The sequence below is a fragment of the Methylorubrum podarium genome, assembly GCF_040270385.1.
Lineage (GTDB): Bacteria > Pseudomonadota > Alphaproteobacteria > Rhizobiales > Beijerinckiaceae > Methylobacterium > Methylobacterium podarium.
Genome location: NZ_JBELQE010000110.1, coordinates 1 through 96378 on the forward strand (window position 1 = coordinate 1; position 96378 = coordinate 96378).

77 protein-coding genes, 2 tRNA genes and 4 pseudogenes are annotated in these 96378 nt (G+C 66.1%); 39 read left to right on the forward strand and 44 right to left on the reverse strand.

Annotated elements, in window-relative coordinates; translation table 11 throughout:
- Positions 1-214: 214 nt before the first annotated feature.
- Complete coding sequence (locus ABS772_RS21190) at positions 215-1216, reverse strand: phosphoribosylaminoimidazolesuccinocarboxamide synthase (RefSeq protein ID WP_350396733.1); 1002 nt, start codon at positions 1214-1216, stop codon at positions 215-217.
- Positions 1217-1340: 124 nt separating this feature from the next.
- A complete protein-coding gene (locus ABS772_RS21195) occupies positions 1341-1976 on the reverse strand; it encodes a DUF938 domain-containing protein (RefSeq protein ID WP_350396734.1) in 636 nt (211 codons plus the stop codon).
- Between the two features lie 188 nt (positions 1977-2164).
- On the opposite strand from ABS772_RS21195, the gene ABS772_RS21200 reads away from it, so the two are divergent.
- Positions 2165-3661 carry an MDR family MFS transporter gene (locus ABS772_RS21200; RefSeq protein WP_350396735.1) on the forward strand — a complete coding sequence of 499 codons (1497 nt, stop codon included), beginning with the start codon at positions 2165-2167 and terminating at the stop codon, positions 3659-3661.
- Positions 3662-3797: 136 nt separating this feature from the next.
- Entirely contained in the window at positions 3798-4688 is an 891-nt protein-coding gene (locus ABS772_RS21205) for an alpha/beta hydrolase (protein ID WP_350396736.1), read from the forward strand.
- 5 nt (positions 4689-4693) lie between these two features.
- Here the strand turns inward: ABS772_RS21205 and ABS772_RS21210 are convergent, their stop codons facing one another.
- The gene (locus ABS772_RS21210; protein WP_238258044.1) at positions 4694-4894 is read right to left on the reverse strand and encodes a hypothetical protein; all 201 of its coding nucleotides are present in this window, start codon (positions 4892-4894) and stop codon (positions 4694-4696) included.
- Between the two features lie 250 nt (positions 4895-5144).
- Positions 5145-5675, reverse strand: coding sequence for a phosphate-starvation-inducible PsiE family protein (locus ABS772_RS21215; protein ID WP_350396737.1), 531 nt, complete (start codon positions 5673-5675; stop codon positions 5145-5147).
- Positions 5676-6103: 428 nt separating this feature from the next.
- On the opposite strand from ABS772_RS21215, the gene ABS772_RS21220 reads away from it, so the two are divergent.
- The 7 genes from ABS772_RS21220 to ABS772_RS21250 all read left to right on the forward strand — a co-directional run bounded on the left by ABS772_RS21220 (position 6104) and on the right by ABS772_RS21250 (position 13937).
- Positions 6104-7078, forward strand: a complete 975-nt coding sequence (locus ABS772_RS21220; RefSeq protein WP_373875215.1) for a Bug family tripartite tricarboxylate transporter substrate binding protein — start codon at positions 6104-6106, stop codon at positions 7076-7078.
- An 81-nt stretch (positions 7079-7159) separates the two neighbouring features.
- Positions 7160-7657: a tripartite tricarboxylate transporter TctB family protein gene (locus ABS772_RS21225; protein ID WP_238258048.1), complete on the forward strand. Its 498-nt coding sequence runs from the start codon at positions 7160-7162 to the stop codon at positions 7655-7657.
- Between the two features lie 29 nt (positions 7658-7686).
- Positions 7687-9213: a tripartite tricarboxylate transporter permease gene (locus tag ABS772_RS21230; protein ID WP_350396738.1), complete on the forward strand. Its 1527-nt coding sequence runs from the start codon at positions 7687-7689 to the stop codon at positions 9211-9213.
- Positions 9214-9482: 269 nt separating this feature from the next.
- Positions 9483-10580 carry a toxic anion resistance protein gene (locus ABS772_RS21235; protein ID WP_350396740.1) on the forward strand — a complete coding sequence of 366 codons (1098 nt, stop codon included), beginning with the start codon at positions 9483-9485 and terminating at the stop codon, positions 10578-10580.
- Positions 10577-12163, forward strand: coding sequence for a vWA domain-containing protein (locus ABS772_RS21240; protein ID WP_350396741.1), 1587 nt, complete (start codon positions 10577-10579; stop codon positions 12161-12163). Before ABS772_RS21235 ends, ABS772_RS21240 begins: the two co-directional genes overlap by 4 nt.
- Positions 12160-12828: a 5-bromo-4-chloroindolyl phosphate hydrolysis family protein gene (locus tag ABS772_RS21245; protein WP_350396742.1), complete on the forward strand. Its 669-nt coding sequence runs from the start codon at positions 12160-12162 to the stop codon at positions 12826-12828. Before ABS772_RS21240 ends, ABS772_RS21245 begins: the two co-directional genes overlap by 4 nt.
- Positions 12825-13937 carry a hypothetical protein gene (locus ABS772_RS21250; protein WP_350396743.1) on the forward strand — a complete coding sequence of 371 codons (1113 nt, stop codon included), beginning with the start codon at positions 12825-12827 and terminating at the stop codon, positions 13935-13937. Before ABS772_RS21245 ends, ABS772_RS21250 begins: the two co-directional genes overlap by 4 nt.
- Positions 13938-14049: 112 nt before the next feature.
- On the opposite strand, the gene ABS772_RS21255 is transcribed toward ABS772_RS21250, so the two are convergent.
- The 3 genes from ABS772_RS21255 to dctA all read right to left on the reverse strand — a co-directional run bounded on the left by ABS772_RS21255 (position 14050) and on the right by dctA (position 17324).
- Complete coding sequence (locus ABS772_RS21255; protein ID WP_350396744.1) at positions 14050-14652, reverse strand: VOC family protein; 603 nt, start codon at positions 14650-14652, stop codon at positions 14050-14052.
- Between the two features lie 100 nt (positions 14653-14752).
- Entirely contained in the window at positions 14753-15916 is a 1164-nt protein-coding gene (locus tag ABS772_RS21260) for a mandelate racemase/muconate lactonizing enzyme family protein (protein ID WP_350396745.1), read from the reverse strand.
- A gap of 76 nt (positions 15917-15992) precedes the next feature.
- Positions 15993-17324 carry a C4-dicarboxylate transporter DctA gene (dctA, locus tag ABS772_RS21265; protein ID WP_350396746.1) on the reverse strand — a complete coding sequence of 444 codons (1332 nt, stop codon included), beginning with the start codon at positions 17322-17324 and terminating at the stop codon, positions 15993-15995.
- A 141-nt stretch (positions 17325-17465) separates the two neighbouring features.
- On the opposite strand from dctA, the gene ABS772_RS21270 reads away from it, so the two are divergent.
- On the forward strand, positions 17466-18404 hold the full coding sequence (locus ABS772_RS21270; protein WP_350396747.1) for a LysR family transcriptional regulator: 939 nt from the start codon (positions 17466-17468) through the stop codon (positions 18402-18404).
- Positions 18405-18624: 220 nt separating this feature from the next.
- Here the strand turns inward: ABS772_RS21270 and ABS772_RS21275 are convergent, their stop codons facing one another.
- From ABS772_RS21275 to ABS772_RS21285, 3 genes are read right to left on the reverse strand one after another with little or no spacing between them, the layout of a single operon-like run.
- The gene (locus ABS772_RS21275; RefSeq protein ID WP_350396748.1) at positions 18625-18852 is read right to left on the reverse strand and encodes a hypothetical protein; all 228 of its coding nucleotides are present in this window, start codon (positions 18850-18852) and stop codon (positions 18625-18627) included.
- 9 nt (positions 18853-18861) lie between these two features.
- Positions 18862-19215 (reverse strand): hypothetical protein, encoded by a 354-nt coding sequence (locus tag ABS772_RS21280; RefSeq protein WP_350396749.1) that lies wholly within the window; start codon positions 19213-19215, stop codon positions 18862-18864.
- Positions 19216-19218: 3 nt separating this feature from the next.
- The gene (locus ABS772_RS21285; RefSeq protein WP_350396750.1) at positions 19219-19587 is read right to left on the reverse strand and encodes a hypothetical protein; all 369 of its coding nucleotides are present in this window, start codon (positions 19585-19587) and stop codon (positions 19219-19221) included.
- 1131 nt (positions 19588-20718) lie between these two features.
- On the opposite strand from ABS772_RS21285, the gene ABS772_RS21290 reads away from it, so the two are divergent.
- Together ABS772_RS21290 and ABS772_RS21295 are read left to right on the forward strand one after the other, a co-directional pair.
- Positions 20719-21462, forward strand: a complete 744-nt coding sequence (locus ABS772_RS21290) for a response regulator (protein WP_096483237.1) — start codon at positions 20719-20721, stop codon at positions 21460-21462.
- Positions 21459-22760 (forward strand): sensor histidine kinase, encoded by a 1302-nt coding sequence (locus ABS772_RS21295; protein WP_350396751.1) that lies wholly within the window; start codon positions 21459-21461, stop codon positions 22758-22760. Before ABS772_RS21290 ends, ABS772_RS21295 begins: the two co-directional genes overlap by 4 nt.
- A 29-nt stretch (positions 22761-22789) precedes the next feature.
- On the opposite strand, the gene ABS772_RS21300 is transcribed toward ABS772_RS21295, so the two are convergent.
- Positions 22790-24391, reverse strand: coding sequence for an ABC-F family ATP-binding cassette domain-containing protein (locus ABS772_RS21300; RefSeq protein WP_350396753.1), 1602 nt, complete (start codon positions 24389-24391; stop codon positions 22790-22792).
- 376 nt (positions 24392-24767) lie between these two features.
- On the opposite strand from ABS772_RS21300, the gene ABS772_RS21305 reads away from it, so the two are divergent.
- Genes ABS772_RS21305 through ABS772_RS21315 form a run of 3 tightly spaced genes read left to right on the forward strand, consistent with a single transcriptional unit; the run spans position 24768 to position 27415 of the window.
- Positions 24768-25793: an alpha/beta fold hydrolase gene (locus tag ABS772_RS21305; protein ID WP_350396809.1), complete on the forward strand. Its 1026-nt coding sequence runs from the start codon at positions 24768-24770 to the stop codon at positions 25791-25793.
- Positions 25777-26298, forward strand: coding sequence for a cytochrome P460 family protein (locus ABS772_RS21310; RefSeq protein ID WP_350396754.1), 522 nt, complete (start codon positions 25777-25779; stop codon positions 26296-26298). The genes ABS772_RS21305 and ABS772_RS21310 overlap by 17 nt, the downstream gene beginning before the upstream one ends.
- Positions 26299-26350: 52 nt before the next feature.
- The gene (locus ABS772_RS21315) at positions 26351-27415 is read left to right on the forward strand and encodes an adenylate/guanylate cyclase domain-containing protein (RefSeq protein ID WP_350396756.1); all 1065 of its coding nucleotides are present in this window, start codon (positions 26351-26353) and stop codon (positions 27413-27415) included.
- A gap of 394 nt (positions 27416-27809) precedes the next feature.
- Here the strand turns inward: ABS772_RS21315 and ABS772_RS21320 are convergent.
- From ABS772_RS21320 to ABS772_RS21395, 16 genes and pseudogenes are all read right to left on the reverse strand, one after another.
- Positions 27810-27962: pseudogene (locus tag ABS772_RS21320) on the reverse strand (transposase); the annotation flags it as partial.
- Positions 27963-28001: 39 nt separating this feature from the next.
- Positions 28002-28901 (reverse strand): HlyD family secretion protein, encoded by a 900-nt coding sequence (locus tag ABS772_RS21325; RefSeq protein ID WP_350396757.1) that lies wholly within the window; start codon positions 28899-28901, stop codon positions 28002-28004.
- A 54-nt stretch (positions 28902-28955) separates the two neighbouring features.
- The gene (locus ABS772_RS21330; protein ID WP_238253961.1) at positions 28956-29165 is read right to left on the reverse strand and encodes a DUF1656 domain-containing protein; all 210 of its coding nucleotides are present in this window, start codon (positions 29163-29165) and stop codon (positions 28956-28958) included.
- Positions 29162-31201, reverse strand: a complete 2040-nt coding sequence (locus tag ABS772_RS21335) for an FUSC family protein (RefSeq protein WP_350396758.1) — start codon at positions 31199-31201, stop codon at positions 29162-29164. Before ABS772_RS21335 ends, ABS772_RS21330 begins: the two co-directional genes overlap by 4 nt.
- A complete protein-coding gene (locus ABS772_RS21340) occupies positions 31198-31695 on the reverse strand; it encodes a MarR family winged helix-turn-helix transcriptional regulator (protein ID WP_350396759.1) in 498 nt (165 codons plus the stop codon). Before ABS772_RS21340 ends, ABS772_RS21335 begins: the two co-directional genes overlap by 4 nt.
- A gap of 306 nt (positions 31696-32001) precedes the next feature.
- Positions 32002-33645, reverse strand: a complete 1644-nt coding sequence (locus ABS772_RS21345; protein WP_350396761.1) for a porin — start codon at positions 33643-33645, stop codon at positions 32002-32004.
- A 333-nt stretch (positions 33646-33978) separates the two neighbouring features.
- Positions 33979-35439 carry a metal-dependent hydrolase family protein gene (locus tag ABS772_RS21350; RefSeq protein ID WP_350396762.1) on the reverse strand — a complete coding sequence of 487 codons (1461 nt, stop codon included), beginning with the start codon at positions 35437-35439 and terminating at the stop codon, positions 33979-33981.
- Between the two features lie 76 nt (positions 35440-35515).
- Positions 35516-37201 (reverse strand): MFS transporter, encoded by a 1686-nt coding sequence (locus tag ABS772_RS21355; RefSeq protein WP_350396763.1) that lies wholly within the window; start codon positions 37199-37201, stop codon positions 35516-35518.
- A gap of 52 nt (positions 37202-37253) precedes the next feature.
- Positions 37254-38258: a glutaminase A gene (gene glsA / locus ABS772_RS21360; RefSeq protein WP_350396764.1), complete on the reverse strand. Its 1005-nt coding sequence runs from the start codon at positions 38256-38258 to the stop codon at positions 37254-37256.
- Between the two features lie 74 nt (positions 38259-38332).
- On the reverse strand, positions 38333-38557 hold the full coding sequence (locus tag ABS772_RS21365; RefSeq protein WP_350396765.1) for a hypothetical protein: 225 nt from the start codon (positions 38555-38557) through the stop codon (positions 38333-38335).
- A 261-nt stretch (positions 38558-38818) separates the two neighbouring features.
- The gene (locus tag ABS772_RS21370) at positions 38819-39193 is read right to left on the reverse strand and encodes a PRC-barrel domain-containing protein (protein WP_350396767.1); all 375 of its coding nucleotides are present in this window, start codon (positions 39191-39193) and stop codon (positions 38819-38821) included.
- A 681-nt stretch (positions 39194-39874) separates the two neighbouring features.
- Complete coding sequence (locus ABS772_RS21375) at positions 39875-40435, reverse strand: HdeD family acid-resistance protein (RefSeq protein ID WP_350396769.1); 561 nt, start codon at positions 40433-40435, stop codon at positions 39875-39877.
- Positions 40436-40798: 363 nt separating this feature from the next.
- Positions 40799-41320 (reverse strand): hypothetical protein, encoded by a 522-nt coding sequence (locus tag ABS772_RS21380; RefSeq protein ID WP_350396771.1) that lies wholly within the window; start codon positions 41318-41320, stop codon positions 40799-40801.
- 262 nt (positions 41321-41582) lie between these two features.
- Positions 41583-42650 carry an AI-2E family transporter gene (locus tag ABS772_RS21385; RefSeq protein WP_350396772.1) on the reverse strand — a complete coding sequence of 356 codons (1068 nt, stop codon included), beginning with the start codon at positions 42648-42650 and terminating at the stop codon, positions 41583-41585.
- Positions 42651-42968: 318 nt separating this feature from the next.
- Positions 42969-43664: a response regulator transcription factor gene (locus ABS772_RS21390; protein WP_350396773.1), complete on the reverse strand. Its 696-nt coding sequence runs from the start codon at positions 43662-43664 to the stop codon at positions 42969-42971.
- A gap of 139 nt (positions 43665-43803) precedes the next feature.
- A complete protein-coding gene (locus ABS772_RS21395; RefSeq protein WP_350396774.1) occupies positions 43804-45846 on the reverse strand; it encodes a histidine kinase in 2043 nt (680 codons plus the stop codon).
- A gap of 1168 nt (positions 45847-47014) precedes the next feature.
- Between ABS772_RS21395 and ABS772_RS21400 the strand changes: the two genes are divergently transcribed.
- From ABS772_RS21400 to ABS772_RS21410, 3 genes are all read left to right on the forward strand, one after another.
- A tRNA-Arg gene (locus ABS772_RS21400) sits at positions 47015-47091 on the forward strand.
- 416 nt (positions 47092-47507) lie between these two features.
- Entirely contained in the window at positions 47508-48215 is a 708-nt protein-coding gene (locus ABS772_RS21405) for a site-specific integrase (protein WP_350396775.1), read from the forward strand.
- Between the two features lie 31 nt (positions 48216-48246).
- Positions 48247-50067, forward strand: coding sequence for an ATP-dependent nuclease (locus ABS772_RS21410; RefSeq protein WP_350396776.1), 1821 nt, complete (start codon positions 48247-48249; stop codon positions 50065-50067).
- Between the two features lie 518 nt (positions 50068-50585).
- Here ABS772_RS21410 and ABS772_RS21415 read toward each other — a convergent pair.
- Entirely contained in the window at positions 50586-50804 is a 219-nt protein-coding gene (locus tag ABS772_RS21415; protein WP_350396777.1) for a hypothetical protein, read from the reverse strand.
- A gap of 399 nt (positions 50805-51203) precedes the next feature.
- Positions 51204-51767, reverse strand: a complete 564-nt coding sequence (locus ABS772_RS21420; RefSeq protein ID WP_350396778.1) for a recombinase family protein — start codon at positions 51765-51767, stop codon at positions 51204-51206.
- Between the two features lie 219 nt (positions 51768-51986).
- Between ABS772_RS21420 and ABS772_RS21425 the strand changes: the two genes are divergently transcribed.
- Positions 51987-52940, forward strand: a complete 954-nt coding sequence (locus ABS772_RS21425; RefSeq protein ID WP_350396779.1) for a hypothetical protein — start codon at positions 51987-51989, stop codon at positions 52938-52940.
- 165 nt (positions 52941-53105) lie between these two features.
- Here ABS772_RS21425 and ABS772_RS21430 read toward each other — a convergent pair whose 3' ends face one another.
- Positions 53106-53735 carry a hypothetical protein gene (locus ABS772_RS21430; protein WP_350396780.1) on the reverse strand — a complete coding sequence of 210 codons (630 nt, stop codon included), beginning with the start codon at positions 53733-53735 and terminating at the stop codon, positions 53106-53108.
- Between the two features lie 1624 nt (positions 53736-55359).
- Between ABS772_RS21430 and ABS772_RS21435 the strand changes: the two genes are divergently transcribed.
- The 3 genes and pseudogenes from ABS772_RS21435 to ABS772_RS21445 form a co-directional block, all read left to right on the forward strand.
- Positions 55360-56322, forward strand: coding sequence for a hypothetical protein (locus tag ABS772_RS21435; RefSeq protein ID WP_350396781.1), 963 nt, complete (start codon positions 55360-55362; stop codon positions 56320-56322).
- Positions 56323-56487: 165 nt separating this feature from the next.
- A complete protein-coding gene (locus ABS772_RS21440; protein WP_350396782.1) occupies positions 56488-57882 on the forward strand; it encodes a hypothetical protein in 1395 nt (464 codons plus the stop codon).
- Positions 57883-58080: 198 nt separating this feature from the next.
- Positions 58081-58245: pseudogene (locus ABS772_RS21445) on the forward strand (Rha family transcriptional regulator); the annotation flags it as partial.
- A gap of 47 nt (positions 58246-58292) precedes the next feature.
- Here the strand turns inward: ABS772_RS21445 and ABS772_RS21450 are convergent.
- Positions 58293-58505, reverse strand: a complete 213-nt coding sequence (locus ABS772_RS21450) for a hypothetical protein (protein WP_350396812.1) — start codon at positions 58503-58505, stop codon at positions 58293-58295.
- Positions 58506-59378: 873 nt separating this feature from the next.
- Here ABS772_RS21450 and ABS772_RS21455 point away from each other — a divergent pair.
- From ABS772_RS21455 to ABS772_RS21465, 3 genes are all read left to right on the forward strand, one after another.
- Positions 59379-59455 (forward strand) — tRNA-Arg (locus ABS772_RS21455).
- 682 nt (positions 59456-60137) lie between these two features.
- The gene (locus tag ABS772_RS21460; RefSeq protein WP_238254760.1) at positions 60138-61775 is read left to right on the forward strand and encodes an inorganic phosphate transporter; all 1638 of its coding nucleotides are present in this window, start codon (positions 60138-60140) and stop codon (positions 61773-61775) included.
- Between the two features lie 6 nt (positions 61776-61781).
- Positions 61782-62825 (forward strand): CorA family divalent cation transporter, encoded by a 1044-nt coding sequence (locus ABS772_RS21465; protein WP_350396783.1) that lies wholly within the window; start codon positions 61782-61784, stop codon positions 62823-62825.
- 16 nt (positions 62826-62841) lie between these two features.
- Here the strand turns inward: ABS772_RS21465 and ABS772_RS21470 are convergent, their stop codons facing one another.
- Together ABS772_RS21470 and ABS772_RS21475 are read right to left on the reverse strand one after the other, a co-directional pair.
- Positions 62842-64362: a carbohydrate porin gene (locus ABS772_RS21470; protein WP_350396784.1), complete on the reverse strand. Its 1521-nt coding sequence runs from the start codon at positions 64360-64362 to the stop codon at positions 62842-62844.
- A gap of 77 nt (positions 64363-64439) precedes the next feature.
- Positions 64440-64562: a hypothetical protein gene (locus tag ABS772_RS21475; RefSeq protein WP_350396785.1), complete on the reverse strand. Its 123-nt coding sequence runs from the start codon at positions 64560-64562 to the stop codon at positions 64440-64442.
- Between the two features lie 260 nt (positions 64563-64822).
- Here ABS772_RS21475 and ABS772_RS21480 point away from each other — a divergent pair, with 260 nt between their 5' ends.
- The 4 genes and pseudogenes from ABS772_RS21480 to ABS772_RS21500 all read left to right on the forward strand — a co-directional run bounded on the left by ABS772_RS21480 (position 64823) and on the right by ABS772_RS21500 (position 70678).
- The gene (locus tag ABS772_RS21480; protein WP_350396786.1) at positions 64823-65857 is read left to right on the forward strand and encodes a chemotaxis protein CheB; all 1035 of its coding nucleotides are present in this window, start codon (positions 64823-64825) and stop codon (positions 65855-65857) included.
- Positions 65858-66018: 161 nt separating this feature from the next.
- Positions 66019-69521, forward strand: a pseudogene (locus ABS772_RS21490) (CheR family methyltransferase).
- A gap of 66 nt (positions 69522-69587) precedes the next feature.
- A complete protein-coding gene (locus tag ABS772_RS21495) occupies positions 69588-69962 on the forward strand; it encodes a response regulator (RefSeq protein ID WP_350396789.1) in 375 nt (124 codons plus the stop codon).
- A gap of 347 nt (positions 69963-70309) precedes the next feature.
- Positions 70310-70678: a hypothetical protein gene (locus ABS772_RS21500; protein WP_350396790.1), complete on the forward strand. Its 369-nt coding sequence runs from the start codon at positions 70310-70312 to the stop codon at positions 70676-70678.
- 6 nt (positions 70679-70684) lie between these two features.
- Here the strand turns inward: ABS772_RS21500 and ABS772_RS21505 are convergent, their stop codons facing one another.
- On the reverse strand, positions 70685-70900 hold the full coding sequence (locus ABS772_RS21505) for a hypothetical protein (protein ID WP_238255359.1): 216 nt from the start codon (positions 70898-70900) through the stop codon (positions 70685-70687).
- A gap of 167 nt (positions 70901-71067) precedes the next feature.
- On the reverse strand, positions 71068-71682 hold the full coding sequence (locus tag ABS772_RS21510; RefSeq protein WP_350396791.1) for a TetR/AcrR family transcriptional regulator: 615 nt from the start codon (positions 71680-71682) through the stop codon (positions 71068-71070).
- An 88-nt stretch (positions 71683-71770) separates the two neighbouring features.
- Here ABS772_RS21510 and ABS772_RS21515 point away from each other — a divergent pair, with 88 nt between their 5' ends.
- Both ABS772_RS21515 and ABS772_RS21520 read left to right on the forward strand, forming a co-directional pair.
- The gene (locus ABS772_RS21515; RefSeq protein ID WP_350396792.1) at positions 71771-73030 is read left to right on the forward strand and encodes an efflux RND transporter periplasmic adaptor subunit; all 1260 of its coding nucleotides are present in this window, start codon (positions 71771-71773) and stop codon (positions 73028-73030) included.
- A 133-nt stretch (positions 73031-73163) separates the two neighbouring features.
- A complete protein-coding gene (locus ABS772_RS21520) occupies positions 73164-76358 on the forward strand; it encodes an efflux RND transporter permease subunit (protein WP_350396793.1) in 3195 nt (1064 codons plus the stop codon).
- A gap of 39 nt (positions 76359-76397) precedes the next feature.
- Here the strand turns inward: ABS772_RS21520 and nikR are convergent, their stop codons facing one another.
- From nikR to ABS772_RS21545, 5 genes are all read right to left on the reverse strand, one after another.
- Positions 76398-76877: a nickel-responsive transcriptional regulator NikR gene (gene nikR / locus ABS772_RS21525; RefSeq protein WP_350396794.1), complete on the reverse strand. Its 480-nt coding sequence runs from the start codon at positions 76875-76877 to the stop codon at positions 76398-76400.
- A gap of 137 nt (positions 76878-77014) precedes the next feature.
- The gene (locus tag ABS772_RS21530; protein ID WP_350396795.1) at positions 77015-77776 is read right to left on the reverse strand and encodes a VOC family protein; all 762 of its coding nucleotides are present in this window, start codon (positions 77774-77776) and stop codon (positions 77015-77017) included.
- Positions 77773-78687: an SMP-30/gluconolactonase/LRE family protein gene (locus tag ABS772_RS21535; RefSeq protein ID WP_238255893.1), complete on the reverse strand. Its 915-nt coding sequence runs from the start codon at positions 78685-78687 to the stop codon at positions 77773-77775. Before ABS772_RS21535 ends, ABS772_RS21530 begins: the two co-directional genes overlap by 4 nt.
- Positions 78688-78691: 4 nt before the next feature.
- Positions 78692-79156, reverse strand: a complete 465-nt coding sequence (locus ABS772_RS21540; protein WP_350396796.1) for a cupin domain-containing protein — start codon at positions 79154-79156, stop codon at positions 78692-78694.
- Entirely contained in the window at positions 79153-79635 is a 483-nt protein-coding gene (locus ABS772_RS21545) for a DoxX family protein (RefSeq protein WP_350396797.1), read from the reverse strand. The genes ABS772_RS21540 and ABS772_RS21545 overlap by 4 nt, the downstream gene beginning before the upstream one ends.
- A gap of 145 nt (positions 79636-79780) precedes the next feature.
- Here ABS772_RS21545 and ABS772_RS21550 point away from each other — a divergent pair, with 145 nt between their 5' ends.
- The gene (locus tag ABS772_RS21550) at positions 79781-81361 is read left to right on the forward strand and encodes a GMC family oxidoreductase (protein ID WP_350396798.1); all 1581 of its coding nucleotides are present in this window, start codon (positions 79781-79783) and stop codon (positions 81359-81361) included.
- A 99-nt stretch (positions 81362-81460) separates the two neighbouring features.
- Entirely contained in the window at positions 81461-81784 is a 324-nt protein-coding gene (locus ABS772_RS21555; protein WP_238255897.1) for a hypothetical protein, read from the forward strand.
- Positions 81785-81856: 72 nt separating this feature from the next.
- Here ABS772_RS21555 and ABS772_RS21560 read toward each other — a convergent pair whose 3' ends face one another.
- Positions 81857-86707 carry a family 16 glycosylhydrolase gene (locus ABS772_RS21560; protein ID WP_350396800.1) on the reverse strand — a complete coding sequence of 1617 codons (4851 nt, stop codon included), beginning with the start codon at positions 86705-86707 and terminating at the stop codon, positions 81857-81859.
- Positions 86708-87073: 366 nt separating this feature from the next.
- Here ABS772_RS21560 and ABS772_RS21565 point away from each other — a divergent pair, with 366 nt between their 5' ends.
- The 4 genes from ABS772_RS21565 to ABS772_RS21580 all read left to right on the forward strand — a co-directional run bounded on the left by ABS772_RS21565 (position 87074) and on the right by ABS772_RS21580 (position 92244).
- Entirely contained in the window at positions 87074-88195 is a 1122-nt protein-coding gene (locus ABS772_RS21565; RefSeq protein WP_350396801.1) for an endo-1,4-beta-xylanase, read from the forward strand.
- Between the two features lie 122 nt (positions 88196-88317).
- A complete protein-coding gene (locus ABS772_RS21570) occupies positions 88318-89583 on the forward strand; it encodes an O-antigen ligase family protein (protein WP_350396802.1) in 1266 nt (421 codons plus the stop codon).
- Between the two features lie 62 nt (positions 89584-89645).
- A complete protein-coding gene (locus tag ABS772_RS21575) occupies positions 89646-91103 on the forward strand; it encodes an oligosaccharide flippase family protein (protein WP_350396803.1) in 1458 nt (485 codons plus the stop codon).
- Positions 91078-92244, forward strand: coding sequence for an acyltransferase family protein (locus ABS772_RS21580; RefSeq protein WP_350396804.1), 1167 nt, complete (start codon positions 91078-91080; stop codon positions 92242-92244). The genes ABS772_RS21575 and ABS772_RS21580 overlap by 26 nt, the downstream gene beginning before the upstream one ends.
- Before the next feature lie 290 nt (positions 92245-92534).
- Here ABS772_RS21580 and ABS772_RS21585 read toward each other — a convergent pair whose 3' ends face one another.
- Positions 92535-93794 (reverse strand): polysaccharide biosynthesis/export family protein, encoded by a 1260-nt coding sequence (locus tag ABS772_RS21585; RefSeq protein WP_350396806.1) that lies wholly within the window; start codon positions 93792-93794, stop codon positions 92535-92537.
- 818 nt (positions 93795-94612) lie between these two features.
- On the opposite strand from ABS772_RS21585, the gene ABS772_RS21590 reads away from it, so the two are divergent.
- The gene (locus ABS772_RS21590; RefSeq protein ID WP_350396808.1) at positions 94613-94963 is read left to right on the forward strand and encodes a hypothetical protein; all 351 of its coding nucleotides are present in this window, start codon (positions 94613-94615) and stop codon (positions 94961-94963) included.
- A 125-nt stretch (positions 94964-95088) separates the two neighbouring features.
- On the opposite strand, the gene ABS772_RS21595 is transcribed toward ABS772_RS21590, so the two are convergent.
- Positions 95089-96051, reverse strand: coding sequence for a UDP-glucuronic acid decarboxylase family protein (locus ABS772_RS21595; protein WP_238258720.1), 963 nt, complete (start codon positions 96049-96051; stop codon positions 95089-95091).
- A gap of 94 nt (positions 96052-96145) precedes the next feature.
- On the opposite strand from ABS772_RS21595, the gene ABS772_RS21600 reads away from it, so the two are divergent.
- On the forward strand, positions 96146-96250 hold the full coding sequence (locus tag ABS772_RS21600) for a KGG domain-containing protein (RefSeq protein WP_350396811.1): 105 nt from the start codon (positions 96146-96148) through the stop codon (positions 96248-96250).
- Here the strand turns inward: ABS772_RS21600 and ABS772_RS21605 are convergent.
- Positions 96208-96378 (reverse strand): annotated as a pseudogene (locus tag ABS772_RS21605) (UDP-glucose 6-dehydrogenase); the annotation flags it as partial. The gene ABS772_RS21600 and the pseudogene ABS772_RS21605 sit on opposite strands and share 43 nt — an antisense overlap.

Here is a 96378-nt window from a genome sequence, read left to right on the forward strand (position 1 = left end):
TGGGGAGGGGTTCGGGGTGGGGGTGGTGCAGAAGGCACCGCACCGCCTCATCCTGAACCACCCCCACCTCCTGCCTCCTCCCCACAAGGGGGAGGAGAGGGGCGATGCCAGAGGTGATCAACCGGGAACCGTGTGATGCCCTTTCCGCTCGATTCCTGCGGTCCTCGCTCTGGCATCGCTGGGCAGAACCCGAACCGATCGACCGGAGACCGGATCAGACCGGCCCCGCTGCGGCGTCGCCCTGCAGGTAGGCGGCGAGATTGCGCCGGATGCGCTCGAGCGGCACCTCGGCCGGATCGGGCAGGACGAAGCTCTCCTGCGTGATCGTCTCGTAGGCGCGGATGTAGACCGCCGCGGCCCCGAGCACGACCTCGGGCGGGATCTCCGGGATCGGATCGCGGTAGGGGTCGCAGCGCGCCACGACCCAGTTGCGGACGTAGTCCTTGTCGAAGCTCTCCGGCGCCGTCCCGGCCGCGAGCCGCTCGGGGTAGCTTTCCGCGAACCAGTAGCGGCTGCTGTCCGGCGTATGGATTTCGTCGGCGAGCACGATCCGCCCGTCGGGGTCGGTCCCGAACTCGTACTTGGTGTCGGCGAGGATGAGGCCGCGCTCGGCGGCGAGCGTCTGGCCGCGGGCGAAGAGTGCCAGCGCCGCCTCGGAGACGGTCCGCCACTGCCCGGCCGTCAGCAGACCCTGTTCCAGGATCGCCGCCTCGCTGAGCGGTTCGTCGTGTCCCCCGGCCGCCGCCTTCGTCGTCGGCGTGATGATCGCCTCCGCCAATCGCTCGTTCGGGCGCAGGCCGTCGGGCAGCTGGTGGCCGTACATCGCGCGGTCCCCGCGCTGGTAGCGGGTCAGGATCGAGGTGGAGGTGGTGCCCGCAAGGTAGCCCCGCACCACGATCTCGACCGGCAGGATGTCGAGGCGGCGCCCGACGACGACGTTCGGGTCGGGATAGGCGAGCACGTGGTTCGGACAGATGTCGGCGGTCCGCTCGAACCAGTAGCGCGCGGTCTGCGTCAGCACCTGCCCCTTGAAGGGGATGGCCGCGAGCGGGCGATCGAAGGCGCTGATCCGGTCGGTGGTGATGAGGATCCGGCGGCCGTCCGCCAGATCGTAGTTGTCGCGAACCTTGCCCCGATAGCGCTCGGGCAGGCCCGCGATCTCCGCCTCGTCCAGAACGTGATGCGCGTACCGCGCGAGAGGGCCGATATCCTTCATTCGTCTCACCCGCTCGTTTCAGGCAGGAAGGTCAAGCACGCCTCGTAGCAGGGAAGTGCCCGATCCGCCTCTCTCGATCGTGCGTGCGGCCGCGCGCCCTGTGCCCGCGGCCCCCGACGACGGTTCAGGCCCCGGCCCTCCTCAAGACGAGGCTGAGATTGTTGGCCGGCATGGCGATCTGCCGGTCGAGGCGCAGGCCGTGCTCGGCCGCGACGGCGAGGACCGCGTCGCGGTCGCGAACGCCCCAGTCCGGATCGCGGGCCCGCAAGCCGTCGTCGAACTGCGCGTTGCTCGCCGAGATGTGCGCGCCGCCGATCCGGAACGGGCCGTAGAGGATGAGCAGGCCGCGATCCGGGAGCAGGCGGCCGGCGCCCGCCATCAGGCCCTCGGTCGCCGCCCAGGGCGCGATGTGGATCATGTTGATGCACAGGATCGCATCCGCCCGGGTCACCGGCCACGCCCGCGCGCGCGCATCGAGTGCGACCGGCGCGAGGAGGTTCGGCAGGCCGGCGGCGCGGGCATGGGCGGCGATGCTGCCGAGCGCTCTGGAGTCCGGATCGCTCGGCTGCCAGCGCAGGTCCGGCAGGGCGGCGGCGAAGCGCACCGCGTGCTCGCCCGACCCGCTCGCCACCTCCAGGACGTGACCGCCGCGCGGAACGAAGTCGCGCAGGACATCGCGCAGAACCTCGAGGATGGCCGCCCCGTTGCGCGCCGCGGCCGGTGCGAACAGGGCCTCGTCGGTGGCGCTCTCGCCGCTCACGCTGCATCTCCCGCAAGTCCTGCCCGGCCGGCGGCGCGACAGGGCGATCCGTCCGTGCGCCTCCCTCTCGCCCCAATCAAGCCCTGTCTGGCCCGACCGAAATCCGGCAGCCTGCGCCCTCGCCCTCCGTCCCCGGGCCCGGGCCCGGGCCTCGGCGGCACGTCCGTTCCTCAGCCAAGGCCCCCGTCTTGAACGCACCCCATCGCGCCGGCACAGCGCCGCGCCTCAGCCCGGACGAGATCCGCTCGATCATCGTCGGCCTCGTCGCCGCGATGCTGCTCGCGGCCCTCGACCAGACCATCGTGGCGACCGCCATGCCGACGATCGGGCTCGACCTCGGCGATGCCGCGAACCTGCCCTGGATCGTCACGGCCTATCTCCTCGCCTCCACCGCCGTGACGCCGCTCTACGGCAAGCTCTCCGACATCCACGGCCGGCGGATCATGCTGCTGATCGCGATCGCGACCTTCAGCATCGGCTCGATCCTCTGCGCGCTGGCCCCGACGATGATCGCCCTGGCGCTCGCCCGCGGCCTCCAGGGCATCGGCGGGGGCGGCCTGATCGCCCTGTCGCAGACCATCCTGGCCGACATCCTCTCGGCCAAGGAGCGGGCGCGCTATCAGGTCTACATCGCGGGCGTGTTCGCCCTGTCCTCGGTGGCCGGGCCGCTGCTCGGCGGCTTCTTCGCCCAGCACCTGCACTGGTCGGCGATCTTCTGGATCAACCTGCCGATCGGGCTCCTCGCCTTCATCCTCACCAACGACAAGCTCAAGCTCCTGCCGCGCAACGAGCGGCGGCACAGCGTCGATTATCCGGGCGCGGCCCTCCTCGTCGTGAGTTCGACCAGCCTGATGCTGGCTCTGAGCTGGGGCGGCGTGCGCTACCCTTGGAGCTCGGCCCCGGTGCTCGGGCTCGCCGCCTTCGGCCTCCTCAGCGGCGCGGGTTTCGCCGCCCGCCTCGCGACCGCGGGCGAGCCGCTGATCCCCCTGAGCGTGCTGCGCGACCGCGTCGTCACCAGCGCGACGCTCGCCGCCTGCTTCGCCATGGGCACCCTGATCGGGCTCAGCATCTACGTCCCGATCTTCCTCGAGGGCGTCATCGGGCTCGATCCCAGCCGCTCGGGCCTCGCGATGGTGCCGCTGATGGTCGGGACGGTGGTGGGCGCCACCCTCTCGGGCCGGTCGATGGCCTATCTCCGGCACTACAAGCGCGTGCCGCTGGTGCTGCTGACGCTGAGCGTCGGCGCCTGCGGGCTGCTCGCCGCCATGGGTCACGGGCTTCCGCTCTGGCTCATCGAGATCCTGTTCGTGCTGCTCTCGATGGGCATCGGCACGGTGCTGCCGCTCTCGACCATCGTGGTCCAGAACGCGGTCGCGCCGCAGCAGCTCGGCATCGCCACCGCCTCGATGAACTTCTTCCGCTCGCTCGGCGGCGCCCTGATCGTCGCGATCTTCGGCACCCTCGTGCTCGGCGGCGCGGGCGGGATCGGAGACGGCGCGGCGCACGACATGGCCGCGCTGATCCGGGGAGCCGATGCCGGGCAGCTCGGGCAGACCTTCCGCCTCGTCTTCCTCGCCGCCTGCTTCGGCCTCGTCCTGGCCCTCCTCTGCCTCGCCCTCGTCGAGGAGCGCCCGTTGAAGGATTCCGGCGGCCACGGGCGCGACGAGCCGGATCGGGCCGGGTGATCGGCCGTCGGGCGGCCTCGCCGGACGCCGTTTTCAAAGCGGCGTCCGCGTGCAAAGCTCTCCACACGAGAGTGCACCAGGACGGCTCCCCCGAAGGCGGGCGAGACCGTCCGTGCGGCCGGATCGGGGGAGCGCGATGGCATCGTCCGACATCGACCGGATCCGGGCGCGCCTCGCCGCGCATCCGAGGCCGGCCGACCTCGCCGCACGGCGGGCGCGGATCGACGGGCTCGGGGCCGGCTACCCGCTGCCGCCGGACGTGGCCGTCGAGCCGGTCGATGCCGGCGGCGTGCCCGCGGAGTGGACCAGCACGCCCGCGGCGGGCGGCGGCCGCGTCGTGCTGTTCCTGCACGGAGGCGGCTACGTCTCCGGCTCTCTGACGAGCCATCGCCACATGGTCGCGCAGGCCGGGCGCGAGGCCGGGGCGCGCACCCTCGCGCTCGACTACCGGCTCGCGCCCGAGCACCCGTTCCCGGCCGCCCTCGAGGATGCCCTGGCCGGATACCGGTTTCTCCTCGCTTCAGGGATCGCACCGGCACGGATCGCGCTCGCGGGGGAAAGCGCGGGCGGCGGTCTCGCGCTCGCCACAACCCTGTCGCTGCGGGAGGCGGGCCTGCCGCTTCCGGGCTGCCTCTGGCTCAGCTCACCCTGGACCGATCTCGCCCTGACCGGTGCCAGCCTGGAGACCAAGGCCGCCGTCGATCCGCTGCTCAGCCGGGCCTACCTCGCGGAACTGGCAGGCCTCTACCTCGACGGCGCCGATGCGCGCGGTCCGCTCGTCTCGCCGATCCACGCCGACCTGACGGGGCTGCCGCCGATGCTGATCCAGGTGGGCTCGGCCGAAACGCTTCTCGACGACGCGGTCCGGCTCGCCGCGGCCGCGGGAGCGGCGGACGTCTCCGTGCAGCTCACGATCTGGCCGCACATGATCCATGCCTGGCATCTCTTCTACCAGGAGGTGGCCGATGGACGGCGCTCGCTGGCGCAGGCCGGCGCCTTCATCAGAGCCCATCTCGACGGCGCCTGAGGCGGCTATCCCCCCTGCACCTGCCTCTGGTCGCTCTCCAATTGCCGCAGCAACTCCGCCAGGCGCGGGTCGAGCACCTCGTCGAGCACCGGCTCGTACATCGCTTCCAGCTGTCGCCCGAGCCGCAGCCGCGTGCGGGCGTCGAGGATCGGGCCGTGCTCGACCGCGGGCGCCGACGACGGGATCGCATCAGGTTTGGCGTTCATGGGAAACCGATGCTCGACATGGTCGGGAGACGATCGCGGGAAGCCTTGCCATCAACCGAACCCGCCCGCTCCGCGTTCCGGCCCGGCGACGGCATTCGGTCCGCAATGCGAGCAGACAGGGGATCGACCGGATCGGCGCAGGACGGAGGAGGAGGCACCAGCGAGCATCGGCGCAACCGACGGCACGGTCAGGCACAAGGACCGATCCCGCACCGAGTCCCGTCGACGGACCGTCGGTTCAGGTCGGCGTTCACGGGCCGGCATGCTCCTGCGCTTCCTCGCCCGCGGGCTTGCCGTCGTCTCGGGCGCGGTGGAGCACGAAGATCGCGAACACCATCGTCAGGATCAGGCCGGCCAGAACCCCGAGTTCGATCATCGATGCCTGGAACAGCGCCTGCTTCTCCGGGGACCAATCCTTGGCGTGGGTGATCTCCGAGGATTGCAGGGTGATCACCAGGACCCGCCGGATCGAGGCGATGAGCCCGACGATCAGGAACGGCTCGCAGGTCAGCTTGCCCGAGCGCATCGACACCCGCACCGTGTGCAGGATCTCGATGAGCATCAGCAGGAACAGCAGCCGGTCCACCACCTCCAGGATCTGGTCGGCGCCTCCCAGGGTGCGGAACGCCTCCCAGGTCAGCCCGGCGGCATCGATCAGCGCGACGAGGGCTGTCAGGGCGAGCAGCGCGCCGAGGGCCGCGTAGATCGCGTGCTCGGTATGGAGGAAGACGAAGCTCGCCGCGCGCGTGAGCCGGCCCTGATCCTCTCTACCGCCGGACATGGCTCACGTCCTCCATGTATTCGGGTGATCAGACACGATCTGCGGTCGAGCGTCCAGCGCGGGAGCACGGGCTCGCCGCACGGCTCAAGCAACGGTGATGGTCTCTCGTCCGGTGCGAGCGCAACGGCGGTCGACGCCGGCTCAGCCGCCGCATACCAGGGACGCCGCCGGTCCGGAAAAATCCCGAACGGTGCATATTCGACAGCGGCGCGTGCATAAAACGCCCAGCGCGCTTGCATGATTTTGCGGTATAATTCAAAGTTCAATCGGCCGTCGGCCCAGGTCTACGCTGCGCCTCCCGAGGTCCGGCAAGGCGTGGTTCTCGCCAACCGTCGGGGCTGCCGGTGCAGCAGGCCGGTCTTCGAGCCAAAAAAACAGACCGCGTGCCGAAAGAGTGCGCCGCAAGAGGAAACGCCATGAGAGTCGCCATGCAGGCCGCGATCGCGGCCCTGTTGTTGTCTGCTGCCTCGGCGCAGGCCTGGGAACCGACGAAGCCGATCGAGATCATCGTTCCCTTCCCGCCCGGCGGATCCTCCGACCAGATGGCGCGCACGATCCAGGGGGCGATTCAGAAGAACAGCCTCGTCAAGCAGCCGATCATCATCGTCAACAAGCCCGCCGCGGCGGGCGGCGAGGCGATGCTCGACATCCAGAAGTCGGCCGGCGACCCGCACAAGCTCATCACCACGTCGAGCGGCATCTACATGACGCCGCTCTCCACCAAGCTTCCGGTGAGCTGGAAGGACTTCACGCCGATCGCGATGATGGCGCAGGACGCCTTCGTGCTCTGGGTCAACAGCGCCAAGCCCTACAAGACCGCCGGCGACTTCATCGAGGCGGCCAAGACCGCGAGCCCGCCGCTCAAGACCGGAGGGAACGGCTCGAAGCGCGAGGATCACCTGATCTCCGTGACGATGGAGCAGGCCACGGGCACCAAGATCACCTACGTGCCCTACCAGGGCGGCGGCCCGGCCTCGGTCCAGCTCGCGGGCGGGCACATCGACGCCAACATGAACAACCCGGCCGAGGAGGTCGCCAACTGGCGCTCCGGCGCGGTGAAGCCGCTCTGCGCCTTCTCCGACAAGCCGATGCAGTACACCCAGAAGGTCACCGCCGACATGGCGTGGTCCGACATCCCGACCTGCCAGTCGCAGGGCATGAACGTCACCTACCAGATGCTGCGCGGCATGTTCATGCCCGGCAAGGTCACGCCGGAGCAGCAGGCCTTCTACGTCGAGCTGTTTAAGAAGGTCACCGAGACCCCGGACTGGAAGGCCTATCTTGAGCGCAACGCGCTGGTGCCCGACTTCCGCTCCGGCCAGAGCTTCGTCGACTTCCTCACGGAGGACGAGCGCAAGCACAAGGAGCTGATGACCAAGGCCGGCTTCATCGCGACGAACTGAGCCCCCTTCCGGCCGCGCCGCCCGCCGCTCCGGCGGAGGGCGGCGCGGCCGAGGCGAAGACCTGTTTGAGAAGTTCCCACCATGACCGAAGCCTCTCCCCCGCTTCCCGAGCGCGGCCTGTCGCGCCGCGCCGTCGAGATCGTCGTGGCGCTGCTGCTGCTCGGCCTCGCCGCGCTGGCCCTGTGGGATTCCTACGAGCGCGGCGCGGGCTGGGACAACGGGCCGGAGAACGGCTTCTTCCCGGCCCGCGTCGCCGCGATCCTCGGCATCGCGGCCATCGCCGCCCTCGTGAGCGCCCTGCGGCGGGAGGACAGCGTCTTCGTCACCTACGGCCAGCTCCGGCTCGTGGCCCAGGTCTTCGTGCCGCTGTTCCTCTACGTGCTGGGGATCGCCTTCCTCGGCATCTACCTGTCCTCGGCCCTGTTCATGGCCCTGTTCATGCTCACGCTCGGCTCCTTCCGCTGGTGGCAGACCGCGCTCGCCGTCGTGCTCGTTCCGTTCGTCACCTTCTGGGTGTTCGAGCAACAGTTCCGGGTTCCGCTGCCGAAGGGACCGATCGAAGCCTTCCTCGGCTACTGACCTGACCGGCCCGCGGCGGAGAGATTTTCATGGACGACCTCAACCAGCTCCTGCTCGGCTTCCAGGTCGCGCTGACGTGGCACAACATCCTGTTCATGGTGGTGGGCGTGCTGCTCGGCATCGTGGTGGGCGTGCTGCCGGGCCTCGGCGGCCCCAACGGCGTCGCGATCCTGCTGCCGCTGACCTTCGGCATGGACCCGACCTCGGCGATCATCCTCCTGTCGTCGATCTACTGGGGCGCGCTGTTCGGCGGCGCGATCACCTCGATCCTGTTCAACATCCCCGGCGAGGCGTGGTCGGTCGCCACCACCTTCGACGGCTACCCGCTGGCGCAGAAGGGCCGGGCCGGCGAGGCCCTGACCGCGGCCTTCACCGCCTCCTTCATCGGCGCGCTCTCGGGCGTGGTGCTCATCACCTTCGTGGCGCCGCTCGTGGCCAAGTTCGCCCTGCGCTTCGGCCCGGCCGAGTTCTTCGGCGTCTTCTTCCTCACCTTCTGCTCGTTCATCGGCATGGGCCGGGAGAACAAGGCCAAGATCGTCGTCTCCCTGGCGCTCGGCTTCCTGCTCGCCGCGGTCGGCCTCGACACCATCTCGGGCGACCTGCGCCTGACCTTCGGCACGCCCGAGCTGATGAAGGGCTTCGACTTCCTCGTCGTGGTGATCGGCCTGTTCGGCGTCTCCGAGATCCTGCTCACCATCGAGGAGGGCCTGCACTTCAAGGGCAAGCGGGCCGCCATGGATCTCGGCGTGGTCCTGCGCACCTGGGCCTCGCTGCCGCGCTACTGGGCGACGCTGATCCGCTCCTCGGTCGTCGGCATGTGGATGGGCGTCACCCCGGGCGGCGCCATTGCGGCCTCGTTCATGGGCTACGGCCTCGCCAAGCGCTTCTCCCGCCAGCCCGAGGAGTTCGGGCGCGGCGACATCGAGGGCGTGCTGGCCCCCGAGACCGCGGCCCACGCCGCCGGCACCTCGGCGCTGCTGCCGATGCTGGCGCTCGGCATCCCCGGCTCGGCCACCGCGGCGGTGCTGCTCGGCGGCCTGATGATCTGGGGCCTGCAACCCGGCCCGCTGCTCTTCGTCGAGAAGAAGGAGTTCGTCTGGGGCCTGATCGCCTCGATGTATCTCGGCAACCTCGCCGGCCTGCTGATCGTGCTCGCGACCGTGCCGGTCTTCGCCGCGATCATGCGCATCCCCTTCGCGCTGGTCGCGCCGATCATCCTCGTCGTCTGCGCCATCGGCGCCTTCACGGTCGAGTCCTCGCGCTTCGACATCTGGCTGATGCTGGTCTTCGGAATCGTCGGCTACGTCTTCAAGAAGCTCGACTACCCGCTCGCGCCCCTGGTGCTCGCCCTCGTCCTCGGCGACCGCGCCGAGGACGCGTTCCGGCAGGCGCTTCTCGGCTCGGGCGGCGACCTGTCCGTCTTCTTCTCGAACGGCCTCGTCTCGACCCTGATGGTCCTCGGCCTGCTGCTCCTGTTCTGGGGGCCGCTCGGCGACCTGCGCAAACGGCTGGCGCGCAAGGCCGGCCTCACCCGGCCCGCCCCGCTCTCGCCCTGAGGCGGGACGGGGTCACCGTCGACGCCGGCGAGCGGACGCCAACGACCGCCGGCGCGACACGTCCGCGACACGTCCGCGACACGTCGAAGAGAAGGGCCGCGTCGTGAGCAGGGCTGCTTGTGTCACACAACAGTCATAAGACGCCTCGTGCAATAAAACCGAGCCCCTAGTCTGCACAGGCCGCGCTCCTGCGGCACGTTCGCTTCACTCTTGCCAAGGTCTATTCTCTTGGGCAGGAAGGGCGGCGTGGTGGAGATCCGGGGGGCGACATGGTCGGACGGATCGAGGCGGAACATGCATTGCCGTCGCGGCGGGAGCCGTCGGCCGACGCGGGATCGGCACCCGATCCGGCTCTCATCCACCGCATCCGTCAGGACATCCGGCTCGACGATCGCGCCTTCCTGACGCGCTACGGCGACGAGGCGCAGCGGGGCGTCGCCGAGTTCGCCGACACGATCCTGCACGCAACCCTCAACAAGGATTCGGGCGCCGTCGGCGACCTGCTCACCGACCTGATCGGCACGGTGAAGCGGCTCGATCCCGCCTCGCTGGAGAAGACCGGTCTGCTTGACCGCTTCTGGGGCGGGGCGAAGGCGCGGCTCCTGCGCTTCAAGGAGCAGTTCTCGACCCTCGGCGCCCAGGTCGAGCGGATCGCCCTCGAGTTGGAGCGCCGCAGCGACGACCTGCGGCGCGACATCGCCATGCTCGACGGGCTGTTCGCCCGCAACCTCGCGCAGATGCGGGAACTCGAAGCCTACATCGCCGCCGGCGAGCAGGTGATCGCGGAGACGCGCCGCGAGCGGTTGCCGGCGCTCGAAGCCCGGGCTCGGGCGGCCGGCACCGAGACGAGCGAGGGCCCGCTCCTCGCGCAGCAGGCCGCCGACCTCGCCCAGAGCGTCGAGCGCCTGGAGCGCAAGGTCCACGATCTGAAGCTCAGCCGCACCATCGCCCTGCAGGCCATGCCGCAGATCCGCCTCGTGCAGAACGGCGACGCGGCCCTCGTCGAGAAGCTCCAGGCCTCGCTGGCCACCACCATCCCGACCTGGAAGAACGGGATGACCATCGCGCTCGCGCTCCATCGCCAGGACGAGGCCCTGCGCCTGCAGCGGGCGGTCTCCGACACCACCAACGCGCTGCTGCGGGCCAATGCCGAGCGGCTGAAGGCGGGGCGCGCCGGCATCGAGCGCGAGGTGCAGCGCGGGGTGGTCGACGTGGAGACGCTGAGCGCGGTCAACCGCGATTTTCTCGAGACCATCGACGCGGTGCTGGCGATCCAGCGCGAGGGCCGGGACAAGCGCCGGGCGGCGGAGGCCGAGCTGCAGCGCATCGAGGCCGAACTGAAGCGCAAGCTGCTGGAGCCCGCGTGAGGCGGCGGCCCGGCTTCGCGGTTCGGCTCGCGGCCGGCTGCCTCGCCGCGCTGGCGGCCTGGGCGCTCGTCGGCTGTTCCGGGCCGCCGGTCGCGGTGACGATCGCCTCCGGCTCGGAGAACCGCACCCTGGAGCCGATCGTCCAGGATTTCTGCCGGGCCCGCGGGGTCACCTGCCGGTTCGACTACCAGGGCTCGCTCGATATCGGCCTCGCCCTCGCGGCCGCGGCGCCCCCGGCCTTCGACATCGTGTGGCCGGCCAACGCCATCTGGATCGATCTGTTCGACCGGAAGAAGCAGGTGCGCGACCTGACGCCGATCGTCCGCTCTCCGGTCATCCTCGGCCTGCGCCGCTCGAAGGCCGAGGCTCTGGGCTGGATCGGCCGGCCCGTCTCCACCGGCGACATCGTCGAGGCGGTGCGGGCCAAGCGCCTGACCTACCTGGCGAGCTCCGCCACGCAGTCGAACTCGGGCGCGGGCGCCTACATCGCGATGCTGTCGGCGGCGCTCGGCCATCCCGACGCGATCACCCGCGCCGATCTCGACCGGCCCGGCGTGCAGGACACCGTCCGCACGCTGCTCGCGGCCACGGTCCGCACGGCGGGCTCCAGCGCGTGGCTCGCCGATCTCTACCTCAAGGGGGTGGAGGGCGGCACCGCCTATGACGGGATGTGGAACTACGAGGCGGTGCTGGCCGAGACCAACGCGGAACTGGCCCGCCGCGGCGCCGAGCCGCTCTACGCGATCTATCCGAGCGACGGCGTCGCCGCGGCCAATTCCCCGCTCGGCTATGTCGAGCGCGGCCAGGGCGAGGCCGCCCGCGCCTTCTTCGCGGCGCTCCAGTCCCATCTCCTCTCGCCGGAGGTCCAGGCGCGCCTGGTGGCGCTCGGGCGCCGCCCGGCCCTCGGCGAGGCGAAGGGCGGCGCCGATCCGAGCTGGAACTACGATCCGGGCCGCCTCGTGCCGCTGATCCGCATGCCCGAGCCCGAGGTGGTGCGCGCCGCGCTCGAGCTCTACCAGGGCGCGCTGCGGCGGCCCTCGCTCACCGCCTACTGCCTCGACTTCTCCGGCAGCATGGGCGGCGCGGGCGAGACGGCCCTGAAGGCGGCGATGCGCTTCATCCTCTCGCACGACGAGGCCGCCCGCGTGCTCGTGCAGAACGGGCGCGACGACCGCATAGTCCTCCTGCCCTTCGACGGGCGCGTGCGCGGCGTGACGCGCGGGAGCGGCGCCCCCGAGGACGCCGCCGCCCTCGTCGCGGCGGTGGACGCCAACACGGCGGGCGGCGGCACGAACATCTACGCCTGCGCCGAGGCCGCCCTCCGGGAGATCCGCGCGACGCCGGAGCGCGAACGCTACCTGCCGGCCGTGGTCCTGATGACCGACGGGCGCAGCGAGAACTACGCCCGTCAGTTCCTCGACGCCTGGCGGGCGGAGGGCGGCGACGTGCCGGTCTTCGGCGTGACCTTCGGCGACGCCGACAAGGGCCAGCTCGACGCGCTCGCCGAGGCGACCCGCGCCCGGGTCTTCGACGGCCGGACCTCGCTCACCGAGGCGTTCCGCGCCGTGCGAGGCTACAATTGAGCGCCGGGCCGCGCTTCCCCGCCGATCCCGGCGGCAGGGCGAGCCTGTGGGCGGGCCTCGCCGGCGGCCTGTTCGCGCCGCTGGCGACCTTCGGCTTCGGCCTGCCGCTCTGGGCCTCGCTGCCCGGGGCCGCCCTGGTCTTTCTCGGCGCCCGCATGGCCCTGGCGCCGCGCGCCCTCTTCGACGGTCTCGATCCCGGCTCGGTCGACGCCGCGACCGTCGCCCTCGCCCGCGACGTGATCGTCGCGGCCCGCGCCGATCTCGACCGGCTGCGCGCGGCCGCTCTCGGCCTGCGGACGCGCGAGGCGGCGCGCCATCTCGAGCACCTGCACGGCATCGTCCGGGGGGTGCTGGAGCGCGTCGAGGGCGATCCGCGCCGGATGTCGCGGGTGCGCCGCCTGCTGACCTACTACCTGCCGGCGGCGGTCCGCCTCGGCGAGGGCCTGCGCGTGCTGGAGGCGGCGCATCGTCCGGACGCGGCGCGGCTGGCCGCGGTGGGCGCGATGATCGCCCGGCTCGACACCGTCTTCGCCCGCCACGCCGACCGGATCGACGGCGTCGCGGTCGAGGGGCTCGACGTCGAACTGACCCTGCTCGCCGACGCCCTGCGGGCCGAGGAGGCCGGCGCGCCGGCCGTTCCGGCGGACCGGGAGGCCGCGCCATGACGCTGACCCGCCGCGGCCTCGGCCTCGGCCTGCTCGCGACCGGCATCGGCGGCACCGCCGGCGTCGCGTGGCTCGGGCCGGAGCGCATCGAGCGCTTCGTGACCGGCGCCGGCCCCGACCCGGTCAGGCTGTGGGGCTTCATCGGCGGGGAGAAGATGGATTTCGTGCGCAATCCCAAGGTGCGCGATCTCCTCTCCCGCCGCCACGGCCTCACCCTCGACGCCCGCCGGGCCGGATCGATCGAGATGGTGAGCGATCCGGCGCTGACCGGCCAGCACCCGCAATGGGTCTGGCCGGCCAATTCGGTGATGACGCAGATGGCCCGCGGCAACGGCCTGCCGGTGCGGCGCGACGAAATCGTCTTCAACTCGCCGCTGGTCCTCTATTCCTGGACGCCGGTCGTCGCCGCCCTGGAGAAGGCCGGCTTCGTCGAGCGGCACGGCGCCGTCCACACCGTCCGGATGGCGGCGCTGATGGACGCGATCCTGCGCGGCCTGTCCTGGCGCGAGCTCGGCGTGCCCGAACTCTACGGCCGCGTCGTCGTCACCACGACCGATCCGGCCCGCTCCAATTCGGGCTTCAGCTTCGCCGCGCTGCTCGCCAACCTGTTCGCGGGGGATGTCGCGACCACCGAGACCCTCGCCCGCGACGGCGAGCGCATCCGCGGCGTGTTCGCCCGCATGGGCTACAAGGAGGCCTCCAGCGGCACCCACTGGAACAGCTACCTGACGGAGGGGATGGGCGGCAAACCGCTGATCGCGGGCTACGAGAGCCAGCTCGTCGAGTTCATCCTCGCCGATCCGGCGCGCTGGGCCGCCCTGAAAGCCGCGCCTGTCCGGCCGGTGCTGCTCTACCCGACGCCGACGGTCGCCTCCGCCCACCCGATCATCAGCCTGACGGCCGAGGCCGACCGCCTCGTCGAGGCCCTGATCGATCCGGACCTTCAGGAACTCGCCTGGAGCGAGCACGGCTTCCGCGGGCGCCTGGGCACGGTCGGCCGCGGCGGCCCGGCCCTCGACGAACTCAGCCCCACCCCCGTCAACCTGATGCCGATGCCGGACGCGCCGACGATGCTCGCCGCCGTCCAGCGCCTCAAGACGCCGAGCTGATACGGCCTTGCGTTGACCCCCTCGGGCACCGCCCCTCTCCTCCCCCTTGTGGGGAGGGGACAGGCCATGCCCTGACCGAAGCGATCAACCGGACACCGTCTGACGCCGCCCTCTAGGAACCGGCCAACCGCTGCAGCAGCTCGATGACGGCCCCGTCCGGCCCCTTGATGAAGACCGTGCGCAACCGGGGATTGACCTCGTTGATCCCGGAGATGATCTCGATCCCGTGTCGCCGCACGTGCTCGTAGGCCTGTTCGATATCCTCGACGCCGAGACCGATATGCTCGATCCCCAGATGCGGCTGCGCCGATGCGGGGGTTGTTCCCTCGGGCGCCTGCTCGATGAAGACGGTGAGGCCGCCGAGCTCGATCGTCACGCGGCTGACGACCGGTGAGCCGTCGCGGCGGATTTCGCGGGCCCCGAACAGATCGACGTAAAACCGCGCGGCGGCGACGGCGTCGCGGCTGCGCAGATGGACGTGATCGCAACGGACGTGCATGGGCGAAGGTGTCCTTTCGGGTCGGTGGCGCGTCCGCCTCCAGCGCAGGGTCGAGCGCGCGCCGCAACCGGTATGCTCGGCGAGCCCTCGGCGTTCCAGCTCCCGGCAGGCGGCCAAGGCCACGGTGTTCCGATTGGTGCTCGGTATACCGGCCCGGATCTTGACTACCGACGTGCTCATGAACTCGTCGGTCAGGGCGTCGAGGACGGCCTGCACGTCGATGTCGAGCCGGGCTCTCTCGGATCGATCGGGGCGGTGCGCGACGCCCCCCTGTGTCGCCGCCGGACCAGCCGGGCGGCGCCCGATCCCGATCGTCCTACTCGGCCAGTTCACGCATGACATGGATGAGGTCCGACTTGCCCTCGAAGCCGATGCCGGGCAGCTCGGGCATGACGATGTGGCCGTCCTCGACCCTCACCCCGTCCGGGAAGCCGCCGTAGGGCTGGAACAGGTCCGGGTAGCTCTCGTTGCCGCCGAGCCCGAGGCCGGCCGCGATGTTGAGCGACATCTGGTGCCCGCCATGCGGGATGCAGCGGGAGGGCGACCAGCCGAACTGGTGCAGCACGTCGAGGGTGCGCAGGTACTCGACCAGGCCGTAGGACAGCGCGCAGTCGAACTGCAGCCAGTCCCGATCCGGGCGCATGCCGCCGTAGCGCAGGAGGTTCCGGGCGTCCTGGTGCGAGAACAGGTTCTCACCGGTGGCCATCGGGCCGGGATAGTACTCGGAGAGCGCCGCCTGCAGGGCGTAGTCGAGCGGGTCGCCGACCTCCTCGTACCAGAACAGCGGGTACTGACGCAGCATCTTGGCGTAGGCGATGCCCTGCTCGAGGTTGAACCGGCCGTTGACGTCGACGGCGAGCTGCGCCTGGGAGCCGATCTCCGCCAGCACCGCCTCGATGCGGCGCTGGTCCTCCGCGATCGGCACGCCGCCGATCTTCATCTTCACCACGGTGTAGCCGCGGTCGAGGTAGCCGCGCATCTCGGCGCGCAGCTGGGTGTCGTCCTTGCCCGGGTAGTAGTAGCCGCCGGCCGCGTAGACGAACACGCGCGGGTTGGCCTCGACGCCCTTCTGCTCGGCGAGCAGGCGGAACAGCGGCTTGCCGGCGATCTTGGCGGTGGCGTCCCAGATCGCCATGTCGAGGGTGCCGACCGCCACCGAGCGCTCGCCGTGCCCGCCGGGCTTCTCGTTGGTCATCATGGCGGCCCACAGCTTGTGCGGGTCGAGGTTGTCGCCGGCCTCGTTGAGGACGCTCTTCGGATCGGCCTCCAGGATGCGGTTCCGGAAGCGCTCGCGGATCAGGCCGCCCTGGCCGTAGCGGCCGTTCGAGTTGAAACCGTAGCCGACGACCCGGCGGCCGTCGCGCTCGACATCGGTGACCACGGCGACGAGGCTCGCGGTCATCTTCGAGAAGTCGATATAGGCGTTGCGGATGGGGGACGCGATCGGCTTGGTGACCTCGCGGACGTCGACGATACGCACGGTGGCTCTCCTTGGCGTGTGATGGGTGTCGGAGCGGATTGGATCGGCCGCGAGGGGGCCGGCAGGCTCCGTGCGCTCAGTGCACGGCAGCCACGGGACGGGGCACGGCATGGCCGGCTTCCGTGCGCGGGATGACGGCCTCGGCGGCGACCGCCGCCCGGTTGCGGTAGGCCTCCTCGGCCTTGGCGCGATCGAAGGCGCCCTCCCACTTCGCGACGGCGATGGTGGCGACCGCGTTGCCGATCAGGTTCGTCACCGCCCGCGCCTCGTTCATGAAGCGGTCGACGCCGAGCAGCAGCACGAGGCCCGCGACCGGGACGGTGTGGATGCTCGACAGGGTCGCGGCAAGGGTGACGAAGCCGGCACCGGCGACCCCGGCCGATCCCTTGGAGGTCAGCAGCAGGACGCCGAGCACGACGAGCTGGTCGCCGAGGCCGAGCGGCGTGTTGGTGGCCTGGGCGACGAAGATGGACGCCATGGTGAGATAGATGCAGGTGCCGTCCGCGTTGAAGGTGTAGCCCGTCGGCAGGACGAGGCCGACGACGGACTTCTCGCAGCCCAGGCGTTCCAGCTTCGCCATCATGCGCGGCATGACGGCCTCGGTGGAGCAGGTCCCGAAGGTGATCAGGATCTCGTCCTTGAAGTAGCTGAGCACCTTGGGAAGAGAGAAGCCGCTCCAGGCGCAGACGGAGCCGAGCACGAGCACGACGAACAGGATCGAGGTCGCGTAGACGCCGAGCATGAGGTAGGCGAGCGACCAGACCGTGCCGAGGCCGTACTTGCCGATGGTGAAGGCGACGCCGGCTCCGGCACCGACGGGGGCGAGCCGCATCACCATCGCGACGATGCGGAACAGCGCGTCGAGCAGGCTGTCGATGACCACGACCACCGGCCGGCCGCGCTCGCCCGCCTGGACCAAAGCGAGGCCGAGCAGCACCGAGATCAGGATGATCTGCAGCATGGCGCCCTTGGTGAAGGCCTCCGCCATCGTCGAGGGGATGATGTCCATCAGGAAGCCGACGATGCCGGGCTGCGCCTCGGCCCGCTTGGCGTAGCCGGCGATGGCGCTGCCGTCGATCTGCGTGGCGTCGATGTTCATGCCGACGCCCGGCTGCATGACGTTGACGACGACGAGGCCGATGACGAGGGCGAGCGTCGAGACGACCTCGAAGTAGATCAGCGCCCGCACGCCGATGCGTCCGACCTCCTTCATGTTGCCCATCTTGGCGATGCCGACCACGATGGTGCCGAAGATGACCGGCGCCAGCAGCATCTTGATCAGCTTGATGAAGCCATCCGCCAGGGGCTGCAACGTGACGCCGATATGAGGCAGGAAGTAGCCGACCAATCCGCCGATGATGATGGCAATGAAGACTTGGACGTAAAGCCGCCTGAGCCAGTCTTTCACGGCTGAATACCTCCCGGTGCTCGTGCCCAATTTCAGAGGGCACACGGCTCCTCGAACGGGAGCTTGCCGGCAGCATAGGTCTGGACCTGCCCCGGCAGCCAATGCCATGTTCGGTTCACGCTATGCACAAACGGCATCGCCATGGATCTCGACTGGCTCAGGGACTTTCTGGCGCTGGCGGAGCTGAGGACGTTCTCCCGGGCGGCGGAGGCCCGGAACGTGAGCCAGCCCGCCTTCAGCCGCCGCATCCGCGCCCTGGAGGACTGGGTCGGCACCCCTCTGTTCGTGCGGGGTACTCAAGGGACGACGCTGACGCCGGCCGGCGCTCATTTTCGGCCCGCCGCGGATGACCTGACTCACGGCCTGGAGCGTGCCCGTCGCGAAGCCCGCGCGATCGGCGACCGGAACACGGTGGCCCTCTCCGTCGCGGCGACGCACGCGCTCTCGTTCACGTTCTTCCCGGCCTGGATCCGCGGCCTGATGCAGCTTCAGGCGCTCGGCACGCTGAACCTCGTCTCGGACAGCATGGAGGCCTGCGAGGCCATCATGCTGTCCGGGGAGGTGCATTTCTTGATCTGCCACGTCCATCCCAACGCGCCGACGCGCTTCGAGACCGACCGCTTTCCGAGCGTTCCCATCGGTGACGATGTCCTCGTTCCGCTCTGCGCGCCCGGCGCCGACGGCCGGCCGATTTGGTCGCTGCCGGGATCGGAGGACGCGCCCGTTCCCTACCTCGCCTATAGCCAAGCCTCGGGGCTCGGCCGCATCCTGGCGGCCTGCCAGGACCTGAAACGCACCTCCATGGCGACGGCGCTCACGTCGCATCTTGCCGCCACGCTCATGACGATGGCGCGGGATGGTCATGGCGTCGCTTGGCTGCCGCGGACGGTCGCGGCGGACGACCAGGCGCGCGGCAGCCTCGTGCGAGCGGGGCCAGAGCAATTCGACGTCCCGATCGAGATCCGGCTCTTCCGCTCCCCGGAGTGCCGCAACGATGCGGCCGACGAGCTCTGGGACGGGCTCGTATCCAGATCGGCACAGACGCGCCCGAAATCCGCTTCGGAGCGGGCCGCCTGTTGAGTCCGCGGGCTCCTCGCCGAATGCGGCCCGTCAGCCTCGGGACTTGGGTGTCCCGTGGCTCGCCTTCGGCTGGCCCTGAATCGGCCAGCCGACGACAGGGCGCGCGAACCGGTCGATGACGGCCGCGGCGGAGAGTCGGCCTTCGGCCGTCCGGATCGCTGCCGCCGGTCCGATCATCTGAAAGGCGACGGCGCAGGATCGCCGTCGCGTCGGGGCGGTCTCAGCCCTCGGCCCGGCGCGTCCGGTCGGTCCGGCCGGGCACCGGCTCCCCCGCCGCAGCCGCGGCCGGAACCGCGGCGCCGAAGAGGATCGCCTCGACGATCTGCCGGTAGCGCCCCGCGTAGTCCTCGGTCGCGATCGGCGGAAGCGTCTGGTTCACGCCCCGTGCGGCATCGGTGAGAAGCTGGGCCAGCTCCGCGGGCGTCCCTCGGTCGATCGTGCCCCCCATCGCGGATCGCTACCGGCTCCGAGGGGCCGAAGCCCGCTCCGCGGACGCCCGCGCCTGCCGAACGACCTCCTCCGGTGTCGGAGGGTTGGCCGGGTGGTAGGAGAGGCAGATCGGCGTGCGTAGCTTGGCCGGTCGTCCCGACCCTTCCGTCGCGTAGTAGAACTCGCCCGCGCCCAGCTTGCCGATATCGGACGCCGTGCCGCCATTCGCGGCGATGATCTCCTGGGCGGCCGCGATGGTCGCGGGGGCGCTCTGCCGGCCGAAGAACTGCGTGGTGCAGTTGGAGACGACCTGATTGTGGATGCCCCGCGGCACCTGCGTCGCCACGATCATCCCGAGCCCATATTTGCGGCCCTGCGCCACCAGCTAGATGCCGCTGCCGAGGCTCGGCGCGGTCTTCTGCGCCGGCAGGAAGGTCTGCGCCTCGTCCACCACGTAGAGCATGCCGCGGGGCGAGGGGTTGTTCTTGATCCAGCCGAACAGCGTCATCTGCAGGCGGTTCACGAAGTCCTCGCGCGCCGCCTCCGAGCCCAGCCCCGACAGGTTGATCACCGAGATGCGGGTGCGGGCCGGGTCGGGACCGAAGAACAGGTGGCGCGGGTCGAGCAGCCGGTCGACGATGGCCGTCGCCGCGAAAAGCCCCTCGCACGCGACCAGGAGTGCGCTGCGGCCGCCATCGGAGACCTCCGAAACGAGGGCACCGACGCCGTCTCGGCCGGTCCCGACGACGACCATGTGCTGCCCCGGCACGAGGCGGACGATGCCTCGCGCCAGATCGCCTGCCGTGATCCGCGGCCGGGCCGCAGCGTCGGGATCGAGGGACGATCGCACACCGAAACCGTGTTGCCGGAGTGACCGCCGACGTTCGAGCGTCGCGCAGCCTTCACGCGCCCATTCAACACAGGCTTTTGATCCTGGCTACCGGATTCACATCCTCAGGTTGGCCGTGCTGTGGAGACGGCCCGGATGCTTCGCCGCAATTCCCGTCCTCGCATTCGCCGATCGGCCCTTGCCGAAGATCCGGCGCAGCGGCGCACACGCGGCGCCTGTCCCTGGAGAGCGCCGCACGCCGTCCGCTCCCGCGGACACCCGCCGGGCCCCGACGCGATTCGAACGTGCGACCTTCGCCTGAGGAGGGCGACGCAGCCGTCCCTTCGAGCGACCAGGGCATTCGAATCGCCCCGCACGGCGCCGTTGCGTCGGCGGTCCGGTTGAGCTGCTCGCGAGCCACTGTCAGCACCCGTAGCTCAGCTGGATAGAGCGTTGCCCTCCGAAGTCGGAGGACCCGGCTCGCCGATGAGCGTGCTGCATCTAATCGCTCCAACCGGTTGGCAGATCCGCTCGCGACCTCGGCGACGCGGTTACGTTTTGCCGGTGCTCAGGGGCCGCAACGGAGTTGGATCGGGCCGGTGCATCCCCGCTCCGGCACGATACGAGGTGGCAGTCAGGTAATCCGTGTCACGTCTCAGACGGCTTTGTTGCTGGGCGGCAATTTCTGACACCGCCTGATCCGACGAAGTCCCAGAGCGGCCCTCCAATTGGGATGGGCTTGCCTCCTGTCGCCGCGCCGTCCGGCGCCACCTCCTTGGGCTTCGGCTCATGAGCCAAAGCAGGCGCTGACAAGGTCCGCTTCAGGACAGTCTGATGGGTTGCCCGGGCGACTGATGTCGGACGGAAGTGGACTGTCCGCTTGCTCACGTCTGTAGGGAGCAGATCCCTGTGGAACTCTGCCCTGCCCACGCAAGCCCAGCACGACGGTCACGTCGGACCAGGCACGCGGCGCCGCGCCGCTACACTGTGTTACGAAGACTGGCTCGCCCGCGGGCACCCATCGCGCTATCCGATGAAGCACGCTGGGGGCTGACCGTGGATCACATCGACCATGTCCTGATCGTCGACGACGACCGAGAAATCCGCGACTTGCTGTCGAACTACCTCAGGAAAAACGGCCTCCGCGTGACGCTGGCCGCGGACGGGCGGCAGATGCGCGCGTTCCTCGACGCCGACCGGGTCGACCTCGTCGTGCTCGACATCATGATGCCGGGCGATGACGGTCTCGTCCTGTGCCGGGAGCTGCGCTCGGGCAGGCACAAGGCCACCCCGGTCCTGATGCTGACGGCCCGCAGCGACGAGACGGACCGCATCGTCGGCCTGGAGATGGGTGCGGACGACTACCTGGTGAAGCCGTTCGCGGCCCGGGAACTCCTCGCGCGGATCAAGGCCGTGCTCCGCCGTACCCGGATGCTGCCACCCAACCTCCAGGTGACCGAGGCAGGCCGGCTTCTCGCCTTCGGGGCGTGGCAGCTCGACACCACCGCCCGTCATCTCATCGACGCGACAGGAACGGTCGTCCCCCTCAGCGGCGCGGAGTACCGGCTTCTGCGCGTGCTGCTCGATCACCCGCAGCGGGTCCTGTCGCGCGACCAGTTGCTCAACCTGACACAGGGCCGTGATGCCGAACTGTTCGACCGATCCGTCGACCTGCTCGTCAGCCGCCTGCGGCAGCGGCTGAAGGACGATGCCCGCGAGCCCGCCTACATCAAGACGGTGCGTAGCGAAGGCTATGTCTTTGCCATGCCCATTACCATCGCGCAGGCGCGCGAGGGATGATGGCATCCCTTCTGGTTTGGCCGGGCAGCCTGCGGGGCCGCCTGTTCCTGATCCTGCTCGCAGGTCTCCTGAGCGCTCAGCTTCTGTCGTTTGCGGTCACAAGAGCCGAGCGGGACCAGACGGCGCGCGCCGTCATGCTGACGACGCTCCAGCGCGACGTCGTCGTCGCGGTCGCGCTGCTCGATCGCCTGCCGGCCGCCGAGCGGTCCGAATGGCTCCCGCTCCTCGAAAGGCCGACCTATCGCTTCGCGCTCGGCTCCGGTTCGCCGGGGACTGCGGCGCTCTCGTCCCGTCTGACGATGATCGCGGACGAGATACGCGCCGCGCTGGAGCCGCGCTTCCCCGTTCGGTTCGATGCGGTGTCCGGCTCGCCGGTGCGACTGCAGGGGCACGTCGCCCTGAGTGACGGCTCGGCCCTCACCATCGCGGTCCAGCCGACCCTGCGGCCCGTGGCATCGTGGCTGCCCGTCGCGCTGGCCCTGCAGCTGCTCGTGCTCGTCGGCTGCGTCTGGTTCGCCGTGCGGCTCGCCGTCCGGCCGCTGACGCGCTTCGCGCAGGCCGCCGACGCGCTGGAGCCGGGGCGACCGGCCACGCCTTTCGCGGAGGCAGGGCCCGATGAGGTCGCGCGCGCCGCGCGAGCCCTCAACGCGATGCAGCAGCGGGTGTCCCGCCACCTCGACGAACGCGTCCGCATCCTCGCGGCGATCTCCCACGATCTCCAGACACCGATCACCCGGATGCGGTTGCGCGTGGAGACAGGCGTCGAGGGCCCCGAACAGGACCGGATCCTCGGCGATCTCGAAGCGATCGAGACCCTCGTCCGCGAGGGGATTGCCTACGCCCGCAGCGTGCACGGAGACGTCGAGCCACCCACCCGCCTCGATCTGCGCGCCTTTCTCGAGAGCATCGCCTTCGACTACCAGGACACAGGGTGCGACGTCGCGGTCTCCGGCCTGCCGGAGGTGACGATCGTGACGCGCCCGCAAGCCCTGCGCCGGATCCTGACGAACCTGATCGACAACGCGATCCGATATGCCAACCGGGCAGAGCTCGATCTGCAGGTCGTCCAGGACAGGATCACCATCGCGGTGCTGGATCGTGGACCCGGCATCCCCGCGGACAAGCTCGATGCCGTGCTGCTTCCCTTCGTCCGCCTGGAGGGATCGCGCAGCCGTGAGACCGGCGGCACCGGACTCGGCCTCGCCATCGCCGATCAGCTCGCTTCCGCGATCGGCGGACGGCTCAGGCTCAGCAACCGCCCGGGCGGCGGCCTGGAGGCGGCCGTCACGCTCTCGTGACGCGGGTCCGGCGCGGCCCGCACGACCGATCAACCGGACCTGTCGGCGAGATCGTCGAGGGCGAGCCACCGCGTGATGCCCAGCGCGCGGAGAAAAGCCTCGTCGTGACTGACGACCAGAAGAGCGCCGTCATAGGAAGCGAGCCCGGCCTCGACCGCCTCGACGGCTTCGAGGTCGAGGTGATTGGTCGGCTCGTCGAGAAGCAGGAGTTGCGGCGGGACCGCATTGCCGAGCACACAGGCCAGGGCGGCTCGAACCTGCTGACCGCCGCTCAACGCCGAGACGGGCCGATCCGCGGCGGCAGACCTGAACTGGAAGCGCGCCAGGGCCGCCCGGCATCCGTTGGCATCTTCCTCCGGATTGAGGCGGGCGAAGTTCTCCACCACGGTCTGGTTGTGGTCGAGGGCGGTGAGACCCTGGTCGAGGCGTGCCGTGCGCACGCCGACCGACACCCGCCCCGACCAGGGGCTGAGGCGGCCCTCGATGAGGTCAAGGAGCGTCGACTTCCCCGCCCCGTTGCGCCCGGAGATCGCGATGCGCTCCGGTCCGGTCACGGAAAGCGACACATCCTCCAGAATGGGCTGACCCGGCTGATGGCCGACGGTCGCCCGCTCGATCGACACGACCGACTTCGCAGCATGGAGGCCGCAGGACGGGACCGTGACTGAGACCGCCTTCACGGCCTCGATCCGGCTTCGGGCGTCCTCCAGCTTCTGGTGTGCCTCGGAACGCAGTCGCTCCGCCGCGCGTGCACTGCCGCCGGCCGTCTTCTCCGCATTGTCTCGGCGGGCGCCGACGAGGATCCGGGGAAGGTCGCCGCGGGCACCCCGGCGATGTCCGGCCGCATCGCGCTGCTGCTGGCGTTCGACGGTCTCCCGGGTCCTTCGTGCAAGGTCCGCCGTTCGCTTCTCGGCCACAGCGAGGTCATGCTCGGCCGCAGCGATCCGAACCGCCTTGGCCTCCTGATACGCATCGAAGTTCCCCGGATAGCGGCTCACCCCGGAGGGTTCGAGCTCCACGATGGCGTCCATGGCGTCGAGCAAGGATCGGTCGTGGCTGACCACGATTGCCCCCCCGCGCCAGTTCCGCAGAGCTGCGCACACGGCGGACCGCCCTTCGCGATCGAGGTCGTTGGTCGGTTCGTCGAGCAGCAGGAAATCCGGTCCTGCAAACATCGCCGCCGCGAGTGCCGCACGAGCGCGCTGCCCGCCGGAGAGGCAACACAGACGTGTCGCGGGGCTCACCGGTACACCCATCCGGTCCAGGGCCTCCGTGAGGCGCTCCTCCAGAGTCCAGTCGGCCTCGGCGAGCTCGTCGGCCGTGGCAGCACCGATCTCGGCGCGACGCAGCAATGCCAGCTTGGCGGTCGCACCGAAGAGATCGGCAACCGTCTCGTCAGGCGGGATGCTCGCGAACTGGCGCAACAACGCCACCGTACCCTCGACGATGATGCTGCCGCTTGTCGGCCTCAGGCGACCGGCCACGAGGTTCAGGACTGTGCTCTTCCCGGCGCCGTTCCGGCCGACGATGCCGGTTCGCTCCTGCGCGAAGCTGGCGCTGATGTCGGAGAGGACGGTGCGCCCGTCAGGCGCGGTCCACGTGATGTTCAGAAGGGAGAGATGCGCTGGCATGCGTTGAGGGATCCCTGGCGGCAAGGCGGTTCGGCATTGCGGTCAGGGACAGTCTCATCGGCGTCGCGGCTCCATCCGGCGGCCCTTCAATAACCTCGACCGGGGCCGGGCGTCCATCATTTCGCGCGGGCGCCGAGCCGGCCGGGGACGACAGGGCGGGATCCGCCACAGTTCGGGACGAGGCCCGCGGAACATCGCATGAGCATACGCTCATCTCGCGACCCAGCACTTTGTAAGCCTCTGTATCGAGCCGCGGCGCGGCATACAGATCCTCACATTGGGCCGCCCCGAGGCACACAGAGGAGACACGCCGCGTCCTCATCCATCGCGACATCCGCACCATCACAGCGTGAACGTCATCAAGGAGAATCATGACATGCCCGAGCAGAGTCACTTGACGCGTCGGCACTGGCTGAAGACCGCTGGCGCTCTCCTGGTGACGGGACCGGCCATGTCAGCGGAAGCGGTGGCCGCGCAGCCGGCCGGTCCGGCGACCTCGCAGGCGTCCTTCGGGCCTTTGAAGCAGATCGTCACCAGCGACCTGAACGTCGCCTACGTCGAGGCCGGGCCCCCGAGCGGGCAGCCGGTCCTGCTCCTCCACGGCTGGCCCTACGACATCCATAGCTACGTCGACGTCGCTCCGATCCTCGCCGCCGCGGGCTATCGCGTCCTGATCCCGTACCTGCGCGGCTATGGTGCGACGCGCTTCCTCTCGGACGCGACGCCGCGCAACGGCCAGCAGGCCGCTCTCGCCAACGACGCGCTGGAGTTCCTGAACGCGCTGAAAATCGAGACGGCGCTCGTCGCGGGCTACGACTGGGGCGCGCGCACCGCCTGCATCTTGGCTGCGCTCTGGCCCGAGCGCTGCAGGGGCTTGGTCTCTGTCAGTGGCTACCTGATCGGCAGCCAAGCCGCGAACGCGATGCCGTTGCCGCCCAGAGCCGAGCTGCAATGGTGGTACCAGTTCTACTTCGCAACCGAGCGGGGCCGCGAGGGTTACGCGCGCTACACGAAGGACTTCGCCCGGCTGATCTGGCAGCTTGCCTCACCCAAATGGCAGTTCAGCGAGGAAACCTTCGCCCGTTCCGCCCCGGCCTTCGAGAACCCCGACCACGTCGCGGTCTCGATCCACAATTATCGCTGGCGTCTGAAGCTTGCGGAGGGTGAGGCCCGCTTCGACGAGACCGAGCGCAAACTGGCGGCCTTCCCGACCATTGCCGTCCCGACGATCACCATGGAGGGCGACGCGAACGGGGCGCCGCACCCCGAGCCCGCGACCTATGCCAAGAAGTTCACGGGCCGCTACGAGCACCGCCTGATCAGCGGTGGCATCGGGCACAATCTCCCGCAAGAGGCACCGCAGGCTTTCGCTCAGGCGGTGATCGATGTCGATGGCTTCTGATCTCCGCCCGCGCCGGCGTCTGTTGATCCCAGCCGCCGCCCTCGCCCTGGGACTCGCGCTCACGGCGACCGCTCAGGAAGCCGGCAAGCCCGCCTCGCCGATCTTCGGAGTCACCGTCCCGGACGGTTACCGGGCCTGGCAGCTCATCGCCCCTGCTCTGGAGGGGGAGCCGCTCAACGAGTTGCGCGCCGTCGTCGGCAACGACGTCGCGGTGAAGGCCTACACCAGCGGCACCCTGCCGTTTCCCGATGGGACGGTCCTGGTGAAGCTCGCTTGGCAACAGGTGCCCTCGCCCGAGTTCGAGCCGGCCACCGTGCCGGGCCGGGCCACCACCGTGCAGGTGATGGTCAAGGACGCCAAACGCTACCCGGAGACGGGCGGCTGGGGATTCGGACGCTTCGTCGACGGCAAGCCGGTCGACGAGGCTCAGCACCAGACCTGCTTCGCCTGTCACGAGGCCCGCGTGAAGGACCGCGACTACGTCTTCACGCGCTATGCCCGCTGACGCCCCGACCGCCGGACGTGTCCAGTCCGGCGGCTTGGTATACCATGGCCCCATGCCTCCGTTCCGAGCCGGCTTCTGGATCGTGGCACCCGTCATCGGAATGCTGGCGGGCCTGCTCTACGGTCTCATCTTCGATGTCGAGCTGCTGGTCTCCGGCATTCGTGGCGCCTTTATCGGCGCGCCCGTCCTCCTGTACGAGCGTGGCCTGCTGTTCCAGGCTTGGCGCGACCTGATCCGACGTGCTGCGACTCCCATCTTCGTGGCGGCGACGCTCGCCACCTACATCGCGATGATCGCGGCCGGGAATGCCGGTGCCGGTACGGTTCTGCACCACGCCTTCGGCTACATGCCGAACCCGCATGTCGCGATGCTGATGTCCGATGCTGGCCTCGCTTACGCCCTCGGAATTTCCGCATTGTCGGCCTTCGTCTTCCGCGTCCGGGATCTGATCGGGCCCCGCGTCTTCGCGAACCTGCTGATCGGGCGCTACCATCGACCGATCAGCGAGGAGCGCATCTTTCTCTTCCTCGACGTTGCAGGCTCGACTCGCTTCGCTGAGCAGCACGGCGACTTGGCGGCTCAGCGCTATCTTGGCGCGATCTTCAGCGCGCTCGCCTTGCCGGTGCACCGCGCACGCGGCTCCATCGACGATTATGTCGGTGACATGGCCCTCGTGAGCTGGACGATGAAGCGAGGAACGCGAGATGCAGCGTGTCTGCGGTGCGTTTTCGATTTCGCACAGGTGATCGCCGACGACGCCGAGCGCTGGGTGGCAGAGTTCGGCCAAGTTCCGGGCTTCCGCGCCGTACTTCACTGCGGCTCGGTCGTGACCGCTGAAATCGGACTTGAACGACACAAGATCGCGTATTTCGGTGACACGCTGAACACCACGAGCCGTCTCGAATTGGTCGCGAAGGAACTCGGCGTCTCGATCCTCATCTCGGGCGACCTGCTTGATCGGCTCGGCACGCTGCCAAGCGGCATCATCGTCGAGGATCTGGGCTCGCGTACTGTCCGTGGACGCCATGAGCCACTTCGCATCGCAGCCGTTCACAATGGCTTCGGGCTGAGTTCCACGTCGCAGGCCTCCGCGAGGCACGGTGCCGAAACGGGCTGACCCAAGCCCCACATTTCGCAACGGTCGACCGGAAAAATTTCTACGATAACTTCTCCAGTCGGTGGGCGCGGTCTCTGACTATGGCGCCATCATGATGGTCCGACCGTTCGCACAGCCTATGCGCAAAGTCCGCTTCCTGGCTTGGAGCGAAGATCTGGAAGTGGCGCAACGTTGGGCACGCGCGCCGTAGAGACGCTCCGGAGCTCCCGCCAACACCTTCTAGCCTCCCTGAGCTGATGCTCCAGCTAACCGGCTCATGGCGTTGGCTAGGAGAACCAGTGTCTCCGGTCCCAATTTCCGGCTCCACCCGAAGGCTGTGCTTGGGCCTCGCGGCAGCCCTGGAGCAGGCCAAACTGGAGAGCATCAGCCCGCATGAGCTCCGGCACTTGTACGCCGGCACCATGGCCCAGGGTGCGCCGGTGCTCGGCCGCCAGAAGATCCCGTTCAGGACCCGCCGGTCGTCCACGCGCTCCTGGCCGCGCAAATCTGTCGGCAACGGCGGCTCGATCACCACCCTCTCGGCATCCGACAGGTCGAACCGCGCCATCCGGGCCCGTCCTACGCAAAGGCCCAACGATGCCGCGGCTTATCTGAACAGGCTGAAACGGGGGGGCTCGCCCTCGGGATCGATCACGACCGTCGCGGTCCGGCCTGCGACCAGCCGGGTCTCGTCCGGATTGCCGTCCAGCTTGATCCGCACCGGGATGCGTTGGGCGAGCCGGACCCAGGCGAAGGTCGGGTTGACGCTGGCGAGAAGGTTTGAGCCTGCCGTTCGCTCGCGGTCTTCAATGCCACCCGCGAAACTCTCCACATGGCCGGTCAGCTCACCCTTCTCGCCCATCAGGCGGATGCGGGCCTTGTCGCCCACATGGATGCGCGGCAGCTTGGTTTCCTCGAAATAGCCCTCGACCCGCAGGGTGTCGCTGTCGATCAGGGCCATCACGCCGTGGCCGGTCGAGACGTAGGTGCCGGGCCGCAGGCCCATGTTGGTGATGCGTCCGTTGACCGAGGCCTTCACGGCGGAGCGGTCGAGATTGAGCTTGGCGAGGTCACGGTCTGCCGTCGCTCGGCCATAAGCGGCCTTGGCCTCCAAGTCCGCCGCCTGCGCGGCCTCGACCCGCTGCTGGGACGCCGCGGCGTCGCTCAGCTTCAGGTAGCGGGCGTAGTCCGCCGAGGCCTGCGCGGCGGTCGCCTTCTTCCCTTCGACGACCGCCTCGGCTTGGCGCAGGGCCAGTGCGAAGCGATCGGGGTCGATGCGGAAGAGGACGTCACCCCGCTTCACCACTTGGTTGTCGGCGATCAGCACCTCGGTGACGAGGCCGGAGACGTCAGGAGCCACCTGCACCACGTCGGCTCGCACCCGCCCGTCCCGGGTCCAGGGAGCCTCCATGTAGTAGTCCCACAGGGCGAGGCCGACGACGATGGCGACGGCGACCATCCCGAGGGTGACGAGGACGCGGAACGAGTGGGCGAGCAACCGAGGCATGGGGTTCATCCGGAAGGTCTGAGGCGTAGCCGGGCAGCCGGACACGCCCGCCGATCAGGAGGTGAAAGGCACCGCGATGGAGACGACGATGCCGAGGAGCACGACGTAGAGCGCGAGATCGAACAGAGGCCGGTGCCAGACAAGGCGATAGAACCCCGTCCGGGCCAGCACGCCCCTCAGGGCGAGGCTGACGGCGAAGGCGAGCAGCATCCAGGCGGCCAGACTCGGCACGAAGACACCGTAGAGGTCGAGTTCACCCCTCATGCCGCGAGCTCTGGATGCGTGGTCGAAGGGAGGGTCGGACGATAGGGCGGCGCATCGGGGAACAGGCCGCGCCGGATGCCGACGAGCCCCATTAGCGCCGCCCGGCCGGGGGCCCGCCGCGCATCGAGAGATACGGCATCGAGCGCCCCGTCGATGGCGTCGAGCAGGCCGGGGGTGGGCTCCTCCTTGACCCCGAAATGGCGCGACAACGCACCGAGAAGAGTCTCGACGGCCTCCCGCGCCGGATTCGACAAATGTTGGCGGTCGCGCCTCAGCTCCACGATGTTGATGCCGACACGGACCTCGGCCAGGAGGTCGGCCGTCCACTCCGCGTCGTCCGACGGCAGGGCGGCCAGCCGCGGTGCGATCAGGCCGACCCGGTCGAGCATCAGAGCCGCGAGTTCGAGACCGTTCTGCGCGCCCTGGCGCTCGGCGGCGCGAGCGAGGCTGCGGCGGTTGATGACCCGCAGGCGCCGCGCCGACCAATCGGCGCCGACCGAGCGGATGAGGCGCGTGACGATGGCGGCGACCCACATCCCAACGATGACGGCGACGGAGGAGTTGGCAAAGGCGGCGAAGTCGCCCGTGTAGCTTCCCTGGAGGGCGATCATGGCCGAGCCGTTGACCGCGGCGCCCATCGCCAGGGGCGCCGTCTTCGGCTGCGCCATGAAGACTCCGCAGGTCAGGAGGGCCGGGGCCAACGCCAGGACCAGCATCTCGAACGTGGTGGCCAGCGGCAGGACCGCGAAGAGGTAGAGTCCCGCCCCGAGGGCGCCGAGGATGGCCGAGTTGGCGAAGCTGACGATGAAAGGCGCGGGGTCGTCCTGGGCCGCGAAGAAGCTGCATCCCACCGCCGCCATCATCGGAGCGGCCGACCCGTGCGGCCATCCGGTCGCGATCCAGATCGCGCAGGTGACCAGGATGGTCAGAAACACGCCCATCGCCGACAGCAGCGCCATGCCATGGTCGCGATGTCGGATCGCGCGCGCCGCGGCCGTGTACCGGAAGGCCAGATCCTCGGTGACAGGAGTGCCGTCCGCAAGGTGCCGCTGCAGGATCCGTGTGTCCTGACGCAAGTCGATGAAGTCGCGCAGGCGCGCCAGAAGGCTCGCGAGGACCAGAGCATTCCACGGCGGTTGCTTGCCGAGTTCGGGTTCGAGGGTGTTCGCGGCGGCCTTCAGGCGGTCGGCTTCAGCCCGCTCGGTGGTTCCCGACACGAGCCAGGCGGCCATATCGTCGAGGAGCGTGCGCAGGCGCTGCGGCAACGCGTGCGCACGCTCCAGAGTCTCGATGCGATCCGAGATCGCCGAGGCGATGGGCAGGAACATCAGCATGTGCTGGCGCAGGGTCGCCATGGCCTCGGCCGACCGCTCCGCACCGGTCATGTCGTAGCGCAGCGGCATCGCCAGCGCGTCGAAGGCGACGGCGTCCGAGGCCAGCTTCAATCGCGTCGCCTGCGTGTCCCCCGCCGTGCGGGCACGGCCGAGGACGTCGATGACCCAGCCCCGGGCGTCACGCAGCCAGAGATCGAGCCGGCCGGCGATCACGGGCGCCACCGATTGCGGCAGCACGACCGTGTTGACGAGGCTGGCGCAGAGAATACCGAGGGTGATCTCCTCGGCCCGTGCCACGGCGGTATCGAACATCGTTTCGGGGGCGCCGACGGACGGGAACCCGATCAGCGCCGCCGTATAACCGCCGAGCATCATCAGGTAGCTTCGCGGAGTGCGGTCGAGCAGGGAGAAGTACAGACAGCCCGCCACCCAGAGCGCGATGGCGAGGGTGAGGAGTTCCGGGGCGTTCACGAGATTCGGCACGAGGGCCACCGTGACCACGGCCCCGAGCAGGGTTCCGAGCACCCGGTAGAGTGCCTTGGAGCGGGTGGCGCCGGCCAGCACCTGGCTGGTGATGTAGACGGTGCCGAGCGCCCAGTAAGGGTTCGGAAGGTCGATCCAGAACGCCAGGAACAGGGCCAGCATGCCGGCCCCGAAGGTCTTCATCGAGAAGGCCCAGTCGCGCCAGCCCGGTAGGGTCATTCCGCGGCCTCGTCGTGCGCGACCTTGTCCCGAGCGGTACGGGGTTCGGACGGGCGGTCCACATGATCCTGCACCGCCTGGAACACCCGCAGGCTCGCTTCGAGGTCGGCTGCGCTCACCTTCGAGAATACCGCCTTCCGCAACCGGTCGAGGTCGGCCTCGATCCCCGCGACCACCGAACGTCCGGTGGCGGTGAGGCTCAGGATCTTGGCGCGACGGTCGGTCGGGTCTTCCTTTCGGACGACGAGACCCGCCGTCTCGAGCTGATCGAGGAGGCGCACGAGCGACGGACCCTCGATGCCGACAGCCTCTGCGAGGATGTTCTGGCGTGGTTCGCCGCCCAGGCGTCCGATCTGCACCAGCGGCAGCGCCTTCGCCTCCGAGACCCCGTGCGCCTCCGCGTGAGCGTTGGCGAGACGCCTCCACTGCCGGCCGGAGAGAAGAAGCCCGTGGGTGTAGGTCAACAAGAGCTGGCTGAGGTTCTGGGCCGCCATCCGACCTCTTCCTCATCGACGGGGAAAGGCCCCAGGATCCGCTCTGAAATAGATAGTATCCTATCAATTAGCAAGGAACCATTCGAGAGTGGCGTTGGCTTCCAGGCGGCTTCATCGCAACGATGCAGGCAGGCTTTCTGTCAGGCAGGGGCACCGACGCGGTCGCCGCAGGGGCGGCGACAGGTCAGTCCGAGTTCATGGGATGCGTCTCGGTTGCTCAATCCGGCGCGCCAAGTCCAGCATCTGGGTCATTGTTTCACCGCGCATTCTCTCGAAACGCCGGGATTCGCTTCATTCGAATACGCTTCAGAAATCACGCTGTACGCGAAAGCGAGCTTGGAACGTGTCCTGTTGAGTCACCGTGAAGATATTTGCGCCGGCCGGAGCGCTGCGGTCTGCCCTGAGGGCACGACCACTGAGAAGACCGACCTTGCTGTACACAGCCTCGGCACCGATATCGAGATCTTTTACCGGGGACCATATGAGACTCGCGCCCGTTACGACTTGGTACGTGTCACGGAGAACGGAGTTGAGGCTGAAGCCGAATGTTCCCGGTGCGGCTGTAATCAGATTGGCCGTCGGATAGGTCGTCGTTCCATTCTGCAGCGCGCCGCTGGCTACGCCGATGCTGGATAACTCTGGTCGAAGATGAGATGGAAAGCGCATCTCCCCGTAGCTGCCGAAAAACGCGGAACGCCATTCGGGGGCCCAGTAATGGAGGTACGAACCGACCACCGTAAAGCTGTTGGACAACTCGATGCGACCCGTGGTCGGACTCACGACCGCATCGGCGAGCCACTGGCTGAACAGGCCGCCCGCGAATGGCGCGCTCTGATTCGTATAGGTGCCGCTGAAGGCGGTATACCCGGTGTAGATAGCAGCGCCCTCGCCGTAGGCACCCTGCAGATAGAAAGAATCGCCTGGAGCAATAAAGGGGGTATTCACCTGCAGGCCGCCTTGCAGAGCCCAGCCATAGGTGGTCTGAGCACCGACAAAAGCGCCGGTCGGAATGCGCGAGGCTGCGGAAGAGTCGAGAAAGGTTGCCCCGAGCGGGCCGCCAACATTGATGTCCTTCATCGCCGCCGAGACTTGGGCAGACCCCCAAGCCGCGTCGTAGCGCAACGCGCTGACGAAGTCCGGCATGCGGGAGCGCTGTACCGCGTCGATCTGGGTCACGCCGGTAACGGCACCCGCAGCATCACGCGAGACGATAACCGGTGTCGGAGCGGTCGTGAATTGGGTCGAAACTGCTGCGGTGCCGATGCCCTGAGAAGGGGAACCGGTCTGTGCATAGAGCGGATTCTTCCGAAAAATCGGATCTTCGATGGCCAGAGTCAGACTGACATCTTCGTTCAAGGTCGCCGTATAGGCGAGGACGTTGGTGGAAGGGACATTCGAGCCGAGCGTCGCGCCGACAATTTCGAAATCGTGAGCGTAGAAGTCGAAGAACGACGAAGCGCGACCGGCCGTCAGTCCCGCGAATTGCACGAAGGCCTTATCGGCAACGACGAAGTTTTGCACCCGCCCGAACGTGTCCTGGCCGACGCCTGGGAAGGCATTCGCGATACGCTGTTGTGTCCCGGAAGCCAGGAAGGGACCTGATCGGTCGGCAAGATCGGCCCTGAGGAAGGCGCGCAGGGTGCCGTTCGCGGTTTCGGTGCGGGCATCGAAGTTGATGCGCAACTGACCTCGGGACTGAAATGTATCGCCGGCGCCGGGGACCTGCCGGCTGCCCGGTGCCATGTACCCGGCTTCATATCGAGCCCGGCCCGAGATCTGGAGGCAGGTTTCGGTTCCCGGAATATAGAAGAACCCACCTCCATAAGCAGAGCAGGTGCGTACATACTCGATGGAAGCCGCATTTCTGTGAGATAGATCGGCGGCTTGCCCCGTGGCAGCGGCTGCCAATCCTGCCGACGAGCCGAGCAAAATGCCTATGACCAGCTTCATTTTGCACTCCCATCAAGGTGTCCGGGACGCAAGCATTGAGTCGCTTCACCAGAAATGTATCTTGCATGCGCTTCGAGAGCTAATATCCTCCTCCGTTCCAAACGCGAAACGAGAGCATATGATATAATTGTGCAAATATTCTTACTACCGCATCCCGTGATTTTCAATATAAACGCCTGCGCCCTTTCATACAAATAGAACGGATGCCGGGCGAATGTTATCTCTTACGTGTTGCGCGAAAGCTGCAGTACGCATCGATGACATAGATCAATCATTGCGCATGCAAATGTGGCAGCCGAAGCCACTGATGAGATCGGCTGAGCATCATGTCCCTCAGAGCGTGTTCTTATAAATCTGTCCATTTTTCATAATCAGGCGAATCCGCTTCGTCTCCGCGATCAGCGCCGTCTCGGTCAGGGGATCGCCGTCCACCAGCAGAAGGTCGGCGAGCGCTCCGCCCTCGACGACCCCGAGCTTGCCGGGATAGGGGCTGCGCGGTCCTGAGAGGGCGAGAAGCTCCGCGTTCCCGGCTGTTGCCATGCACAGCAGCTCCGCCGGACTGTACCATCGCGTCAGCTTGGCGAGTTGAGCACCTTGTCGCGCGGCGACTTTCGCCGAGAAGAGGATATCGGTTCCGAACGCCGTCTTGATCTTGTATTGTATCGCCAATCGGTACGCATCGTCCGTCCCCGTCAGAATCTTCACTTGCGCCGCGCGATTGGAGGAGCCCGGTGGAAACGGCGTCGCATCCTCGTCATCGAGAAAGGGTTGGAGACTCCACCAGACACCTTTCTCGGCCATCAGCTGCGCCGCCTCGTCGTCGGCGAGGTGACCGTGTTCGATGCATCTCACGCCGACCCTGATCGCGGCTTTGATCGCTTTCGGCGTGTAAGCATGGACGGTGACGTAGGTGTTCCAATCGTCCGCCGCTTGGACTGCGGCTCTCAACTCGATCTCGGTGTATTGCGTCGAGTCGATCGGATCATGGTCGGAGGTGACGCCTCCTCCGGCCATCACCTTGATCTGGCTCGCACCCAGGAAGAGCTGTTCGCGCGTCCGGCGAAGCACCTCGGCGGTTCCGTCGGCGATGGCGGCGGCCCCGATGCGTTCCGTGAAATGAACGGGATCGCTGTTCGCCCGCGGCAGGTCGTGGAGCGTGCGGAAGTCTCCGTGGCCGGACGTCTGCGAGATCATCGCACCGGCGGGCCAGATACGCGGTCCGACGATGGTCCCCTCGTCGATGGCCCGCTTGAGGCCGAAGACGGGGCCGCCGACGTCACGCACCGAGGTGAAGCCGCGCATCAGCATCTCGCCGGCGGCCCTGCCGGCGCGCAACATCAGGTAGTTCGGGTCCGCCGTCATCGCCTGCTGCAGCGGGACCGTCGAAAAGATCAGGTGGGTGTGGGCATCGATCAAGCCCGGCATCAACACGCATCCGGCCCCATCGACCGTTTGCGCCTCTTCGACCGGGCCGACGCCGCCCTGGTGGACGGCTTCGATGCGGCTTCCCGCGACAAGTACCTGCACGCCCTCGCGGAGGGTGGGGGAAACGCCGTCGAACAGGCGGATGTTCGTGAACAGGACCGGTCGCGGCTGCTCCGTCGGCACCGCCCGCGGGGCTCCCTGCGCCTCGGCACCGGAGCCGAGACTCGCCAACGACGCTGCCATCCCCGTCAGGAACCCCCGCCGGGAGAAGGCGGTGGCGACGCGATCCATGGCGATCCGGGCGTCGGGCCGGTGGCATAGGCAACCGCTGCCGACGAGCGTGTCGGCCACCGACGTGCAGGTGAACATGCGCTCTCCCCTGTTCGACTTCGAACCGCGTGGCGGAGTTCAGATCGTCGGCGCTTGATCCGGTGCCCCTTCGACCTCAGCTCGGACGCGGTGCCGGGGTCATCGGTGCTCGCCGATGGTCCCGCGCTTCCGGCTCCGGTGCATCGGCCGGAAGGTCTCCCGGATGGTAGTCGGGGAGCCATGCGGCCGGGATGATTGAGAGCAACGCGACCAGAGCCATGATGAGCAGTCCCATCTTCAGCGCGCGCAGGCGCGCTTCGGTGTTGACGCGCACGGCCTCATCGACTTGCGCCGGCGAGGCCGATGTCTTCGCCATCGCTTCGCGAAGTCGATCGTTGCTGACGAAGTTGATGCTATCGAGATTCACCTGCGATTGAATCTCGGGCGGCAGCAGCGGGTTTTCAGCGATGCTTCGAAAGATGCCGGCGCTGAGCAGGCCGACGAGAAGTGCGCCGGCGACTGCCGTCCCGACCGCCGCCGCCAAGTTCTGCGTCGTTCCCCGGAGGGACCCCACGTCACCGGCCAATTCCTTCGGCGACGACGTGACCAGCACGTTGAACAGCAGGGTCACCAGAGATCCCTGGCCGATGCCGAAGACGACGAGGCCGATCAGCACGGGCAACTCGCTCCAGTCGTTGCGGACGACGTAAGCGAGCCACAGGAGCGCAACGGTGCAGAGGATGAAGCCGAAGCGGCCGATCTGCCGGGGGTTCAGTTTCGAGTAGAACCGGACGATCAGCATCGCCGAGAAGAAGACGGACAGGTTGAACGGCATCATCGCGACGGCCGTGGCGAGCGGCGACCGCCCCTGGACGATCTGGATGTAGAGGGGCACCGAAAAGTTGAGCATCGCCTCGAGCGCTACCACGGCGAACAGCGCGTAGACGGCCGCGCGCTCTTTGCGGGAATCGATCACGGCCAGCGCGAGCAACGGCGTCTTTCGCTCCCGCTCGCGCCTGCGGGTCCAAGACAGGAAGGCCTGCCCGAGGATGATTCCCAGAACGATCAGGACCGGTGCCGGCGAGAACCCGAAGAGATTGAACGGAGCGGCCGGTTGGGCCACGCCGAGGCCCCAGCTGTTGAGATTGTTGAAGCCGAAGACGATCAGGATGATGGCCGAGGCCGCAAGGGCGACTCCGACCAGATCGATTCTGACGTCGGGGCGCCCGGCATCCGGCCGGAGCCTGAAGCTCAGCAGGAAGACCAGCGCCGAGAGGGCGATCAGGAAACCGAAGGCGGGGCGCCAGCCGATATAGGTTCCCAGCACGCCGCCGATGATGAACGCGGCGACACCGGCTCCGGCCCGGGCTGATCCGAGCGCACCCAGGGCGGTGGCCTGCTGTGTGCCGCGGTAGTTCTCCGCGATCAGGGCGACGAGCGATGGCACCAGCGCCGCCCCGGCCGCGCCGCAGGCCGCCTGCGCCGCAAGCATCATCGTCGCGTTGAGGCTGAAGGTCATCACGACCTGTGCCAGCCCAAAGACGGCGATGACGATCCGGAAGACCTGCAGCGCGCCGAAGCGTTGGTTGAGCTTGGCCCCGAGCATGACGAAGCCGGCGACTGCCATCGAGTACATGACGATCCCCGTGGCTACGGTCGTCGGTGGCACGCGGAAGCTTTCGACCATGCCGCTCAAGGCGACGGGCAAAGAGGCGACGTTGAACGACATCAAGGACTGGCCGAGCGCGATGGCGATCATCGGCACCCACGACGCCTGCGCCTCGAAACGCATCGCGGCCTGCGGAGAAGATCCAACCGACATGTCTTTGCTCCGAGCGACGAAGGGGCCATGCCTCCTTTGACGTGGCGCCTCCTCACACCACAGGGGTCGAGACGAAAAGGTCCATGCCCAGGCTCTGCGACAGGAACTTCGCCGCCAGCTGCCCGCGGACACTGTTGCCGGCGACATCCAGGGGAGGCGCGAACGTACCGAAGCCGCCCTTGCCCGGAGAGACGGCGACGATGCCGCCGCCGATGCCGCTCTTTCCCGGCAGGCCGATATCGTAGAGCCAGTCGCCCGAGGTTTCGTAAAGCCCGGCAATGGCCATGACGGCCAGGGCGTAATGGCAAACGGAGGGGGCCACGACCCGCTCCCCGGTCAGCGGATTGACGCCACCGTCGGCCAGGGTCGCGCCCATCACGGCGAGATCCCTGGCGCTCACGTTTAGCGAGCATTGCCGCGTATAGAGATCGGTGGCCATCTTCGGATCGCAGTAGATCCGGCCGAAGCTCTGGAGCAGCCTCGCGATGCTCCGGTTGCGGAAGTTCGTCTCCGAGGCCGAAGCGTAAACCTCATCGTTCAGGGACAGGGTCCGACCGGCGAAGCGCGAGAGGCCGGTATGGATGAACGCCCACTTCTCCTCGGAGGTGGCCCCCGGTGCCAAGCTGGTCGCGGCGATCGCGCCCGCATTGACCATCGGGTTCGTCCGCCCGCCGTCTCCCCGCTCGATGGAGGCCAGCGAGTTGAAGGCGAGGCCGGTGGCGTTGGCACCGATCTTGTTCCTTAACACCTCCGGTCCGTACACCTCACAGATCAGTGCGAAGATGAACGGCTTCGAGACGCTCATGATCGAGAATTCATGGTCGGTGTCCCCGGCCGCGAAAACTCTTCCGCTGGTTCCTACGAGGCAGATGCCGAAGAGCTCGCTCGGCACCCTGGCGAGGGCCGGGTACACCTGTGAGTTCTGTCCATCGGTGTTCGTCCTGAAACGCGCATGGGCCTCGTTGACGAGGTCTTGGACTTGACCTGCATCGGGCAGGTGACCGGTCGAGATGTAAGGGTGCTCGATGTAATCCGCAGTCAGAGTCGGAGCATGCATCGGACGATGACTCCTTAGCCTCGATCCCGCCGCGATTCGGCGGAAGTCATCTTTGGCTCCATCCCGAACAGCGATCAGTACCGCTGCTTCCGTTCCTGCCTCATGCGTTCGTGCTTGATGCGCCGCTTCTTCTCGAGGGCCCTGGGGCGGCCGATCGTCATCCTGGCGCTCGAGAGGGCCTGACCGGCCGCTCCCACAAGCGCGGACGGACCGATCGGAGCCGCAGAGCAGGGAATCGTCGAGAGAGGCAGGCCGGCGAGGGCAATGCCCGCGACGAGCAACATCCAGAGCTTGCACATCGAAGGAAACTCCCTGTCGTTCGAGGCAACGTACGCTCGTGCGATGCCTTCCGGGGCAGCATCGCGACGACGTGGACGAGAAGGCGCAGCCCCGGTTTCACGCTGCAGCCGCGTGGCGCCTTCCGGTTGTCGTGCAGGTTAGGCGGGCGCGGCAGCCTCTGCTATCGGGTGAAACCCGAGGTTGGCTGAGGAAAAACCCGAGACGCCACGTTGCGTCCGCTGCCGGATGAGGTCGGGCAAGCGGGGCTTGCGCTGCGGACATCAGAAGCGCGGCAGCGACCGGATGACCTGGCGCGCACCGTAGTGACCGTGGATGGTCAGGTCGTTGCCGACCTGCTTGAGGAGGGCGACAGGTATGGCGGTCCGCCCACCTCCGAGGCGACGCCGCAACGTGATGACGGCGACGGGCGTCATTCGGTCTTCCGCTACCCGGACGTCCCAGACACGTCCCACCCGTCTGCCGCCGTCGTCGTGGACGGGACGGCCTCGAAGCGCCGCATGCAGGGAGGAGGCAGTCATCTGGGCTGCCCAATCCGCTCTGTCCATCCGATGGGATCGGACTTCCCGGGCGTGGACCGAACCGGCGAGAAGCAAGACTGCTGCGAAGGACTCCCACGCACGGGCTGCAGTCCGCATCTCTCGTCTCCTGATCGAGCGCTCCGAGGACGGCCGCAGTTAAGACATTTTGGGCCAAGACGTCCTGGGCCAAGACATCCTGGGCCGATACATCCTGGGTCATGCCCTCGTGCGAGACCGGCGGACGACGGCTACGGTTCGCTCTTCCCGCTAGCGGCGCCAGTGGCGCCGGCGCCAATGCGGATGCCTCCAATGTGGCGGACCCTTCCAGCGGCGGTGCCTCCAACCGGGCGCCCAGTGTCGGCGAACCTCCAGGATCCCGGACCCGTCCATCGGTGGGACCACGATCGTCGACGGACCAACCGGAGCGGCCTGCCCGCTCGGTGTGAGGAACATGGCTCCTCCGAGGATCGCCACCGCAAGAAGGGCATGGCGGCTACTCATCCGGGACAGGTGCAAAGGCATGATCGAACTCCGATGGGGAAGACCGGTATTCTCCGGATGCCAAGCAAGCGCTGCCTTGAACGTTGATCTGAGCCCGCAGCACCGGAATGAAGGAAGGGCGCCTCTGCCGACGCCAATGAGACGGCATCCGGCCATCTCGACGACCGACGGAAGGTTAGACCGCGCCGCTCGCGGCTGATACCGGGCGAAATCCGAGATCGAGGAGGGGAAACTCCCGGTGCGCCACCGGATCATCCCTGAGAGGAAGCCGCATCCGTGAGTTCCCGCTGCGGCAGGCTACGCGTCGGCGCCCGATACCCAGGCATACCTCAACCAAGCAACGCCGTGGCTGATCAAGTCGAAACCGAGGATGAGGCCCAGGACCCAGACCCCGGTCTTCGGCAATCCCATCAGAATAAAAAATCCTGCCAAAACCCCAACCAAGCCCGCCAGGAACATGATCAGACCCACTTCGTTCCAGTGGCTGATGCTGAACAGGATGCGGAAAATCCCTGACAGGAGAAACAACAAGCCTATGACGTAGGTGAGGATCACCGCGCCGGACGCGGGCTGGCTCACGAGGACAATGCCTAAGCCGATATAGATCAGGCCCAGACCGGCCTGCCAGACATATCCGCCCCAGCCCTTCGTCCACACGACGTGGCCGATTTCGAACGCACCCACACCGATAGCGATGAGACCGATGAAGATCGTGCTGACGGTCGTCGCAAGGGCAACGTCACCCAGGACGAGCAGTCCGGCCAAGAGCAGCACGCCCCCGATCAGCACGCGGGCCCAGATGGGCGGTGTGGACGAGCCGAGGCTCGATGACCGAGATCCGGCGGTGAAGGTGCTCATGCTTCACTCCAAAGTTACATTCCCGGAGTCTCAGCGAGATCGAGCGGTCCAGCCGACGCCGCGGTGACGCGCGCCGCTCATGGCAGGGTATGGGCGCGCGTCGGGTCAGACCATCGGGTGAAACCTGAGGGGTACGAAGGAAATTCCCGCGGTCGGAACAGTGCGTCTCGGGGTCGATGACCCCTGGAACCGGCGGACGCGGCAGTGCTCCCGATCCCAAGCGTTGCTGCGCAGAGCGGCCGAGCGCGTCGTCGAACAAGGCTGCATTCGCCCATCGCGCGCTTCCTCGACACCGTCACGCCCGATGAGGCCGCAAGCGTTTTCGCCGCCGCAGGATAGGGTCGTGATGAACCGAAAAAGGCTTCAATCGGCGTCGCGCTTGGCCTGTGCCGCTTTGACGGATTGCGAGACGCGGCCGATCTGACTCGGCTCCAACTCCGTAAACCGCTTCTCGTTGGCGATCGGCCGCATACCCTCGTTGTGCCGTTCCTCGGTTGCCGGATGTTGCCGGGGGCGGGTCTGACGACGCCTCAAGGCCTCACCGAGATTGGCGCGCATCTGCTCACGACGGCGCTTCACCCGGAAGCGTTCGAGTTTGGCGTTGACCCGCCTGATGGCGCGGGCGAACACCTGCTTCTTGGCAGAAAGGCCCCGCTCACTGGCCTCCGCCGAGCCGATGCCGCTTGTGTCAGCCTTACCCCGCCGCGCACGCCGTCGTGTCCTGACGATGTCCCGAACGCGGTTACGCCGCTCACGCAGCCACTTGGCCAAGGCGATGGCATCGTCCTGTTCGAGTTTGCCCAGATCCGGATAATGACTGAGCTTGATGCGCTCGAGCTCGTCCTCAGAGAGAAGACGACGTTCGGATGCGATCCCAACTCCCATACCTTCCTCCTTCGCTTGGCGGAACGAAACAGGGACCAACGACTGGAGCGATGTGCCTCCTGTGAGGACGTTAGCCCTTTCGCGCGCATCTCAGCATTGACATCTGAGAAGCCGCTGAACGCACCGATGACTGCGCCGTCGCCGCTGAGGTTTCGACGATCGGCGGTTGCAGCGTCTGGCCTCTCTCATGCGACCCATGTCGCCCTCAGGGCATCGGCGAGAACCGGTTTCCGGTGTCGAGATCCGGCATTGAAGACGGCGCTCATCCGGTGCGCGAGACGACTCCCGTACGTTCGACGCTTCCGGGTTTCAGATTCAAACTTCCAAGCAGTCCTGGGATCCAGCGGGTCTCCGGATGCTGGTCGCAGAAGGTCAACACGGTGATCATAATGGGGACGCCGATGAAGGCGCCCGCCAGTCCCCAGAGATACATCCAGAAGAAGACCGCGAAGAGAACAACGAACGGCGACATGGCCAGTGCGCTGCCCGATACCCGCGGCTCGATAGCACTGCCGACGACGAACTGGATGAGATTGAGGCAAATGAAGACGCCGGCCGTCATGCTCCAGCTTTCGAACTGCACCAGGGTGAAGATGGTCGGGAAGACGGTCGCGATCAGGGGCCCGACGAAAGGGATGTAATTCAGGACGAAGGCGATGACACCCCATTCCGCCGCGAAGCGCAGGCCGATGGCGACTGCGAGAGCCCAGACAAGCAGCCCTGTGATGAGGCTCATCGCAGTCCTCACCAGCATGAACCGGCGCAGCTTGACCGCCGTCTCGGCCGTGCCGCCGACGAGGACGCGCGCGAGGCCGGGCCTGTCGAGCGCGGCGATCCGCCGGGCCGCCTCATCGACTTCGAGCAGTCCGAGAATGACGTAGACGAGCGCCACGACCCAGAAACTCACCGTCGTGTTGACTCTGCCCGTCAGCCCTTGGGCGGTGCGCATGAGCCAGCCGACGTTGAAGTGCTCCGACCAGACACCGTCCACCACGATGCCATATTCGCCGAGCCAAGCGGTCGTCCGGTCGTAGAGGGATTGAAGTCGGCCGGCATCGGCGATGAACCATTGCGCGACCCGTCCGAAAGCCCAGGCGGCAAGCGCCGCGAAGCCCAGAAACGCGACGATTATCGCGGTGATGGTGAGAGCGAGGGCGACGAGGCGCGGGAGTCGCGCCTGAAGCCCGCGCTGGAGCGGCCAAACGAGCGCAATCAAAAAGAGGGCGAAGGCCATCGGCGCAAACACGGTCACCGCGATGGAAGCGGCCGCGAGCACCGCGAGCAACGCAAGGATGCTGGCCGAGATCCGCAGCACATGATCCGTCATCATCGAGCCACGCTCCTGCCCCCACCCTCTGAGGTCCGCGTCCTTCTCAGTCCGAAGCGGCAGGCTTGTCGTTGCCGCGTCGGCCCAACACCTGATCCGTCCCCGGCCGGGTCCTAAGGACCGGGCTGGAGTGGGAGAGAGCCATGCCGACGGGCGTGCGGGAACTGACAGCGTGCTCGTGCCCTCAAAACCACCAGCGATCCTCTCGGATGGTTCAGCCCCGGCGTCTTGGGACCGACAGTAGGAGAGCGCGCGCCGATCGCCTATCGGGCGAAACCCGAGGTTGAGGTCGGGAAACACCCGGGGCTCGATTCGAGCGCCTCAAGGCTCCACAAGCTTGTTGCGGATCGCATAGCGGACGAGCGCCGCCGTCGTTTTCAAGCCCAGCTTATGCATGGCCGACGCTCGATAAGTCTCGACAGTCTTGGGACTGATGTCCAAGACTTGGCTGACCCCTTTGCTGGAGTTACCCTCGGCAACGAGTTGGACGACTTCACGCTCGCGAGCCGTGAGGCAGGTGAGTTCACCGGGCTCTTCAGGGCTCGCGAGATAGCGGTCGAGCAGGGCTCGGTTGAACCAGTCCGTGACGTATGGCTGGCGCCGACTCAAGGCTTCAACGGCGCGAACCAGCAAATCCTCGGCATCGGATTTGACCAGATAACCCTTCGCACCGGCCTTGAGCACGTCGCGTATCAAGACCTCGCTGTCGTGCATGGTGAAAATCAGGACTTCCGTCTGAGGACTGATCGCCCGAATACGCTTGGTCAGCTGGGCGCCGTTCATGATCGGTAGGGAGTAGTCGATGATGGCCACATCCGGCTTCTCCGCCTCGACGATTTCGAGAGCCTCCGCTCCATCGACCGCCTCGGCGACGACTTCCCAGCTCGCGCGGCATTCCAAGATGGCGCGCACCCCACGGCGGACCACGTGGTGATCGTCCGCGATCACGATCCGGACGGCTGCCTCGGCGCAGAGGCCCGATGGCAGATTATCTGAGGCAATCTTCTTGATCTGCATCGGATTGCCATCCTCAATGACCATGCAGGGTCGGCATGTTCGATCATGCATGCATTCGAGCATTATCTTATGATCATGAATCGACCAATTTTTGCTAAGAAATGACCGATATGTTCGATCGCGGGCGCGCTACAGACCTCTAAAGCTTCACCGTCGCTCGAACTTCGGTTCCACCTCGGCCGGAACGGATGCTGAGGTGGCCATTGAGCGCACGCAGCCGTTCCTGCATGCTCAAGATGCCGGTCCCTCCGAGGGCGCTGCCCGGTTCCCGCCCCTGTTCGGAAGCGAGCCCCTCACCGTCATCCCGGATGAGGAGAAGAACGGAGCGCTGTCCCTGCTCCATCCTCAGTTCCAATCGGGCGACGCGAACGCCCGCGTGACGATGCACGTTGGTGAGCGCTTCCTGGGCGACGCGAAAGAGTGCGACCTCGATCTCGGTTGGAAGGCGGCAGGCATCGACATCCGCATCGATGACGACCGTCACCGTGATCCCGGTGCGCCGTTCGAAGCCACCTAGGAACCAACGCAAAGCATTCGGAAGGCCGGCTTCGTCGAGCATGGGTGGATGAAGCAGGTAGGCAAGTGTACGAAGCTCCTCGATGCTCGCGTGGATCAAGTCCCGGGCGCGTTCGAGCGCTTTGTCCACGTGATCAGGTTGCCGCTGCAGGCTGTCACGCGCCAGCTTGATCTCCCATTCGGCGCCAATCAGGTCCTGCGCGGTCGAGTCGTGGAGACCCCGTGCAATACGGCGCCGCTCGTCGTCTTGACGGTGCAGCAGCTGACCGGTCGCCCGCCGAAGTGCCGTCTCGGAACGCATGATGTCCGTCACGTCCTCATGAACGACGACCACCAAGGTTTCCGAGCTGTTCACAGCGAAGTTCGTCGCCCTGAGGCGAAACCAAAAGAGGTCACCTCTCGCTGGACAGTACGGGTAAGTTGCCCGGAACTCGGACAACCGGCCGGCAATGACGGCCTCGAGCGCGCGCCCTACCTCACCGTGGTCAGGCTTCTGAACCGCGTACCCGCAGGTTGTGAGGTAATCCGCCCCCACGGCAAGTCCGGACTGGCTGCCGGCATGGCAAACAGCGAATCGTCGGCACGCTTCATTGAGCGCGACCACGTGCCCGCTCCGGTCGATGATGGCGACGTGGGCCGACAGCGTGTCCAGAGTCGACTGCAGACGGCGGTTGGCGGAGATGATTTCTCGGGATTTCGCTTCCGCCTTGCGGATCGCCGCAACGAGCCCGACCTTTCCGGCTACGAAGATCGTCAGAAGCGCCATCATGTCGTAGAGCCACGGTCGCAGCGCGATGGATCTCGCGCGAGCGACGACGACTTTCAGCTGCGTGCCTTGTACGCGCTGAACCGCGCTCAGTTGGCCGAATAACAAACCCGGATTCGTAGCGTGGCCAGGAAGGTAGACGTCATCGCGAGGCAGGCGCGGCTGCCCCTTCTCTGCGCTCTCCGTGATGCTCGCAGGCGGCCATCGTCTCGGCTCCAACGCGAGCAATTGCCCATCATCACGGATCAGCGCGATCCTATCGGATTGAGGCGCAGCCTCGGGCGTCAGCATATCGTGCAGAGCTTGCTGAGAGACAGTCACGAGGGCTACGCCTCGGAAATCGCCCGCTTGAGTCGGTCGATGACTGATCGGAATCGATGCTGTGCCCTTAATACGATCAGCGACAGGCACTCCAACGAAAATTACGTTCGTGTATTCGTCCCTCGTACGGGTGAAATACTCGCGATCGGCAACGGAAATGAGATTGGGCGATTCGCCCGTGTTGACACTCAACATCCTTCCATCACGATCTACGATCGCAACCAGCGTGTAGGCTGTGAGCGTTTCGCTCGAACTCGGAGGCCAGCGCTGGAAAAGGCCGGATGTAGCGATTTGCGCTATCGATTGGACGGCGATCGTCCGGTCCAAGTCTTGTAGGATGCTTGCCGAGCTCTCGACAAAGCGCTGCACCTCGCCTGCCAGGAACCGCGACGAACGGCGCAGCTCGTCCTCAACGGCGGCTTCGCAGCGGCCGTAAGTGGTCCAGGCAACAAGGGCGAAGATGAGTGTAGGAACAAGAACCGCCAAGCTTTGAGTGAGCGTAATCGAGCGTACTAAGCCTGCCGCCCGCGAATCTGGCGAGATTCGCAACGCGAAGAAGGCATATCGGAGCCTATTCATCCGTCGCCTCCGATGCTCTGTCAGCCGCCTGACAGCCGGTTACGTGACCTCATTACGGTGACCTTGTTTGGCTACGCTCGTACCACTCTCAGATAACTTAACGAAAACCAGGCAAAGCACCATAGATCGACGTTAAGTCATGCCGGACGGCCACGGTCGGACGTGCGGCAGCTGGATCAAGCGGCAGCGGATCATTGACCCGGCAGAGGCTGATACGGTCCGGTTCAACCGGCACGGCGATGGACGGTCTGGTCCGATCGGCGTGAAGCCGATCTGCCGCTACGGGAACGAAGGGGGGTTGATCGCATGCGCGCCACCGCTCGCTTAAGCGCGGGCACGATCCACGGCATTTCAATGAACCGGATCCTTGTGGGCGGGATGGCTCCGACAATCTCTGCTTGAAGACGCAACGGCGAAACCGAACGCGGGTTACATCCCCATCGCAGCGCCACTTATCATCGCCTCAGATGAGTTCGAGGCGGTGCAGGCCAGACCGAAAGCACAGAATTCTGTCACGCCGGCACGGGTGATCACGGACCCGATCCGGCTCGCCGGACGTGCGAGCCGCAGCACTCACAGCGGCGCGATGATGCTGCGGAGCGGCACTTCGGGCTTGGGGCAGGTGCACCGTTACTCTCGCGGCTCGAAAGGGGGCGCCAGGGTCCGGCGGGCTGATCGGGCCGGACGATCCCGTATGGACACGCTCGACATGCCGGTCACCGAGCTCTTGTGGCCGATCTGCTGCCGCTTGACCGATTGCGGGCGACACTGGCGCAACGCAGCGCGCCGGATCGCGCCTCGTGGGCGAACTGCGCGCCGCCTTGAACGCAGCGCCCGAGCGCTTCGGCTGAATGCCAGGATCGACTCAACGCGATGGCCGCTGGACAAGTTGGGGTGTCGGGCTGGCGCTCTTCGTAGAAGGCCACTGATGGCGCGCTCGCGGCACATGCGCCTCAACAGCGCCGCACGCCGTCCGCATCCGCGGACATACCGGCCGGCGCTTGAGCAGCCCCTCCGCCGCTCGTCGCGCACCCGACACGATTCGAACGTGTGACCGTTGCCTGAGGAAGGCCACGCGTTCATCCCATTGAGCGACCAGGGCCTTCCACCGCCCCGCACGGCGCCGTTGCGTCGACGGTTCAGTTGGGCTACTCACGAGCCACGGTCAGCACCCGTAGCTCAGCTGGATAGAGCGTTGCCCTCCGAAGGCAAAGGTCACACGTTCGAATCGTGTCGGGTGCGCCAATCAACCTGCTGTCTCTGAAGGCAGATTTGGTTTCCAGGGTTTAGCCCTCAGTCCCCAAAAGTCCGTCTGTCACGCCGCTGTCACAGCAAAGCCGCGACTCATGGCGACCATTCGTAAGCGTGGAAGCTCCTGGCAGGCTCAGGTCAGGCGTGAGGGATACCCCCCGCTCTCCCGCTCTTTTCCGACCAAGGCTGAGGCTGTCTCTTGGGGCCGAGAGCAGGAACACAACATCGACCGTGGCCATCTCCCGGCAGGCAGTCGGGCCGCCAAGGGCCTGACCCTCGGTGATCTCCTGAGGCGCTATGAAGCCCAGGTCACACCAAAGAAGCGAAGCAGCCGGTCAGAGCAATCACGGATCAAGACCCTCCTAGGCCATCCTATGGCTCAGGTAGCTGTCACACGTGTCACACCAGACATGGTGGCCTCCTACAGGGACCTCAGGCTTCAAGTGGTCTCAGGGGACACGGTACGCAGGGAGCTAGGCATCCTGAGGCATTGCCTTGAGGTGGCCCGTAAGGAGTGGGGAACACCCATCCTCATTAATCCTGTCCACTCCATAGCCTTCCCTGAGCCCTCCAAGGCCCGTGAGCAGCGATTGGAGCCTGAGGCAGCTATGAGACTTGCTGAGGCCCTGAAGCGAACCCGCGTGTGGTACCTAAGGCCCTTGGTAAGCCTTGCAGTGGAAACCGGGATGCGCCGTGGTGAACTCCTGAGCCTCAGGTGGTGCCACGTGAACCTCAGCAACCGTACGGCCTATCTCGAAACCACCAAGAACGGGCACTCAAGGATCATCCCGCTTACCCCTGGGGCTGTGGCTGAACTCAATGGCCTACCGAGAACCGAAGACAGGGTGTTTCCGGTGGCTGCTAACGCCGCATGGTTGGCCTGGGATAGGCTGAGGACCAGGGCCGGGCTCCCTGAGCTACGCTTTCATGATCTACGGCATGAAGCCGTCTCACGGTTCTTCGAGATGGGCCTGAGCGTGCCTGAGGTTGCGCTTATCAGTGGGCATCGAGACACCCGCATGTTGATGAGGTACACTCATCTCCGGCCTGAGGTCATCGCAAGCAAGCTCGGTCCCGGCGTCTCAAAGCAGCATCAGGTAGCCCACCCAAAAACCTAGTGAAGATTTGAACAAATCCGAGGTTTCGATCATGCACATTGCCGGTTTTCGATTATATAACTATGCTTCATTCCGAGACAGCCTTGATCAGTCGCTTGACGCAGACATGAACGTAGTTGTTGGACAGAATAACGTCGGAAAGTCGGCACTGTTGGAGGCGCTGTCACTTTCATTTGGTTCCAAGCCACACCGTAGCTCGGCTTCAAGCCCAGATTTGGAGACAACCAATAATTCGAGGATTGTCATCGAACTACATTTGAAGGGACCAGAATTGGTCGAAGCTTTGCTGCAGGATGCCAGCGGATTCTATATGAGATCGGCTCCAGACTTAAAAATGGGATATGCTGACTACTTCAACAACTTGCTGACACTCGATTTCATTTCTGTCATTATAACGCTTACGGCTTACGATCATGGCAATACGCGGACACGCTTAGAGTACATAGGCCCAATTGGCGGAGAAGATATAAACTGGTCTACTTCTAGCTTGCCCATGTTCTATAATACCATCGAAGATAAGTTCCGCGTCTCGAATACTATCTCTGGGTCAAGAGCAGAAAACACCTCAGAGCTTGTTTTAAAATATGCCTTGAAGAAAATATACTTTTTCTCTGCACTCAGAACTCCACGCAGTAGCTCACAATTTGGCCGCAACCATCAACTTCACCCAGACGCATCAAACTTGGCCGAAGTACTAGGAATGCTGCAGGGCAACCGATCAGCTTACGAACGATATGTCAAAGACGTACGGCGGGTTCTTCCGGCAGTAAAATGGATCAGTGTTCAGCCTTCTCGAACGTCAGAAGGGTTCCAAGAGGTAATGGTTTGGAACATTGACGCTTCAACTGAGCGCGAGGATCTCGCGAATCCTCTTAGCGAGTGCGGCACTGGAGTTGGGCACATCCTGTCCATTCTTTACGTGCTGCATAGGTCGTCCGGGGATATTATGATTGTAGACGAGCCTAATAGTTTTCTACATCCTGGCGCAGCAAGAATGCTTGCTTCAATATTGCGAGAAAGTAAGCAGCACCAATTTATTCTTTCCACACATGCGCCCGAAGTAATTTCATCGGCGAGACCAAACAAAATATTAAACCTGAAGCTTGAACGCGAGTCAACTGTTGTATTTGAAGCTTCAACAAAGGCGATTGATCATACGCGAACGCTTCTCAATGACCTTGGGGTAAGACTTTCAGATGTGCTTGGTTATGACAGAGTAGTTTGGGTCGAGGGGCCGACAGAAGTTCAGGCTCTTCCAATCCTCCTTGAAGCAGCAGGGCGGCATCTTTCGTCGGGCATTGTCTTTGCCGCCATGAGAAGCACAGGGGACCTAGAAAATAAGCAGGCAGTCGCTTTCGCTGAAATGTACGATAACCTCAGTCGGGCCAACTCCCTTTTGCCTAACCCCATGGTTATCTTGCTTGATGGCGACAAAAGGGGGGCATCTCGAATAGAGGTCTTGAACAATACATTTCCGGAAGCGTTGCAGTTCTTGAGCCGTCGAACTTATGAAAATTATCTGCTAAGCGTTCCGGCTATAGCCGCACTCATCAACACTTTTCCTTCCTTTGATAAGGCGCCTATCTCAGAAAGTGTCGTTGAAGATTGGCTCCGCGCCAGAGGGAATGATAAGCGGTACGGTGCGCAGGCAGATGAAGTATTTAGTGAGCGGTGGAATTCAGCCGTTGACTCAAGTAAGATGCTTCCGGATTTGATTCAGGAAGTCTCAGAATCGACGGAGATTTATAGAAAGCCCTTCCATTCGGTTTGGCTAACTCAGTGGCTTGTTGAAAATGAGAGAGAAACGTTAAATGCACTGGCTTCTGAGATTTCTGCAATGATCCCTGGCTGATTGCTCTGCGGCCGGAGACTATGGGGGCTATCTAGCTAAAGTCTGTTAAGCTCCAGAGTGGCAAATCCCTCGGCCCATCGCTATGGCACCCACACGCTTCGCCAAGCTCAGCCCTTGGTCTGACAGGCGGTATCGAACCAGCCTGAGGTTCATAAGGTCCGGCTCACGTTCTAAGAGGCCCATCCCTTCGCTACCCTCACGGCCCTTCGGTCCCAGGTCCAAGAGCCATCTTGAGGCCACCGGCTGCATGGTCCCTAGGAGCTTGGCGTATTCCGTAGGGCCGAGGTTGGGGCTGTTAGCCACTGCTAAGAAGGCCGCGATGTTGTTTGCCGCCATCCTGTGACCGGCAGAGCGGAACTCATGGACTATCCAAGCGGCCCTGAGGATGCCCCGTGCTTCTGTGGTGCTGAGGGAAGCCTGTGGGCCTTCATCGTTCATCTAAAGGTAGTTCCTATGGCAAATGAAATGGCATGATAGGTGTCAAAAGAAGACCCATCAGAGGGCCTTCCGTTTTGTTCTTATTCGACACTTAGTTCATCAGGAATCATCTCTATTAGGCGCCAAGCCTTTACTGGGCATTCCACAAATAAAACACCATCGATAAGCTTTCCAAACTCGCAAGTAACGGCTTGAAGCCAATCCCGTGCTTTGTCTGTGGCAGCTTGAACAGCAAGGGCTACCCCTGGGACATCTGGGTGAGACATGCCGTCATGCAACACCACATCGATCAAGTTCATCGCCAGCCCCTATAGCCGCCATTCGTTGGACGACAGGGACTGCATGGCACATGGTCACTCTAGTTTCAAGTGAATTAGAAGCGGCAAGCAATACATACCAAGTAAAATAGGAATGGATTTGTTATGTGTCGCAATCCCTAGGCAGCCACAACACGCCCTAAGGTCGAACAACAACGCGAGGCTTTACCCGATATTTGAAAGTGGGGCGGGATGGGATCATCGCAGAAAACGAGGCCTAGGAGGGACCCGTCAGAGGACCCAAGGATTCCTCAGGCAGCCGGAAGCAGGCTAAGGGCTCGAACCTCAAGAGCATCACCGATCCTAGCGCCAGTGCCACCGATCATCCTCAGGCAACGATGGGCTGCCTCCGGTGACATTAGGCGCCAGCGGCATTCCGGGTCAGGCTGTGGCCGCCTTGGTGGTGCTCAGGGCACGATGAACCGATCCCTTGCCGATGCCGAGCTTGAGAGCGATGGCGTTCATGCTCATGCCTTGTGCCGATAGGGCTTTGATCTCGTCAGCCTTGGCGCGTGCGGTGGGCTTCCGGCCCTTGTAGCGACCTTCGCCCTTGGCTTTCGCAATCCCTTCGCGCTGACGTTCAAGCATCATTTCACGTTCGAACTGAGCCACACCACCAAGGACGTTCAGCATCAGCTTGCCCGTGGGTGTGCCTGTGTCCACTCCAAGGTTCACGATCCTCAGGGCCACTCCCTTCTTCTCAAGGGTCTCGATGATCGTCCCCATGTGGGTGACTGAGCGGGCCAGCCTATCGAGTTTGGTCACAACGAGGGTGTCACCGGAGCGCACGAACTCCAAGGCAGCCTCAAGCGCGTCACGAGGGGCCACAGATGATACCTGCTCCTGAAACAGCTTCTCGCATCCAAGGGCCTTCAGGTCTCGCACCTGGGCCTCCAAACCGGCTTCCTGTTCCAAGGTGGAGGTGCGGGCATAACCAACGAGCATCCGAGACTCCGGCGGTCCAATAGGTTCTTTGAGGCTGAACCACATGCCGGTCCAAATCTCAATACCTTTCTTTTGGAACTGCCGTGGCTGAATTGTGGAACGGTCCACAAGACCATGCCCTATTGGAACGAATTGTGCGCGCCCGACGTAGCTTCGAGGTGCAGATTGCGCCACTATGGATCTTAGCAGAATTTAATTAGCTTGTGCGCAGGACCAAATATGGCTAGCAGCGAATTGCCCAATAAGAGCTGGTTTAATACTACTGATGTTGTGACCAGCGCAATAACATCGGGCGTTTTTTCTGCCCTCGGATTGCTAGCCACACTTATTATATCTTACTTAGTTACAGAAGGGCGCGCTCAATACTACAAAACCCTGATCGACTCAAAAGAAATGACGGTCCTTTCTATCGAAAACTATCGCTCGGAGGCGGCGGATTACAAATTTTGGATTGTGGGATTCTCATCCGCATTTATCGGTTCAAGTGGAAATGCGACTTCCAAGTTCGACACAGAACCAGGGCGCAGCGGCCAGATATTGAGCATAACAGGAGTGCCGCCCTCGTCGTCCTTTAATATAATCATCCAAAATCTACCAGATGCAAAGACTGCGTCTATTAAAATTTTAAACCCGAACTCTGGTGTTGGACTTCTAGATGGCGATCAGCCACGAAAAGTGGTCGATTGGGTCTCTCCAATTATCATGGCAATTGTCGTGTTTATGGTTTACTTTTTGATAATTACTTCGTCAAAGAATAGTCATAACGATATGCTGAGGCGTTTAGAGCAAGCTAAGTTCGAATTTGACAGAAGCAACTCTGGCTTAGAGAAAGCTATCGCAATTGCTGATAAGTCTAGACAAGAATTAAGTGCGTCTCAGGCCAATTTAAAGGCGAGGACACAACGCCTCCAGATATATTTTGTAAAATACGCGGGATTTCTCAGGTCAGAAAACGATTTCCTGAGGGATTGTATAAGGCAGTCACTACTCGCTTCGGGCGTCAGCAAATCGAACGTGAGAGAGATCCTAAGGGTTATCTCGAAGAAAATTGGCATAAACTATCAAGAGGTTGATTTTTGGGACAGGGATCTGAATGAAATTGTGGAAATCCTTGTCGAGGAGGGTAGGCGTGAAAGGCACGAGAAGATTGTATCGGAAATCTCGCCGAGTTAGCCTAAAGCATAGACGGGAGTGTGCGCTGTTGGGCAGTAAATATTGACAGGCTTTATTTTAACTATTTCGGTTTGAGCGTCCCGCAACGACTCTCGACTCTGGTTTTGGGGCGCCTGAGGCCTTTTTATGAAGCATTATTTTTGTATAGACAAAGTCCTGAATGGTCTACGCCTCGAACACCTTCCAATAAGCACCTCTTGCAGGCTTCTTACCATCGGCGTGACAGCGGCTGACCATGAGTGGGGCGAGGCTCCCCTTGTCACCTTCAAGCTTCATAAAGTGCGACTTACGGGTCCCGTCTGAGTTTCGGTGCACCCAGCTGGACCATAGATCGGGCTGCGCAAGCTTGGTTGGTTCGGACGGAGACGTGAGTATGAAGTAAGGTCGTACGTGCTCTGTGGGCATGCTGCTCAGCCGTTGTATTTTGCTTGTTAGCTGTCTGTTGCTCCACGAGGTTGCGAGTTTCGCCTCTATGACAATGACCGTTTCATCGAAAGCAATGATCATATCGACATCTTGTTGGCTGCCATAGATCAGTTCCGGTTGGTTGCTCGCCGCATCCATATCTGCGGACACATCAAATCCTGGCGCCGTCCATAAAACAGCCGCAAGCCAATCTAGGTGGTAGTCAAATGCCCACCATGCGTCGCTTGGAACCTCTATGCCCAACGTCTTGCTAATTTTCTCGATGAACAACCTATCCAGGCTCAGAAAGGGCTTACCTAAGGCATCGGATAAGAGCCAGAACCGTTCCTTTCGGTTGAAGCGTTTCAGTGCCTGAACCAAGGGCGACATCGAGTAGATCCTGTGGGCCTGCCCAACGCTTGACCGAGCCGCTTCGAGAAGTCACGCCGTCAGCTGGTAGGGTCCACATCACAGTGGCTAGGCAGCAAGCCTACCGAGAGCGTTGAGGACACTGCGGGCTGTCCGCTGGCCACCACGGTGTGTTGCGACGAGGCGGGCGTTGAGAGCCTTGGCCATGGCAGTGGCCTGCGTAATGCTTTGCAGCCCGAGCCCGTCGGTGATCGTCTGTAGGCCTGTAGCTCTCTCTGTAGCTTGGCTTCTTACTGCCGCGATAGCTGCGGTGTTCCCATAGCTCTTGAGATGAGCAGCACCATTCGGGTTCCCCAGGCGCATAGGGGCTTGGCGCCCATCCTTGAGTGAACGCACGGGTTCCTCCCCGGTGTCCTCTGTGGTCTCCCTAGACTGCCTCGGGCTCTCCCGCTTCACCGCTAGGGCAGCCTTGGTCCTCTCAGAGAAGAGCGTGCGTTCCTTCTCAGCGAACCGTTGGACGGCTTCACGTTGGGCTCCGATGCCAAGGCCGCTTCGACGCTGACGCTTCGTGGAGACCCGAAATTAGGGGATGGCAGGGCGGATCGTCGGTTCGTCTCTGGTGTGTAAATCCGATGCACCAGCGTTAGGCAGTTTTGCATAGACGCAGAGGCAGTAGGCCGACCGACAGGCATTGAGGCAAGGTTCTCGTTGTTGCTCAGACGGTTAAACCAGTTGAGGGCTCGAATCGGCCCCCCTTAGGAGAAAGGCACGGCTGAGGTGGCTCAAAATCACGGCCGGCCTGTAGCTGAGTGTGCGGCCGAATGGAGGGGCCTGGGCAGCTTTCCAGCTAACAACGGCAAGCTGAGACAACGGGGCATCTTCGGTACCGCCTAAGTCAATCCGACTGACGTAGCGATTTCTCACATCACCATCATCAACCCTGGGGGCCTTTGGGCTCCCTTTTTCTTTGTCAGGACAACAATCAACATGATCACACGTCGATACCGAGAGCCGAGAGGGCTCCATGCGAACACAGGAGACTACGGCTTCTACGTCAGAGTCGCAGGGGAGGACCGGGAGCTTCTGAAGCAGGCCAAGAGCTTGGCTGAAGGCAGGCTTGGAGGCAGCCCCAGCAATCCCAAGCTGCTCCTTGAGATGATGAAGGTTTACGTGGCCTCCATGGCTCCCCAGGCTGCTCACAGCGGGCTCTAAGGGACCGGAAATGCCATTCGACCTTCGGAACCCCTTCAGCCCCTTCCTGCCTGCCGGTGCTGCTTTGGGTAAGCCCACAGTGGCCCCTTGGGAGGCTATGGCGGCCCTCCCAGGCTCTCCAAACTATGACCCGCTGATTCCATTCAGTGGCTCAAGGCAACCTCAGACACCTTTGGCCCCTGTCGCATCAACCATTGGCGTCCAAACGGGACCCACCCAAACCAAGGCTCAGCCTCAGGGTGCTCTCTCAGAAGCCGCCAGACAGGCAGAAGCTCAGAAGGCTACAGTTGTGGCCCAGGGTGGTCCGATGCCGCCTACGGGCCTGCTAGGCGATTCTGGGGGCATCTCTGAAGGTAGTAATACCAACTCACCTGTGGGTGCCCTGACGCGCGTCTTCGAAGATCATGCCAAGGATTGGAGCCCTGGGGAGGCTATGGAAGGCGCAGGCATTGCCCTGATGTCGCTAGACAACCCTGATGCCGCCAAGGAGTTTGCGAAATATGCAGCCCTTAGCAGCCGACAGCCAGACAAGTATGATGTTAGAATTGATCTAACCTCTGGTCGGTCTATCAGCACCAATTTGACCACAGGCAAGACCACAGTCCAGCAAGTCACCGATCCAGCACCCAAGCCACTCACTCATAAATACATTCCCGAGACCGGCACGATGGTCTCCTGGGATGACCAGGGCAACATCCAACGCAATCAGAAGGTCAGTGAGCCACCACCACGACCTATGCCTGAGACTGCCCAGAGGACCGTTCAAGACAACCAGACGAAGGCTGATAGCGCCCTTCAGACAGCCCTCAAGAACCAAGAGTTCATCAAGCTGCTGCGGGAGGACAAGATGGACCTTTCGGCTCTTGGGAGGGCAGGAAGTGAGTGGCAGTTGCTGATGGGGGCTTCTGATGAGAGGACACGCAATGCAGCAAAGTTCCAGGCACACATCAATGAACTAAGGAACAGCCAGCTTCTCGATGCCAAGGGCACACAGACTGAAGGTGACGCTCAGAGAGCTTTGGAGTCGATCCTTCCGGGTATCTCTGGCCTCGATAACAAGACTGTAGCGACACTACTCAGAGGAGCCAACGATGGCCTCCTAAGCGCCTATGAGAGAAACCACAGGTATAATCTCGATAGCTACAGGCGCTACAAGGACCGAGAGTCCGAAGATTACTACACCAAGCAGTTTGAGGGCCAAAAGAAACATTACCACGATAGAAAGGCTGAGTTGGAGCAGGGGTGGGATGATTGGATGAACAGTCCAGCACCTAAGACTCCTGCCAATCCATACATCACCGGACAGAACCCAGCACGGGCTCAAGCTCCACAACGGAAGGACTCCTTCCTTGAGTTCATAGAAAGGCGGGACCGAGAGAAGGCCAAAGGCCAGTAACACAATCAATATCTAAGAGATGACTTAGGGGGCTTACGAGCCTCCTTTGTTTTTCCTTATGAGCGCCCCTATAGGGAAGAACTACATGCCTCCGAAGATAAATTGGGTCAGCCAAGGACCACAACATGAGTGACACTAATGATAATAATCATGAGGTAATATTTCGTGGTAGCTATGAGCGCTGAAGAAGTTGAAGATGAGACCATAGGGCGACCCAAGGATGAGTGGTTGGACTATTATTTATTATCAAAGGAAGGGACATTAAGAGATGTAGTATCTGTAGTCACTAGGGAGATTGTGTCTGCTGAAGCAAGAAAAAGATCGCGTAAGGCAGTAGATCAAAGATCATTTGAGTTGTGCACTGATTGTGTATTAGCTAATATGTCATACGTGTTTCTAAAGTACGGCTTCGAGCATCCAATAGTGGCGTCTAGAAAGCTTTCGGAGTGTGATTTGAATACAAATGAAAGCATGCCTCAGAGAACTTTTGTCAGATCCTTAGATCGGTTAGAGGCCTGTGGTTACATCAGTCAGTGCGTGGGCATCGGCAGCAAAGTACACTCAACGGTCATAAGCACTCAGAAGCTCCACAGTCTCATTATCGAACATGGTGTGGATTTCTCCTGCTTCCGAGAGTGTGACACACGTCCTTTAGTGGTCCTCAGGAGAAGGGCCCCAGCCCGAGCAGGTAGGAAGGCCAAGAAGTCATCAGTCAACTTCCACCACACCCATGAAACTTCGGTGATCCATGATCGTGTAAGCAAAATCAATCGATTTCTGAGCAAGGCTAATATCGACTACATCGATGACGCCAACTCCGATGTTCGTGTTAGTCCCTATGACCGGTCCCTAGTCAGGTACTTCAGCATCCTCGGTCATCAGGGTATCCGCTTCGATCAAGGCGGCAGGCTCTTTGGTAGGGCCTTCTGGATGAACATGAAGTCTGACTTCAGGCGAGGCATCAGGATCGATGGTGAGCCCGTAGCGGACTTAGACTTCTGCAACCTAGGACCACGTATCGCCTATCACCTAGCAGGCCACGAGGCTCCTAAGGGCGACCTGTATGACCTGAGTGGTCTCCTCGATGGCTATGACCACCGCGACAAGGCTCAACGTAAGGCTATCAAGAGAGCCTTTGCTTCGTGCCTGAACGGTGGGCGTGGAGGCAAGCGAGGGATCAAACCAAAGGCCGGTAAGCCTGGGACCACCGGAATCCTTGATCCTCTTCCGAGGGGCATCAATGCCGCAAAGATCAGGAAGGCCCTCATCACCAAGCATCCGGTCCTTGAGCCGTTCTTCGAGCCCCGTGAGGTCCCTGTGGGCTTCACCATCATGTTCCTAGAGAGCCAGATCCTCCTGTGTGCCCTTGAGAAGCTGATTGCTCTTGGTGTGGTGGCCCTGCCTCAGCATGATGGACTCATGGTGGCTAGGAGTAACGCTGGAATCGCTCAGGAGGCTCTAGAAGCGGCTTCAAGGGATGTCTTGGGTGTGACTATCCCTGCAATTGTGAAGGACCTCTATGGGCCTCCTGGCGAATCTGAGAGGCTATTGGCTGCCTGAGCCTATATGGTCAATCACTATACTGTTGCACCGGATTAATATAATAGGAAATAACTCATAGTTAGTCCAGGGAGAGGTTGTAGGAAGGCTTGTGGGACTGAGGGTTGGTCTACAATCATCACACCCACCGACGTAGGAGCCCTCATCACCACAGGCCCCGATGGTAAGCCCTGGACCAACTCAAGGCATATCGCGGTGGTGTTTGAGAAGGAGCATTTTCACGTCCTTCGGGACATCGACCAACTCCTAGAATCCGGTCATCCAGATTTGGAGGGCCATATGTTTCAAGAGGTTAGCGCCTTCGACCCCCGTGCCAACCGTGAGACCCGAAGCTTCGACATGAACCGCGATGGGTTCTCTCTGCTGGTCATGGGGTACACGGGGCACAAGGCGGTGGACTTCAAGCTGGCCTACATCCGGTCGACTTCGCCATCCAAGATATCAAGCTTCTCAGTTAAATCAGCTACCTGTTGCTCCAAACGGATAATCCGATCATGTAGCTTCGGCACGTCCATTGCGTTGCGCATACCCCAATTTGTCACGAGGAAAGCGCCCCATAAGATGGCTCCCCAAATGATCGTGCTGATATTACTTCCGATCAAGCCTTCTATGGATTCAATCACGGCTAGTTGCCTTCAAGGGCGCTCAGGACACTTCCATCCTACTTCTTGCCACCCTCTATAAGCCTAAGCCCCTGCATACTCGGTGGCAAATCAGGTGGCCTAGGAGGCGCCTCAAGATCGGGGTAGTAGGCGTGACATCGTGGGACGTACTGGTTGCCTGTCCGCTTCCCAGGTCTCTCTTGCCAGGGACAATCGAACGCGATGCTCCTCAATACGTCCTCTAAGGGCGTCTCGGGGCCGTACTTTGCTGCTAACCGAGCAAGACGATAGCTCCCGGTCCTGTGGGGACACATGCCGCATTCGACCCGTACCACCACGAAAGGGTAAGCTGCGAGACATGGGACCTCAGGCCTCCTTGGTGGTGTCATTGAACAACGTACCACGGACGTAACCACGGGAGATCAGCCGGTCCCTCTGTTGGGTCCGCCTTTCGGCCTCCGCGAGATCAGCCAAGGCATCGGCTATGGCCTCCCTGAGGGCCACACGCGCATCGTCACCGGTCAGGCCGAGGTATGCCCTTGCAATGACCTCTACGGGGCTGAGGGGGCTGTGGTGGGCCTGGGGAGCCTCAGGAGGCTTGTGATGCCTTTCAGTTGCCTGGGATGCCTGAGCGGTTTGGGTGTGTGACATGGGCCTCCAGTCCGACTCAGGATGAGAACAGAAACGGAACACATCACAGGGCCTAAGGTTCGATCAAGGGGCTTTCGGTGGGCTTCAGGGGATCGTGAGGCCTTCCCCCGGTTTGTCACAGCCGTGTCACAGCGAACCCGTGGAATGCCCCGGTATCGGTGGTTGCTCCCAAGCCAACTGTTATGTACCTTATGGCCTGTAACAGATTGATTTCGCGGGGAAACTGAAGCCAAACCCGAGTCAGCACCCGTAGCTCAGCTGGATAGAGCGTTGCCCTCCGAAGGCAAAGGTCACACGTTCGAATCGTGTCGGGTGCGCCATTTCAGAACAGAAATGTGAACCCCCCGCCTTCTTCCTTGAAGCGGCGCCAAGGGTTTGAAACCGTTCGGCTTTCGATTCCCCGATGCGGACCTCGTCGTCAGCGACCGCGGCACGTGGGCGAAGGCGTGCAGGTGTTCACGCCGGTAGACGTCTTCTTCCCGTCGCATGCCTGAGCGCGCGGCGGTCGAGAGCGCATTGATCATCGCCGGGGTGATCTCCTGGCTGCCGGCGCCGTCGAGGGTCGGCCGAACGCAATCCACGTCGGTTGCGGCTTGGTCCCTCATCCCGCCAAGCAAGGCTTCGACAAGACCGATCCGCTCGACCTGACCAAGCCGACGGGCGATCCTCCGATCGAACGCACATGCTTTTCGCCAGCCGCGAATCGGCTCGACACAGTCCCGATGGCGCCTGAGCGCGCCGGCCTGTGCGCGGCTTCGCCGGAGACGGGTGCGGGGCGATGGCTCTCGCGGCGCGTCAGCCGATTCGAAGCGTCGCTCCTGCCCCCCGCGGGGCCGACCAGCCAGCCTGAACCCTCCGCGGAGGCGCCCGCCTCCGACAACCCGCATCGCACGTTTTGCCGAGCGCTCTTAATCCCTGATCTGTCACAAAAATTTCGCCGTCCGCGTGCTCAGACAATCTCCGGCGACGCAAGCCCGCACAGATATCGTCGGAGAGGTCGGCATGGCAGGGTCAGCAATCGGCGGTTTCGCGCCAAGCCAGGATCATGCGGGGCCAGGGCCGCACCACGGTCGCCCCAACCTCGACGGCAACCGCTCGATCCTCGCGACCGTCCTGTTCACCGGCGCGGTCGCGGCGGCCCTCGCCTACGTCGCCTACAGCATCTACCTCGACGTCGATGCCACCGGCGTGCAGGTCACCACGTACCTGCCCTACATCCTGCTGTTCGTCGCGCTCATCATCGCGCTCGGCTTCGAGTTCGTGAACGGCTTCCACGACACGGCCAACGCCGTCGCGACCGTCATCTACACGCACTCCCTGCCCGCCAACGTCGCCGTCGTCTGGTCCGGCTTCTTCAATTTCCTCGGCGTGCTCCTGTCCTCGGGGGCGGTCGCCTTCGGCATCGTCAGCCTGCTGCCGGTCGAGCTGATCCTGCAGGTCGGGTCCGGGGCGGGCTTCGCCATGGTCTTCGCCCTCCTGATCGCCGCCATCATCTGGAACCTCGGCACCTGGTATTTCGGCCTGCCGGCCTCCTCGTCGCACACCTTGATCGGCTCGATCATCGGCGTCGGCGTGGCGAACGCCCTGATGCACGGCCGCTCGGGCACGTCGGGGGTCGACTGGACGAAGGCCACCGAGATCGGCTGGTCCCTGCTGCTCTCGCCGGTCTTCGGCTTCATGGCCGCCGGCGCCCTGCTGCTCGTCCTGCGCTTCGTGGTGCGCAACCCCGCTCTCTACGCCGAGCCGAAGGGCAAGGAGCCGCCGCCGTGGTGGATCCGCGGCATCCTGATCGCGACCTGCACCGGCGTCTCCTTCGCGCACGGCTCGAACGACGGGCAGAAGGGCATGGGCCTGATCATGCTCATCCTGATCGGCACCGTGCCGACCGCCTACGCCCTCAACCGCGCCCTGCCGGATTCCTCGGTGGCGCAGTTCCGGATGACCTCGCAGGCGGCCTCCGAGGTGGTGGCGAAGAAGGCGGCCGGCTACGACATCATCGGCGATCCCCGCCCGGCGGTGACGGCCTACGTCGCCGCCCACAAGATCGAGGGCGGCACCTATCCGTCGCTCTCGGTCCTGATCAAGCAGATCGGCGAGCAGGTCGATCAGTACGGCACCCTCGCGAAGGTGCCGGCCGAGGCGGTCGGCAACACCCGCAACGACATGTACCTCGCCTCCGAGGCGGTCCGCTTCCTGATGAAGGACAAGGAGAGCGAGCTCTCCTCGGCCGAGATCGGCACGCTCAACGCCTACAAGAAGAGCCTCGACGAGGCGACGCGCTTCATCCCCACCTGGGTCAAGGTCGCCGTCGCGATCGCCCTCGGCCTCGGCACCATGGTCGGCTGGAAGCGCATCGTGATCACCGTCGGCGAGAAGATCGGCAAGACCCACCTGACCTACGCGCAGGGGGCCTCGGCGGAGCTGGTCGCGGCCGGCACGATCGGCGCGGCCGACATGTTCGGCCTCCCGGTCTCGACCACGCACGTTCTGTCGTCGGGCGTGGCCGGCACCATGGCGGCCAACCGGTCCGGCCTGCAGCTCTCGACCCTGCGCAACCTGGCCATGGCCTGGGTGCTGACCCTGCCGGTGGCCATGCTCCTGTCCGGCACGCTCTACGTGATCTTCTCGCGCCTGTTCTGAGCCGGGATGGCCGCGGCATCGACACGGCCGGCCCGTCTCCTCTGCGACGAGCCGGCGCTCCCGGGCCTTCTCTGGGCCATGCGCTTCGACGAGGGCGGCCGCGGCCACCTCGTCGATCACGAGGAGGGACTGCCCGCTCCGGGGGGCTTCGGCGAGGGCTTCCTCTGGCTGCACTTCAACTTGAACGACGTGCGGCTGGCCGATCTCGTCGCCGAGGGCCGGCTCGGTCCGCGGCACCTGACGGCCGCCGCCTTCGCCAGCGACCCGCACCAGCGCCTCCTGGTCGAGGACGGCCATATCGGCGGCGTCGTGGCCGATCTCGTCCGCGAGAGGGACGAGAGGGCCAAGGTCGATGCCGGCGGCCGCCTGCATTTCGTGATGGGGCCGCGCCTCTTGGTGAGCGGCCGCCGGCACCCCGTCGTCGGGCCCGACCTCGCCCGCGATGCGGCGGCGGACGGGCAGTGCATCCTCGCGCCCGTCCAACTTCTCGAGATCATCGTCGGGCAGGTCGTCACCGCGATGGTGGAGACGGGCGGTCGCCTCGCCGACGAACTCGACGAGATCGAGGACCACATCCTCGACGAGCGCGTGCGCGGCGAGCGGCGGCGGCTCGGCCCGATCCGCCGCGACGCGGTGCGGCTTCATCGGCAGCTCCTGGGGCTGCGCGCCGTCTTCCACCGTCTGGAGACGGCCGCGTCCGACGAGCAGATTCCGGCCGCCGCCGTCACCGCCGCCGTCCGGATCGCCCAGCGGCTCGACGCCCTCGACCGCGACATGGTGATGCTCGCCGACCGCTCCCGCCTGATGCAGGAGGAGCTGGCCTCCTACCTCGCCCAGGCCTCCAACCGGCAGCTCTACACCCTGTCGGTGCTGACCGCCCTGTTCCTGCCGCCGACGCTGGTGACCGGCCTGTTCGGCATGAACACCAAGGGCCTGCCGCTTGCCGAGAACGAGAGCGGCTCCTCGGTCGCCATCGCGGTCGCCGTCGTCTCGGCGCTCGCGGTCTTCGCGCTGATCCGCGGCCTCGGCATCCGCCCGCCGCGCGACTGAGAGCGGCCGGGAGCGCTCAGTAGCGGATCGTGGCGCGCAGCCCGAACACGGCGGCGTTGCGGATTCGCGCGCCGTCCGGATCGCGCGGGTTGCTGATCCCGCCGCCGGGCTTGAACACGTACTGGATGCTCGGCTGCAGGGCGAGGCCCGGCCCGAGCACCGCCTGGTAGGTCGCCTCGACCACCGTCTCCATGCTGCGGCGCGGGCCCGGGACGCCGCCGAGGATGGCGGCCTCGGCGTCGAGACGGCGGACGGCGTCGGAGATCCGGGCGTAGCCGACCGCGAGGCCCATCGTGTCGTCCGAGCGGCCGCGGAACAGGCCCCTGTAGGCGATGCCGGCATCGAGGTAGAAGTCGATCAGGTTGCGGTCGCCGGGCGAGCCCGAGGCGCGCAGGAACACGCTGGCGCCGTCGTTGGGGTCGTCCGGTTCGCGGTAGACGGTCTGGTCGATGACCCCGTAGATCCCGCTGTCGCCGCTCAACCGGCGCCCGACCCCCGAGCTCTCCGGATCGGCCAGCGACCGGCCCTCCGTGTCGCGGTTGAGCGCGTTGAAGCGGCCGAACTGGTACCAGCCGCCGAGCGTCACCGTGCCCGGCTCGCCCGCCGAGCCCGGCGCGATGTTGTAGGCGTAGGACACTTCCGCGATGGCGAGCGCCGGGTCGGTGAGCGGGAAGCGGGTGCCGGTGCGGTTGCGCCGCTGCGGATCGGGTTCGCGGCCGAAGCGGTCGGGTCCGCCCGGATCGCCGTCGTAGAGACCGGCCTGGAAGGACAGGTTGGCGTTGGGCACGATCTTCACCCGCACGCCCGGCGAGGCGAGCGGGTAGGACGGCCCGCCGCCGCGGAGGTTGCTCGCCAGGATCCCGGCCCAGCCGAGGGATCCGTTGGTGAACAGGATGCCGGTCTGGCTGATCATGTACTCGGTGTCGGTGGCGAGTTGCCCGACGCGCACGGCGACGCTGCCGTCGAACAGGCTCTGCTCGAACCACAGCTCGTTGAGGCGCGAGGCCGAGAGGGCCTCGATGTCGCTCACGGTGAGCAGGTTGCCGATATAGGAGCGCGACGCGCCGCTGCCGTGGATCTGGTAGAACGTCGTGTGGAGCGCGCCTCCCTTCCAGCCCGCCAGGGTGTCGAGGTCGACGTCGACGTCGATGTCGACCATGCCGAGCGTCGCGGTGCCGCGCCGCTTGCCGCCGCGCGCGGTGTGGACGGCCTCGGTGAAGTAGATCAGATCGTAGGTGATCCCGCGGGTGCGCAGGAAGGCGCGGAAGCCGCCGGGGTCCCCCGCCGGGCCCAGCAGGTCCTCGATCGTGCTCGTCACCTCCGCCGAGCGCTGGGCCGAGAAGACCGGCTGGGCGACGGAGGTCTGGGGATCGCCGCCCGCGCCGGCATCGGAGCCGATGGACAACCCTTCGCTCGCGATGCGGGCGGCCTCGCCCGGAACGTCGAGCACCGGCTGCGCGACGGCCGCGGAGCCCGACAGCAGGAGGGCGGCCAGCGCAGCGGAGCGCGCTCGTCCTGCGCGGAGGCCGCGAGACATCCTGCTCCTCGGACCGCTCATGTCAGCCCTGCACGCCAAGCCATGATCCCTCGGGAGGCACCGGTTCCGGCCACGGCTCAGGATCGAGCCGGAACGGACATCGCGGCCGGGACCGGCCCGCGGACGACGGCGTGGCTGTCGGCGAGTTCGCGGCGGACCGCCTCGAGATCGGCATCGTGCGGCGGGCGTCGGTCGGGCATCGTCGGCGCCACCTCGAGGGGACATGGAGAGGGGTGATAGGATCAGGCTTCCGTGACAAGCCTGAGAAGCTTGCGAATCCTGGGGCCGAGGTGCCGGGGGTGGTCGGGGCTCGGGCCGGGCCGACCCTTTTCCGAGCGCCCGCGGCCTCCGGCGGAACCTTCCCTCGGATCGCAACCTATCCGAAAGTGGCCCCGGCACGCGGCCTCCGCAGGCCGGATGCTCCGCGGCCGGGTTTCGGCGGAGCGCGGAGCAGGGCGGCTTGAGCAATCGCGACGTCATCGTCATCGGCGGATCGTCCGGTGCCACCGTCCCGCTCAGGGCGATCCTCGGCGCCCTGCCGCAGGATCTGCCGGCGGCGGTCTTCATCGTGCTGCACATCCCCGCGCGCAGCCTCGGCCTGCTCGCGACCGTCACGTCGGCGGTCGCCCACATCCCGGTCCACCCGGCCGCCGACGGCCTGGCGATCCGCCCGGGCAACATCTATCTCGGCGTGCCCGACCATCACCTCATCCTCGATGGGGACCGGATCAAGCTCGGCCGCGGCCCCCGCGAGAACATGGCGCGGCCCTCGATCGATCCGCTGTTCCGCTCCGCCGCCGCGCAGTACGGCCCGCGGGTGATCGGCGTGCTCCTGAGCGGGCTGCTCAACGACGGCGTCTCGGGTCTCGAGGCGATCAAGCGCTGCGGCGGCATCACGCTCGTGCAGGATCCTGCGGAGGCGATCGCCGACGAGATGCCGCGCAGCGCCCTCTCCGCCATGGAGGTCGATCTCACCCTGCCCGCGGCCGGCATCGGCGACGTCCTGTCGGACCTCGTGCGCGACGCCGCCGGCCCGCCCCTGCCCGTCCCGCCCGAGATCCGGCTCGAAGTCGACATCGCCGCGGGAGAGCGGATCGACAGCGACGTCCTGCGCCGCATCGCCGATCCCGCCGCGATGTCCTGCCCGCATTGCGGCGGCGTGCTCTCGGAGGTGCGGGACGGCAAGCCGCTGCGCTTCCGCTGCCAGGTCGGCCACGCCTACACCGCCGAGGCGGTGGCCAAGCAGCAGGAGGGATCGATCGACGAGGCCCTGCGGGTGGCCCTGCGCATCGTCGAGGAGCGGGCCGAACTCGTCCGGCGCATGGCCAGCGACGGGCGCAAGGCCGGGCACCCGGCCGTCAGCGCGCTCTACGAGGAGCGCGCGGCCGAGTACCGCCGACACGCCGACGTGATCCGGCGGGCCGTCCTTCAGACCCTGCCCTCACCCGAGCCGGCGGACGGCGACATCGAGGGTGGAGGCGAGCAGGAGGAATAGCGCGTGCGCTCGTCCGATCCGGCCCCATTGCCGAGCGCGGGCACCGCGCGGTGGGACGCGGCGCGCCGCCGCGATCGGTTTCGGACTGGCCAGCGCCCGCCGCATCGTCCTAGAGGCTGTGCCGGAGCGCGCGCACGGGTCCGCTGCGGCTGGAGGCGGTGATGGTGGAGTCCTCCGAGGAGGCCGGCCCCCGGGACGGCAGGCCGATCGTCGTCGCCCTGTGCGCCTCGGCCGCGAACACGCGCTCGCTCGTGCATCTGCTGCAGGCGCTTCCGCCCCGGCCCGACACGGCCATCATCGTCGTGCTGCAGCACCGGGAAACGCTCGACGCGGCCGCGTTCGGCCATGCCCTGGCGGCGGCCGGCCACGAGGTGAGCGTCATCGAGCGGACCATGCCGCTGGTGCCGGGCCGGGTCTACCTGCCGGAGCCCAACGTCATCGTCAGCATCGAGGGCGACCACTTCCAGCTTCGTCCCGCCGAGCAGCGCTTCGGCGAGCGCGGGACGATCGACAGCTTCCTCGTCTCGCTGGTGGGCGAGATGGACGGGCGCACCATCTCGGTCGTCCTCGCCGGAACCGGATCCGACGGAACCCTCGGCTTCAAGGCCGTGAAGGAGATGGGCGGCATCGCCTTCGCGGAGGAGACCGAGGAGTCGCGCGCCGGCGAACTCGCCGCGAGCAACATCCCCGCCGCGCTGGCGGATGCCGTGCTGCCGATCGAGCCCCTGGCCGAGCGGATCCGGGCCAGCATCCGCCAGCTCGGTTCGAAGACCGGTCCGGACGCGCATCTCGACGAGGCCGAGGCCTCGACGGTGCTGGCCAGCATCGCGGCGGTGCTGCGCAACAAGACCGGCCACGACTTCCACGGCTACAAGGAGGGCACCTTCATGCGCCGCATCCAGCGGCGGATGCAGGTCGCCCAGATCGACGACAACGCCGCCTACGTGGACTATCTGCGGGCGCAGCCGGGCGAGGCCCAGGAGCTCTTCAACGACCTCCTGATCGGCGTGACGCAGTTCTTCGCGACACGAAGGAGTTCGAGCTCCTCGAACGCAGCGTGATCCCGAAGCTGTTCGAGGGGAAGACCCGCAGCGATCCGCTGAGGATCTGGATCATCGGCTGCTCGACCGGCGAGGAGGCCTACTCCTTCGGCATCCTGCTGCGCGAGCACATGGCGACCCTCGAAGAGGTGCCGCAGGTCCAGATCTTCGCGACCGACCTCGACGGCCGGGCCCTCGCGGCGGCGCGCTCGGCCCGCTACGCCGAGTCGGTCGTGCGCGACGTCAGCCCCGAGCGGCTCGCGCGCTGGTTCGTGCGGGAGGGCAACACCTACTGCATCGTCAAAGAAGTGCGGGAGATGTGCATCTTCTCCCAGCACAGCATCATCAAGGACCCGCCCTTCTCCCGCCTCGACCTCATCTCCTGCCGCAACCTGTTGATCTATCTCGACGCCGAGCTGCAGAGCCGCGTCATCCCGGTCTTCCACTTCGCGCTGAAGCCGGAGGGCGTGCTGTTCCTCGGCAATTCCGAGAACGTCTCCCGGCACACCAACCTGTTCGGCCCGATCGAGGCGCGCTCGCGCATCTTCCGCCGGCTGGAGACGCACAGCCGGATCCTGCCCGACTTCCCCTTCGCCGTGTCCTCTCCGCGGCTCGAGCACCGGCCGGCCTCGGGGCTGGCCGTCCGCACGGTCGAGCCCTCGCTGGCGCAGCGGGCCGAGCGCTTCGTGGAACGCTACACGCCGGCCTACGTGATCGTGGACGAGACCCACACGGTGCTGCACTTCTCCGGGCGGACCGGGCGCTACATCGATCCGGCCGGGGGCGCGGCCTCGCTCAACCTGATGCAGCTGGCGCATCCGGACCTGCGTCTCGACCTGCGCGCGGCGCTGGTGCGCGCGGCCGAGGGGGGACGGACGGTCCACTTTCCCAACCGGCGGATCGAGCAGGACGGGCAGAGCCTGCTGGTCGAGCTCGTGGTCGAGCCGGTGAAGGACACGGCCAGCCCCGCCCGGCACTTCTTCGTGCTGTTCAAGGACGGGGGGACGGCCGCCGCCGACGCGGACGCGTCGTCCTCGTCCCAGGACCAGCGCGACCGCATCCGGGAGCTCGAAGCGGAGCTGCGCGAGAACAAGGACCGGCTGCAGGCCATCGCCGAGGAGGCGGAGAGCACCAACGAGGAGCTGAAGGCCTCGAACGAGGAGTACCAGTCGCTGAACGAGGAGCTGCAATCGGCCAACGAGGAGCTGCAGACCTCGAAGGAGGAGCTGCAATCGGTCAACGAGGAGCTGACCACCGTCAACGGCGAGCTCGGGCTGCGGGTGCAGGAACTCGGCCGCATCAACAGCGACCTCAAGAACTTCCTCGAAAGCACGCAGATCGCAACCGTCTTCCTCGACAACGACCTGCGCGTCATGCGCTTCACCCCGGCCTCGGCGGAGCTGTTCCACCTCGTCGAATCGGATGCCGGCCGTCCCCTCGCCCACATCAAGTCCCGCATCGCCTACGAGGAGCTGCAGGACGACGCCCGCCGCGTCCTGCGCACCCTCAACAGCTCCGAGCGCGAGATCGAGAACCCGCAGACGGGGACGCGCTACATGGTCCGCGTCCTGCCGTATCGCAGCGTCGACAACTTCATCGCGGGCGTCGTCATCACCTTCGTCGACATCACCGCGCGCAAGCAGGCCGAGGCGGCCCTGCGGGAGAGCGAGGCGCGGTTCCGCCAGTTCGCGGACGCGTCCTCGGACGTGCTCTGGATCCGGAACGCGCGGACCCTGGGCTTCGAGTATGCGGGCCCGGCCTTCGAGATGCTGTACGGCACCGCCCTCGACGATCCCGGCCAGGATCCGCTGCGATCCTGGCTGAAGCTCATCGCGCGGGCGGACCGCAAGGCCGTGCTCGAGGCCTTCCGCCGCGTGCGGGCGGGCGAGCGGGTGTCCCACATCTTCCGCATCCGCCGGCCGAGCGACGGCGAGGAGCGCTGGCTCGCCAACGCCAACTTCCCGCTGTTCGACGACAAGGGGCAGGTGCACCGCGTCGGCGGCATCACCTCCGACGTCACCGATGCCAAGCGGGCCGCCGAGCGCCAGGACGTGCTGGTCAAGGAGCTGCAGCACCGCTCGCGCAACCTCCTCGGCGTCGTCACCTCGCTCGCGACCCGCACCGTCGGGCAGGGGGCGCCGGTGGAGAACTTCACCACCCGGCTGAACGCGCTGGGCCGGGCCCAGGCCCTGCTCAGCCGGTCCGGCAACGACACCGTCGAGGTCAGCGCCCTCGTGCACGCGGAGCTCGCGGCCTATACCAGCGCCTCGCCGCAGCGCATCACGATCTCGGGTCCCAAGGTGCTGCTGACCTCGGAGCAGGTGCAGAACTTCGCCCTCGCCCTGCACGAGCTGACCACCAACGCCGTCAAGTACGGCGCGCTGAAGGACGAGGCGGGCCGCCTCTCCGTGACCTGGGAGCGCCTTCAGAAGGACGGCCGCGGGAAGCGCATGGCGCTGAACTGGATCGAGAGCGACATCCGCGTCGAGCCGCAGCTCCTGGACCGGCGCGGGTACGGGCGCGAGCTGATCGAGAACGCGCTCGCCTATGCTTTGCAGGCGCGGACCGAATACCTGCTCGCGCGCGACGGCCTGCGGTGCCGGATCGAGCTGCCCCTGAAGTAACCTGGGAAAATTCGCGACGGCCGCGATGCGGATAGGATTCCGCGGACCCTCGCTGCCGGAGCCGTGATGCCCACGCCCAAGCGCCCCCTGTCAGGTCGCCGCATCCTCGTGGTCGAGGACGAGTACCTCATCGCGATCGAGATGGAGCGGTGGCTGCAGGAGGCCGGGGCCGAGGTGGCCGGCCCCGTCCCGGACACCAAGCGGGCGCTGGCCCTCATCGAGATGGAACCGCTCGACGCGGCGGTGCTCGACGTCCACCTCAACGGCGAGCCGGTCTACCCCGTCGCCGACCGCCTCACCGAGCGCGGCGTGCCCTACCTCTTCGCCACCGGCGAGATCCGGATCGCGGAGGGCTCGGATTACCGCTCGCACGCCGTCCTGGGGAAGCCCGTCCTCGACAGCGAGCTGCTGCAGGCCGTGGGCCGGCTCATCAAACACTGAGCGGAGGTTTTTTTCCGCACGGACGGGTTCCTCCGGTTTCCGGTCGATCGCCTTGGGTTCTGTCCCTCTCCGTCGTTGCGAGGCGAAGCCGAAGTGATCCAGGGCGCGACCTCTCCGGACAGGTCGTGCCCTGAATTGCTTTCGCCTCGCAAGGACGGCGGAGACACCGAACCGATCGGCCGGACACCATCGGACATCCGTGCGCCGACTTGCGGTGTCGTCCGCCGGGATGCGAAGCTGCCGGTTGCGGAGGCGACTCCGCTGACCGCACGGCCGGAGCGCCCCGCGCGATCCTCCGAGGTCTCGGACCCGAGGCGGCCTCCGCGTTGCCGGCAAGGTGAAGCCTGATGACCGAACCATGGGCGAGCGCGGCGCTTGCGAAGGTCGAACGGACCAAGCAGCTGGCTTTGGAAATCCGCATCATCGTCGAGCGCACGCAGCGCATCATCGCCGATTCGCGGCAGATCCTCTCGGCGCACGGCGCGCCGGATCCGTCGGGGCGTCCCCCGCTCCCCCTCCCCCGTCCGCCGGAGACGACGGTCCCGCCGGACGCGCTCTGTGCCGTCTTCGACGCGCTGCTCGAAGCGGCGCGCCAAGCCGAGAATGCCGACGATCCCGAATTGTTCGCCCTCGTCGAGCGCGCCCTGCTCCGGACCGGAGACCGCATCGAACGGGCGGCCGCGGCCCTCGCGCGCCGCCAGCCTCCGGTGCAGTAGGTCCGATCAGGCGAGGCCGCGGGCGCGCCGCCACGCCTGGAGCGCGCGCAGGCGCTCCTCGTAGGCGAGACGGAGCGCGGACTCGGGCTCGCCCTTCATCTCGGATGGCGTCAACGCATCCTCGGCGACGGAGGTGCCGAGGTGCCGGGCGACCTCGTGACGCCAGCAGGCGTCGGCCACGGCGAACTCGATATCCGTGCGAATGATGTCTTCGTCGTCCATCCGGCTTCTCGTGCGGCGGAGCGGGGCGCCGTGGTCGCGCCCGAACCGGGTCTCATCGGCTTTAGCCGATCTTGCGACCCCGTTCGAGCCATGGCGCGCCGGGACCGGTCGGGATGGAGCGGTGGGCCGAGCGCTCCGGCATCGCGGCGTCCCCGGCCCGGCTCCGATCAGGCTTGGCCAGCGCCCGCCTCGCGGCACCGCGTGAAGGCGCTCAGCGACACGCGCGCGACCTCCCGCAGGGCATCGCGGTCGGCCCCCGACGAGGCCAGGACGCCCATGCCGGAAGCCACCGTCGAGAGAAACCGGGCCAGCGCCGCCGGATCGGCCTCCGGCGCCAGGTCGCCGTCGCGCCGGGCCTGCGCGAATCGCTCGCGGAGATCCATCTCGGTCTGGGAACGCCGGGTGGCCAGCTCGAAGGGGATGTTTTCGGACCCCTCCCCGCAGGCGAGGCCGCCCTGGACCAGGAGGCAGCCGGGCGGGTTGGCCGGGTCGGTGTGGCTCTCGGCGATGCTGCTCAGGAACCGCTCGGCCACGTCGCGCGCGGTCGCTCCGGCGAGCACGTGGCGCATGTGCTCGCAGCGCCGCTCGGCGTAGCGGTCGAGGGCGGCCTTCAGCAGCCCCTCCTTGCTGCCGAAGGCCGCGTAGAGGGAAGGCGCCTTGATGCCCATCGCCTTCGTCAGCATGGCGAGGCTCGCGCCGTCGTAGCCGTGGCGCCAGAACACCTCCATCGCCTCGTCGAGGGCCTTGTCCGTGTCGAAGGACCGGGGCCGCCCCATCACCATTGTCCGCGGGCTCCAAGTTTTGTATCGAGTGGTAGATAAGTCTCTTGACGCGCGGCGTCCACATCGACATGTGTAGCGAACTCTACAGATGTCGGAGCCCCTCGTGGATCCTCAGCGTGGCACCTCCTTAGGCCGTTTTCTCGTCCGGCGCAGCGCCGGGGTCGGCCTCGCACTCTCCCTGCTGGCGGGCGCCGCCTGGCTCGCGACGCCGGCCGCGGTGTGGCGCGCGGCGCCGGCCCAGGCCGCGACCCCGCAGGACGAGCCGGCGATGCCGGCCGCCGTCGCCACGGTCGAGCCGCGCGACGTGGTCCTGTGGGACGAGTTCTCCGGCCGCCTGGAGGCGGTCGACCGCATCGAGGTGCGGGCCCGCGTCGGCGGCGCGATCCAGGCCACGCATTTCGTCGAGGGCGAGCTGGTCAAGCCCGGCGACCTCCTCGTCACCATCGATCCCGCGCCCTACGCGGCGGAGGTCGAGCGCCTGGAGGCCCAGGTCGCCGGCGCCGAGGCCCGCGTCGCCCTGACCTCGAGCGACCTCGAGCGCGGGCAGCAATTGTCGGACCGGCACATCGTGACGGTGCGCGACCTCGACGTGCGCGCCAACGCCTTCAAGGAGGCGAAGGCGACCCTGGCGGGGGCGAAGGCGGCGCTGGCGTCGGCGCGCCTGAATCTCGACTACACCCAGGTCCGGGCGGCCGTGGGCGGCCGCGTCGGCCGCCGCGAGATCACGCCGGGCAACCTCGTGGCGACGGGGGCGGGCGCCGCCGTGCTGACGACCCTCGTCTCGGTCGATCCCGTCTATGCCAGCTTCGACGCGGACGAGACCGTGATCCTGAAGGCGCTCGCCTCGATCGCCGAACCGGCGGGTGGGCGCGGCCGGCTCGCGCGGATCCCGGTCGAGATGATCACGGCCGACGGCGCGCGCGCCAAGGGCAGCCTGCAGTTCATCGACAACAAGGTCGATGCGCGCAGCGGCACGGTCCGCGTCCGCGCCACCTTCGCCAACGGCGACGGCCACCTGATTCCCGGCCAGTTCGCGCGGATGCGGCTGGGCCAGGCCGTGCCCGAATCCCTCCTGCTCGTCGACGAGCGCGCCATCGGCACGGATCAGGACAAGCGCTTCGTCCTCGTGGTGGGGGCGGACAGCCGGGCCGAGTTCCGGGCCGTGACCCTCGGCCGGGCCGTCGACGGCCTGCGCGTCGTGACCTCCGGCCTGTCCGGCGGCGAGCGCATCGTGGTCAACGGGCTGCAGCGCATCCGCCCCGGCACCCGCATCAGCCCCGAGCCGGTCCGGATGGGCGCCCGGCCGCAGGATGCTTCGCCTCAGACCGGCAAGCTCGCGCAACGGTAAAAACCTAGCGTCGCGCTGAGACGCGTACCGTTTCGATCCGACACCCAAAACCGCCCGGCGGCGACGCCGTGACCGGCAGCTCCAGGGGCTGCGCGGGCGGTCGTCCTACGCCCCGTCTTCCCCGAGGGTCGGCATGAATCTCTCCAAGTTCTTCATCGACCGGCCGATCTTCGCGGGCGTGCTCTCGGTGCTCATCTTCGTCGGAGGGCTGCTCTCGCTCTTCGCGATGCCGATCTCGGAATATCCGGACGTCGTGCCGCCCTCGGTCGTCGTCCGGGCGACCTTCCCCGGCGCCAACCCCAAGGTCATCATCGAGACCGTGGCGACGCCGATCGAGGAGCAGATCAATGGCGTCGAGGGCATGCTCTACATGTCGAGCCAGGCCACGACCGACGGCGTGATGGTGCTGACCGTCACCTTCCGGCTCGGCACCGATCCCGACAAGGCGCAGCAGCTCGTCCAGAACCGCGTCTCGCAGGCCGAGCCGCGGCTGCCGGCGATCGTGCGCCAGCTCGGCATCGTCACGGTGAAGTCCTCGCCCGACCTCACCATGGTCGTGCACCTCGTCTCGCCCAACGGGCGCTACGACATGACCTACCTGCGCAACTACGCGGTCTTGAACATCAAGGACCGCCTCGCCCGCCTCGACGGCGTCGGCCAGGTCCAGCTCTTCGGCTCCGGCGACTACGCCATGCGCATCTGGCTCGACCCGCAGAAGGTCGCCGAGCACGGCCTGTCGGCCGGCGACGTGGTGCGCGAGATCCAGGCCCAGAACGTCGAGGCAGCGGCCGGCGTCATCGGCGCCTCGCCCGCGGTGCCGGGCCTCGACCTGCAGCTGTCGCTCAACGCCGAGGGCCGTCTGAACAGCGAGGAGCAGTTCGGCGACATCGTCGTCAAGACCGGAGAGAACGGCGAGATCACGCGGCTGCGCGACCTCGCGCGGATCGAACTCGGCGCCTCCGACTACGCGCTGCGCTCGCTCCTCGACAACAAGTCGGCGGTCGCGATCCCGATCTCGCAATCCCCCGGCTCGAACGCGATCCGGATCTCGGATCAGGTCCGCCAGACCATGGCCGAGATCAAGCGGACCATGCCGGAGGGGATCGACTACCAGATCGTCTACGACCCGACGCAGTTCGTGCGCGCCTCGATCGAGGCGGTGATCCACACGCTGCTCGAGGCGGTCGCCCTCGTCGTGCTCGTGGTGATCCTGTTCCTGCAGACGTGGCGGGCCTCGATCATCCCGCTGCTGGCCGTGCCGGTCTCCATCGTCGGCACCTTCGCGGTGATGCACGCCTTCGGCTTCTCCATCAACGCGCTGAGCCTGTTCGGCCTCGTGCTCGCCATCGGCATCGTCGTCGACGACGCCATCGTCGTGGTGGAGAACGTCGAGCGCAACATCGAGGCCGGGCTCTCGCCGCGCGAGGCGAGCTATCAGGCGATGCGCGAGGTCTCGGGGCCGATCATCGCCATCGCCCTCGTGCTGGTGGCCGTCTTCGTGCCGCTCGCCTTTATCAGCGGCCTGACGGGCCAGTTCTACAAGCAGTTCGCGCTCACCATCGCGATCTCCACCGTGATCTCGGCGATCAACTCGCTGACCCTGTCCCCGGCCCTCTCGGCGCTGCTCCTCAAAGACCACCACGCGCCCAAGGACCGCCTGACCCGGATCCTCGACACGCTGCTCGGCTGGTTCTTCCGCCGGTTCAACCGCGCCTTCGGCCGCGCCTCGGACGGCTACGGGCGCGGCGTCGGCGGCGTCGTCTCGCGAAAGGGCGCGATGATGGTGCTCTACCTCGTGCTGGTCGGCGTGACCGTGGTGCTGTTCCAGAGGATTCCCGGCGGCTTCGTGCCGGGCCAGGACAAGCAGTACCTCGTCGGCTTCGCGCAGCTGCCGGACGGCGCCACCCTCGACCGGACCGAGGAGGTGATCCGCCGCATGAGTGAGATCGCCCTCAAGGAGCCCGGCGTCGAGAGCGCGGTAGCCTTTCCCGGCCTGTCGATCAACGGCTTCACCAACTCCTCGAATTCGGGAATCGTGTTCTCGACCCTGAAGCCGTTCGACGAGCGAAAGAGTCCGGGCTTGAGCGGGGCGGCGATCGCCCAGTCGCTCAACAAGAAGTACGCCGCGATCCCCGAGGCGTTCATCGCGATGTTCCCGCCCCCGCCCGTCAACGGGCTCGGGACCATCGGCGGCTTCAAGCTGCAGATCGAGGACCGGGCCGGCCTCGGCTACGAGGCGCTCAACGACGCCACCAAGGCGTTCATGGCCAAGGCGGCGCAGACGCCGGAGCTCGTCGGCCTGTTCTCCAGCTTCCAGATGAACGTGCCGCAGCTCTTCGCCGACCTCGACCGGACCAAGGCGCGCCAGCTCCGCATCCCGGTGACGGACGTGTTCGACACGCTGCAGATCTATCTCGGCTCGCTCTACGTCAACGATTTCAACAAGTTCGGCCGCACCTACTCGGTCCGCGTCCAGGCCGACGCGCCGTTCCGGGCGCGCTCCGACGATGTCGGGCTCTTGAAGGTCCGCGCCGGCTCCGGCGAGATGGTGCCGCTCTCGGCGCTTCTGCGCGTGCGGCAGACCGCGGGACCGGAGCGGGCCATGCGCTACAACGGCTTCCTGTCGGCCGACATCAACGCGGGCGCGGCCCCCGGCTTTTCGTCGGGGCAGGCGCAGGAAGCGGCGGCACGGATCGCCGCCGAGACCCTGCCGCGGGGCTTCGCCTTCGAGTGGACCGACCTGACCTACCAGGAATTCATCGCCGGCAATTCCGGGATCTGGGTCTTCCCGCTGGCGCTGCTGCTGGTCTTCCTCGTGCTGGCGGCGCAGTACGAGAGCCTCACCCTGCCGCTGGCGATCCTGATGATCGTGCCGATGGGTCTGCTCGCGGCGATGTTCGGGGTCTGGCTGTCGGCGGGCGACAACAACGTCTTCACCCAGATCGGCCTGATCGTGCTGGTCGGCCTCTCGGCCAAGAACGCCATCCTGATCGTGGAATTCGCCCGCGAACTGGAATTTTCCGGCCGCACGCCCGTTCAGGCGGCGATCGAGGCGAGCCGCCTGCGCCTGCGCCCGATCCTGATGACGTCGATGGCCTTCATCATGGGCGTCCTGCCGCTGGTGACCGCGACCGGGGCCGGATCGGAGATGCGCAACGCCATGGGCGTCGCGGTGTTCTCCGGCATGATCGGCGTCACCGCCTTCGGCCTGTTCCTGACGCCGGTCTTCTACGTGCTGCTGCGCCGCCTGACCGGGAACAGGCCGCTCAAGCAGCATGGCGGGGACATGCGGGAGGCGCATCCGGACAGCATGGCCCACGCCGCGTGAGGGGGGATCTTTCGGGCACCCGCATCGTGCGGCAGGGTTTCAGAAACCGCTGCGAACGCGCAGATGCGTGTGGGTGCGGTTCGATGCGAACCCGTCCTCGTGCGCGTGGGCGGAGGTGTCCTGGATGACGGGGATGAGGTTGAGCGTGCCGTGCATGACGCCGCGTTCGAGGAACAGCTTCTCCGCGTAGGCCGACACGTCTCCGACGGGACCGCGCATCAGCGTCACGTCGATCGAGGTGGTGTGATCGATCGGGATCGACAGGGAGGCGACCGCCTGATCGTGACGGTCGAGCCGTCCCTGCGGCACGCGGGAGGCGAGGTTCCGCACCGACTGGTCGATCGTGCAGCTGACGACGCCGAAGCAGGGCGCGTCGGCCGGTGCCCCGGGCCGCGCGGACAGGCCTCGCCGCACGAGGTCGCGGATGGCTTCCGATCGGCTCCCTGCGCCCGTGCCGTCCATGTAGGCATCCAGCGCGGCGGCCAGATCGTCGTCGATGGCGATGGTCGTGCGCTGCATGTCCGTCCTCCCCTTCTCCGCGGCGACGAGGCTGGCCCGTCGTCGGTCTCCGAGCAAGCGGGCACGGCCTGATCACCGCCTGCCTGGGCGGATCGGCCGACCGGCATCTCCGTGCGTCCCGGCGTGATGCGCGCGAATCAGCGATCAGCCGCGCGGACGAGCCGGTGGCCGTCCGGATCGCGCAGCATAGCGGCCGGTGCCCCGGTCCCGGCCAGGACGATGCGGGTGGCGAGCGGCGATCCGTCGGCGCAAGGTCCCGCGATCGGTCCCGGGGCGCGGTAGCGGAGAAGCTCCAGATGCGGCGGCGCGCCGCCCGGCGGCGTCAGGCCGGTCACCTCGACCACGGGATCGTCCACCGCGTCCATCCGCGCCTGTTCCGGGCCGCGGTTCAGCCCCCGGCTCGCCACCTCGAATCCGAGGCCGGCGTAGAACGCGACCGCGCGCTCGGTATCCGCGACGGTGATCGCCGTGTGGTCGATCCCGAGGAACAGGCCGGACCGCTCCCGCCAGGCCGGCGGCACGGCGCCGGACGGGAAGGCGAGGAGTTCGAGCGGGTGCCCGTCGGGATCGCGGAACTTGAACGCGGTCACGCTGCCCGAGGCGGCCGGCAAGCGCTCCGGCCCGGCGCGCGAGATCGGCGTCCAGCCCGCGACCCCGCGCAGATGCGCGTAGGCGCGGTCCATGTCCGGGACGACGATCGCGCAGTGCTGGAAGCCGGTGCTCTCGGAGGGCGCGGGCGCGCCCGGCGGCTCCGAGGCGGGCGCCAGTTCGATCGTCTGCGCGCCGAGGGCGACGCCGTGCGGGGCCGCCGCGGCGCCGAAGGCCGCCGCGTAGAAGGCCGCGGTCGCGGCCGGATCCGGACAGAGCAGCCGGATCGCGGCGATCCGCAGGGCACTCACCGCCCGGCCCCCGGCAGCGGCGCGCCGCGGCGGTTGAGGAACACCGAGAAGACCCGCTGCGAGCCCGCGATGAACAGGCGGTTCCGGTGGACGCCGCCCCAGCTCATGTTGGAGACGCGATAGGGCACCCGCACCTTGCCGAGGAGTTGTCCCTCCGGCGAGAGGCAGTGGACCCCGTCGGCGGCGCTCGACCAGACATTGCCGTCCTCATCGACCTTCATGCCGTCGCAGTAGCCCGGCTCGATCTTATGGAAGAGGTCGCCGCCCGTGAGCGTCCCGTCCGGACCGACATCGAACACGCGGATGTACTGCCGCGGGTCGGGCCGGCTCTGGTCACCGGTCTCCGAGACGTAGAGCCGGCGCTCGTCCGGCGAGAAGGCGAGGCCGTTCGGCCCGTCGAAATCCCCCGCCGCGACGCGGATCGCGCCGGTGGCGGGATCGAACCGGTAGAGGGCGGGCGGCTGCTCGGACGTCTGGCGACCGCCCTCGTAGTCGTTGGCGATGCCGTAGAGCGGATCGGTGAACCAGATCGTGCCGTCGGACTTCACCACGACGTCGTTGGGCGCATTCAGCCGCTTGCCGGCATGGCTCTCGACGAGGCGCGTGATCCGCCCGTCATGCTCGGTGCGATAAAGGCAGCGGCCGTGATGCGAGCAGGTGATCAGCCGCCCCTCGCCGTCGCGGGCCTGCCCGTTGCCGTAATCGGACGGCGCCCGGTAGACGGAGAGCCCCTCCGCCTCGCTCCAGCGCATGGTGCGGTTGCGCGGCAGGTCCTGGAACAGCAGGCAGTTCCAGTCGCCCATCCAGACCGGGCCCTCGACCCAGCGGAAGCCGGCGGCGATCTCCTCCAGCCCGGCATTGTCGAGCACGTAGTGCCGGAAGCGGGGATCGCGGATCTCGAACCCGTCCATCGGTTCACCCGAACCGGCAGGGCGTGGGGTGCGCGCGCTTCGAATCGAACTGCACCACCATCAGCACGGCGGGCGCGTCGCCGACCGTGCCGGACATGTGGCCGGTCCTGCCGTCGAGCGTGCGGCAGCCCTGGTCCTCGCCGAAGGAAATCTCGCCCGGTCCCATCTCGACGCGGGTTCCGTCCATCGACTCGACGTACCAGCGACCGCTCAGGGGGATGATCCATTGCGGCGCCGGGTTCTCGTGCCACGTGCCCTCCCAGCCGACCGGCTGGACCGTGATCATCACGGTCATGCCGTCATGGTGCTTCACGCCCTGCCATTGCGGCGAGGCCGGCGGCTTCATCGAGGCGAGGTGGAAGTCGGTCATCGTGCAGCGGACCTGCCGGCTGACGCCGTCCGCGTCGGTGTAGAGGTGCCAGTAGGGCACCACCGGCCTGTCGGTCTCTTCGCTGGTCCCTTGGCTCATCGGTCAGCCTCCGAACGCGTCTGCTGGTAGGGGTGGGTCGATCCGAACGGGTCGTGCAGGAAGGCGGCGACGCCCTCCGCGCTCGGCCCGCTCCAGGCGAGCGCGAGGAAGCCGCCGGCCACGGCGAAGTTCTTGAGGAAGTCCCAGAACGTCTCGCGGCCCTCGCTCGGCCCGCGCAGGCGGAAATCGGGTTTGCGCCAGAACGGCTTCCAGAGGAGCGCGGTTACCGCGCAGTAGCCCGCGAGCACGAAGGCGGCGAAACGGTCGGCGATGCCGGTGAGGACGCCGAGCGACATCACGACCTCGACGAACAGCCCGATCAGGATCAGCGCCGTCGCGAGCAGGCGCGAGGCCGTGGCCTGCCCCGCCTGCCCGACCGCGGCGCGGAAATTCAGGATCTTGTCGAGGGCGCTGAACGGCAGGAACAGCAGCACCAGCCACGCCCGCGCCGCGAAGGCGGCGAGCACCTCGATGGTCATCCGCGGACTCCCGACGAAATCTTCCGGCTGGCAACGTCGTCGCCGGGCGGCGGTTCGCGCAGGCCTTGCAGAAGTTTTCCGCTACGACCTGACCGGAACGGGGCACGCCATCATCCGTTGCGCGTCGGGAGACGGAGCAAGGCGGATGAGCGACGACCGGTACGACGTAATCATCGTGGGATCGGGGCCGGGCGGCGGCTCGGCGGCATGGCGCCTCGCGCGGACTGGCAAGCGCATCCTCGTGATCGAGCGCGGCGACTACCTGCCCCGCGAGCGCGAGAACTGGGACACCGACGCGGTCTTCCGCAGGGCGCGCTACCAGGCCGACGAGACCTGGACCTCCTCGAACGGCGACCGGTTCAAGCCCGGCCTGCACTACTTCGTCGGCGGCAACTCGAAGGTCTATGGCGGCGTGCTGTTCCGCCTGCGCGAGAGCGACTTCGAGGCGCAGCGCCACCCGGACGGGATCTCGCCGGAATGGCCCCTGAAGTACGACAGCTTCGCGCCCTACTACCAGGCGGCGGAGGAGCTGTTCCAGGTCCACGGCACCCGCGGCGAGGACCCGACCGAGCCGCCCTCCCCGCTGCCCTACCCGAAACCGGCGATCAGCCACGAGCCGCGCATCCAGAAGCTCGCGGACGACCTCGCCCGGGCGGGCCACCACCCGTTCCACCTGCCGATGGGTGCGCTGATGGAGGAGAACGGCAAGGGCGGGACCCTGCCGCACTCCCCGCTGCTGCGCTGCGATCCCTTCGACGGCTATCCGAGCCTGACCAACGGCAAGGCGGATGCGCAGATCATCTGCATCGACCCGACGCTCGCCGCCCACCCCAATGTCACGCTCCTGCGCAACGCCTATGCCGAGCGCCTCCTGACCGACGCGGGCGGCGGCCGCGTCACCGGCGTCGCGGCGGTGATCGAGGGGCAGCGCCACACGCTCCATGCCGACCTGTTCGTGGTGGCCTGCGGCGCGCTCTCCTCGGCGCTGCTGTTCCTGCGCTCAGGGAACGAGGCCCATCCGGACGGGCTCGCCAACCGCTCGGCCCAAGTCGGGCGCAATTACATGCGCCACAACAACACCACCGTGCTGGCGATCTCGAAGGATCCGAACCCGACGCGGTTCCAGAAGACGCTCGGGCTCAACGACTTCTACTACGGCCGCGACCGCAGCCCGCTGAACGACTGGGAATTTCCGCTCGGCCACATCCAGATGGTCGGCAAGTCCGACGGGATGCAGATCGAGGCGGAGGGGCTGCCGGGCTTCCTGCAATGGCTGCCGACCCGGCCGTTCTCGTACATCGCCGAGCACTCGATCGACTTCTGGCTGACCTCCGAGGATCTGCCGCGGCCCGAGAACCGCATCTTCTACCGCGACGGGCAGGTGCATCTCGACCTGACGCCCACGAACGCCGAGGCGCAGGCGCGGCTGCGCGAAAAACTCCGCTCGATGTGCAGCGGCCTCGACATCCACCCGCACCTGTTCGACCGCACGCTCTATCTCGGCAAGGACACTCCGATCGGCGGCACGGCGCATCAGGCCGGCACCCTGCGCTTCGGCCCGGACCCTGCGACCAGCGTGCTCGACCTCGATTGCCGGGCGCACGGGATCGACAACCTCTACGTCACCGATGCGAGCTTCTTCCCCTCGATCGGCGCGGTGAACCCCACGCTCACCATCATCGCCAACGCCCTGCGCGTGGCCGACGGGATCGCGGCGCGGCTGTGAGCCTGTTCGGCTCCAGGCGCGCCTACGGCCGAGCCTCGTTGATCGCTTCCATCGCCTGTGCGACAAGATCGTGAGCAAGATGGCCTCGGGTGTTCCGTCATGAATTCGGTGTCGCGCCTCATCAATGTCACCCGCGCGCTTTCGATCTGCGCCTCGTCTTGCCTGATCTTGTGGGCCATACCGGCAAAAGCCGCGGATTTGTCGACCTACGATCGATCTGTCCTTGAGTCGCGGCCGGCCATGAAAGTCCGCGGTCGCGCTCTACCGGATTGCACCGAGACACGACCGGATCATCTGATCGCGTGCGCGCCGCGGGAACTGGTTCTGATCGAGCCGGATGCGCCGATCGCCAACGCGGTCTACGCCCTGCGGCCCTCGCATCCGCGCAGGCCCTATCCGCAGATCTTCACCTGGGGGCCCTGAGACGCGATCCGCCGATCGCTTCGACCCCCACCTCTCCCCTCGCCTTGTCGGGAGGGGAGAGGTGGTGCGATCTCAGGCGAAGAGGACGTCGGCGGTGCCGAGCTGCGTGACGCCGACGATGCGCAGGCTGTCCTGGACCGCGCCGTCGTGGATCGTCCAGACATCGGCCGTATGGGTCAGGTAGGCGTTGGTGCTGTAGCCGACGAGCTTGAGGACGTCGCGCTCGCCGCTGGCCGTCTTGACGTGGAAGTCGGCGATCGTATCGAAGCCCGATCCCTTCTCGTAGACGAAGGTGTCGTTGCCGGCGCCGCCCCAGAGCCAGTCGTTGCCGGCCTTGCCGTTGAGCGTCTCGCTCCCGCCCGAACCCCAGATGCGGTTGTCGAGACCGTTGCCGGTCGCGCCGACGTTCCACGTCATCGCCTTGAAGTTCTCGACGTTGCCGGGGAGCGTGTAGGAGGCGTAGGCTTCCACCGTGTCCACCCCTTCGCCCGGCCGCTCCACGATCGTCGTCGTGCCGCCGCTATAGACGCGATAGGTGTCGTCGCCCCAGCCGCCGACCAGGGTGTCGCTGCCTCCCTTGCCGTCGAGGAGGTTGTTCGAACCCGTCCCGACGACGGTGTCGTTGCCGGCGGTTCCGGTCTCGACGCGGATGTAGCCGTTGCTCACGGGCAGGTCCGAGGGCAGACGGAAGTCGTCGGCGCTGAAATCCGCGAGAGTGTGGTTGCGGAAGACGAGCGTGTCGGACGGCGAGAGGGCGAGGTAGACGTCGGCCCCGTGCTGGCTCATCGCGGCTTGAATGCCCGCGAACGAGGTGAAGCCGTAATCGTCGATCCGGGCGACGTCGCCCGCGCCCGCGCCCGCCTGGAAATCGGTGATGATGTCCGAGCCGCTCCCCTTGGAGAAGGCGAAGGTATCGTTGCCGAGGCCGCCGGTCAGGATGTCGTTGCCGGCCCCGCCCCGGATGACGTTGTCGCCCGCATTGCCGACCAGGATGTTCGACTGGCTGTTGCCCGTCGCGTCGATGGAGCCGGTTCCGGTCAGGGTCAGGTTCTCGACGTTCTCCGACAGGACGAACGAGACCGAGGAGCGGACGGTGTCGATGCCGGCGTCGAAGGCTTCGGTCACCGTCGTGCCGGCCACGGAGACGACGTAGGTGTCGTCGCCCAGGCCGCCGCGCAGCGTGTCGGCGCCCCCCTGGCCGACCAGCATGTCGGCGGCGGCCGTGCCGGTCAGCGTCTCGGTGGACGCCGTGCCGGTGACGACATGGCTCGAGGCCGCGCTCGTCTTGAGTGTGTAACGCTCGAGCGTGTATTCGGGCAATTGCCACGCCGTGATCGAGTCGATCTTGTATTGCGCCGTCGTGTTCAGATCGGCCGCGCCCGACCACGAGGTTTCCCCGCCCATGGCGAGGTTGGCGATCATGTACATCGACTTGTTCATGTCGGTCGGCGTCGCGTACTGCGCCGTCTGCTTCCCGTCGACGAAGAAGGTGACGGTGTAGGGCGTCCAGGTCACGCTGAAGGCGTGCTTGCCGCTCAGCGTATCGGTCATCACCCAGTCGCCGTCCTGCGAATGGCTGTTCCCCTGCGAGGTCGAGTGCAGGTTGTGGTGGACCATGTCGGGAACGTCGCCGAAGGTCTCCAGCACGTCGAGTTCCGGCGGCCAGGAATTGTCGGTCGGCAGGAGCCAGAAGGCGGGCCACGCGCCCTTCCCCTCCGGCAGGTCCGCGACCATCTCGAAATGGCCGTAGGTCTGCGCGAAGACCGCCTGGTTCGAGATCATACCCGAGGTGAAGGCGTAGGCGCCGGTATAGGGCTTCGCGCTCGCCTCGATCGGCTTCGCGGTGATGACGAGGCTGCCGTCCTCGATCGAGAAGGGATTGAGGCCGAGGGCCGAGGGCGCCACCTTGCCGGTGATGCCCTTGAAGCTCGGATCGACGTAGAGGTGACCCTCGTGGTTGCCCACCAGGGTATAGGCCGCGTCCCCGGACCACTCGAAGCGCGTCAGCCAGGTGCCGCTCGTCCCCTTGTAGTTCGAGAAGGTGCTGAAATCGTCGCGGAAGGTCTGGACCATGCCGCCCGTGTCGACCGGCAGGAGCACGGTGTCGGCGGTGATGTCGGCGAGCTTCGCGTTCTGCAGGATCAGGGTCTGGTCGCCGCCGAGGCGGAGCACGACGCTGGTCCCGACCTGCGACATCACCTTCGCGACGTCGGCGAAGCTCTTGAAGGCGAAGCCGTCGAGCCGCAGCCGGTCCTCCGCGGGCGTGAAGTCGGTGATGATGTCGTTGCCCTCACCCTTGACGACGATGAAGGTGTCGCGCCCGCCGCCGCCGGTGAGGATGTCGTTGCCTTTGGCCCCGTTGAGCCCGTTATTGCCGGCGTTGCCGGTGATGATGTTGTCGAGGCCGTTGCCCCAGGCCGACGAATTGCCGGTGCCGTTGAGCGTCAGGTTCTCGATCGACTGGCTGTCGGTGAGTTTGTAGCCGTTGCCCCAGGTGACGACGGTGTCCGTTCCCTCGCCCGGCTTCTCGACCACGACGTCGCTGAAGCGGGAGACGAGATAGGTGTCGTCCCCCGATCCGCCGATCAGCGTCGGCGATGTTTTGCTGACCTGGAACTGGTCGTTACCGGAGGTTCCGGTCAGGGTCTGTTTGTCGGCGGTGGTGTTGATCCACTTGGTCGGGCTCGCACTGGCCGGGAGACCGAATTCGAGCAGGACGTTGCCGGCGGTGAGGTCGGCGAGCTTGACGTTCTTGAGCGTCACGGTCTCGCCGCCGCCGAGCGCGATGACCGTATCGCTGCCGGATTGGACGGAGGCGGCGCGCAGGTCGGCGAAGGTCTTCAGACCGTAGCTGCGCAGGTCGAGCACGTCGCCGGTGCTGCCGACCGTGAAGTTCAGGACCGTATCCGAGCCGTTGCCCTTGGAGACGACGAAGACGTCGCGTCCGGTGCCGCCGATCAGGGTGTCGCTGCCGCGGCCGCCGTCGAGGATCCCGCCCGCCGCGGACGCGACCAGGGTGTCGGCGACGTTCAGCAGATCGAAATGGGCCGCGGTCAGGCCCGACAGCGTCACGTTGCGCAGGACGACGCTGTCGGTCGCGTTCAGGGCGATGACGGTGTCGGCTCCGTTCTGCACCATGGCCGCCTTGAGCGCGGCGAAATCGGCGAAGGTGTAGCCGTCGAGGCGCAGGAGATCGGCCTCGGTCCCGGTCAGGCCGAAATCCGTGATCGTGTCCCGGCCGTCGCCGGTCCGCATGACGAACACGTCCTTGCCGCCGCCGCCCGTCAGCACGTCGTTGCCCCGGCCGCCCGTGAGCAGGTTCGCGCCCGTGCCGCCGACGATGAGGTTGGCGAGGTCGTTGCCCGTCCCCTGGGCGGCGCCCGTCGCCTTGATCAGGAGGTTCTCGACGTTGTCGGGCAGGACGGTGTCGCCGAGCCAGGTCATGACGGTGTCGATGCCCTCGCCGGCCTTCTCGACGACGCGCGTCGTGGTGTTGACGATGTAGGTGTCGTCGCCGAGGCCGCCCGCGAGCGTCAGGTTGGCCGCGCTCGCGCTGATCTGGTCGTTGCGCAGGGTGCCGTTGACGAGCGCACCGGCGACGCTCGCGGTCAGCCAGTTGTTCGCCGCGCCCGAGAGAGGCAGGGTCGTCGCCGAGATCGTGGCGACCGCGGCCTTGATCGCGACGGCGGCGACGGCGTTCTGGACCGTCACGTTGGCCGCGATCAGGCTCGATGCCGCAACGTTCTTGAGCGTCAGGGTCTCGCCGCCGCCGAGGGTGACGACGGTGTCGCCTCCGCTCTGCTTGGCTGCGGCCCGGAACGCGGCGAAATCGCCGAAGCCGTAGTTGCGGATCGACAGGGTGTCGCCGCTGGCGCCGGCGACGAAATCGGTGATCGTGTCGGAGCCGCCGCCCCGCTCGATCACGAACGTGTCGCGACCAAGGCCACCGGTGAGGAGGTCGTTGCCCTCGCCGCCGCGGATCGTGTCGTTGCCGGTACCGCCGGTGAAGCTGAACTCGAAATTGGCGGCGGAGAGGCTCGCCAGCGCGACGTTGCGAAGGAGAACGCCGTCGGTTCCGCCGAGGCTGATCACCACGTCCCGCCCGACCTGAGCCATCCCCGCCTTCAGCTCGGCGAAGGAAGTCGCCGCAAAGCCGCCGAGTCGCAGGCGGTCGGCCTCGGCACCGGTCGCGACGAAATCGGTGATGGTGTCGAAGCCGTCGCCCCTGGCGAGGACGAACACGTCGTTGCCGCCGCCGCCGATCAGCAGATCGTTCCCGCCGGCTCCGGCCAGGATGTTGGCGCCGCCGGTGCCGGTGATGACGTTCGCGAGGCGGTTGCCCGTGCCGGTCGCCGCGCCGGTGCCGCGGAAGGTCAGGTTCTCGATTTCCTGGTCCTCCGCCAGGGCGAAGCTCGACGCCCAGGTAACGACCGTATCGATCCCGCCGCCCTTGGCCTCGACGATCCGCGTCGATTGGTTGTAGGCGATGTAGGTGTCGTCGCCCGCGCCGCCGGACAGGGTCATTCCGCCGACGCCGTCCTTGAGCTCGTCGGCACGGGCGGTACCGGTCACGATGTCGCCCTTGGCGACGCCATTCAGCCAAGCGGTCGCCTTCGCGCTCGTCGGCGGGTCGAGCACCACGTTCGCGAAGGTCAGGCTGGCCGGACGGACGCCCTTCAGCGTCAGCGTGCCCTGCCCCGGCAGCGCGACGAGGGTGTCCTCGCCCGACGCCGTCAGAGCCGCGGCGAACTGGGCGAAGGACGAGAACAGGCCGCCCGGCAGAAGCAGCACGTCGCCTCCCTCGCCGGCGGCGAAGTCGCGGATGCTGTCCGCCCGCCCGGCCGCCGGCACGACGAAGAGCCCCACCGTCCGGCCGTTCATGCCGATGGCGGCGGAGGCCGCGAAACGCGTGATCTCACTCATGAATCCGATTCCGATTCCGGGGCCGTCCGGCGCAATCATGGTCGATGCGCCCGAGCCCTTCGCTGATCTGTTCTCGACGGCGAAGAAGGACTGCTGCACCGCATCAAAGATCCAACCCATTTAAAATGTATCAATGCCCGGATCTGCTTCGCGTTATCTGGGCGTTATCCATTAATATTGGTTTGAAAACTTCCGTCGGCTTGAAACAGTTGCCGGAATATAACTAGAAATAGAACATAATATAGAAACTCGCCCAGTGGTATATTTTCGGAACATCCCGATCGCGAACCTTACGAATTGGCATCACACATGCTTTAAATGCCACGCATCGGCGACGGACGGTGCTCCGAATCGCTCGGGGGATGCGTGAACGACGGATCGAGACGCACGGCTTTCACGCGCCGCGCATGCCTTGCGGGCCTCGTCGGCGGAGCCTGTCTCGGCACCGGCCGGCGGCCGGCTCTCGCCGCGCCCCGCGCCGCCGACGATCCGTTCGCGGACCTGCCGCCGCTGAAGGGAGCCGCCCGCGGCAAACCCGCCTTCGGCCTGACCGCGAATGCCGCGCGCATCCCCAAGGAGCGCAAGCTGTTCGCCCGGATGGCTGCGGAGATGGATCTCTTCACGCCGGAGAGCAACTTCCAGTGGTCGGCGATGGAGCCGAAGCCGGGGCAGTGGAACTGGCAGCCGACCGATGCCGGCCTGGCCTGGGCCACCGCCAACGACATCCGCGTCGTCGGCCACGCCCTGCTCTACCACTGGTTCATCCCGGATTGGCTGAAGACCAGCCGGGACGCCAAGACGCTGACGGAAGCCCTCCACCGACGCATCGACACGACCCTCGGCCGCTACCAGGGGCGAATCGCGCGCTGGGACGTCGTCAACGAGCCTCTGAACGCGCGCGACGGCATGCCGGGCGACCTGCGCCGGACCGCGTACTCGCAGACGCTGGGCGAGACCTATCTCGATCTCGCCTTCAAGGCGGCGCGGGCGGCCGATCCGAAGGCGGTGCTGTGCCTGAACGAGGCCGAGATCGAGTACGACGATCAGGCGGACCGGCGCGCAAGTCTGCTTGCCCTGTTGCGCAGGTTGAAAGATCGCGGCGTGCCGATCGACGTCCTCGGCTTGCAATCACACCTCGATGCCGGCAAGAAACTCGACCTCAAGGGCCTGCACGAATTCTTAGCCGGAGCGAGATCTCTGGGTCTAAAAATTGCCGTAACAGAGCTCGACATCATCGATCGATCATTGCCCGGGGATCCCTCCGTGCGCGATAAGGCCGTCGCCGAGCATGCGCGGCAATACCTCGAAGCGGTGCGAGCAGAAAGTGATCTCATTAGTGTGACTTGTTGGGGAATGAATGATCGGAATACGTGGCTTGACATGTGGCACGCGCGGGATGACGGACGTCCCTTGCGTCCCCTTCCCTTCGATTTTGATCTTCGACGTAAAGAGCTCTGGAACGTGATCCGACAGGTCGTCCTCGCGTGAGAGTCCCGTCCCCGCTCCCCGCAGCCGGCCTGCGGGACACCGGAGCGCCGCCATCCGCCCCGGGCGGCGCGAACCGCCGTTCGGCGCGCGCCTTCGCGGCCGCCAGCGCGGCCTGGGAGCGCTTGCGGTGGCTTTCCTTCATCGCGGTGATGATCCCGCTCTGGCTCACACCGAACCCGGGCGCGACGCGCTTCTCCGAGGATCCGACCGCCGGGCGTGAGGGCACGCTGCTCATCCAGCTGCTGTGGGTCGGGCTGCTCGTCTTCGCACTCTTCGTGACGCGTGAGCGTTTTTCGCAGTTGAAGCGGCAGATCGACGTCACGCTGCTGCTGCTCACCGGCTGGTGCCTGCTCTCGACGGCCTTCGCGCTGGTGCCGGACGTGTCGGTGCGGCGTTTTCTCTTCTCCTTCATTTGCGTGATGCTGGCGATTCTGATGTTTTCCAACATCAGAAAAGTCGAGACCATCGTTCGGCTGCTGCTCGCGGCCTGCATTGCCGAGACGATCACGAAATACGTGTTCGTGTTCGCTCTTCCGGTTTACGGCATCCATCAGTCGTTCAACGCCGAGCCGATGCTCGCCGGGCTCTGGCGCGGGCAATTCGCGCACAAGAACATGGCCGGTCCGATCTGCGCCATCGAGCTGGTTCTCATCTTCTACGCCCGCCGCCTCGCGCCGATCTACCTCCTGGCTCCGCTCGCACTCCTCGAGTTCGTGTTCCTCCTGAAATCCGGCTCGAAGACGCCGCTGTTCCTCATCCTGATCGTCGCGGTGCTCGCGCGGGGCCTGCTGACCATCCGCAGCGGCCCGTTGCTCGCGGCGACCGTCCTGGCCTGTCTGGCCCTCCTCAACGGCATCACCCTGGCCACGGTGGCCAGCGACGAGGCCCGGGATATCGCGGCCAAGCTGATCGGCGACATCACCTTCACCGGCCGGATCGAGCTGTGGCGGTTCCTCCTCCACTACACGGCCGACTACCCGCTGATGGGAGCGGGTTTCCAGTCGTTCTGGCAGGTCGGAAGCCTCTCGCCCGCCGTGACGCGGGGCAACAACTGGGTCGTCGCGGCCGTTTACGGACACCAGGGATTCCTGGACACGGTCGTCATGATCGGCATCCCCGGCCTGATCCTCACGCTGCTCTTCATCGTGGTGCGGCCGGCGCTCGATCTCGCGGCGGTCCGCCACCGCAACGACCCGATCCTGAAGCTGTTCGTGACCATCTGGCTGTTCGGACTGTTCACGAACGGGACGGAGTCGATCCTCCTCAACCGGGCCGACGGAACGTGGATCTTCCTCGTCGCGTCGATCGTCGTCATCAGGCGATACCGAATGAACGACGGCGTGCCGGCGGCCCGGATGCCCCCCCCAGCCTCCGAGAGACAAACCTGAACGGCAGAATCCGTTGCCGTCACGATCACGTCCCCTTCTCTCGGTGGCCCCTCCCCCTCCCGATGCTCAAGCACACCCTCCTCTACATGGTGGCCTTCGCGCTGCCGGGCCTGCTTGGGTTCTTCTCCTTCAGCATCTACACGCGCCTGCTGACGCCGGCGGAGTACGGCGTGTACTCGGTCGGGGCGAGCATGGCCTTCCTGATCGGGAATATCGCCTACGGCTGGATCCGCTTCTCGATCGCGCGGTTTCAGGCCGAGGCGCACGAAACGAACTTCGTTCCCTTCGCCCTGATCTGCTTCGCATTCACCACCTTGTTCGTCGCGCCCATCGTCGTCGGCGGTGGGATCCTGGTGTTCGGCGAGGCGAGCGTCGTCGTCCTGGCGATCCTGGCCATGGCGATCGCGCAAGCCCTGTTCGAGATCACGCAGGAGATGCGCCGGGCCCGGCACCAATCCGGCGCCTTCGCCCGCACCACCATCGGCCGCAGCCTGCTCAGCTTCAGCATCAGCGTGACGCTGGCCTTCCTCTATGCCCGCGGATCGATGCTCCTGATCGGCATCGCCGCCGGCTTCGCCGTGATGGCGCTGACCTTCTTCTCCGCGCAGGGCCCATGGTCCGCGGCCCGGTCCGACGACCAGAAACCCCTCGAGACCGGACTCATCCGCCGCTTCCTGCGCTACGGCATGCCGCTGGCGCTGTCGGGCCTCGTCTTCTCCGGAAACTCGACGCTCGTGCGCATCCTCGTTGGGGGCGTGCTCGGTGCTGAGGCCGTCGGGCATTTCGGCGCGGCGCTCGACGTGACGAGCCAGCTCTGCGGGATCCTCGCCGGCAGCGTCACATCGATCATGGGCCCCCTGGCGATCGCCGCCTATCGCAGGGGCGGCGCGGCGGAGGCGCAGCGGGAGTTGCGCTCGGGGATCGTGCTGTTCCTCGGAATCCTGATGCCGGCTCTCGCGGGTGTCGCGGTCGTCGCGCACCCGTTCGCCGAGGTGATCTCGGGCGCGGCCTTCGAGGGGACCGTCGGCGCCCTGCTGCCTCTCCTCGCCCTCTCGCGCGGGCTCAATGTCTTCGCGCAATACTATCTGCATCTCGGATTTCAACTCGTCGAGAAACCGATCCGGCAGGTCGTCTGCGGCGGTGCCACGCTCGTCACCAACATCCTGCTCAACCTCGTGCTGACGCGGTATTTCGGCTTGATGGGCGCCGTCTGGGCGCTGGTGATCTCCGACCTCGTCGGCGTGGTCGTCTCGTTCATCCTGCTGCGGCCGGTTTTCGCCATGCCGCTCCCGGCCCGGCCGATCGGCCTGATCTTCATCACGACGGCCGCGATGGCGCTGAGCTGCTCGCTGGTCCAGGAGGCGATGGACGGGACTTCGGCGGTGTTGCGTCTCGCCGTCACGGTCCCCGCCGGCGTCCTCGTCTATGCCGGCCTCGGCTACGTCCTGGATATCGGAGACGTTCGATCGAAGAATGTGGTTGTGAGGGGGATCGATGCGGCTCTCAAACGCTTCCGCTAGCCCCTCTCCGCCTGATCCAACTCTCCTGCCGGTCAAGCGGCAATTGCATGGCCTGGATCTTGTCCGCGGCTTGGCGGCCATCGTCGTGCTGATCTATCACGTCGACTTCATGTTCGGCCTGCGCGGCCGGCTCATGCCGGGTGGCTATCTGGCGGTCGACCTGTTCTTCATTTTGAGCGGCTTCGTCATCGCCTACAATTATGAGAAATCACTGACCGCCGGAAAGATTGATTTGTTTCAACTGGCCGTGCGCCGGCTCGGACGCCTGTATCCGCTCTTCGCCCTAACAATGTTCGTCGGGTGGGGCGTCATGACGGTGCGCTTCTACAGCCATTACGGATACTTCGATACGCAGCGTCTCGCTCTTGCTGCCGGACTGAATACTTTCATGCTTCCCACTTTGAAAGGAATTTACGATCTCGAAATCCTATTTCCCTTCAACGCGGCGAGCTGGTCGATCTTCTACGAGATCGTCACGAACATCCTCTTCGCCCTCTGGCTCGCCTTCTTCTCGACCCGCCTCCTGATCGTGCTCTGGGTGCTGACGGGCCTCGTTCTCGCGGCGGCGATCGGCTCCTACGGCAGCGTCGATGTGGGATGGGGCTCCTCGACCTTCCTCGCCGCCTTTCCGCGCGTCGTGTTCTCCTTCCTGACCGGGATGCTGATCTTCCGCAGCTATGCCCGGTCCCCCTGGACCTTCCCGTCGGCCCTGCCGCTCGCGGCGCTGCTCGCCGCGGCCGCGGGTCTGGCCCAGGCCAAGCTCTGGCTCCCGGAGCCGCTGCAGCCCGTGGCCGACGGCTTCGCGGTCCTCATCCTCCTGCCCGCCCTGGTGATCGCCGCCGTCGGTGCCGTCTTCTCCGGCCGGGCCGCCCGCCTCGCGACATTCCTCGGCGAGACGTCCTACGCGGTCTACCTGACGCAGGGATCGATGATCATCGCCGCGGCCGGCGCGACGCAGTACCTGTTCAAGACCAAGATCGCCGACCTGTCGCCGCTGGCGGGCTTCGTCTTCGTCCCGATCTGCATCGGCGTCAGCTACGCCGTCTTCCGCCTGTTCGAGGCGCCCGCGCGACAGCTCTTCCGCACGCGCCTTCCCGCGGGACGCGCCGTGGGCGGCATGGCCAAACGGACCTCCCCCTGACGGAAGGGTCGTCCGCGGCCCTGCGCCCGCCACCTGCACGCCGCGGGCGTTGCAGACGGCTTCCGGGCGATCCCTTCGGCGTCTGCCCCGGTCGTCGCGGGGCGAAGCCGAAGCGGTCCAGGGCACGCCCCCGGACGGCGCGCGCCCCGGATTGCTCTCGCCGCGCAAGGACGTAGGCGAGACCGAACCGATCAGTTGGAAACGGGATCGGCGGACACGCGGCCGGCCTCATGCCGCCGACCAACAGGCCGTCGATGTCCTGCGCGCCAAGCGGCGCCGATACGGCCCGCTCAGCGGGCCGCGGCGGCGATGGAGCCTGCCCCCAGGCTGAGATCGTAGAACAGCCCCGTCGTGTTGCGCGTGAGGCCGAGGAACTTGTTGATCTCGGTGGAGGGCGCCGTCGAGACGTAGATGATGTCCCGGTTGCGCATGAAGAACGCGTTCGAGAGGAACATGCCGTCGGCGCGGTTCAGGTCGACCGTATAGATGGTCGGCACCAGTTCGCTCGCGTATTTCGAGACGTCGACGCCCATCTCGGACAGGGTCCGCCGCGCCTCCATGCGGTAGATGAACACGGCGGACGGATCCGCCCGCGCATCGTCGAGGCCGCCGGATTTGGCGATGGCCTCCGCGAGCGTCATGTTGTCGTTGTCGAAGGGGAAGCGCCGGTTGTTGATGCCGCCGACCGAACCCGGCGGCAGGGTGGCGCCGAGCGTGAGGAAGATCTTGGGCTCGCGCGAGATGTAGACCACGTCGCCGGCGGCGAGCTGGATGTTCTGGGCGGGGTTCTTGACCAGGCTCGTCATCAGAGCCTGCTCCGTGCGGGCGCCGCGCTGCACGGTGATCAGCGTCTCGTAAGCGGGGCTGCGCGGGCCGCCCGCGCGGGCGACCGCGCCGAGCACCCGCATCCCCCCGGGATCGAGCGAGAAGCGCGTCGGCAGGTTGACATCGCCGAGAACCGAGATGTCGTTGCCGCGGCGCTCCGCGATGGTCACCACGACCTGCGGTTCGATGGCCCGCTTGGCCAGACGCTGGGCGATCTCCCGGCCGACCTCGTCCGGCGTCATGCCGACGACGCGGATCGTGCCGGCATAGGGCGCGTTGATGGTGCCGCCGCCATCGACCTGCTGATTGGGCACCTGGACGAAGTTGCCGTTCCGGCTGCCCGATTCGTTGGGCAGGAACAGGCCGCCGGTCGAGGCCTCGAACACGGTGATCGCCAGAACGTCGCCGGGCGCGATGCGCGCCTGAGAGGCGCGGCCGCCGCTCACGAAACGGGTGAAGGCGGGAGTCGCGGCGCTCGTGCTGCGGTTGGTGGCCGAAAGTGCGGTCGGGCTGAGGGAAACGAGGGCGTAGCTCACCGATTCAGGGGCCGGCTCGATCGTGACGTCGGCGGAGGAGCGGACAGCGGACGCGATCGGGCCGTCCCGCGGCGTGACGGTGCAGGCCGTCCCGGCCGCAACAAGGCAGGCAGCGGCCAAGCTGCGTGCGAGAACACTGGGGTAGAACACTGACAGACGCCCCTGGGCACCGTTGCGTCCGAGCACCATTCAGGATCGGATCATACCAGACAAGGGCCCGAGCAGTTTTTAGCGTGGGTGTTGCAGCTCTGATATCAATTGCCCACCGATGATCACAACAACCTGAAATACATGTGCCCAAAATCTCGGCAAAAACTTCGGCGACTACGCTTCTTCCGGAAAAACCGATTGATGCATATCGCACTGGATCGAGCCGGATCCGAAACATTGACCTGAAAAAACACCAAACAAAATCAAATAAACGCAGAACTTCAACTTCGAAACCTGCACGCAGCCCAGTGCCTCATTCCTGCGCAGTGGCGGCGAAGATGATGAATCTTTGATCGCTCGGTCGGCATCGCATCCACCGGGTGGGGCGAGATCACCGCGGCACGGATGTGCGATCGGCGATCGCACACGCCCAGGTTTCACACCTGCGGCGACCGCCTTGTTGCAGAAGCGCCACCAGATCCCGAGGTGAAGCGCCTCTCAACGCGATGGATGTCTCGATCCATCCGGCGCCCCGAAGAACGAGCCGGCGAAATCGAGCAGGTCTGCGGCGTCGCCGAAAAGGCATCGAGGGCCAGCGACATCCGCCCGATTCCGACAGCATTGCCTCCGACTGCCGTCCGAGGCAAGTCCATGACCAATCTTCTCCGGCATTCGATGAATGCGTGCTCACCGGGCCGAGAAAAAACCCTGTGATTTTGAATGATGCCGACAAATACGTATTTTTATTCGATACCCCAGCATATACTCGAAAACTCTCGGTTCATCCCCGCCCCGCGCTTCGTCGGAAGCGGCGGATACGCGACGAAAGACCTGCGAAGATGCCCGGAACGAGCACGATGCGCTTCAGACGTCTGGCCGCATTCACCCTGTCTTTCGTGTCGCTGTCGGCCGCCGATGCCTTCGCGATCGAGAAGTCGATCACGCTGCGGAACGCCGCCGGAAAGCCGTGCCTGGAGGTCAGGAGCGCGTCCCGCCCGGACCTCGTCATGACGGGCAGCTACCACCATCTCGTGACGCTGGAGAACCGCTGTTCGCGCGCGATCGCCTCGACGGTCTGCTACAAGAACTCGAATCTCTCGTGTCGCCCGGTCCGCACGCGACCCTATTCCCAGGAGACCGTCCTTCTCGGTGTCCGGTCCGGGGGCGCGCAGTTCGACTTCACCTTCGATGAGCGCTTCGTTCCTTGACGGCCGGCGCACGACCGGCATCGCGCGCGCGGCGCCCGATCGACGAAGGATCTCCGTCAGCGGTCCCTCGCGGAGCCGTCACGCCCTGATCTCGACAGGCGTCACGGCTCCTCGCTCTCGTGCTTCTACAACGTGTTGTTCTTCAGAAGATCATCGAAGTAGCCGATCGTCTTCACGAGGCCGCTCCTCAGCTCGATCTGGGGCCGCCAGTCGAGCTTGTCCATGGCGAGGCCGATATCGGGACGGCGCTGCTTCGGATCATCGGACGGCAGCGGCCGGTAGACGATGGCGGAGCGGGTTCCGGTGAGGTCGACGACGAGCTCCGCCAGCTCGCGGATGGTGAATTCGCCCGGATTCCCGATATTGACCGGTCCGGTGAAGCCGTTCTCGGTGCCCATCATCCGAACCATCGCGGCGATCAGGTCATCGACGTAGCAGAATGACCGGGTCTGCTGTCCGTCGCCGTAGATCGTGATGTCCTCGCCCTTCAGCGCCTGGACGATGATGTTGGACACGACCCGCCCGTCATTCGGGTGCATGCGCGGACCATAGGTGTTGAAGATCCGCACGACCTTGATGTCGAGATTGTGCTGGCGATGGTAGTCGAAGAACAACGTCTCGGCGCAGCGCTTGCCCTCATCGTAGCAGGACCGATAGCCGATCGGATTGACGCGGCCCCAGTAGGATTCCGTCTGGGGATGGACTTCGGGATCGCCGTAGACCTCGGAGGTCGATGCCTGAAGGATGCGCGCCTTCACCCGCTTGGCGAGCCCGAGCATGTTGATGGCACCGTGGACGCTCGTCTTCGTCGTCTGGACCGGATCGAACTGATAGTGGATCGGCGAGGCCGGGCAGGCGAGATTGTAGATCTCATCGACCTCGACGTAGAGCGGGAACGTCACGTCGTGGCGCATCAATTCGAAATTACGGTAGTCCAGCAGATGGTGGACGTTGTTGCGCGTCCCTGTGAAGAAGTTGTCCACGCAGAGAACTTCGTGCCCCTCCTTGACCAGCACGTCGCACAGGTGCGAGCCGAGAAAGCCAGCGCCACCGGTCACGAGGATCTTTTTCACGGTGCCGTACTGCATGATCAGGACCCTCGGACGAAAGAACGGTGAGCCGTCATCAGGCTCGAAACTCTGTGGAGACGGTCCGGCCGCCGCTTGAGCGGCCGGTCATTCACTGCACCGAGATGTCATCGGCTTTGAGAAGCGACCCTCTGAGAAGGCCCGGGAAGCGGGCCGTCAGAGTTCGAGACGCCGGTCGGCGCCGCCGACACCGACATAGGTGAAGCCCTGCCGCTCCATGTCTTCGGTGCCGTAGACGTTGCGCAGGTCGACGAGGACGGGAGCGGCCATCAGCGCCTTCAGCCGCGCCAGATCCAGCGCGCGGAACGCGTTCCACTCCGTCACGAT

What these genes read in the sequence shown, in the direction of transcription:
- ABS772_RS21190 (WP_350396733.1), bottom strand. Translation starts at nt 1,216, where the DNA reads ATGAAGGATATCGGCCCTCTCGCGCGGTACGCGCATCACGTTCTGGAC.
- ABS772_RS21205 (WP_350396736.1), top strand. Translation starts at nt 3,798, where the DNA reads ATGGCATCGTCCGACATCGACCGGATCCGGGCGCGCCTCGCCGCGCAT.
- ABS772_RS21210 (WP_238258044.1), bottom strand. Translation starts at nt 4,894, where the DNA reads ATGAACGCCAAACCTGATGCGATCCCGTCGTCGGCGCCCGCGGTCGAG.
- ABS772_RS21215 (WP_350396737.1), bottom strand. Translation starts at nt 5,675, where the DNA reads ATGTCCGGCGGTAGAGAGGATCAGGGCCGGCTCACGCGCGCGGCGAGC.
- ABS772_RS21220 (WP_373875215.1), top strand. Translation starts at nt 6,104, where the DNA reads ATGCAGGCCGCGATCGCGGCCCTGTTGTTGTCTGCTGCCTCGGCGCAG.
- ABS772_RS21225 (WP_238258048.1), top strand. Translation starts at nt 7,160, where the DNA reads ATGACCGAAGCCTCTCCCCCGCTTCCCGAGCGCGGCCTGTCGCGCCGC.
- ABS772_RS21230 (WP_350396738.1), top strand. Translation starts at nt 7,687, where the DNA reads ATGGACGACCTCAACCAGCTCCTGCTCGGCTTCCAGGTCGCGCTGACG.
- ABS772_RS21235 (WP_350396740.1), top strand. Translation starts at nt 9,483, where the DNA reads ATGGTCGGACGGATCGAGGCGGAACATGCATTGCCGTCGCGGCGGGAG.
- ABS772_RS21250 (WP_350396743.1), top strand. Translation starts at nt 12,825, where the DNA reads ATGACGCTGACCCGCCGCGGCCTCGGCCTCGGCCTGCTCGCGACCGGC.
- ABS772_RS21270 (WP_350396747.1), top strand. Translation starts at nt 17,466, where the DNA reads ATGGATCTCGACTGGCTCAGGGACTTTCTGGCGCTGGCGGAGCTGAGG.
- ABS772_RS21275 (WP_350396748.1), bottom strand. Translation starts at nt 18,852, where the DNA reads ATGGGGGGCACGATCGACCGAGGGACGCCCGCGGAGCTGGCCCAGCTT.
- ABS772_RS21285 (WP_350396750.1), bottom strand. Translation starts at nt 19,587, where the DNA reads ATGGTCGTCGTCGGGACCGGCCGAGACGGCGTCGGTGCCCTCGTTTCG.
- ABS772_RS21295 (WP_350396751.1), top strand. Translation starts at nt 21,459, where the DNA reads ATGATGGCATCCCTTCTGGTTTGGCCGGGCAGCCTGCGGGGCCGCCTG.
- ABS772_RS21300 (WP_350396753.1), bottom strand. Translation starts at nt 24,391, where the DNA reads ATGCCAGCGCATCTCTCCCTTCTGAACATCACGTGGACCGCGCCTGAC.
- ABS772_RS21305 (WP_350396809.1), top strand. Translation starts at nt 24,768, where the DNA reads ATGCCCGAGCAGAGTCACTTGACGCGTCGGCACTGGCTGAAGACCGCT.
- ABS772_RS21310 (WP_350396754.1), top strand. Translation starts at nt 25,777, where the DNA reads ATGTCGATGGCTTCTGATCTCCGCCCGCGCCGGCGTCTGTTGATCCCA.
- ABS772_RS21315 (WP_350396756.1), top strand. Translation starts at nt 26,351, where the DNA reads ATGCCTCCGTTCCGAGCCGGCTTCTGGATCGTGGCACCCGTCATCGGA.
- ABS772_RS21325 (WP_350396757.1), bottom strand. Translation starts at nt 28,901, where the DNA reads ATGCCTCGGTTGCTCGCCCACTCGTTCCGCGTCCTCGTCACCCTCGGG.
- ABS772_RS21330 (WP_238253961.1), bottom strand. Translation starts at nt 29,165, where the DNA reads ATGAGGGGTGAACTCGACCTCTACGGTGTCTTCGTGCCGAGTCTGGCC.
- ABS772_RS21335 (WP_350396758.1), bottom strand. Translation starts at nt 31,201, where the DNA reads ATGACCCTACCGGGCTGGCGCGACTGGGCCTTCTCGATGAAGACCTTC.
- ABS772_RS21340 (WP_350396759.1), bottom strand. Translation starts at nt 31,695, where the DNA reads ATGGCGGCCCAGAACCTCAGCCAGCTCTTGTTGACCTACACCCACGGG.
- ABS772_RS21345 (WP_350396761.1), bottom strand. Translation starts at nt 33,645, where the DNA reads ATGAAGCTGGTCATAGGCATTTTGCTCGGCTCGTCGGCAGGATTGGCA.
- ABS772_RS21350 (WP_350396762.1), bottom strand. Translation starts at nt 35,439, where the DNA reads ATGTTCACCTGCACGTCGGTGGCCGACACGCTCGTCGGCAGCGGTTGC.
- ABS772_RS21355 (WP_350396763.1), bottom strand. Translation starts at nt 37,201, where the DNA reads ATGTCGGTTGGATCTTCTCCGCAGGCCGCGATGCGTTTCGAGGCGCAG.
- glsA (WP_350396764.1), bottom strand. Translation starts at nt 38,258, where the DNA reads ATGCATGCTCCGACTCTGACTGCGGATTACATCGAGCACCCTTACATC.
- ABS772_RS21365 (WP_350396765.1), bottom strand. Translation starts at nt 38,557, where the DNA reads ATGTGCAAGCTCTGGATGTTGCTCGTCGCGGGCATTGCCCTCGCCGGC.
- ABS772_RS21370 (WP_350396767.1), bottom strand. Translation starts at nt 39,193, where the DNA reads ATGCGGACTGCAGCCCGTGCGTGGGAGTCCTTCGCAGCAGTCTTGCTT.
- ABS772_RS21375 (WP_350396769.1), bottom strand. Translation starts at nt 40,435, where the DNA reads ATGAGCACCTTCACCGCCGGATCTCGGTCATCGAGCCTCGGCTCGTCC.
- ABS772_RS21380 (WP_350396771.1), bottom strand. Translation starts at nt 41,320, where the DNA reads ATGGGAGTTGGGATCGCATCCGAACGTCGTCTTCTCTCTGAGGACGAG.
- ABS772_RS21385 (WP_350396772.1), bottom strand. Translation starts at nt 42,650, where the DNA reads ATGATGACGGATCATGTGCTGCGGATCTCGGCCAGCATCCTTGCGTTG.
- ABS772_RS21390 (WP_350396773.1), bottom strand. Translation starts at nt 43,664, where the DNA reads ATGCAGATCAAGAAGATTGCCTCAGATAATCTGCCATCGGGCCTCTGC.
- ABS772_RS21395 (WP_350396774.1), bottom strand. Translation starts at nt 45,846, where the DNA reads ATGAATAGGCTCCGATATGCCTTCTTCGCGTTGCGAATCTCGCCAGAT.
- ABS772_RS21405 (WP_350396775.1), top strand. Translation starts at nt 47,508, where the DNA reads ATGGTGGCCTCCTACAGGGACCTCAGGCTTCAAGTGGTCTCAGGGGAC.
- ABS772_RS21410 (WP_350396776.1), top strand. Translation starts at nt 48,247, where the DNA reads ATGCACATTGCCGGTTTTCGATTATATAACTATGCTTCATTCCGAGAC.
- ABS772_RS21415 (WP_350396777.1), bottom strand. Translation starts at nt 50,804, where the DNA reads ATGAACTTGATCGATGTGGTGTTGCATGACGGCATGTCTCACCCAGAT.
- ABS772_RS21420 (WP_350396778.1), bottom strand. Translation starts at nt 51,767, where the DNA reads ATGCTCGTTGGTTATGCCCGCACCTCCACCTTGGAACAGGAAGCCGGT.
- ABS772_RS21425 (WP_350396779.1), top strand. Translation starts at nt 51,987, where the DNA reads ATGGCTAGCAGCGAATTGCCCAATAAGAGCTGGTTTAATACTACTGAT.
- ABS772_RS21430 (WP_350396780.1), bottom strand. Translation starts at nt 53,735, where the DNA reads ATGTCGCCCTTGGTTCAGGCACTGAAACGCTTCAACCGAAAGGAACGG.
- ABS772_RS21435 (WP_350396781.1), top strand. Translation starts at nt 55,360, where the DNA reads ATGGAAGGCGCAGGCATTGCCCTGATGTCGCTAGACAACCCTGATGCC.
- ABS772_RS21460 (WP_238254760.1), top strand. Translation starts at nt 60,138, where the DNA reads ATGGCAGGGTCAGCAATCGGCGGTTTCGCGCCAAGCCAGGATCATGCG.
- ABS772_RS21465 (WP_350396783.1), top strand. Translation starts at nt 61,782, where the DNA reads ATGGCCGCGGCATCGACACGGCCGGCCCGTCTCCTCTGCGACGAGCCG.
- ABS772_RS21470 (WP_350396784.1), bottom strand. Translation starts at nt 64,362, where the DNA reads ATGTCTCGCGGCCTCCGCGCAGGACGAGCGCGCTCCGCTGCGCTGGCC.
- ABS772_RS21475 (WP_350396785.1), bottom strand. Translation starts at nt 64,562, where the DNA reads ATGCCCGACCGACGCCCGCCGCACGATGCCGATCTCGAGGCGGTCCGC.
- ABS772_RS21495 (WP_350396789.1), top strand. Translation starts at nt 69,588, where the DNA reads ATGCCCACGCCCAAGCGCCCCCTGTCAGGTCGCCGCATCCTCGTGGTC.
- ABS772_RS21500 (WP_350396790.1), top strand. Translation starts at nt 70,310, where the DNA reads ATGACCGAACCATGGGCGAGCGCGGCGCTTGCGAAGGTCGAACGGACC.
- ABS772_RS21505 (WP_238255359.1), bottom strand. Translation starts at nt 70,900, where the DNA reads ATGGACGACGAAGACATCATTCGCACGGATATCGAGTTCGCCGTGGCC.
- ABS772_RS21510 (WP_350396791.1), bottom strand. Translation starts at nt 71,682, where the DNA reads ATGGTGATGGGGCGGCCCCGGTCCTTCGACACGGACAAGGCCCTCGAC.
- ABS772_RS21515 (WP_350396792.1), top strand. Translation starts at nt 71,771, where the DNA reads ATGTCGGAGCCCCTCGTGGATCCTCAGCGTGGCACCTCCTTAGGCCGT.
- ABS772_RS21520 (WP_350396793.1), top strand. Translation starts at nt 73,164, where the DNA reads ATGAATCTCTCCAAGTTCTTCATCGACCGGCCGATCTTCGCGGGCGTG.
- nikR (WP_350396794.1), bottom strand. Translation starts at nt 76,877, where the DNA reads ATGCAGCGCACGACCATCGCCATCGACGACGATCTGGCCGCCGCGCTG.
- ABS772_RS21535 (WP_238255893.1), bottom strand. Translation starts at nt 78,687, where the DNA reads ATGGACGGGTTCGAGATCCGCGATCCCCGCTTCCGGCACTACGTGCTC.
- ABS772_RS21540 (WP_350396796.1), bottom strand. Translation starts at nt 79,156, where the DNA reads ATGAGCCAAGGGACCAGCGAAGAGACCGACAGGCCGGTGGTGCCCTAC.
- ABS772_RS21545 (WP_350396797.1), bottom strand. Translation starts at nt 79,635, where the DNA reads ATGACCATCGAGGTGCTCGCCGCCTTCGCGGCGCGGGCGTGGCTGGTG.
- ABS772_RS21550 (WP_350396798.1), top strand. Translation starts at nt 79,781, where the DNA reads ATGAGCGACGACCGGTACGACGTAATCATCGTGGGATCGGGGCCGGGC.
- ABS772_RS21555 (WP_238255897.1), top strand. Translation starts at nt 81,461, where the DNA reads ATGAATTCGGTGTCGCGCCTCATCAATGTCACCCGCGCGCTTTCGATC.
- ABS772_RS21560 (WP_350396800.1), bottom strand. Translation starts at nt 86,707, where the DNA reads ATGAGTGAGATCACGCGTTTCGCGGCCTCCGCCGCCATCGGCATGAAC.
- ABS772_RS21575 (WP_350396803.1), top strand. Translation starts at nt 89,646, where the DNA reads ATGCTCAAGCACACCCTCCTCTACATGGTGGCCTTCGCGCTGCCGGGC.
- ABS772_RS21580 (WP_350396804.1), top strand. Translation starts at nt 91,078, where the DNA reads ATGCGGCTCTCAAACGCTTCCGCTAGCCCCTCTCCGCCTGATCCAACT.
- ABS772_RS21585 (WP_350396806.1), bottom strand. Translation starts at nt 93,794, where the DNA reads ATGGTGCTCGGACGCAACGGTGCCCAGGGGCGTCTGTCAGTGTTCTAC.
- ABS772_RS21590 (WP_350396808.1), top strand. Translation starts at nt 94,613, where the DNA reads ATGCGCTTCAGACGTCTGGCCGCATTCACCCTGTCTTTCGTGTCGCTG.
- ABS772_RS21595 (WP_238258720.1), bottom strand. Translation starts at nt 96,051, where the DNA reads ATGCAGTACGGCACCGTGAAAAAGATCCTCGTGACCGGTGGCGCTGGC.